The sequence below is a fragment of the Glutamicibacter sp. BW78 genome, from assembly GCF_002332245.1.
Lineage (GTDB): Bacteria > Actinomycetota > Actinomycetes > Actinomycetales > Micrococcaceae > Arthrobacter_H > Arthrobacter_H rhombi_A.
Genome location: NZ_NRGU01000031.1, coordinates 1 through 115,343, shown reverse-complemented (window position 1 = coordinate 115,343; position 115,343 = coordinate 1). Strand labels below are relative to the sequence as shown.

Annotated in this window: 108 protein-coding genes, 6 tRNA genes, 1 other RNA gene and 1 pseudogene (1 of these 116 running past the window's edge); 73 read left to right on the top strand and 43 right to left on the bottom strand. The window is 64.3% G+C overall.

What is annotated here, in order from left to right; all coding sequences use genetic code 11:
* The 4 genes from CIK75_RS07280 to aceE form a co-directional block, all read right to left on the bottom strand.
* A protein-coding gene (locus tag CIK75_RS07280) for a beta-ketoacyl-ACP synthase III (protein WP_086994488.1) crosses the window boundary here: on the bottom strand, positions 1-345 show its 5' portion. Its footprint begins 747 nt before the window's first position; only the first 345 of its 1,092 coding nucleotides appear in the window; the start codon lies at positions 343-345; the stop codon falls past the left edge of the window.
* Entirely contained in the window at positions 311-1,267 is a 957-nt protein-coding gene (locus CIK75_RS07275) for an ACP S-malonyltransferase (protein WP_096223479.1), read from the bottom strand. Before CIK75_RS07275 ends, CIK75_RS07280 begins: the two co-directional genes overlap by 35 nt.
* Before the next feature lie 77 nt (positions 1,268-1,344).
* Positions 1,345-2,556 (bottom strand): helix-turn-helix domain-containing protein, encoded by a 1,212-nt coding sequence (locus tag CIK75_RS07270; RefSeq protein WP_086994493.1) that lies wholly within the window; start codon positions 2,554-2,556, stop codon positions 1,345-1,347.
* Between the two features lie 158 nt (positions 2,557-2,714).
* The gene (gene aceE, locus CIK75_RS07265) at positions 2,715-5,456 is read right to left on the bottom strand and encodes a pyruvate dehydrogenase (acetyl-transferring), homodimeric type (RefSeq protein WP_086994496.1); all 2,742 of its coding nucleotides are present in this window, start codon (positions 5,454-5,456) and stop codon (positions 2,715-2,717) included.
* Between the two features lie 362 nt (positions 5,457-5,818).
* Here aceE and CIK75_RS07260 point away from each other — a divergent pair, with 362 nt between their 5' ends.
* The 4 genes from CIK75_RS07260 to CIK75_RS07245 all read left to right on the top strand — a co-directional run bounded on the left by CIK75_RS07260 (position 5,819) and on the right by CIK75_RS07245 (position 7,657).
* Complete coding sequence (locus CIK75_RS07260; protein WP_096223478.1) at positions 5,819-6,229, top strand: DUF3052 domain-containing protein; 411 nt, start codon at positions 5,819-5,821, stop codon at positions 6,227-6,229.
* Between the two features lie 35 nt (positions 6,230-6,264).
* Positions 6,265-6,711 carry a redoxin domain-containing protein gene (locus CIK75_RS07255; RefSeq protein WP_158225918.1) on the top strand — a complete coding sequence of 149 codons (447 nt, stop codon included), beginning with the start codon at positions 6,265-6,267 and terminating at the stop codon, positions 6,709-6,711.
* Positions 6,712-6,773: 62 nt separating this feature from the next.
* Positions 6,774-6,846: transfer RNA gene (locus CIK75_RS07250), tRNA-Val, on the top strand.
* Positions 6,847-7,075: 229 nt separating this feature from the next.
* Complete coding sequence (locus CIK75_RS07245) at positions 7,076-7,657, top strand: mismatch-specific DNA-glycosylase (RefSeq protein ID WP_241895354.1); 582 nt, start codon at positions 7,076-7,078, stop codon at positions 7,655-7,657.
* Positions 7,658-8,026: 369 nt separating this feature from the next.
* Here CIK75_RS07245 and CIK75_RS07240 read toward each other — a convergent pair whose 3' ends face one another.
* The 6 genes from CIK75_RS07240 to CIK75_RS07210 form a co-directional block, all read right to left on the bottom strand.
* On the bottom strand, positions 8,027-9,487 hold the full coding sequence (locus tag CIK75_RS07240; protein WP_096223475.1) for a hypothetical protein: 1,461 nt from the start codon (positions 9,485-9,487) through the stop codon (positions 8,027-8,029).
* The gene (locus tag CIK75_RS07235) at positions 9,480-10,472 is read right to left on the bottom strand and encodes a hypothetical protein (RefSeq protein ID WP_198962402.1); all 993 of its coding nucleotides are present in this window, start codon (positions 10,470-10,472) and stop codon (positions 9,480-9,482) included. The genes CIK75_RS07240 and CIK75_RS07235 overlap by 8 nt, the downstream gene beginning before the upstream one ends.
* A gap of 320 nt (positions 10,473-10,792) precedes the next feature.
* Entirely contained in the window at positions 10,793-11,215 is a 423-nt protein-coding gene (gene arfB, locus CIK75_RS07225; protein WP_096223473.1) for an alternative ribosome rescue aminoacyl-tRNA hydrolase ArfB, read from the bottom strand.
* Positions 11,216-11,218: 3 nt separating this feature from the next.
* Complete coding sequence (locus CIK75_RS07220) at positions 11,219-12,019, bottom strand: glycosyltransferase family A protein (protein WP_096223472.1); 801 nt, start codon at positions 12,017-12,019, stop codon at positions 11,219-11,221.
* The gene (locus CIK75_RS07215; protein ID WP_096223471.1) at positions 12,016-12,645 is read right to left on the bottom strand and encodes a hypothetical protein; all 630 of its coding nucleotides are present in this window, start codon (positions 12,643-12,645) and stop codon (positions 12,016-12,018) included. Before CIK75_RS07215 ends, CIK75_RS07220 begins: the two co-directional genes overlap by 4 nt.
* Positions 12,642-13,457: an endonuclease/exonuclease/phosphatase family protein gene (locus CIK75_RS07210; RefSeq protein WP_158225917.1), complete on the bottom strand. Its 816-nt coding sequence runs from the start codon at positions 13,455-13,457 to the stop codon at positions 12,642-12,644. The genes CIK75_RS07215 and CIK75_RS07210 overlap by 4 nt, the downstream gene beginning before the upstream one ends.
* Positions 13,458-13,810: 353 nt before the next feature.
* Here CIK75_RS07210 and gndA point away from each other — a divergent pair, with 353 nt between their 5' ends.
* Both gndA and CIK75_RS07200 read left to right on the top strand, forming a co-directional pair.
* Positions 13,811-15,247, top strand: a complete 1,437-nt coding sequence (gene gndA, locus CIK75_RS07205) for an NADP-dependent phosphogluconate dehydrogenase (protein WP_096223469.1) — start codon at positions 13,811-13,813, stop codon at positions 15,245-15,247.
* Positions 15,248-15,370: 123 nt separating this feature from the next.
* Entirely contained in the window at positions 15,371-16,375 is a 1,005-nt protein-coding gene (locus CIK75_RS07200) for an aldo/keto reductase family protein (protein ID WP_096223468.1), read from the top strand.
* A gap of 84 nt (positions 16,376-16,459) precedes the next feature.
* On the opposite strand, the gene epsC is transcribed toward CIK75_RS07200, so the two are convergent.
* The 3 genes from epsC to msrA all read right to left on the bottom strand — a co-directional run bounded on the left by epsC (position 16,460) and on the right by msrA (position 18,726).
* Positions 16,460-17,044, bottom strand: coding sequence for a serine O-acetyltransferase EpsC (gene epsC / locus CIK75_RS07195; RefSeq protein ID WP_096223467.1), 585 nt, complete (start codon positions 17,042-17,044; stop codon positions 16,460-16,462).
* Positions 17,045-17,083: 39 nt separating this feature from the next.
* The gene (gene cysK / locus CIK75_RS07190; RefSeq protein WP_096223466.1) at positions 17,084-18,019 is read right to left on the bottom strand and encodes a cysteine synthase A; all 936 of its coding nucleotides are present in this window, start codon (positions 18,017-18,019) and stop codon (positions 17,084-17,086) included.
* A gap of 71 nt (positions 18,020-18,090) precedes the next feature.
* On the bottom strand, positions 18,091-18,726 hold the full coding sequence (gene msrA / locus CIK75_RS07185; RefSeq protein WP_256382350.1) for a peptide-methionine (S)-S-oxide reductase MsrA: 636 nt from the start codon (positions 18,724-18,726) through the stop codon (positions 18,091-18,093).
* Positions 18,727-18,802: 76 nt separating this feature from the next.
* Between msrA and CIK75_RS07180 the strand changes: the two genes are divergently transcribed.
* Genes CIK75_RS07180 through CIK75_RS16515 form a run of 3 tightly spaced genes read left to right on the top strand, consistent with a single transcriptional unit; the run spans position 18,803 to position 21,021 of the window.
* The gene (locus CIK75_RS07180) at positions 18,803-19,798 is read left to right on the top strand and encodes a Nif3-like dinuclear metal center hexameric protein (protein WP_096223465.1); all 996 of its coding nucleotides are present in this window, start codon (positions 18,803-18,805) and stop codon (positions 19,796-19,798) included.
* Positions 19,799-19,852: 54 nt separating this feature from the next.
* Positions 19,853-20,590: a DNA-binding protein gene (locus CIK75_RS16520; protein WP_096223464.1), complete on the top strand. Its 738-nt coding sequence runs from the start codon at positions 19,853-19,855 to the stop codon at positions 20,588-20,590.
* Positions 20,581-21,021, top strand: coding sequence for a VOC family protein (locus CIK75_RS16515; RefSeq protein ID WP_096223463.1), 441 nt, complete (start codon positions 20,581-20,583; stop codon positions 21,019-21,021). The genes CIK75_RS16520 and CIK75_RS16515 overlap by 10 nt, the downstream gene beginning before the upstream one ends.
* A gap of 16 nt (positions 21,022-21,037) precedes the next feature.
* On the opposite strand, the gene CIK75_RS07165 is transcribed toward CIK75_RS16515, so the two are convergent.
* Positions 21,038-21,820: a peroxide stress protein YaaA gene (locus CIK75_RS07165; protein WP_096223462.1), complete on the bottom strand. Its 783-nt coding sequence runs from the start codon at positions 21,818-21,820 to the stop codon at positions 21,038-21,040.
* A 164-nt stretch (positions 21,821-21,984) separates the two neighbouring features.
* On the opposite strand from CIK75_RS07165, the gene CIK75_RS07160 reads away from it, so the two are divergent.
* Positions 21,985-23,130 (top strand): acyltransferase family protein, encoded by a 1,146-nt coding sequence (locus CIK75_RS07160; protein WP_158225916.1) that lies wholly within the window; start codon positions 21,985-21,987, stop codon positions 23,128-23,130.
* A gap of 13 nt (positions 23,131-23,143) precedes the next feature.
* Positions 23,144-23,512, top strand: an RNA gene (gene rnpB / locus CIK75_RS07155) — RNase P RNA component class A.
* Between the two features lie 298 nt (positions 23,513-23,810).
* Here rnpB and CIK75_RS07150 read toward each other — a convergent pair.
* Positions 23,811-24,047: a hypothetical protein gene (locus tag CIK75_RS07150; protein WP_096223460.1), complete on the bottom strand. Its 237-nt coding sequence runs from the start codon at positions 24,045-24,047 to the stop codon at positions 23,811-23,813.
* Positions 24,048-24,562: 515 nt separating this feature from the next.
* On the opposite strand from CIK75_RS07150, the gene CIK75_RS07145 reads away from it, so the two are divergent.
* The gene (locus CIK75_RS07145; RefSeq protein WP_241895353.1) at positions 24,563-26,044 is read left to right on the top strand and encodes a glyceraldehyde-3-phosphate dehydrogenase; all 1,482 of its coding nucleotides are present in this window, start codon (positions 24,563-24,565) and stop codon (positions 26,042-26,044) included.
* A gap of 68 nt (positions 26,045-26,112) precedes the next feature.
* Positions 26,113-26,724 carry a hypothetical protein gene (locus tag CIK75_RS07140; protein ID WP_096223458.1) on the top strand — a complete coding sequence of 204 codons (612 nt, stop codon included), beginning with the start codon at positions 26,113-26,115 and terminating at the stop codon, positions 26,722-26,724.
* A gap of 79 nt (positions 26,725-26,803) precedes the next feature.
* Here the strand turns inward: CIK75_RS07140 and def are convergent, their stop codons facing one another.
* From def to CIK75_RS07120, 4 genes are all read right to left on the bottom strand, one after another.
* On the bottom strand, positions 26,804-27,382 hold the full coding sequence (gene def / locus CIK75_RS07135; protein WP_096223457.1) for a peptide deformylase: 579 nt from the start codon (positions 27,380-27,382) through the stop codon (positions 26,804-26,806).
* A gap of 67 nt (positions 27,383-27,449) precedes the next feature.
* Positions 27,450-27,525: transfer RNA gene (locus CIK75_RS07130), tRNA-His, on the bottom strand.
* A 150-nt stretch (positions 27,526-27,675) separates the two neighbouring features.
* Positions 27,676-28,335, bottom strand: coding sequence for an oligoribonuclease (gene orn / locus CIK75_RS07125; RefSeq protein ID WP_096223456.1), 660 nt, complete (start codon positions 28,333-28,335; stop codon positions 27,676-27,678).
* Between the two features lie 56 nt (positions 28,336-28,391).
* Entirely contained in the window at positions 28,392-28,589 is a 198-nt protein-coding gene (locus tag CIK75_RS07120) for a hypothetical protein (RefSeq protein ID WP_096223455.1), read from the bottom strand.
* Positions 28,590-28,823: 234 nt separating this feature from the next.
* On the opposite strand from CIK75_RS07120, the gene mptB (CIK75_RS07115) reads away from it, so the two are divergent.
* Genes mptB (CIK75_RS07115) through CIK75_RS07100 form a run of 4 tightly spaced genes read left to right on the top strand, consistent with a single transcriptional unit; the run spans position 28,824 to position 34,110 of the window.
* Positions 28,824-30,365 (top strand): polyprenol phosphomannose-dependent alpha 1,6 mannosyltransferase MptB, encoded by a 1,542-nt coding sequence (gene mptB / locus CIK75_RS07115; protein WP_198962401.1) that lies wholly within the window; start codon positions 28,824-28,826, stop codon positions 30,363-30,365.
* Positions 30,366-31,973: a polyprenol phosphomannose-dependent alpha 1,6 mannosyltransferase MptB gene (gene mptB, locus CIK75_RS07110; RefSeq protein ID WP_096223454.1), complete on the top strand. Its 1,608-nt coding sequence runs from the start codon at positions 30,366-30,368 to the stop codon at positions 31,971-31,973.
* A complete protein-coding gene (locus CIK75_RS07105; RefSeq protein WP_096223453.1) occupies positions 31,970-33,286 on the top strand; it encodes a hypothetical protein in 1,317 nt (438 codons plus the stop codon). Before mptB (CIK75_RS07110) ends, CIK75_RS07105 begins: the two co-directional genes overlap by 4 nt.
* The gene (locus tag CIK75_RS07100; RefSeq protein ID WP_241895352.1) at positions 33,283-34,110 is read left to right on the top strand and encodes an SUMF1/EgtB/PvdO family nonheme iron enzyme; all 828 of its coding nucleotides are present in this window, start codon (positions 33,283-33,285) and stop codon (positions 34,108-34,110) included. The genes CIK75_RS07105 and CIK75_RS07100 overlap by 4 nt, the downstream gene beginning before the upstream one ends.
* Here the strand turns inward: CIK75_RS07100 and CIK75_RS07095 are convergent.
* The gene (locus CIK75_RS07095) at positions 34,107-34,634 is read right to left on the bottom strand and encodes a flavin reductase family protein (protein ID WP_096223452.1); all 528 of its coding nucleotides are present in this window, start codon (positions 34,632-34,634) and stop codon (positions 34,107-34,109) included. The genes CIK75_RS07100 and CIK75_RS07095 overlap by 4 nt on opposite strands.
* Positions 34,635-34,738: 104 nt before the next feature.
* The gene (gene soxR, locus CIK75_RS07090; RefSeq protein WP_096223451.1) at positions 34,739-35,179 is read right to left on the bottom strand and encodes a redox-sensitive transcriptional activator SoxR; all 441 of its coding nucleotides are present in this window, start codon (positions 35,177-35,179) and stop codon (positions 34,739-34,741) included.
* Between the two features lie 135 nt (positions 35,180-35,314).
* On the opposite strand from soxR, the gene CIK75_RS07085 reads away from it, so the two are divergent.
* The 4 genes from CIK75_RS07085 to CIK75_RS16605 all read left to right on the top strand — a co-directional run bounded on the left by CIK75_RS07085 (position 35,315) and on the right by CIK75_RS16605 (position 37,437).
* Positions 35,315-35,920 carry an HAD family phosphatase gene (locus CIK75_RS07085; protein ID WP_096223450.1) on the top strand — a complete coding sequence of 202 codons (606 nt, stop codon included), beginning with the start codon at positions 35,315-35,317 and terminating at the stop codon, positions 35,918-35,920.
* Between the two features lie 288 nt (positions 35,921-36,208).
* Positions 36,209-36,799 carry a hypothetical protein gene (locus CIK75_RS07080; RefSeq protein WP_143413283.1) on the top strand — a complete coding sequence of 197 codons (591 nt, stop codon included), beginning with the start codon at positions 36,209-36,211 and terminating at the stop codon, positions 36,797-36,799.
* Between the two features lie 38 nt (positions 36,800-36,837).
* Complete coding sequence (locus CIK75_RS16020; RefSeq protein ID WP_143413281.1) at positions 36,838-37,293, top strand: hypothetical protein; 456 nt, start codon at positions 36,838-36,840, stop codon at positions 37,291-37,293.
* 21 nt (positions 37,294-37,314) lie between these two features.
* Positions 37,315-37,437 (top strand): hypothetical protein, encoded by a 123-nt coding sequence (locus CIK75_RS16605; protein ID WP_256382349.1) that lies wholly within the window; start codon positions 37,315-37,317, stop codon positions 37,435-37,437.
* A gap of 41 nt (positions 37,438-37,478) precedes the next feature.
* Here CIK75_RS16605 and CIK75_RS07070 read toward each other — a convergent pair whose 3' ends face one another.
* Together CIK75_RS07070 and CIK75_RS07065 are read right to left on the bottom strand one after the other, a co-directional pair.
* On the bottom strand, positions 37,479-38,966 hold the full coding sequence (locus CIK75_RS07070; RefSeq protein WP_096223447.1) for a DUF2079 domain-containing protein: 1,488 nt from the start codon (positions 38,964-38,966) through the stop codon (positions 37,479-37,481).
* 142 nt (positions 38,967-39,108) lie between these two features.
* Positions 39,109-39,741: a hypothetical protein gene (locus CIK75_RS07065; protein WP_086998263.1), complete on the bottom strand. Its 633-nt coding sequence runs from the start codon at positions 39,739-39,741 to the stop codon at positions 39,109-39,111.
* Positions 39,742-40,031: 290 nt separating this feature from the next.
* On the opposite strand from CIK75_RS07065, the gene CIK75_RS07060 reads away from it, so the two are divergent.
* Positions 40,032-41,150 carry a RelA/SpoT domain-containing protein gene (locus tag CIK75_RS07060; RefSeq protein ID WP_086998143.1) on the top strand — a complete coding sequence of 373 codons (1,119 nt, stop codon included), beginning with the start codon at positions 40,032-40,034 and terminating at the stop codon, positions 41,148-41,150.
* Between the two features lie 38 nt (positions 41,151-41,188).
* Here CIK75_RS07060 and CIK75_RS07055 read toward each other — a convergent pair whose 3' ends face one another.
* Together CIK75_RS07055 and CIK75_RS07050 are read right to left on the bottom strand one after the other, a co-directional pair.
* Positions 41,189-41,815: a malonic semialdehyde reductase gene (locus tag CIK75_RS07055; protein ID WP_086998146.1), complete on the bottom strand. Its 627-nt coding sequence runs from the start codon at positions 41,813-41,815 to the stop codon at positions 41,189-41,191.
* Between the two features lie 117 nt (positions 41,816-41,932).
* Positions 41,933-42,643, bottom strand: coding sequence for an HAD-IA family hydrolase (locus CIK75_RS07050; protein ID WP_086998151.1), 711 nt, complete (start codon positions 42,641-42,643; stop codon positions 41,933-41,935).
* A 97-nt stretch (positions 42,644-42,740) separates the two neighbouring features.
* Here CIK75_RS07050 and CIK75_RS07045 point away from each other — a divergent pair, with 97 nt between their 5' ends.
* Entirely contained in the window at positions 42,741-43,580 is an 840-nt protein-coding gene (locus CIK75_RS07045; protein WP_086998154.1) for an aldo/keto reductase, read from the top strand.
* A gap of 27 nt (positions 43,581-43,607) precedes the next feature.
* The gene (locus CIK75_RS07040; protein WP_086998157.1) at positions 43,608-44,267 is read left to right on the top strand and encodes an SDR family oxidoreductase; all 660 of its coding nucleotides are present in this window, start codon (positions 43,608-43,610) and stop codon (positions 44,265-44,267) included.
* Positions 44,268-44,280: 13 nt separating this feature from the next.
* On the opposite strand, the gene CIK75_RS07035 is transcribed toward CIK75_RS07040, so the two are convergent.
* Both CIK75_RS07035 and CIK75_RS07030 read right to left on the bottom strand, forming a co-directional pair.
* Positions 44,281-45,525, bottom strand: a complete 1,245-nt coding sequence (locus CIK75_RS07035; protein WP_086998160.1) for an MFS transporter — start codon at positions 45,523-45,525, stop codon at positions 44,281-44,283.
* 225 nt (positions 45,526-45,750) lie between these two features.
* Positions 45,751-45,826 (bottom strand) — tRNA-Arg (locus CIK75_RS07030).
* Positions 45,827-46,038: 212 nt separating this feature from the next.
* On the opposite strand from CIK75_RS07030, the gene CIK75_RS07025 reads away from it, so the two are divergent.
* Together CIK75_RS07025 and ettA are read left to right on the top strand one after the other, a co-directional pair.
* The gene (locus CIK75_RS07025; RefSeq protein WP_158225915.1) at positions 46,039-46,584 is read left to right on the top strand and encodes a single-stranded DNA-binding protein; all 546 of its coding nucleotides are present in this window, start codon (positions 46,039-46,041) and stop codon (positions 46,582-46,584) included.
* 134 nt (positions 46,585-46,718) lie between these two features.
* Entirely contained in the window at positions 46,719-48,401 is a 1,683-nt protein-coding gene (gene ettA / locus CIK75_RS07020; RefSeq protein WP_086998166.1) for an energy-dependent translational throttle protein EttA, read from the top strand.
* A gap of 79 nt (positions 48,402-48,480) precedes the next feature.
* Here the strand turns inward: ettA and CIK75_RS07015 are convergent, their stop codons facing one another.
* Positions 48,481-49,410, bottom strand: coding sequence for an acyl-CoA thioesterase II (locus tag CIK75_RS07015; RefSeq protein WP_241895369.1), 930 nt, complete (start codon positions 49,408-49,410; stop codon positions 48,481-48,483).
* A 143-nt stretch (positions 49,411-49,553) separates the two neighbouring features.
* On the opposite strand from CIK75_RS07015, the gene CIK75_RS07010 reads away from it, so the two are divergent.
* Positions 49,554-50,228 (top strand): hypothetical protein, encoded by a 675-nt coding sequence (locus tag CIK75_RS07010; protein WP_086998171.1) that lies wholly within the window; start codon positions 49,554-49,556, stop codon positions 50,226-50,228.
* Positions 50,229-50,237: 9 nt separating this feature from the next.
* Here CIK75_RS07010 and CIK75_RS07005 read toward each other — a convergent pair whose 3' ends face one another.
* Both CIK75_RS07005 and CIK75_RS07000 read right to left on the bottom strand, forming a co-directional pair.
* Positions 50,238-52,145 carry an ABC transporter permease gene (locus CIK75_RS07005; protein ID WP_086998174.1) on the bottom strand — a complete coding sequence of 636 codons (1,908 nt, stop codon included), beginning with the start codon at positions 52,143-52,145 and terminating at the stop codon, positions 50,238-50,240.
* 4 nt (positions 52,146-52,149) lie between these two features.
* The gene (locus tag CIK75_RS07000; RefSeq protein ID WP_096223445.1) at positions 52,150-52,917 is read right to left on the bottom strand and encodes an ABC transporter ATP-binding protein; all 768 of its coding nucleotides are present in this window, start codon (positions 52,915-52,917) and stop codon (positions 52,150-52,152) included.
* 321 nt (positions 52,918-53,238) lie between these two features.
* On the opposite strand from CIK75_RS07000, the gene CIK75_RS06995 reads away from it, so the two are divergent.
* Positions 53,239-54,156 (top strand): type II CAAX endopeptidase family protein, encoded by a 918-nt coding sequence (locus CIK75_RS06995; protein WP_096223444.1) that lies wholly within the window; start codon positions 53,239-53,241, stop codon positions 54,154-54,156.
* Here CIK75_RS06995 and CIK75_RS06990 read toward each other — a convergent pair.
* From CIK75_RS06990 to pepN, 6 genes are all read right to left on the bottom strand, one after another.
* Positions 54,153-54,830, bottom strand: coding sequence for a response regulator transcription factor (locus CIK75_RS06990; RefSeq protein WP_086998180.1), 678 nt, complete (start codon positions 54,828-54,830; stop codon positions 54,153-54,155). The two genes, CIK75_RS06995 and CIK75_RS06990, sit on opposite strands and share 4 nt — an antisense overlap.
* Complete coding sequence (locus tag CIK75_RS06985) at positions 54,827-56,128, bottom strand: histidine kinase (protein ID WP_096223443.1); 1,302 nt, start codon at positions 56,126-56,128, stop codon at positions 54,827-54,829. Before CIK75_RS06985 ends, CIK75_RS06990 begins: the two co-directional genes overlap by 4 nt.
* 165 nt (positions 56,129-56,293) lie before the next feature.
* Positions 56,294-56,899 carry a globin gene (locus CIK75_RS16510; protein WP_241895351.1) on the bottom strand — a complete coding sequence of 202 codons (606 nt, stop codon included), beginning with the start codon at positions 56,897-56,899 and terminating at the stop codon, positions 56,294-56,296.
* A 44-nt stretch (positions 56,900-56,943) separates the two neighbouring features.
* On the bottom strand, positions 56,944-57,627 hold the full coding sequence (locus tag CIK75_RS06975; RefSeq protein WP_096223442.1) for a DNA alkylation repair protein: 684 nt from the start codon (positions 57,625-57,627) through the stop codon (positions 56,944-56,946).
* A 2-nt stretch (positions 57,628-57,629) separates the two neighbouring features.
* Complete coding sequence (locus CIK75_RS06970) at positions 57,630-58,097, bottom strand: OsmC family protein (RefSeq protein WP_086998189.1); 468 nt, start codon at positions 58,095-58,097, stop codon at positions 57,630-57,632.
* 100 nt (positions 58,098-58,197) lie between these two features.
* Positions 58,198-60,744, bottom strand: a complete 2,547-nt coding sequence (gene pepN, locus CIK75_RS06965; RefSeq protein WP_096223441.1) for an aminopeptidase N — start codon at positions 60,742-60,744, stop codon at positions 58,198-58,200.
* Between the two features lie 236 nt (positions 60,745-60,980).
* Here pepN and CIK75_RS06960 point away from each other — a divergent pair, with 236 nt between their 5' ends.
* Genes CIK75_RS06960 through CIK75_RS06950 form a run of 3 tightly spaced genes read left to right on the top strand, consistent with a single transcriptional unit; the run spans position 60,981 to position 63,459 of the window.
* Positions 60,981-62,033 carry a beta-propeller fold lactonase family protein gene (locus CIK75_RS06960; protein ID WP_158225914.1) on the top strand — a complete coding sequence of 351 codons (1,053 nt, stop codon included), beginning with the start codon at positions 60,981-60,983 and terminating at the stop codon, positions 62,031-62,033.
* 42 nt (positions 62,034-62,075) lie between these two features.
* Positions 62,076-62,549: a ribose-5-phosphate isomerase gene (locus tag CIK75_RS06955; protein WP_096223439.1), complete on the top strand. Its 474-nt coding sequence runs from the start codon at positions 62,076-62,078 to the stop codon at positions 62,547-62,549.
* A gap of 1 nt (position 62,550) precedes the next feature.
* The gene (locus CIK75_RS06950; protein ID WP_096223438.1) at positions 62,551-63,459 is read left to right on the top strand and encodes a DNA glycosylase; all 909 of its coding nucleotides are present in this window, start codon (positions 62,551-62,553) and stop codon (positions 63,457-63,459) included.
* On the opposite strand, the gene CIK75_RS06945 is transcribed toward CIK75_RS06950, so the two are convergent.
* Positions 63,456-63,944, bottom strand: a complete 489-nt coding sequence (locus tag CIK75_RS06945) for a hypothetical protein (protein ID WP_158225913.1) — start codon at positions 63,942-63,944, stop codon at positions 63,456-63,458. The genes CIK75_RS06950 and CIK75_RS06945 overlap by 4 nt on opposite strands.
* A gap of 244 nt (positions 63,945-64,188) precedes the next feature.
* Between CIK75_RS06945 and CIK75_RS06940 the strand changes: the two genes are divergently transcribed.
* Together CIK75_RS06940 and CIK75_RS16230 are read left to right on the top strand one after the other, a co-directional pair.
* Positions 64,189-65,436, top strand: a complete 1,248-nt coding sequence (locus CIK75_RS06940) for a hypothetical protein (RefSeq protein ID WP_096223436.1) — start codon at positions 64,189-64,191, stop codon at positions 65,434-65,436.
* 62 nt (positions 65,437-65,498) lie between these two features.
* The gene (locus CIK75_RS16230) at positions 65,499-65,672 is read left to right on the top strand and encodes a hypothetical protein (protein WP_158225912.1); all 174 of its coding nucleotides are present in this window, start codon (positions 65,499-65,501) and stop codon (positions 65,670-65,672) included.
* 78 nt (positions 65,673-65,750) lie between these two features.
* Here CIK75_RS16230 and CIK75_RS06935 read toward each other — a convergent pair.
* Positions 65,751-65,824, bottom strand: a tRNA-Gly gene (locus CIK75_RS06935).
* 155 nt (positions 65,825-65,979) lie between these two features.
* Here CIK75_RS06935 and CIK75_RS06930 point away from each other — a divergent pair.
* The 7 genes from CIK75_RS06930 (at position 65,980) to CIK75_RS06900 (ending at position 71,813) form a co-directional block, all read left to right on the top strand.
* Complete coding sequence (locus tag CIK75_RS06930) at positions 65,980-66,429, top strand: hypothetical protein (RefSeq protein WP_096223435.1); 450 nt, start codon at positions 65,980-65,982, stop codon at positions 66,427-66,429.
* Positions 66,430-66,517: 88 nt separating this feature from the next.
* Positions 66,518-66,591: transfer RNA gene (locus CIK75_RS06925), tRNA-Pro, on the top strand.
* An 85-nt stretch (positions 66,592-66,676) separates the two neighbouring features.
* Positions 66,677-68,050, top strand: coding sequence for a trigger factor (tig, locus tag CIK75_RS06920; protein WP_096223434.1), 1,374 nt, complete (start codon positions 66,677-66,679; stop codon positions 68,048-68,050).
* Positions 68,051-68,338: 288 nt separating this feature from the next.
* The gene (locus CIK75_RS06915; RefSeq protein WP_086998274.1) at positions 68,339-68,932 is read left to right on the top strand and encodes an ATP-dependent Clp protease proteolytic subunit; all 594 of its coding nucleotides are present in this window, start codon (positions 68,339-68,341) and stop codon (positions 68,930-68,932) included.
* A gap of 44 nt (positions 68,933-68,976) precedes the next feature.
* Complete coding sequence (locus CIK75_RS06910; protein ID WP_086998208.1) at positions 68,977-69,639, top strand: ATP-dependent Clp protease proteolytic subunit; 663 nt, start codon at positions 68,977-68,979, stop codon at positions 69,637-69,639.
* A gap of 158 nt (positions 69,640-69,797) precedes the next feature.
* Positions 69,798-71,090, top strand: coding sequence for an ATP-dependent Clp protease ATP-binding subunit ClpX (gene clpX / locus CIK75_RS06905; protein WP_086998211.1), 1,293 nt, complete (start codon positions 69,798-69,800; stop codon positions 71,088-71,090).
* Positions 71,091-71,168: 78 nt separating this feature from the next.
* Entirely contained in the window at positions 71,169-71,813 is a 645-nt protein-coding gene (locus CIK75_RS06900; protein ID WP_096223433.1) for a DsbA family protein, read from the top strand.
* An 83-nt stretch (positions 71,814-71,896) separates the two neighbouring features.
* On the opposite strand, the gene valS is transcribed toward CIK75_RS06900, so the two are convergent.
* Positions 71,897-74,527 (bottom strand): valine--tRNA ligase, encoded by a 2,631-nt coding sequence (valS, locus tag CIK75_RS06895; protein ID WP_096223432.1) that lies wholly within the window; start codon positions 74,525-74,527, stop codon positions 71,897-71,899.
* A 14-nt stretch (positions 74,528-74,541) separates the two neighbouring features.
* Between valS and CIK75_RS06890 the strand changes: the two genes are divergently transcribed.
* Positions 74,542-75,000 carry a DUF488 family protein gene (locus CIK75_RS06890; RefSeq protein WP_343251893.1) on the top strand — a complete coding sequence of 153 codons (459 nt, stop codon included), beginning with the start codon at positions 74,542-74,544 and terminating at the stop codon, positions 74,998-75,000.
* A gap of 624 nt (positions 75,001-75,624) precedes the next feature.
* On the opposite strand, the pseudogene CIK75_RS16505 reads toward CIK75_RS06890, so the two are convergent.
* Positions 75,625-76,611 (bottom strand): annotated as a pseudogene (locus CIK75_RS16505) (carboxylesterase family protein); the annotation flags it as partial.
* Between the two features lie 234 nt (positions 76,612-76,845).
* Here CIK75_RS16505 and CIK75_RS06880 point away from each other — a divergent pair.
* From CIK75_RS06880 to CIK75_RS06830, 11 genes are all read left to right on the top strand, one after another.
* Entirely contained in the window at positions 76,846-77,613 is a 768-nt protein-coding gene (locus tag CIK75_RS06880; protein ID WP_096223431.1) for an SDR family oxidoreductase, read from the top strand.
* Positions 77,610-78,344: a CbiX/SirB N-terminal domain-containing protein gene (locus CIK75_RS06875; protein WP_241895350.1), complete on the top strand. Its 735-nt coding sequence runs from the start codon at positions 77,610-77,612 to the stop codon at positions 78,342-78,344. The genes CIK75_RS06880 and CIK75_RS06875 overlap by 4 nt, the downstream gene beginning before the upstream one ends.
* Before the next feature lie 76 nt (positions 78,345-78,420).
* Entirely contained in the window at positions 78,421-80,139 is a 1,719-nt protein-coding gene (locus tag CIK75_RS06870) for a nitrite/sulfite reductase (protein ID WP_096223430.1), read from the top strand.
* Positions 80,136-80,846, top strand: coding sequence for a phosphoadenylyl-sulfate reductase (locus CIK75_RS06865; protein WP_096223429.1), 711 nt, complete (start codon positions 80,136-80,138; stop codon positions 80,844-80,846). Before CIK75_RS06870 ends, CIK75_RS06865 begins: the two co-directional genes overlap by 4 nt.
* A 60-nt stretch (positions 80,847-80,906) precedes the next feature.
* A complete protein-coding gene (gene cysD, locus CIK75_RS06860; protein ID WP_096223428.1) occupies positions 80,907-81,869 on the top strand; it encodes a sulfate adenylyltransferase subunit CysD in 963 nt (320 codons plus the stop codon).
* On the top strand, positions 81,869-83,209 hold the full coding sequence (locus tag CIK75_RS06855) for a GTP-binding protein (protein WP_086998239.1): 1,341 nt from the start codon (positions 81,869-81,871) through the stop codon (positions 83,207-83,209). The genes cysD and CIK75_RS06855 overlap by 1 nt, the downstream gene beginning before the upstream one ends.
* Positions 83,206-84,309 (top strand): ABC transporter substrate-binding protein, encoded by a 1,104-nt coding sequence (locus tag CIK75_RS06850; protein WP_096223427.1) that lies wholly within the window; start codon positions 83,206-83,208, stop codon positions 84,307-84,309. The genes CIK75_RS06855 and CIK75_RS06850 overlap by 4 nt, the downstream gene beginning before the upstream one ends.
* Entirely contained in the window at positions 84,306-85,133 is an 828-nt protein-coding gene (locus CIK75_RS06845; RefSeq protein WP_096223426.1) for an ABC transporter ATP-binding protein, read from the top strand. The genes CIK75_RS06850 and CIK75_RS06845 overlap by 4 nt, the downstream gene beginning before the upstream one ends.
* Positions 85,120-86,025, top strand: coding sequence for an ABC transporter permease (locus CIK75_RS06840; protein ID WP_096223425.1), 906 nt, complete (start codon positions 85,120-85,122; stop codon positions 86,023-86,025). Before CIK75_RS06845 ends, CIK75_RS06840 begins: the two co-directional genes overlap by 14 nt.
* Positions 86,022-87,278 (top strand): uroporphyrinogen-III C-methyltransferase, encoded by a 1,257-nt coding sequence (cobA, locus tag CIK75_RS06835; RefSeq protein WP_096223424.1) that lies wholly within the window; start codon positions 86,022-86,024, stop codon positions 87,276-87,278. The genes CIK75_RS06840 and cobA overlap by 4 nt, the downstream gene beginning before the upstream one ends.
* Positions 87,279-87,295: 17 nt before the next feature.
* Positions 87,296-88,807: an FAD-dependent oxidoreductase gene (locus CIK75_RS06830; RefSeq protein WP_096223423.1), complete on the top strand. Its 1,512-nt coding sequence runs from the start codon at positions 87,296-87,298 to the stop codon at positions 88,805-88,807.
* Positions 88,808-88,817: 10 nt separating this feature from the next.
* On the opposite strand, the gene CIK75_RS06825 is transcribed toward CIK75_RS06830, so the two are convergent.
* Positions 88,818-89,171 (bottom strand): hypothetical protein, encoded by a 354-nt coding sequence (locus CIK75_RS06825; protein WP_086996971.1) that lies wholly within the window; start codon positions 89,169-89,171, stop codon positions 88,818-88,820.
* 108 nt (positions 89,172-89,279) lie between these two features.
* Here CIK75_RS06825 and CIK75_RS06820 point away from each other — a divergent pair, with 108 nt between their 5' ends.
* Complete coding sequence (locus CIK75_RS06820) at positions 89,280-89,963, top strand: hypothetical protein (protein WP_096223422.1); 684 nt, start codon at positions 89,280-89,282, stop codon at positions 89,961-89,963.
* Positions 89,964-89,992: 29 nt separating this feature from the next.
* Here the strand turns inward: CIK75_RS06820 and CIK75_RS06815 are convergent, their stop codons facing one another.
* Positions 89,993-90,820 (bottom strand): hydrolase, encoded by an 828-nt coding sequence (locus CIK75_RS06815; RefSeq protein ID WP_096223421.1) that lies wholly within the window; start codon positions 90,818-90,820, stop codon positions 89,993-89,995.
* Positions 90,821-90,901: 81 nt separating this feature from the next.
* Between CIK75_RS06815 and CIK75_RS06810 the strand changes: the two genes are divergently transcribed.
* The 7 genes from CIK75_RS06810 to ndk all read left to right on the top strand — a co-directional run bounded on the left by CIK75_RS06810 (position 90,902) and on the right by ndk (position 99,582).
* Positions 90,902-92,527: an amidohydrolase gene (locus CIK75_RS06810; protein WP_096223420.1), complete on the top strand. Its 1,626-nt coding sequence runs from the start codon at positions 90,902-90,904 to the stop codon at positions 92,525-92,527.
* A gap of 50 nt (positions 92,528-92,577) precedes the next feature.
* Positions 92,578-93,090, top strand: a complete 513-nt coding sequence (locus CIK75_RS16225; RefSeq protein WP_158225911.1) for a hypothetical protein — start codon at positions 92,578-92,580, stop codon at positions 93,088-93,090.
* Positions 93,091-93,119: 29 nt separating this feature from the next.
* Positions 93,120-93,764, top strand: a complete 645-nt coding sequence (locus tag CIK75_RS06805) for a phosphotransferase (RefSeq protein ID WP_206745474.1) — start codon at positions 93,120-93,122, stop codon at positions 93,762-93,764.
* 288 nt (positions 93,765-94,052) lie between these two features.
* Positions 94,053-97,310: an isoleucine--tRNA ligase gene (gene ileS, locus CIK75_RS06800; protein WP_096223418.1), complete on the top strand. Its 3,258-nt coding sequence runs from the start codon at positions 94,053-94,055 to the stop codon at positions 97,308-97,310.
* Positions 97,311-98,672 (top strand): folylpolyglutamate synthase/dihydrofolate synthase family protein, encoded by a 1,362-nt coding sequence (locus CIK75_RS06795; protein ID WP_086996955.1) that lies wholly within the window; start codon positions 97,311-97,313, stop codon positions 98,670-98,672. It begins immediately after the preceding gene.
* Between the two features lie 7 nt (positions 98,673-98,679).
* Positions 98,680-99,126, top strand: coding sequence for a DUF4233 domain-containing protein (locus tag CIK75_RS06790; RefSeq protein WP_086996952.1), 447 nt, complete (start codon positions 98,680-98,682; stop codon positions 99,124-99,126).
* 39 nt (positions 99,127-99,165) lie between these two features.
* Positions 99,166-99,582 (top strand): nucleoside-diphosphate kinase, encoded by a 417-nt coding sequence (gene ndk / locus CIK75_RS06785; protein ID WP_086996949.1) that lies wholly within the window; start codon positions 99,166-99,168, stop codon positions 99,580-99,582.
* An 85-nt stretch (positions 99,583-99,667) separates the two neighbouring features.
* On the opposite strand, the gene CIK75_RS06780 is transcribed toward ndk, so the two are convergent.
* Entirely contained in the window at positions 99,668-100,315 is a 648-nt protein-coding gene (locus CIK75_RS06780; RefSeq protein WP_179204252.1) for a vitamin K epoxide reductase family protein, read from the bottom strand.
* 120 nt (positions 100,316-100,435) lie between these two features.
* Between CIK75_RS06780 and CIK75_RS06775 the strand changes: the two genes are divergently transcribed.
* The 13 genes from CIK75_RS06775 (at position 100,436) to CIK75_RS06715 (ending at position 115,319) form a co-directional block, all read left to right on the top strand.
* The gene (locus tag CIK75_RS06775) at positions 100,436-102,046 is read left to right on the top strand and encodes a peptide chain release factor 3 (protein ID WP_086996943.1); all 1,611 of its coding nucleotides are present in this window, start codon (positions 100,436-100,438) and stop codon (positions 102,044-102,046) included.
* A gap of 368 nt (positions 102,047-102,414) precedes the next feature.
* Positions 102,415-105,819 (top strand): Rne/Rng family ribonuclease, encoded by a 3,405-nt coding sequence (locus tag CIK75_RS06770; protein WP_096223417.1) that lies wholly within the window; start codon positions 102,415-102,417, stop codon positions 105,817-105,819.
* Positions 105,820-106,066: 247 nt separating this feature from the next.
* Positions 106,067-107,509 (top strand): APC family permease, encoded by a 1,443-nt coding sequence (locus tag CIK75_RS06765; protein WP_096223416.1) that lies wholly within the window; start codon positions 106,067-106,069, stop codon positions 107,507-107,509.
* A 267-nt stretch (positions 107,510-107,776) separates the two neighbouring features.
* Entirely contained in the window at positions 107,777-108,085 is a 309-nt protein-coding gene (gene rplU, locus CIK75_RS06760; protein ID WP_086996935.1) for a 50S ribosomal protein L21, read from the top strand.
* Between the two features lie 46 nt (positions 108,086-108,131).
* A complete protein-coding gene (rpmA, locus tag CIK75_RS06755; RefSeq protein ID WP_086996933.1) occupies positions 108,132-108,386 on the top strand; it encodes a 50S ribosomal protein L27 in 255 nt (84 codons plus the stop codon).
* Between the two features lie 126 nt (positions 108,387-108,512).
* On the top strand, positions 108,513-110,081 hold the full coding sequence (gene obgE / locus CIK75_RS06750) for a GTPase ObgE (protein ID WP_086996930.1): 1,569 nt from the start codon (positions 108,513-108,515) through the stop codon (positions 110,079-110,081).
* Entirely contained in the window at positions 110,078-111,277 is a 1,200-nt protein-coding gene (gene proB, locus CIK75_RS06745; protein ID WP_096223415.1) for a glutamate 5-kinase, read from the top strand. The genes obgE and proB overlap by 4 nt, the downstream gene beginning before the upstream one ends.
* Positions 111,278-111,330: 53 nt before the next feature.
* On the top strand, positions 111,331-112,623 hold the full coding sequence (locus tag CIK75_RS06740; RefSeq protein WP_096223414.1) for a glutamate-5-semialdehyde dehydrogenase: 1,293 nt from the start codon (positions 111,331-111,333) through the stop codon (positions 112,621-112,623).
* 101 nt (positions 112,624-112,724) lie between these two features.
* The gene (locus tag CIK75_RS06735) at positions 112,725-112,946 is read left to right on the top strand and encodes a hypothetical protein (RefSeq protein WP_086996922.1); all 222 of its coding nucleotides are present in this window, start codon (positions 112,725-112,727) and stop codon (positions 112,944-112,946) included.
* On the top strand, positions 112,861-113,562 hold the full coding sequence (gene nadD / locus CIK75_RS06730) for a nicotinate-nucleotide adenylyltransferase (RefSeq protein WP_086996919.1): 702 nt from the start codon (positions 112,861-112,863) through the stop codon (positions 113,560-113,562). The genes CIK75_RS06735 and nadD overlap by 86 nt, the downstream gene beginning before the upstream one ends.
* Positions 113,563-113,586: 24 nt before the next feature.
* Positions 113,587-114,714, top strand: a complete 1,128-nt coding sequence (locus tag CIK75_RS06725; protein ID WP_096223413.1) for a hypothetical protein — start codon at positions 113,587-113,589, stop codon at positions 114,712-114,714.
* A 39-nt stretch (positions 114,715-114,753) separates the two neighbouring features.
* A complete protein-coding gene (gene rsfS, locus CIK75_RS06720) occupies positions 114,754-115,161 on the top strand; it encodes a ribosome silencing factor (RefSeq protein ID WP_096223412.1) in 408 nt (135 codons plus the stop codon).
* A gap of 85 nt (positions 115,162-115,246) precedes the next feature.
* Positions 115,247-115,319, top strand: a tRNA-Ala gene (locus CIK75_RS06715).
* The last annotated feature ends 24 nt before the right edge of the window (positions 115,320-115,343 follow it).

Below are 115,343 nucleotides of genomic sequence, written 5' to 3'. Positions count from 1 at the left end.
CGAGGCCGCAGAGGGGGTGGCATAGGGGGAGGTCACCGTGGAAATGATGACGGCACCGAGCTGGGATCCTTCGATGCCAGCGTTTTCCAGTGCCTGGCGGGAAGCGGTCTCGGCCAGGTCGACCAAGGAGGTCTCGGCGTCGGCCCGGCGTCGGGTGACGATGCCCGTCCGCTTCTGGATCCACTCATCGGAGGAGTCGATCCACTGGCAGACGTCTTCGTTGGTGACGATGACGTCTCCGCGTGCGGCACCCACACCCATGATGCGGGTGTACTCCCGCGGGCTGTTCTGGGAAAGTACTGCGCTCACGTTAGTTCCTGTCCTCTGCGGTGGCCGTCTGGCCATGTTCGTTGATAAATTCGCGGGCCGCCTCGAGATCCTCGGGGGACTTCAGCGCCATCGTTGGCAGCCCCTTCAGCCCGCGGCGGGCCAACCCCACCAGGGTTCCTGCCGGCGGCAGTTCCAGGATGCCGGTGACACCTTCAGCGGCCATCGTCTCCATGCACAGGTCCCAGCGGACCGGACGGGAGACCTGCGCCACCAAGCTGGAGAGGTTGGCTGCGCCGTCGCTGACTGCCCCGCCGTCGTAGTTGCTCAGCAGCGTTACTGCTGGATCTGCAGGGTGCAGCGAGGGGAGCAGGTCCTGGAGCGTGCCGACTGCGGGGGCCATGTGTTTGGTGTGGAAGGCCCCTGCCACCTTCAGCGGCATCACGCGGGCCTTGGCGGGGGGCGAGGCGACCAGGGCGTCGATCTGCTCCCAGGTCCCTGCTGCGACGGTCTGTCCACCGCCATTGGCGTTGGCTGCGGTCAGTCCAAAGGCGGCCAGCGTCGCGGCAACCTCCTCGGGGTCCCCGCCGAGGACAGCTGCCATGCCGGTGGGGGTGACGGCTGCGGCCTCGGCCATGGCATTGGCACGTTCTCGCACGAAGACCATCGCGTCGGCCTCGGGCAGGGCGTTGGCTAAGGCGGCAGCGGTGATCTCACCAACGGAGTGCCCCGCCAGTACGGTCGAGGTGGGGAGCTGGCTCAGGCCAGCCTCGCCGAGCAGGGCGCGGGCGGCGATCAGACCGGCGGCAACGATGAGCGGTTGGGCGACTGCCGTGTCCTTGATGGTCGCCTCATCGGAAACGGTTCCGTGGGCCACCAGGTCTCGGCCGGTCAGCTCGGAGAGCCGGGCGAGGTGTTCGGCGACGCCGGGCACCTCCAACCAGGGTTCGAGGAATCCGGGGGTCTGGGAGCCCTGTCCTGGGCACACGATAGCTAGCACTGTTCCAGCTTTCCAAAGATCGGGGACATGACGGGTGTCTTGCGGCACGAAGCTGCGCGAGGGGCTTTAGAGGAATCCTACAACGACTCGGTCGCCTCCAGTCGTCCCACGACGAGTGCCGTCTGCAGAACGAAGGCCTCCCGGGGGACCAGCGGGTCCCATCCGGTGACGTCACAGACCCGTTTGAGCCGGTACCTCACGGTGTTGGCGTGGACGAAGAGTTCGCGGGCCGTTCCCTCCAATGAATGGCCCAGGGCCAAATAGCTGGATAGCGTCTCCACGAGGCCATTTCCTGCGCGAACCAAGGGTTTGTGGATCTCGTTGATCAGGGCAGTGCGGGCTGCGGCGTCGCCGTTCATGACGCGTTCGGGCCACAGGTCATCGGCCGCGACCGGGCGGGGGGCCAACGGCCAGGCGCCGGCGGCTGCAATGCCCTCGAAAGCAGCATGGGCGCTCGCTGCAGCATCGCGTAGGCTCGCAGCTTCAGGGCCGGAGACGATGGGGCCGGGGCCGAAATACTCCGCCAGCCGGGAGAATGTGGTTTCTAACTCTCTCACCCCGCCGAGCATGAGGATCAGCCGGTCACCCTGGATTCCCACGAGGCAGTCCTTGGCCACCCGCTGCCCGGCGCGGCGCAGGTCACCGACGAAGGTGGCGCCGGCATCCTCGGGGGAACTGCCGACAATGACGTGGATCCCCGACTGCGAGGTCCACCCGACGGCGGCAATACGTGAGCGCAGGGCGTCGGGGCTTTCGCCTCGCAGCACGGCGTCCACGACGAGGGCTTCGAGCCGGCTATCCCACGCACCGCGGGATTCGGCGGCCCTGGCGTAGACGTCAGCGGCGGCGAAGGCGACTTCCCGGGAATAGCGCAGAACTGCCTCGCGTAGTTGTACCTGCTCGGAATCGGGGGCCAGCTCGGGGACCTGGTTCTCCACGACCTCGACGATGGTGCGGATGAGCTGCAACGCCTTCTGCAAGGAGATCGAGCGAGTGAGCTCGGTGGGTGCGGTGCCGAAGACATCGGTGAGGACCCATTGTGGGGAACTAGGGCGTTCGTACCAGGAGACGAAGGAGGCGATACCCTTCTGGGCGACCAGGCCCAGTGCCGCGCGTTCCTGGGGTCGCAGTCCCCGATACCAGGGAAGTGACTGGTCCAGATGCTTCAGGGCGACCGTGGAAAGGATACCCAGATGGGACTTCAAGCGTTTCAGTGTCTCCGGGCTGGCCTTGGGCTGACGCACGGGGCGGATGCGCGGGGATCCGGTGCCCGGACGTTCGTCTGTCATGCGTCCACCCTACGCACTGGCGGCCCGTGGCTCCATTTTGGAGGAACACTACAAAAGAAGAAGTCCCCCGGTCACCTGCCAGAGCAGGTGACCGGGGGACTTTCACCGCCCGGACGTGTCGACGGCGTTTCTTTCGCCGTCGACACCAAGGGTCGGGGTTAGGAATCGCCCCCGGCGGTGCCGGACGTGCCGGCGTTCACGTTGTCGATCTGGTACTTCTTGAACGCCTGGGCTGCACTGTCCTTGGCGACCTCGCCCCGGCGTTCGAGCATTTCCAGGGTTCGCACGACCATCGAGTGGGCGTCGATCTTGAAGAAGCGACGGGCAGCGGCACGGGTGTCGGAGAAACCGAAGCCATCGGCACCCAGGGTCGCGAACTCGTTGGGGACGAACTGACGGATCTGGTCCGGCACGGCCTTCATGAAGTCGGTGACCGCGACGATCGGACCGGTGGCCCCCGCCAGCTTCTGCGTCACATAGGGCACGCGGGGTTCGCTGCCCGGGTTCATGAACGCTTCTTCCTCGGCATCCAGCCCGTCGCGGCGCAGCTCGTTCCAGCTGGTCACCGACCAGACATCTGCCGAGACGCCCCATTCCTCGGCGAGGATCTGCTGGGCTTCCAGGGCCCACGGTACCGAAACGCCGGAGGCCAGTAGCTGGGCTCGCGGCCCATCGACCGTGGCCGGGGAGAGGAGGTAGATGCCCTTGAGCAGCCCCTCGACGTCCAGGCCCTCGGGCTCTGCAGGCTGGAGCATCGGCTCGTTGTACAAGGTGATGTAGTACATGACGTTGGGGTCTTCATGCTCGCCCCCGTACATCCGGGCCAGACCAGCCTTGACGATGTGCCCGATCTCGTAGCCGTAGGCCGGATCGTAGGAGACCACTGCCGGGTTGGTTGCGGCCAGGATCGGGGAATGCCCGTCCGCGTGCTGCAGGCCTTCACCGGTCAACGTGGTCCGTCCGGCGGTAGCGCCCAAGACGAAGCCACGCGTCATCTGGTCGCCGGCGGCCCAGAAGAAGTCGCCGGAACGCTGGAACCCGAACATCGAGTAGAAGATGTAGATCGGGATCAACGGTTCGCCGTGGGTGGCGTAGGAGGTTCCCGCCGCCGTGAGGGCAGCTACCGAACCTGACTCGTTGATACCGGTATGCAGGATCTGACCCTGAGGGGATTCCTTATAGGCCAAGATCAAGTCGCGGTCCACCGACAGGTAGTTCTGACCCTTCGGGTTGTAGATCTTCTTCGTGGGGAAGAGCGAATCCATGCCGAAGGTACGTGCCTCGTCGGGGATGATCGGGACCACGCGTTCCCCGAAGTCCTTATCCCGCATGAGGTCCTTGAGGAGACGCACGAAGGCCATCGTGGTGGCCGCCTGCTGCTTGCCCGAGCCCTTCTTGGCGACCGCGTAGGCCTTGTCCTCGGGCAGGTGCAGAGGCGTGTGCTTGGTCCGACGTTCGGGGACCGAACCGCCCAAAGCCGCACGACGTTCCATCATGTACTTGATTTCGGGGGCATCCATCCCCGGGTGGTAGTACGGCGGGGCGTACGGGTCGGCTTCGAGCTGCTCATCGGTGATCGGGATCCGCAGGTGATCGCGGAACCCCTTCAGATCATCAAGGGTCAGCTTCTTCATCTGGTGGGTCGCGTTGCGCGCCTCGAAGCTGTTGCCCAGGCCGTAGCCCTTGACCGTCTTGGTCAGGATGACCGTGGGCTTGCCCTTGAACTCGGTGGCTGCCTTATACGCGGCATACATCTTGTTGTAGTCGTGGCCGCCACGCTTCAGATTCCAGATTTGGGCGTCGGTCAGATCGGCAACCAGTTCCTTGGTCTGCGGAGACTTGCCGAAGAAGTGTTCGCGGATGAATCCGCCCGATTCGGCCTTATAGGTCTGGTAGTCGCCATCGGGCGTCTGGTTCATGATGTCGACCAGCGAGCCAGTGTCGTCCTTGTCCAGCAGATCGTCCCATTCGCGGCCCCACACGACCTTGATGACGTTCCAGCCGGCACCGCGGAAGAAGGCTTCGAGCTCCTGCATGATCTTCCCGTTGCCTCGCACCGGGCCATCAAGGCGCTGCAGGTTGCAGTTGATCACGAAGTTGAGGTTGTCCAGCTGTTCGTTGGCTGCCAACTGGAGGAAGCCGCGTGATTCCGGCTCGTCCATCTCGCCGTCGCCCAGGAAGGCCCAGACGTTCTGGTCGGAGGTGTCCTTGATGCCACGGTTATGCAGGTAGCGGTTCAGCTGGGCCTGATAGATGGCGTTGGACGGCCCGATCCCCATGGAGACCGTGGGAAATTCCCAGAAGTCGGGCATGGAATGGGGGTGTGGGTAGGAAGGCAGCGCATGGCCCTCCTTGGACTTTTCCTGGCGGAAGCCGTCGAGGTCCTCCTCGGTCAGCCGTCCTTCCAGGAAGGCGCGGGCATACATCCCGGGGGAGGCGTGGCCCTGGAAGAAGACCTGGTCGCCGCCGCCGGGGTGGTCCTTGCCGCGGAAGAAATGGTTGAAGCCGACTTCATACAGCGTGGCCGCACCGGCGTAGGTGGAGATATGCCCGCCGACCCCGATATCGGGGTGCTGGCCGCGGTGGACCATGATGGCGGCATTCCAACGCATCCAGGCACGGTAACGACGTTCGGTCTCTTCGTGTCCGGGGAACTCGGGTTCCTGGTCCACGGGGATGGTATTGACATAGTCGGTGGTGGTCACCATGGGGACACCGACGCTCTGGGCACCCGCGCGTTGCAGGAGAGAGCGGACGATGAACTGGGCCCGTTCGGTGCCCTGGGCCTCGACCAGACCGTCGAAGGATTCAATCCATTCGGCGGTTTCCTCCGGATCGCGGTCCGGCAGCTGGCTGGTCAAGCCACTGCGAATGTGGGAAATGTGTTCCTCTTCAGCCACGTCCAACTTCTCCTCGGTACGGGTTACAGCGTGGGGAATGCGACGTTCCCGTTGTTGGAGCGGGGCGCGTCGCGGCGGCAAGGCCGCTTGACGATGGATGCACGCCTCGTGGGTGTGAGTCCATCCCGTCCACTGTAGTTGTCTTTCTCCGGTGATGCGTAGCCGAGGGTGTCGTCGGTGACCTTGGTTACGCTCACTCAACCCGCCGCCGAGCTGGCGACGACCGGTGGTATCTGGCCTTCATTCGGGCCATGGAGGCATGATTTTCGTTCTGGAAGCGTGTTTGCGGGCTCTGCGCTTGATGGGAACTGTTTAAAGGTGTTGGCTTGAGAGGTGTATATGCATCTAGTGGGAGGAGAAACGTGAGCGACGCCGGAGCGGCTAAGACCGCAGCCGTGGAGAAAATGGGCTTCAAGGATGGAGACCTGATCCAAGAGCTGGGTTATGACGACGACGTTGACGACGGTCTCCGTGACACGTTGGAAGAAGTTACCGGCCACGCACTGCTGGCCGAGGACGAGCATGAAGTCGTCGACGGCGTCCTCCTGTGGTGGCGCGAAGGCGAGGGCGACCTCGTGGACGAACTCGTCGACTCGCTGACCACCCTGGACGAAGGAGGCGTCATCTGGTTGATGACTCCCAAATCCGGACGCGATGGCTTTGTCGGTGTGCCCGAAATTCAGGAAGCCGCCCCGACTGCCGGTTTGCATGTCACCAGCAGTGAAGGTGTTTCCGAGGACTGGACGGCGACCAGGCTCGTGGGGCGTCGATAGAACTAGTGACGACTGACCCCGGAACTCACCCACTGGTGGGTTCGCCCATTCCTGCCTTCAGCCTCCCGAATCAGTTCGGTGAGGCGGTCTCGCTGGAGGGTATCGGCGCCGCACGGGCTTTTGTGGTGTTCTACCCGTTTGCCTTCTCCCGGGTCTGCACGGGCGAACTGGCTGCCTTGGAACGGATGCGTCCGGCACTAGAGGCCTCAGGGGTTTCACTGCACGGGATCTCCGTGGACCATAAGCACGCCTTGCGGGCCTATGCGACCGAGCAGGGCATCGGGTTCGACCTGCTGGCTGATTTCTGGCCCCACGGCGAGGTAGCCCGGGCCTTCGGCTGCTTCGATGAGGACCACGGCCGGGCCCTGCGCTCGACGTTCCTGCTCGCCGGTGGGCGCGTGGTGGAGCATTTCAGCAGCGGTATCGGTGAACCGCGAAGCGGTCAGGATTACCTCGACGCGGTCGCCCGGCTGAGTCCCTGACGCGGGCGTACGGACGCCGAGTTGGTGGCGGAGCCGATTGCCGGTAAGCTCGATCCCCGCAAGGGCCTTTAGCTCAGCTGGTAGAGCGTCACGTTTACACCGTGAATGTCATCGGTTCGATCCCGGTAGGGCCCACGCTTCAAATCCCCGTTTTCCCGCGGCACAACCGCGAGGAAGACGGGGATTTTTGTCATTCCCACGCGAGTACTTCGGCGTAGGCCCGAGAGGGCACGATACTGCCCCGTGGGTCCCGCGTCAGCTACCAGGATCTAGGCTGTCCTGTATGCAGACCCGACTACCCTCCGACTGGACACCCTGGCGTCAGAGGTCCCCACTGGAGGGAAGACGGCCCACCAAGGCGGAGGTGGCCCACGCAGTGGACTCGGGGCAGGGCCGGGAAGACGTCCTGCCCTATCCGAGCGACCGGCTATCGGCCGAGCTGCTCCGATTGCTGATCGTGGGGATCAACCCCAGCCCGTGGACGGCGGCAGTGAATGCCCCTTTCGCCCGGCCCGGAAATCGTTTCTGGACTTCGCTGGCCTTGGCGGGAGTCATCGATCGAAAAGTTGATGCTTCGCGGGGACTCGCCGGGATTGACGAACGGATGCTGGCGGAGCGGGGCCTCGGAATCACCAACATGGTCTCGCGCACTTCGGCACGGGCCGACGAACTCACGACCGAAGAACTGTGGACCGGTGGTGCCCAGCTTGTGGAGCGGGTGCGCACTCTGCAGCCTCGAGCGGTCGGCGTGTTGGGGGTGACGGCGTTCCGTGTGGCGTTCAGGCAACCTCGAGCGAAGCTGGGGCTGCAAACCGACGCCCGGCCACCAGGTTGGCCTGAGGAGGTGCAGTTGTGGGTGCTGCCCAATCCCAGCGGACTCAATGCCCACGAAACAGCCGGATCGCTAGCGCAGAAGTGGGAAGAGGTCTGGCACGCTAGTGCCTGAGCTGTATCCCGGCATGATCTATTCTGCTGAGGGCCGCCGGTGCTGCGGCTTGCCGTCGGATCGCTGCTTCTTTGCGGCCCGATACCGGCGTTTGGAACCCCGCGTCGGTATCGTCGGACTCCGCTGGGGTCCTGCTAGGCCCAGGACCTTGCCCGCCGTCCTGGAATGAATCAATTCCGGGCTTGGCTGGCCCACATCAGGTAAGCAAGTACCGACAAAAACTCAGCGGATGACGTACCCGCACCAACGACGAGTCGGAAGCTGCTGAGCACGGCACTTATGCGCTGCAACCTCCGTGGACTCTGGCAGGGGAGCAGAGGTAGCTCACCTGAGCCTCTGATCGCGCCCCGCGGTTTGTCCAAGTAATCCCTAGTCGAGGAAGTAGGCGAGGGCCTGATCTTCTGTCTCCAGGACCTCGTCTGAAGTTACGCCGAGTTCCAGTGCGAGCTCGACTGATCCGAGGAGGCTGACCTCCACCTGGGGCGCGAAAGCCCGTTCGAGCACCTCGAAGTAGTCGGACATGCTCGCATCGAGCTTCTCGATGAGGTCCTGGTGCTCTGCCGCGAGCTCTTCGTCGAGCATGCGTTGCTTGCTGAGGTAATGCTGGATCAGCATCGCCTCCCTCTTGGAGAGGGAGGACGATGCAGCTTTGTACATGACTATGCCGACGGTGTTGCCGATCACGGCGCCGAGGACGGGCACTGGGATGAACGCCTGCCCGACGAAGGACGACAGTGCGCTGACGGCGGCTTCCAGAGAGACTATCTCGGCGTTCTCTATGAACTCCAGCTCGCCGATCTCTCCGCGGCGGAGCTTATTCGCCTGTTCCGCGATGCCGAAGGCAGCAGTGACAATCGAGCTAGCGACGGCTGCGGACGTGGCAGTGTAGTTCGTGAGCGAGTAGATGCTGTGGCCCCTGACGCCGCCCTTGATTAGGCCATAGCCGGTGTCACCCGCAATATCGATCCAATCCGCACTTGTGAAATCCTTAAGCTTCGGGCCCTGGCGCCGTTTCTCGACCACAGCCAGCATGAAGGCGGTTGCGCCCTCGATGGCAGCGGCCGCAAACATGGCCTTCTGGGCCTCCTGCAGCGTTGGCCGGCTGTCTTGGTAGGCTGCGTCCCGCAGTGAATGGTCGGTGAAATGGAGGGACTCCTTTTCCGCCCCCAGTGTCGAGCTGTAGGCGCCTCTCTGCACCTGGTGGTACTCCAGCTTGGAGGGTTCGAGTGACTCGATGCTGACAGAACCCTCGCTGAAGAAGGCCCTGACTCGTTCCCAGTCCCTGAGCGATGGGCCGTCCCCGTTCCGCGATAGGAACTTTCCCGCTTCCTCAGGCGGCATCGCGTGAAGTTTCTGTATCACCGCGAAGTGGTCTCCGGGGATCTGGTACTTCCCGCCGTTCTTGATGAAGTCGGGATATTTCTGGAGGTGCGTTGCGATCGCGCCGAGGCCAAAGCGGCCCTCGGCAGCGAAGAACTTCTGTTGGATCTCTACGCCATTGCGCAACAGGTCAACGGGGCCGTTGTTGTTCACCCACTGGTAGGCGGCACCCTCTCCGAGGATCTGGCTCCGGGCGTTGCCCACCCCCACCTCAGCGACCTCGGCGATGAAGCCGTGCATGCCCTTCACTCCGCCGCGGTTGGAAGCGACCACTTCAAGGTCAATCTTCCTGATCGCCGCGTCGACGCTGGCGAGCGCGTCTTGGAGATTCATGCTCTGCCTTCCGAGGGCACTCAGCAGGTTGTCAAGGCGGAGCTGGTTGAGGTGGTTCACCCAGGCAGCAACGGCCTGCTCCTGGTTGTTCTTTGGGAGCTTTGCTGCCTCACTCATCATCGGAGTCCTGCTTGACGCGCTTGCTCAGCAGCGACGCGCACGCTTTTGTGTTGTTCACCAGCGCGGCGAGCTGGGACTGCTGGGGTGCAGACAATGCCAGGAAGTTGGCGCCGAAGAACTCCAACGCCTCGCCGAAGCTTTTCATGAGCAGCCCACGGAGGGAAGCGCTGCGCTGGAGGAGATCGTCGATGTGCGCGTTCATGTCGTTGACGAGCGCTGTGTTCTGCTTCACTGCAGTCAGCTCCTCTTGCTTGGCTCCGCGGTTCTCGGACTTCTTCCTGGCGAAAACGGCGATCGATGCGAGGAGGGTAGCCCCTGCGACTGACCAACCGATGGGCCCTGCGAGTGCGAGTAGTGCACTGCCTGCAGCGGTGCCTCCGCCTCCGGCTGCGAGAGCCCCTCCTCCGAGCCAGGCTAGAGCAGCTTGGCTGGCAGCGGCCCCGGAAAGCGTGGAGATGGCGGTGCCGGTCGATGCCGAGCCGAAGGTGGTGGCTACCCACACGGCCGCCGTGGGAGCCAGGCTCGCGACCGCAGCACCCGCGGTGAACCCGGTACCGGCGCCAGCAGCCGACTGTCGTGCAGCTTCGAGCTCCTTCCGGGCGAACTCCTCCGTCGCCAGGAACTGGGCTTTGTGGAAGACGAGCTCATCCAAGTCGGTCTCGAATGACTTTGGGGTGTTAGCTATGCTGTTCACCAGCAGCTCAACGAGCTCGATCAGGTCCGTCGAACGCTCGCGCTGGCGTAGGAGGGCCAGGCCGTTGTCGCTCAGCGTCGTGAACGCGCAGTTGTATTCGGTGAGGGCCTGCTCGTAGGGGTCGGGCTCCTTCGCCGTCAACTTATCGACTGTCTCCACCGCAACGTCACTAAGGTGGCCGGCCTGCTCGGCAAGCTGCGCTGAGGTGTTCCGTGCGAACTTGCCGATGCTGCCGACGGCCTTGCCGAGGCCGTCCTTGGCTCTGTGCATCCTGAGAGGTTCAACCATCCTGATCTCCAAACTCCGTTGCCGGTCGTCTACTGACAAGAGCCTATCGACCACCGGTGACAAGGTGGACGTGTAAGAAGCGGCACGGGCCGACAACGGCACGCGCCAGCTCCAAGCCCATCCGGTCGGCGGTGTCTGGGAAGTACCTGACGACCCCGTTGGCTCGGGTTGTTTGCGTGGCATCCACTTGCTCGGCCGTGAGTAGTTTCCGCGTGCGTCCACGCTTCACACCCGCATTTTCCTTCAGGCGCAGGCGGGCGGTATGCGGGGGTGTTGCCGGTGGTTCAGGGGCGCGGTGACGACCCGTGGCGATTGCTCCGCTACTCCGCGGAGGGCCGACGGCGCTGGGCTTTGACGTCCGATCGCTGTTTCTTTGCGGCCCGATGTCGGCGTTTGGAACCCCGTGTTGGTTTTGTCGGACGCCGCTGGGGTCCCGCCGGGGCCAGGGCCTCGCGGATGAGTTGGGCCAGCTTCTCCACAGCGGTCTCGCGGTTTCGACGCTGCGAGCGTTGCTCGGAGGACGTGACGGTGATGGCTCCCGCGACCAGCCGGGAACCCAGACGGTCCAACAGCAATTCACGCTGTTCCTCGTTAACCGTGGTCGAATCGTCCATGTTCCAGAACAATTCCACGCGGCTGTCCGTCTTGTTGACGTGTTGCCCGCCGGGTCCCGAGGCGCGTGAGAAACGCCAGCCGAGCTCCGAGGCCGGGATCCTCAGAGCCGGCGATACGTACACATCCATGAATCAAGCGTCCCACGAAGCAGTGTCCCCGGGAGTCCCGCCGTCGTACTGGCCCCTGCTAGTGGGACGCCGGAACCTCCTGCGGAGCCGCCGGGTGAGGCGAAGCCAGGGCAGATCGTGGGGCCAATGCAGGAACACCGTATGGAATCCGCGCCGCAAGCGCAGGGCTGCCCCGCCATCATGGAAGGGGCGCATCGAGATGCCGGTGCGCAGGGTCGGCACGAAACGGAGCACATGCTCGACGCCCAAATGGAATGAGAGATCGAAATCATCGTGGACCAACCAGCGATCCGTATGGAGGTGATCTTGGACCTCGTGCCACGCCCGGCGCCTGAAGGCCATATTGGAGCCGAAGAGCGGCACATGCCCGAGGGCCAAAGAAGAGAGCGCAAAATAGGGCAGGAGGTAAGCCAACAGCGCCGGTCTGCGGAGGGCCGAAGGTCCGTCATTGAAGTGGGCTGGACCAGTGATCGCATCCACGCTGGCGTCGGCGTGGAAGGACCTGACGATCGTGGCGATCCAATCCGGAGCCGGCACCGAATCGGCGTCCAGCCGGGCCAGGATGTCGCCACGTGCCCGGTTATAGCCGGCAGCACTGGCGACACCGATCCCGGGGCGGGGTTCGAAGAGAACCTCTGCCCCGTTCCGCCGGGCCACCCCCGCGCTATCGTCGCTGGAGCCATTGTCCACGACGATGATTTCCCGGGGGGCCATCTGTTGCCGGGCGAGTGCCTCCAGGCAATGCAGCAATTTCCTGGCGTCGTCCTTGACCGGGATCACCACACTGACCGTCGATCGGTTCATGGGAGCTCCGATCGATCATGCTGCGCGGCAGCCTGCGCGGCGGAGCCCGACGGGACGGCGGATTCCGGGGGATCAGCCGTCAAGTAGGGAAGCAGGAATCCTCCGATCAGGGCCCCCAAGCCATCGGCCGCCAAATCGCCCATGGTGTCCTGGTATCCGACGTGCACCTCCGGGTCGATGAGGGTGTGTCCGGCCCACTCCAAGAGCTCCCAGACGGCTCCGGTGGCCAAACCGAGAAGGACGGTCGCCAGGACGAGTGCACCGGGGCGCTGGGTGGTCGGTGGCAGGATGCCTGCCCGTTGGGCGATCACCACGGACAGGACGGCAATCAGACCGCCCAGGACGGCGTGCATGAACTTATCCCATCCCGGCAGGAGCACATACAGGTCGAAGACATTGCTCCAGGCGGCTGCCAGCGAGGCGATGCCGACACAGAGGTCCAGGCTGCCGCGTAGTCCCAGCGCGCGGGGGATCAAGGTCGCCAGCACGGCCAGCATGAAAACCGCCACTTGGATCCACCCCCACCCCACGCCAGCGACCACGACGCTGATGAGCATGGCGGCCCTCACGAGATCGGCCACGAGCACCACCCGGTTCACGGCAGGCCGGAAGAGAGCCTGCTTCACCGTTTCGATGACTGGCCTCCTTCGGGTTGGGCCGAAAGGTTCGGGCCGAGGTTCAGTACTGCCTGCACCGGTTCATGATCCGAAACGGCCGCGCCGCCCAGACGCAGCGCATTCACACCCGCCGACTCGACCTCCAGATCGGGGGAGACGAGGATCCAGTCCACACGGGGGCCCGTGGTTGTGGGGCTGCGATACCTGGAGAACGTCGAACAATCGGCGCCGACCCTTCGCGTCGACACGTCCATGGCATCGGACAGAACGCGGTTGTCGACCAGTTCTCGGTGGGCCGGTGAGCCGGCCGTGGCATTGAAATCGCCCATCACGATCACTGGGCCGCAAAGCCCTGCCACGACCCGGCGCAGGAGTTGAGCCGAGGCAATGCGCGACGGCGCGGAAAACGGATCCAGATGGGTGACCAGGGCGTGGAAACGCAGTCCGGTCTCTAGATCGTTGAACTGGCACTGGACCACGAAGCGGGGTAGCTGGTTGCCGAAGGAGCGTGAGCCGGGCCGTTCGGGTTGGGCCGAAAGCCACCAGTATCGGGAGTCGAGGAGACGAAGTCGACGCCGATCGTAGTGCAGCTCGCAGCGTTCCCCGCGGCCACCGGTGGAACGCCCGGTACCTACGTGTGCATACCCGTTGCCGAGCAGGTTGCGAATTTCCCGCGAGGGGCCGGGCATCACTTCCTGCAAGGCCAGCAAGCTGGGCTGCTCGGCGGCCAACAGACGTTGCAGGAGCGGGCGCCGCCGTACCCAACGGTCCGCCGCCGGGAACCAAAAACGGGGCATTTGTCGCCGGACGTTCAACGTCATGACATGCAGCAGAGGAGCCGGCGTCGGGCCGATCAGCGGGGGCGGCGTGGAGTGGGCGGGGAATGACCGCAGAACGCTGTTCCCCTCGCCCGCCCTGCTGCCCATGCCGTCACGTTATCAGCAGACCAACGGACTACGCGGGAAACTGGCACAAACCCAAACACTTGTATTTGATCCTACAAACTGCAGAGGTTGTTGTCTCGAGGGTGTTTCGGCGGGATCCTCCAGCGTGGCTTCATCGGCTTTCCGCCGACGGGCGGGCGAACTAGACTGGGAATCAGTCACGGAGCCGTGTCCGGCACCGTAGCGTGCCGGGGCACCAGCTCGTCTTGTTTCCAATGGATGGAGTCCTGATGAAGGCACAAATCGGCGTCACCGGCCTAGCGGTCATGGGCGCGAACCTGGCCCGCAATTTCGCCCGCAACGGCTATACGGTGGCCCTGCACAACCGCTCGATCGAGAAGACCGACGCCTTGCTCAAAGAGCACGGCGACGAGGGCGAGTTCATCCGCACCGACACCATGGAGGAGCTCGTCGAGTCGCTGGAGACCCCGCGCCGCGTGCTGCTCATGGTCAAGGCCGGCGCACCCGTGGACTCCGTCATCGACTCGTTGGTTCCGCTGCTCGAAGCCGGTGACATCGTCATCGACGGCGGCAACTCGAACTTCCAGGACACCCGCCGTCGTGAAGCAGCCCTGGCGAAGAAGGATCTGCATTTCGTGGGGATCGGCGTCTCCGGCGGCGAGGAAGGCGCCCTGTTGGGCCCGTCCATCATGCCCGGTGGCTCCGAGGAGTCCTATCAGGCGCTGGGCCCGATGCTCGAAAAGATCTCGGCCCATGTCGACGGCGATCCGTGCTGCGCCTGGATCGGCACCGACGGCGCCGGCCACTTCGTGAAGATGGTCCACAACGGCATCGAATACGCGGATATGCAGGTCATCGGTGAGGCCTTCGACCTGCTGCGCTCCGGCGCCGGCATCGAACCAGCGGATCAGGCCAAGATCTTCAAGGAATGGAACGAAGGTAACTTGGCGTCCTTCCTCATCGAAATCACCGCAGAGGTGCTGGCCCACCAGGACGCCAAGACCGGCAAGCCGCTCGTGGATGTCATCGTCGACTCCGCGGGGCAGAAGGGCACCGGGCGCTGGACCGTGCAGTCAGCCCTGGATCTGGGATCGCCCACCTCGGCCATCGCCGAATCGGTGTTCGCTCGTGGCCTGTCTTCCCAGCGCGACCAGCGGGCCATCGCCCAAGAGGTGTTGGCCGGACACGAGCAGGACGTCACCCTCGGGGACGACTTCGTTGAGGACGTCCGTCAGGCCCTCTTCGCCTCCAAGCTCGTCTCCTACGCCCAGGGCCTGGATATGCTCACCGCGGCGGCCACCGAATACGACTGGGATCTGAAGCTCGACGAAATCGCCTCGCTCTGGCGCGGTGGCTGCATCATCCGTGCCGAACTGCTGGCCGACATCATGAAGGCCTACGCCTCGGACGATCAGCCGGCCAACCTGCTCTTCGCGCCGGCCTTCTCGGAGGCCATTGCCGGCGCCGTCCCGGCCTGGCGACGCGTGGTCTCGACGGCAGTTTCCCTGGGCATCCCGGTACCGGTGTTCTCCTCCTCGCTGGCCTACTACGACGGTCTGCGCCGCAAGCGGCTGCCCGCAGCGCTGACCCAGGGGCTGCGCGACCTCTTCGGCGCCCACACCTACAACCGGATGGACGCCGAAGGGACCTTCCACACCCAGTGGAGCGGTGACAAGACCGAGATCGAAGCCGTCTCGACGCACTAACAAAAGCAGCACCCGACGGAGTACAGGCCGACCTGTTCCGTCTCAGGGCGCGACGAGGGAACCGTTCCCGGTTTCACCGTCGTGCCCTGTTCTGCTGGTGGCCCCCGGGCATAGGCTGAGGACATGGATTACAGATTCCTCGGAGCCTCGGGGCTCAAAATCACCGAAATCACGTACGGCAACTGGCTCACCCACGGGTCCCAGGTCGTGAACGATGTCGCCTCCCAATGCGTCCAGGCGGCCCTCGACGCAGGGATCACCACCTTCGACACTGCGGATGCCTACGCCAACGGCGCCGCCGAGAAGGTACTGGGTGACGCGTTGAAGGACCAGCGGCGTGAATCGCTGGAGATCTTCACCAAGGTCTACTGGCCGGTCGGACCCAAGGGGCCCAACGACGTCGGACTGTCCCGCAAGCACATCATGGAGGGCATCAACGGTTCGCTGAGCCGGTTGGGCATGGACTACGTCGACCTGTATCAGGCGCACCGCTACGACCACCAGACGCCGTTGGAGGAGACCATCCAGGCCTTCGCCGACGTCGTCCGGACCGGGAAGGCCCTGTACATCGGGGTCTCCGAATGGTCCGCTGACCAATTGCGTGAGGGGCAGCGCCTCGCGAAGGAGGCCGGGTTCTCGCTGGTGTCCAACCAACCGCAGTACTCTGCGTTGTGGCGGGTCATCGAGGACGAAGTTGTCCCGGCTTCCAAGGAATTGGGTCTGTCCCAGGTCGTCTGGTCGCCCATGGCCCAGGGCGTCCTTTCCGGTAAATACCGTCCCGGACAACCGGCGCCGGAAGGCAGTCGTGCCACGGATGAGAAGGGCGGGAAGAACACCATCTCAGGCTTCATGAGCGAGGAGGTCCTCACCCGGGTCCAACAGCTGCGGCCGATTGCCGATGAACTGGGTTTGAAGATGTCCCAACTGGCCATCGCTTGGGTGCTACAAAACGAGAACGTGGCCACCGCCTTGGTTGGTGCTTCACGTCCCGAACAAGTCGCAGAAAACGTGAAGGCCTCCGGCGTGCGCATCCCCGCCGAACTCATGAGCCGGATCGATGAGGTGCTCGGCGATTCCGTCGAGCGTGATCCGGCCAAGACGGTCAGCCCCGAACAGCGGCCCGCTTAGCGCGGACACAGAGGAACGGTCCGGGACCGGCAGTGACACGCTGCGGGTCCCGGACCGTTCGTCCTCGGGTGACCGGGGAAGGTCTCAGATCCACATGGCCGGGTCGATGTATTCGGCTGGATCCACGGCCGGCTGATGCTCCTGGGGTTGCCGTGGCCGGTTGGTCGCCGGGATACCGGTGATGATCGAATCGGCCGGAGCATCCTTGACCACCACGGCATTGGCGCCAATCGCGGAATCGGCGCCGATGGTGATCGGTCCCAGGACTTTCGCCCCGGCACCGATCACCACCCGGTCCCCAATGGTCGGGTGGCGCTTGACCTTCGCCAATGAACGGCCACCGAGGGTTACTCCGTGGTAGATCATCACGTCGTCGCCGATCTCGGCGGTCTCTCCGATGACGACCCCCATGCCGTGGTCGATAAAGAACCGATGGCCCAGGGTGGCCCCCGGATGGATCTCGATACCCGTGGCGAACCGGGCCACCTGGGAGATGAGCCGCGCCGGTAGTCGCAGCGCAGGTTTCTGCCAGAGCCGGTGGGTCAGGCGGTGCACCCAGATGGCATGCAGGCCCGAATAGGCCAACGCGTTCTCTGCATTCCCACGTGCCGCTGGGTCATGGGCGCGCGCCCCTTTGAGGTCCTCTTGGAGGCGGGATAGGAAAGTCACACGAAACCTTTGCTGGTGGTTGCCCTGCAGATGCTGCCGCTATCCGCGGATGTCGTCGTACAGCGGCGTGGAGATGTACCGTTCGCCAAAGTCGCAGACGATGGCGACGATGAGCTTCCCAGCATTCTCCGGGCGTTTGGCCAGTTCCAGGGCGGCCCAAACGATCGCTCCAGAGCTGATACCGCCCAGAATGCCTTCCTTCGTGCCCAGTTCGCGAGCCACCCGGACCGAATCCTCCATGGTCGCGTCGAACACCTCGTCGTAGACCTTGGTGTCGAGCACTTCCGGAACAAAGTTCGCGCCCAGGCCCTGGATTTTATGCGGGCCGGGTGCGCCGCCGGTGAGGATGGCCGAATCCTTCGGTTCCACGGCGACGACCTGTACAGCAGGCTTGAGTTCCTTCAGGAGATTGCCGGCACCGGTGACGGTGCCCCCGGTTCCCACACCGGCAACGAAGACGTCGACCTCGCCATCGGTATCGTCCCAGATTTCCTGGCCGGTGGTCTTGCGGTGGATCGCCGGATTGGCCTGGTTGGCGAACTGCTGGGCCCAGATGGCGTTTTCGGTATGGGCGACGATCTCCTTGGCTTTTTCCACCGATCCGCGCATGCCCTCTGAGCCGGGCGTCAGAATGATTTCAGCTCCGTAGGCACGCAGCATGACCCGGCGCTCGGTGGACATCGTTTCGGGCATTGTGAGGATGACACGGTAACCGCGGGCAGCGCCGACCATGGCCAAGGCGATGCCGGTGTTACCTGAGGTGCCCTCGACGATGGTGCCACCGGGCTTCAACGCGCCGGCTTGCTCGGCGGCGTCGACGATGGCCACCCCGATGCGATCCTTGACGCTGTTGGCCGGGTTATAGAACTCCAGTTTGACAGCGACCTGGGCGGGCAGGCCTTCGGCCATCCGGTTCAGGCGGACTAGGGGAGTGCGTCCGACCAGTTCGGTCACGTCATTATAAATCTGTGCCATCAGCGTCCTGCTTTCGGTAGGAAATGAGGGGTTCGTTGGTGTTCTAGCCTATCGAGGTGCCGAATCACGGTTTATTCGGTCAGCCACTGGGAGTAATATTTCCTCGCTTTGGCCAATTTGGGGTTGATGATGACCTGGCAGTAGCCCTCGTAGGGGTTCATGGCGTAGAAATCCTGGTGGATCGGTTCGGCTTCGTGGAAGTACGGGGCGGGGACGATTTCGGTGACGATCGGATCATCCCAATTCTCTTGGTTTCGCCGCAGGGACGCCTCAAAGAACTCCCGTTGCCGGGCATCGGTGTAGAACATGGCCGAACGGTATTGGGTGCCGACGTCGTAGCCCTGACGGTTCAAGGTCGTGGGGTTGTGCCCGGTAAAGAACATGTCCAAGATGACGTCGGCGGGGACGACGGCGGCATCGAATGTTACGGCGACCGCCTCGGCATGTCCGGTGGTTCCGCTACAGACGTCACGGTAGTTCGGGTTCGGGGTGTGCCCACCGATGTATCCGGAGACCACCGATGAAACGCCGATGGTCTTGCGGTAGATCGTGTCCATGCACCAGAAGCATCCGGCACCGAGGATGAAGGTGTGGACGCCATGGTCCGGTAATCCGGCGGAATCGGACGGACCGAACTGCGTCTCTGACGTGGGGATTGCTGACTTGCTATTCACATTCATGGTCAATGCGCGCAGAGGCTCATTCATTCCCGAAGGTCTTCGCGGTCAGGGTAACCGGGCCCATTTGACGCTCATTTGACTCGTCTCGGACTACGGTAGGAGCATGCGCAATGATCAGGATAAAACGCCGCAGGACTCCCCGGAAGGCGAGACGACCGTGACGGACAACGCCCCCGAGGGTGAAGAAGCCGTGGAGGTCGTCGAGGGCGGGGCGCAGGATACGCGCGCCGTGGTCGCCCCCGAACCCCGGCCCGGAGCCACCGTTCCTACCCTGGGAGAGGTCCTGGTGGCGATCGAAGAGCTCTGGCCGGCCTCGTTGGCCGAAGACTGGGACGCCGTCGGCCTCGTCGCCGGCCGGGTCGAACGTCCGATACGGCGCATCATCTTCGCAGTGGATCCGACGCTCGAGGTGGTCCGCGACGCCATCGCCCGTGGAGCAGACCTGCTGATCACCCATCACCCCTTGCTGCTGCGTGGAGTGAAATCGGTGGCTGCTGACCAGTTCAAGGGAGAAGTCATCCACGAGCTCATTGAAAACCAGTGTGCCTTGGTCACCGTTCACACCAACGGCGACTCAGCGGTGGGAGGGGTCTCCGACGTCCTCGCCGATATTCTCGGACTCACCAACGTCACCCCCTTGGTGGCGGCCTCCGAAGGCCTTCCCGAAGAAGGACTTGGCCGGGTCGGCACCCTTCCGGACGCATTGGCCCTCTCCGATTTCGCCTCCCGAGTGTTCGGCGCACTGCCAGCTGTCGCAGGAGGTGTGCGCGTGGCCGGGGACCGTGACGGGATCGTGAGCACGGTGGCCGTGTGCGGCGGCGCCGGGGACAGCCTCTTCGACGCGGTGCGGGCGGCCCGGGCCGACGTGTTCGTCACCGCCGATCTGCGCCACCACCCGGCTTCCGAAGCACGCGAGGCCGCCGTGGAAGACCGGCCCTACCTCGTGGACATCTCCCACTTCGCCGGCGAATGGCTGTGGCTTCCGGCCGCCGCCGAAGGCCTCTACAACGTGCTCATCGACCAGAACTTCATCCTGGAGATCGGTGTCAGCTCGATCAATACCGACCCCTGGGATTTCATCCTCACCCCCGGGGACTGATCGGCGCCGGTGGGCAGTAGGCTGGGGAACCACCGAGCACGAGGAGAATCACCGATGGCCAAGGCATCACCCGCCGACCAGCTGCTGCTGTTGGACCTGCAGGCATTGGACTCGAAGATCGTGAAGATCGACCGGGCCGTGAAGGTTCTGGCCTCCGACCCGGAGATTATCGCCGCCGGCGAAACCGTGGCCGAAGCCGAGGCCGCCCGCCGAGAAGTGGCCGAGGAATCTGCTGCCGCCCAACATGCCTTGACCGATATTGAGCATCAGACCGAGAAGGTGCAGACCCGGATCGAGAAGGATCGCGCCCAAATCGAGGCTGGCCGTGGCACCGCACGGGACATGATGGCCCTCCAACATGAGATCGACTCCTTGACGCTGAAGCGCGGAGAACTCGAGACCACCGAGCTGGAACTGATGGAAACTGCCGAGGAAGTGGCCGGCAGGCTCGAAGGGGTCACAGCCTCGGCCGACGGAACCGCGGCCCAACTAGCCCAGCTCGAACGCGCCCGAGATGACAAGGCTGAGGAGTTGGCCGCCGAGCGTGCCACGCTGGTGACCGAGCGTACCGAACTGGCCGGACGCATTGACTCGACCCTGGTGGGAATGTATGAAAAGCGTTTGGCACAGCGCGGTATCGGTGCCGCTCGCCTCTTCCACGGCACCTCGGAAGGATCCGGCATGCAACTAGCTGCCGGTGACTTGGCCGAGATTCGTGCTGCGGCCGAGGACGATGTCGTCTCCTGCCCCGACTCGGGCGTCATCTTGGTTCGCTCGCCCGAGTGGAAGTAGAACAAAACACCCGCAGACCGGTTCCGCGGGGGCGGCTGCACCATGTGGAGATATGGGTCGCTGATCTGGAGCAGGCCACCACGACGCTCGGCTGGATCTTCGAATCCCTCGGCTACGTGCGTGCCGAGGAATGGTCAGGCGGCGCGAGTTGGCAGGGTGCGGGGGAGTATTTGGTCCTCGAATCAAGTCCGGATGTGTTGGGAACCGTGCATGAACGCCGGCGTCCCGGGCTGAATCATCTGGCGTTCTGTGCTGGAACCCCCGAAAATGTTGAAGCGCTTACCCGTGCCTCCGTGGGGCGGGGATTCACCCTGATGTTCGCCGAGCTGCACCCCCACGCGGGCGGACCCGACCACTACGCCGCGTATCTGCAGAACGCGGACGGTTTCGAAATCGAACTGGTGGCAGAGGGCGAAGCCCCCAGGCGCTGATCCTGCGGCTGCGGGATTATGTGGTGGCGAAGCTATGGTCTTCCGGCAGGATGATGTTCAGCTGGTGAGCCTTCTTGGCGGTGGCGGGAACCAACTCGGCATCCCACCTCTCCTGGACGGCCTTCAGCAGGGCTTCCGGAGTGCCGGGTGTGCTTCGTCGGGCCAGAACATGGCGGGCCACCTCGCCACGGGTGTGCTTGGCGAAATGCGAGACGACCTTGCGCTGGCCCCCGCGTAGCTGGAACACCGAAACGGCCACCGTGTTCTGCGGCGGGGGAGCGAAGGCAGCGGCATAGGTGCTTGAACGGCAGTCGATCACCAACTCTTGGCCAGCACGATCACCCAACACCGGGTTCAGCCGGGTCTTCCACCAGCTGGCCAGTTTTCCGATCCCCGGGAGCTTCACCGACATTGACAGCCGATAGGCGGGAATCCGGTCGGCGAAGCCCACGGCGCCCCATAAGGCGGAGACCACCACGACGGAGGCATCCGCCCTGCGTTGCTGGGCCGGGGTCAGCGTGCGGTAGCCCAACGCCTCGAAGAGCACACCGGTGTAGACCTCGTGAGCCGGAGCAGCCGGTTCCTGGTGGAGGGCAATATTGCGGGTTACTTCCCCGGCCAGTGAGGCTCCCACACCCAAGACGCTCAGGGCATCGTCTTCGGCCGAGACCGCGGCAAGGGCCTGAAGGACTGCGGCACGATCAGCCGCGAGTTCGGGAAAACTCAGAGAATCGGCGTCGTAGGCGGGGCCCGCGGCGGCAGGCTTCTTTCCTTCGGAAGGGGGGAGCAGAATAAGCACCCATCGATCCTAGCTGCGCCCCCGGCAGCTCGGAGCACGGTAGACTGCCGGGGCGGGACGCTCGTACGGTCTTTCGTCGCGCAATCGGTCCATGGAATGTCCGGGTTCCACGGATGAGTGGGGGGTGCCATGCCCAACCGGTTGTCGTCAGGAAAACGCAGTACATGATGGTTACCTCACGAACCCGTAGAGACCCGGTCTTGGACGCCTCCAAGGGGATCTTGATCCTGCTGGTCATTTTGGGTCACTTGCTGGCCCGTTCCAACCCGGGGGACGGATTCGTCACCAAGGCGATGATTACCGGCATCTATGCCTTCCATATGCCAGCCTTCGTCTTTCTCGCCGGAATCACTTCCAAACCCCGGGGAATCCTCCAGCGCTGCACGCAGTTTTTGACCCTGTTGGTCGTTTTTCAGGTCGCTTATTTCCTGGCTCGGCGGGTGATGGGTTCCGACGCAACGTTCTCTTGGGAAAGGCCGTACTGGATTCTCTGGTTCTTGCTCTCCATGGCCGTGTGGACGGTGCTGACCCCGCTGATCGCGAAAATTCCCCGCACGAGCCTTATTCTTTCAGTCCTCATTTCGCTGGCATCCGGGACGATCGACGTGATCGACTACCCCTACAGCGCCTCCCGCACCCTGGTCTTCCTCCCGTTCTTCGTGCTCGGTTTCACCTACGGCAAACCGATCCTGGCCTATTTCTCCCAATTGAGGCTCCGAGGTCGGACAGTGGTGACAGGGGCCGCTCTGCTCATCTTTGGCTTCCTGTTGTACTGGTCGCCGAACCACAAATGGTTCTACGGGAGCAGGGGCTACGACGTCCTGGATGTTTCCGATCCCATGGGTGTCATCTATCGACTCGTGCTACAGATCTGTGCCGTGGTGCTCACCGCCGGTCTGCTGGCCCTGGTTCCCCGCGACCCCGGCCTGCTGGTCAGGTTTGGCCAGCGGAGTCTATCCATTTTCCTCCTCCATGGCTTCGCGATACTTGCCGTGGCGCGCTACGCGAAGATCATGGCGAAGGACAACAGGTACGAAGCCGTGGTGATCTACGTGATCCTCATGGCAGGAATTGCGTTGCTTGCCTCGATGCAGCCGGTCCACCAGGTGATTGGCCGCATCGGCACCCTCCTGCTGCCCCTCATCGAGAAGGTGTCGCCATCCAGTCCGGTGGCAGGCACCGGCCGAGCACAGCCTGTCTACCCCGGGCCAGACAAAGAACCACTGCGAGCCGAGGAGCCGCACGTCTCGGAGGGGGCCGACGATCGACACGTAGGTGTCGCCGCCCAGACCAGACCCGGAGCACGGTAGACTATTCGGCGGACGGGATGGCTGGACGATCGCGTGTCGCGCAAGCGGCCCGAGGAACGTCCGGGCTCCACAGAACAGGGTGGTGGGTAACGCCCACTCGGGGTAACCCGCAGGATAGTGCCACAGAAAACAGACCGCCCGCCTCGTGCGGGTCAGGGTGAAAAGGTGGTGTAAGAGACCACCAGCGCCCCAGGTGACTGGGGCGGCTCGGTAAACCCCACCCGGAGCAAGGCCAGACAGGCTGCGTATGAGGGCTGTTCGCCCCAGTAGTCGGGTAGGCCGCGTGAGGGCATCGGCAACGGTGCTCCTAGATGGATGATCGTCACCGGCAATCGGGTAACCGCTGCCGGTACAGAACCCGGCGTACAGGCCATCCCGTCCCCTATGATCCACCACGTCCCGCCACGTTCGGCGGCCGAGCTCATTCGGGTTGGACGGGACTGCGATCGGACTCGTCATCTGGTTCCCAGTCATCGGGATGGATCTGTGGCGGGTAGTCGCCCGGCATCAGGGCCCGCTTGAGATGGTGTTGGCGACCCCCGCTGGCCAAATCCGAGTTGAGGATCCGCAACGCTTGAGCGACGTCGACCTTATTGATGGTGTCCTCCCCGGTGGTTGGCGAGGTTTAACCATAGTCGAAAGTATGTTCTAGTGTGTGCGGTGGTGCTCCGCTGCGCGCCTCATGACGTGATCTCTACGCTGGCAGCCAGTGGGCCGGTGTGGGGTTCTTGGACTTCGATCTCTGCATCCAATGACAGTGGCGGTGAAACCCAGCCACTAATGGTTAGCACCTGCCGATATTCGTTGCCGACCCAAATAGCCCTGAAATACTCCAACGTCCCGTTGATGGCCATCGTCTCATCGAGAAAAACCACTCCCAGGTGACGGTGCTCGCGGGATAAGTCCCCGATTCTCATAACTCCCCAGTCAGTTGTCGGTTGACGGCTACATGCCGGACCTTCCGCCAGTGTAGGCGCGCAGTGCCCCTTCGCGGCCTAGATGACGGGTGGGGTCTGTGCAAGACCATGGGGTGGATGCTCCTCAACGGGCAACCGACCCTGCCCGAGGTGAAGGGGCAGGGTCGGTTGATGGGCACGGTCTGGGGGAACCATGCCGGCGACGCAAGAGACGGGGCGCCGCCATTCCAAGTGTAATCGAATATATTTACGAATGGGGGTTGTTTATCGGCGCGCCGTCCCCGGGCTGATCATGTGTTGTCGCATGCGGAAAGATTACGGGCCGGAATTCGGCAGGTCATGTGAGTGAGTTCACCGGCATCAATGCGGTGATCGGGGGTCAACAACCTAGAATGGAGGTGGGCTCAGCCCCGGGGGAGAGGAATCTCGGACCCCAACCAACCGTATCTGCAATGGTGCTTTCGCGGTGCCAACCGGCTAGTGGATCCCTGCCGGCTGAATTGGAAGGACAAAAAGTGACCCAGCAGTCTGTCGCCGCCCAGAATGAATGGAGCGGCCGCGAGGAACTCGCCGAGGCCATGATTCCCCTCATTGGGCGTCTCTACCGCAAGAACAATGTGGTGACCTCCATCTACGGGCGCAAGCTCATCAACAAATCCCCGATCGACATCCTCAAGGCCCACCGGGTGGCCCGCCATATTGACGGCGTGGAACTCTCCCCCTCCCAAACACTTCCCCTGCTCCAGGGCCTTGACGCACTGGACCTCGGTGCGGTCTCGGTGGATTTGGCCCGACTGGCCCGCAAATTCAACGAACAGGGCAACGGCGCCGTGCTGCAGGACTTCCTGGCCGCCGAATTCGCCGAAAAGGCCGGCGGCGCCGGGCGCACCGACGTCGAATCCCGCGATATCGTGCTCTACGGCTTCGGACGCATCGGACGGCTGCTGGCGCGCATCCTGATCGAGCGCGGCGGCTATGGACTGCGCCTGCGCGCCATCGTGGTGCGCAAGAACGGCGAGAACGATCTGGTCAAACGCGCCTCGCTGTTGCGCCGCGACTCGGTGCACGGACCCTTCGAAGGCTCGATCACCGTCGACGAGGAAAACAACACGATCCTCGCCAACGGAACCCTGATCCAGGTCATCTACTCCAACGACCCGACCACCGTGGACTACACCGCCTACGGCATCGACAAGGCGATCGTTGTGGACAACACGGGCCGCTGGCGCGACCGCGAAGGACTGGGCCAGCACCTCAAGGCCAAGGGCGTGTCCCAGGTCCTGCTGACCGCTCCGGGCAAGGGCGATGTGAAGAACATCGTGCACGGCATCAACCACGGTGACATTGCCGCCAACGACACGATCGTCTCCGCGGCGTCCTGCACCACGAACGCGATCACCCCGGTGCTCAAGGCGATCAACGACGAATATGGTGTCACCCACGGTCACGTGGAAACCGTCCACTCGTTCACCAACGACCAGAACCTGACCGATAACTTCCATAAGGGAGACCGTCGTGGACGGTCGGCGGCGTTGAACATGGTCATCACCGAAACCGGTGCCGCGAAGGCAGTGTCGAAGGCACTGCCCGAATTCGAGGGCAAGTTGACCGGAAACGCGATTCGCGTCCCCACCCCCGATGTCTCCATGGCGATCCTGAACCTGAACCTGGAGAAGGACACCACCAAGGAAGAGCTGAACACCTACCTGCGTCAGACGTCGCTGGGAGCCGAACTGCATAAGCAGATCGACTACATCGACTCCCCGGAGATCGTCTCCACCGATTTCGTCGGTTCGCGCCGGGCCGGCATCGTCGACGGGCTGGCGACCATCGCCAACGGCCGAAACGCCGTCGTCTACGTCTGGTACGACAACGAGTTCGGTTACTCCTGCCAGGTGGTTCGCGTCATCGAGGAACTTGCGGGAACCCACCCGGTGGCTTTCCCCGCAGTAGAAAAAACCGAAGACATCACGGTCGAGGCAGAAGCCGCCGTGTAATCACCACCGGTGCCATCAGCGGCACCGGATAACCAGCCCATGCACCGGGCAGGAAGCAGGACAAGAGCATGGATCGTCGGATCGATAGCCGAGCACGCCGCACACTGGGGGTCACCGCCGCCGGATTCGCGGTACTGCTGGCAGCCACCGGATGTTCCTCCACGGGAAGCTCCGACGATTCATCGTCGGCGCCGGCCACGCAGGAAACCTCGGCAGCAGCCTCCAGCTCGGCACCGGTGAGCAGCAGCGCTGCCTCCTCGGCGTCGGAAACCGCGACCGCGGAGAAGTCCTCCTCCTCGGCGCCGGCCACGAAGGCCGCCCCGGCCAAGGACACGTCGGCTCTGGACACCGTGAAGAACAAGGAGCACAAGATTGCCGTGGTCTCCACCGGCGCGTCCGCTTCCGGTAAGGATTCGCTGGACACCAAGCTGATCATTGCCGATCATGGTTGCTTCCACGCCGTCAATCAGCAGGGTCCCCCGACGCTGCTCGTCTTCCCCGAAGACACCACGCTGAACAGCAAGGGCAAGCCGACCGTGACGGTGGGGGGAACCTCCGTCCGCGTGGGTCAGCAGGTGACCTTCACCGGCAAGAAGATCAACCTGAGTACGGACCAGGCCTCACAGGCCAAGCCGTGCCGCGCCAAGGGCGACGTCTTCCAGGTGGCCTCGGCGAAGTAGTCGGACACCCGCGCCAAAGAGCCGGCGCCCACCCCNNGGGGTGGGCGCCGGCTCTTTCGTGGGCGGTCTGGAGGCGCGCTCAGTGATCGTGCCCAAACGGGTCGGGATCGACCCCCGGCAGCCACGAGTTCCCCGGAACGCCCCAGTCCAAGGACTTCTTGGCCTTCTTCCACCGCTTCGCCCATTTGGTATTGAGCTTATCGACGTAGAGGTAGCCGTCGAGGTGGTCGTATTCGTGCTGCAACATCCGGGCGAACCAGCCGGTCGCCTCGAAGTCGAGCTGGTTCCCCTCGCCGTCGTAGCCCATCACCCGGGCGTAGTCCGCACGTTTCAGCGGGAAGGACAGGCCGGGGGCCGACAGGCAGCCTTCGGCCTCCTCGTCGGGGTCGGGCTGCGCGCCGGAGACCTTGCCGAGCACGATCCGCGGATTCACCAGCACCCCCTCGGAGGGGACCCCGTCGTCGTTCTCCATCGTGTAGGTGAACAGCCGCAGGCCGACCCCGACCTGAGGGGCAGCCAGACCGACACCGTTGGCGGCATGCATCGTCTCTGACATATCGGCGATCAGTGCCCGCAGATCATCGTCGAAGGCGGTGACTTCGGCGGCACGGCAGTGCAAGACGGGTTCGCCGTAGACGACGACGGGACGGACGGGCATCTGTGCCTCCTGCTGGTGATCATGACAGCGAACAAAAAACCGCCCCGGAATGATCCGGGGCGGCTGCTGGGGTGAGTAACGGGGCTTGAACCCGCGACCTTCTGGACCACAACCAGACGCTCTGCCAACTGAGCTATACCCACCATTGCGTCTCTCAACGCGGTGCCCGCACCTTCGGTATTCCTACCGGGGAGGTCCGGGCAACGAATACTAGTTTACACACTTTCGGCAGGGCTTGCGACATGGGGACACGCCCGCGCCGAACTATGGCAGGGATCACTCCCTGCGGTTGTTCACTTGGTGTGGGGGCCCGACGTGGCGTCGGCCCCGGAACCCTCTGGGGCATCGTTTTCGGCTGCCACGGAACGGGCAGCCTCCTTGGCCGTCTTGCTGTCGGGGCCGGGGGCCGGAACCATGACCGCCTTGCGGTAGTACCGCAGTTCGTTGATCGAATCACGGATGTCGCCCAGGGCCCGGTGGTTACCGGTCTTCGGGGGAGCTTGGAAGTAGGCGCGGGCATACCAGCGCCGCGCCAATTCCTTGATCGTGGACACGTCGATGACGCGGTAGTGCAGGTGGTCGATGACCCCGGGCATATCACGGGCCAGGAAGTTCCGGTCGGTGCCGATGGTGTTTCCAGCCAACGGGGCCTTGCCCGGCTCGGGGACCCATTGGCGGATATAGGCGAGGACCTGCTCGGTGGCGGTATCCAGGTCGACCCCGGCGTCGAGTTCCTCGAGCAGCCCCGAGGTGACGTGCATCTGGCGCACAAAGTCATTCATCTGTTCCAACGACTGGGCTTCGGGTTTGATGACGACATCGACACCCTCACCGAGAATATTCAATTCCGGGTCGGTAACCAGGACGGCAACTTCGATCAACGCGTCGGCTTCCAGGCTCAGCCCGGTCATTTCGCAGTCGATCCACACAATGTTTTCAGCAGAAATAGGCACAGCCCCAATCTACCGGATTCGGCGACCCCCACGGTGATCGGCAGGGGTGGGGTGTCCTAGGTGGTCAGGCCACTGAGGAAATACAGGACCACGAAGACGACGCCCGCGGTGACACCCAGGGCGGCGGCGGCCAGGGCGTGCAGCCCCAGCAGGGGAGAGACGACCACCACCAAAAGGGCGATGAATAGACCCCATCCCAGCAAGGCCTTCTGCCGGGTGGGGGTGCTGCCTCCGCTCGATGCGTGCCGACCCACTGGAGCCCCTTCCGTCAGCTACCTGTGCCGCCGGAGGATCCCGGCAGCAGATACCACCTTAGGTCCCGTCGGCGGAGAACCCGGGATCCGGCGTCGTGCCGCCTGTTGGGGAAGACGCGATGCTAACATCGGGTGAGTATTTGAGCGGGCCGCCGGCCCCGGAGCCCGGTCGTCTCAGCGTCCGCGGTGATGGGTTGGCGCAGCCCCGAGAGGGCAAACGACGGAAACGAGCCGATGGCGATGAGCAGGGTCGAGGCGGGTGCGGGGACCCGCCGTATGGACCACGGGACCCGGGCGGTCCTGGTCCAGGGCTTCATCGGCGCGATGCTGGTCCTGCTGGGCTCCTACGGCATCGGCTGGCTGGCGAGCGTCTCACCGCTGAACCGGGACCACCTGCTCATTGCCGTACGCACCGAGCAGTGGGGGGTGATCACCTCCACGGTCGTGCTCACGGTCGGCTGCTGGATCATGTTCCGCGCCTGGCTGCGGTTGGGGCAGGAACTCGCCGGTTGGGCCGAAGGCTCCCTGCGAACCGTCAGACAGGCCTGCTGGGCCTGGGGGGCGCCGCTGCTGCTCTGCTTGCCGATCTTTAGTCGGGACGTCTTCGCCTACATCGGACAAGGCCGGCTGGTCACCGCCGGGCAGGACCCCTACGAGGATGGAATCTCCACCCTGTCGAACTGGTTCCAGCTCGGTGCCGACGTCACCTGGGCGGAATCCGAAACCCCCTATGGTCCACTCTTTCTGACCATCGAACGCCTCGTGAACATGGTCGCCGGCTCCTCCCCGGATGCCTCGGTACTGCTCTACCGGCTGGTCGCCTTTGCCGGGGTCGTGCTGTGCATGGTCTACGTCCCCAAACTGGCTGATCTGCACCAGGTTCCCGGCTCCAAGGCCCTATGGATCACCGTATCGAACCCGCTGTTCTTGATCAGCTTCATCGCCAGCGCACATAACGATGCCCTCATGGTGGGCCTCGCCGTGGCCGGCACCTACTATGCGGCCACCCGCCGCGGAATACTCGGCGTCGTGCTGGTCACCGCTTCCATCGGCATCAAACCCATCACCATGGTGATCCTGCCGTTCATCGGACTGCTCTGGGCCGGGCCCGGTTCCTCCTGGCGTCGTCGCTTCCTGTATTGGGCCTATACCCTCGCGCTCTGCCTGGGCATCATGGCCCTCATCGGCTGGGTCAACGGCTACGGTTTCGGCTGGCTGAAGGTCATGCTGGGGACCGGGACCGGCACCGTCTTCTTCGCCCCCGTCGGGATGTTCACGAACTTCTTCAGCGGGATCCTGGACACCTTGGGCCTGGAATCGGAGTGGGTGCTGGGCGTGGTGAAGGTGATCGCCCGACTGGCCTCGGTGGCCGTCGTGCTGTTCCTGATGTTCCGCGGCAGCCACTCCCATCTGGTTCAGCGCCTGGCCCTGGCCTTCGCCGCCCTGGTCGTCCTCTCACCGATCATCCAACCCTGGTACCTGTTGTGGCTGTTGCCCTTCTTCGCGGCCACCGGCATCCGGGATGACTGGCAGCTGATCTGGGTCTACTTCACGGTGGCGTTCTTTGTCGCCTTCGGGGCTGCGGACCAGATCTTCATTTGGCAGTTCCTCGGGTCGCTGGACCCCTGGGTGAAGCATCTGTCCACCGGCATTTCCTGGGCCGCCATGGCCTATCTGGCGTTTCTGGATCCGCGGACCAAACATATTTTCCTGGACTTCCGTGATTCCCTGCGGACCGCCTGGGCGGCCCTGCGACGGCCCAAGGCAGCCAACTGAATGGTGGGACGCAACCACGGGCGGACGCGGGCCCGTACCGCAGCACTTACCGAGGCGGTCTATGGGCTGCGCCATCACATCGAGCACCTGCCGATTTTGCATCGGCTGGCCGGCGGCGACGAGGCCAAACGCGGTGTGGCCATGGCCCAAGGATTTTTGGCCTCGCTGATGATCATGGTCGGCTCTTGGGGGGTCGGCTGGCTGGCTCAGTCCCAGGATTCGTTGTTTGCCCGCACCACCGTGCTGAACCCCCTGCGCGTGGAAACGGCAGGGGTCATCGTGTGCACCATCCTGCTCGCGCTCGGTTCAATGATCATGTGCCGTGCGTGGTTGCGTTTCGGTCAGCGCGGTGGCCCGAACAGCAGGGCCTCGGTGGTGACGGTACGCAATACCGTCCTGCTCTGGACTGCGCCACTGCTATTCGCCTTCCCCATCTTCAGCCGCGACGTCTATTCCTATCTGGGCCAAGGCCGGCTCATGCATGCCGGACTAAGCCCCTATGCGAACTGGATCTCCCAACTCCCCGGCTGGTTCGCCCAGGGTTCGGACAGCCTCTGGGCCGAATCCGCATCCCCCTACGGGCCGCTCTTCCTGCTGGCCGCCCAGGGCGTCTACTTCATCACCGGTGGCATCCCCGAACTGGCCGTCCTGCTGTTCCGCGTCTTGGCGGTCGGGGGAGTGCTGTTGTGCCTATATGCGGTACCCCGGCTGGCCGAGCGGCTGGGCTCGGACCCCACCTGGGCGGTCTGGATTTCGTTGGCGAACCCCCTCTTCCTGCTCACCATGGTCGGCGGCGTCCATAATGATGCGCTGATGATGGGTGGGGTGCTGCTCGGGTTTCTCTGGGTCTACCAGGGCCGCCGGTTCGCCGGGGTCTTGGCCGTCAGTGCAGCCATCGCCATCAAACCCATTGTCGTGCTCGCCTTGCCGTTCATCGGCTTGGCCATGGTGCCCGCCACGGCCCGGATCGGCAGCAGGATCCGGGCCTGGGCCTATACGGCACTGGTGTCGGGGGTGACGCTCACGTTCCTGGGGTGGGTCTCGGGTCTCTGGTTCGGCTGGATCAAGGCGATGGCCTCCGCCGGATCGGCGGCCTTCCCCTACGCCCCGGTGGGACTGCTGGGGCTGGGCATCGGTTGGCTCGTCGAACAAGCAGGGGGGAACCTGTCCTCCACAGCCAACGGCGTCTACACGGCCTTCAAGGTCGTGGCCCTGGCCCTGGCCATCTGGCTGGCCTTCCGCAGACCCGCCACCTCACCGGTGCTCTATAGCGCCTTGGCCCTGTTGGCCTCCGTCCTGCTGGCACCGATCATCCAGCCCTGGTACCTCCTGTGGCTGGTTCCCTTCTTCGCGGTCACCCGCGTCTACAGCGGCCGCTGGACCCGCTTCTGGTACCTCCTAAGCATGGTCCTGGTCCTGGTCGGGGTCGTCGACCAACTCAGTGTCGCCCAATGGATCAGCCTGCTCTGGGTCCGGGTGCTGGCTGCGGCGATCGGGTTGCTGTATCTGGGCTACCTGGTCTTCTCCGACCCCAAAACGTCTTTCATCTTCACCCGGGGCGCAGGCCCCGAATCCACCGAGAACAGAAACGAGGCCACCACGTCGTGACTTCACCACTGACCACCCTGCGCAACTCCCGCGAAGCCACCCGGCCGGTGATCGGATGGCTGCTGGTTGCCACCGTCATCGGGGCGGTGCTGGCCGTCCTGAGCAAACAGTGGTGCCGGGTGAACGGCTGGTCCGGGGCCGATCAGCATATCCACATGTGCTATTCGGATTTTTCCGAACTCTTTGGCACCCGCGGGCTCGCCGATAAACTCTTCCCCTTCTTCACCGGGCTGCCCCAGGAACAGGCATTGGAATATCCGGCCCTGCTGGCCGTCATCGCCGGGGTCACCGCGTTCATGATCCCCGGCACCGGGTTCAGCCTCGAACGGCAGTTGGCCTACTTCGACCTGAACTCCTTGGGTTCCTTCATCTGCTGGGGGATCATCGTCGTCGCGGTGGCCTATAGCGCCCGCAAACGCAGTCGCGACGCCCTCATGGTCGCCCTGGCGCCGGGGATCATCCTGACCAGCCAATTGAACTGGGATCTGTGGGCCGTGCTGTTCGCGACCCTGGGGCTGTTCGCGTTCTCGCGCAAACGCATCTACCTGGCGGGGATACTGCTCGGGTTGGGGGCCGCAGCGAAGCTGTACCCCTTCTTCCTCTTCGGGGCGATTCTGGTGTTGTGCTGGCGCAGCGGGAAGATGTCTGCCTTCTGGAAGTCGCTCTCGGCCGCGGTGATCGCCTGGCTGGTGGTCAACGTGCCCTTCATGCTGACCGCCTTCGATGAATGGTCACGTTTCTACACGTTCTCTTCCGAACGCGAGATCAGCTTCTCCTCGATGTGGTTGGCCTTCACCTGGACCGGACTGGACGGGGAAGGCTTCTCGCTGCTCTCCAACGCCCTTTTCGGGCTGGCCTGCCTGGGGATCGCCTATCTGGGCTTCACCGCCCAGCGTCGCCCCCGGATGGCCCAACTGGCCTTCTTGATCATCGCCGCCTTCATCCTGCTCAATAAGGTCTATTCACCGCAGTTCGTGATGTGGCTGATCCCGCTCTACGTCCTGGCCCGCCCCCGCTGGCGCGAATTCCTGCTCTGGCAGGTGCTGGAGGCCTACCACTGGGCGGCCGTCTGGCTGATGAGCGCCAAAATCGTCAGCGGAGGAACCTTCGGGCAGGGAACCGCATGGATTGAAATCGCTTATGGCACCGGCATCGCCGCGCATATGGCGATGGTCATCTACCTGTGCGTGAAGATCATCGGGGATATCAGGCACCCCGAACGAGATCTCGTTCGCGCCGACGGAGACGACGACCCGCTCGGCGGTCCGGTAGAAGACGCGCCGGATCGGTTCGTGCTGCCCCGACGACGGTGAACCACAGCGACGGACTGTCCCTGACCGAGGACGACGACGGCAACCCCCTCGCGCTGCGGGAGGTCCCAGCCGGGCGGATCACCCTGCGCGACGCCCGCACCAACGGGCGCCGTGAGGTGGACCTGAGGCCCTTCGCCATCGGCGCCACCACGGTCACCCGGGCGCAGTGGCAGGCGGTCCACCGGCCAGGACCTGTCACCGATCCCGCGGCGACAAACCACGACTCCCGGGTCCCGGCCCATCAGCAGACCTGGTTCGAAGCGGTGACCTGGTGCAACGCCGCCTCCACCACCCAGGGGATCGGCGCGGCCTACACGATCGAGGGCCGTGAGGTGCACTGGGACGTCTCCTCCACCGGATACCGGCTACCCACCGAGGCCGAATGGGAACACGCCTGCCGGGCCGGCACCATCGGGCCCCGCTACGGCGAACTGCCCCGGATCGCCTGGACCGCTGCCAACCGGGTCAGCGGAGTGCAGCCCGTCGCCTCGAAGGAGCCCAATGCTTTTGGCCTTTTCGATATGATCGGCAACCTCTGGGAATGGTGCTGGGACTACGCCGACACCGCCCGATACGCCGACTACCGGAGCCTGCGCGGTGCCGGCTGGGCGGATCCGCACTACAGTGCCCGGGCCTCGGTCCGCCGGGGCAGCGCCCCGGATGCCCGGATTGAGGATGTGGGTCTTCGGGTGGTGCGCGGAGCCGCCGGGCCGGAGGGAAGTGACCTGGGCCAGGGCTGGAGTGCCGCAGCCGACGCCCGCAGGGCCGCCATGGCAGGCCCGTTGCCGATGGGGTGGACCCCTTTGCGCGGTCTGAAGCCCTAGCCGCGCAGGCTGGAGCCTTCGGATAACTGGTGGTAGGTCCGGTCGTGGTAGACCAACGGGCCATGACCTGTTGCTTGGCCTTGGATCCCCAGTACGGCAGCGACGATGACCCGGGAGGAGCCGACGTCGACCCTGTCGGTGATCGAACAACGCAGCGCCCAGGTGCTGTGGCGCAATAAGGGCTCACCGGTGGGAAGGAACTCCCAGTCCATATCCTCGGTGAAGCGGGCGCTGCCCGGGGTGGCGAAGGTCCGGACGGTCTCTGCCTGCCCGGCATCCATCAAGTGGACCAGCACGGTGTCGGCGGCCGCCAGCAGGGGCGCGGTGGTCCGCCCCGAGAGTGAGAACACCAGGGCCGGCGGATCGGCGGATACCGAGGCGACCGATGAAGCTGTCAGCCCGACCGGCCCCTCAGGCCCGGTTGCGGTGATGACGGCCAGCCCTGCAGGGTGCCCGCGGAAGGCCTCCCGGAAGAGGAGCGATTGCGGGTGCGTCGCTGGCAGGGACTGGGCGGGGGCTGTCATTGATGGTCTTTCGTCGGCGGGTTCACGACGTCCTCGAGAACACCTCGAGCCTAAAACCTCAACCTAGGTTCAGGTCAAACCCGAACGTCATGATCCGCTGCACCCTATTGCTCGAGGCCCGGAGCACCGGTGGTAGCGGTTCCCAGATGATCTTCGGCGTTGACGAAACCGCAGGTGGATAAAGATAGGCAACCACAGCCAATGCAACCGTCCAGACGGTCCCGCAGATGCTCCAACATGGTGATGCGGGCGTCGATTTCTCCACGCCACGCCTCGGAAAGATGCTGCCAGTCGGACTGGTCGGGAACCCCATCCCGCGGCAATTGCTCAAAAACCTCCAGGACCGAGGCCAAGGGGATGCCGGCACGTTGGGCTGCCCGAATCACGGCGACCCGGCGCAGGGTGGAGCGGGGATACCTGCGCTGGTTTCCGCTGCTCCGCCGGCTGTAGATCAGCCCCTTGCGTTCATAGAAGTGCAGGGCGGAAATGGCGACCCCACTGCGGGCGGACAGCTGCCCGACACTGATCCGTGAATCATCGTCCATGGTCCGGGTTTCCCTCCTGCGGTTCCGCGTGGCCCCCGAGGACCACAGCCGATGGGAAGAATACACCGGATCGCCTGACGAAGCTGCCGGCCGGCGCTGAGCTGATGCGGGGGATGAGCCGCTAGGCTGGGGAATATGGCACAAGCACAGCACGACGTCGGCTGGTACCTCTTCGACTACGGAATGGTGATCGCCGCGGAGCCGGCAGACAGGGACTGGGAGCGGCTGCAGCAGGCCACCGGTCGGGTCCTGAAAGAGCAAGGCAGTACGTATTGGGCCCACCGACACTCCTTTGACGCGGGAGCCTTGGATTCGCCGTCGTACTGGACTGCCGTGTTGGAACGGGCCGTGGACGCGGCGGAGGCCGAGCGGTTGGACCGGCTCGATACAGCCCTGTGGTCCCAACCCGATCCGCGGACGCGGGAGGTTCTCCAGTCGCTGGAATCACGCGGGGCGTCGATGGCGGTGCTCTCGAATATGCCGGCGCGGATGTCGCAGATCTTTGAGGCCGAGGGCTGGTGGACCGGTTACTTCGAGCACCTGATCTTTTCCGGGCCGCTGCGCCTGGCCAAACCCGACCCGCGGATCTACGAACACGCCCTGGCACGGATGGGCGCCGAAGCCTCCGAGGTCGTGTTCATCGACGATAAGTCGGAGAACATCGAAGCTGCCGCGGCACTGGGACTGGGGACGGTTCACTACACCGCAGGCACCGACCTGGCCGCCGAACTGGGGCTTTAACCGCCGCCCACGCCAGCTGGACCCCTGTCACGGCAGGGAAGTGTCTCCGTGCTGGGGAAGGGCAGCGTGCACTCTCAACCACTAAGCTCCGTCCAGCTGGTGCGGATCCGGTGGATTCTTCCTGTTCAGTCCAGAACACGATGCAACGTGATGCCCTGTGCCGGATCGGCCAGCGACGTCCACATCGGCTAGGCGACCAATCCGCGATCAAATACCCAAAACAGCTGGTCAGGTCGCGAACTGTCGTGGTCCGCACCTAGGCTCGATACACAACAATTGGGGGGAACCATGAAAAGAACTGGATTTGCCGCTGTCCTAGCTATCGCCGTTCTCAGCGCGTCGGCGTGCACCAGCGAGTCTGTCGGGAACTCGAGCGCCGATGGGTTGGTCGGCGGGAGCCCAACGAGTGCAGCAACCAAAGCAGCACCCACGCAGCAGATGTCGCCGAGTGAAATGCCGTCAACCGGCGCGGGCCCGACAAGTATGTTCAAAACGGGCCAAGCATGGGCCGATGATGCCTACGAATCATGGTTCGAGGGGATGCAGACCACCTATATCGATGACTCTGACGTCGGATTCTGCCCGCCGTTCGATGACCTCAAAGGGTATCGCGAGTGCCTGCCGAACGACCCACATGCTTACGTCGAGAGTTTTACCTCTACTGAGCCTGGGCACTTGGTTGTCACCCTCAGCCCGGATAGTCGATGGCAGGGCGGGGAATATGACACGGATGGAATCTCGGGGCTTGAATTTGTGGCCGGGAACGTCGGACCGCGACTTCAACAGGATGGGTTCCCCTTCTTGAAAGTCACGGCAAAAATTTCCGGAACCGATAAGTCCTCTACATATGAGCTGTTTCCCTCGAAGTCCGGGCGCTAACACCACGAGGGGCCCAAGATCCGACCGGAGAGTAAAACATGAAGAAAATAGCGTTCGTCGCGGCACTCGGCGCCGTAGCACTCAGTCTCTGGGGATGCACCGGTGGTATGAGCGGACTGTCAGATAACGAGCGGACGATGGTCAGCACGGAAGTGCCCCCCGCGGCAGCATTCGCGCCCGCTGAGTCGAGGCCTGAAAACGCTCAAGGCCAGGTATGGGCAAACGAGCTCATGAACCGATGGCTCAACGCCGAAGGCGCGCACAGCATCTCTGGTTTCTCGAAGCCCTACAGCCTCATCACCGGTTGGGAATCACCAGCCCCCGGCGTGGTCGTGCTTCACGTAGCCAACTCCATTGAAGGCCCGGATACCGAAGCCGATCTACACTCAATCGCTGCCGTGATGCTCGCAGCAGTCGGGGAACAAACTGCGGCGCTGGATCGGGTTGAAGCACAGACCGAAGACGGCCGTTTTCGCGTGAGTGCCACGGGATAACCCACGTGCCCAGCAAAGGCATTGAAACGCTCAGCAGCAGTCGGTTCATCTACCGACCCACGGATCTGCGAACGTGCCCTGGCGCAGATGGGCACCGTTCACTACCCCGCAGGCACCGACCTGGCCGCCGAACTGGGGCTCTAACCACCTTCACGCGCCCCTAGCCCGGCAAACAGGGAACGGCCTCAGTGCTGGGGCAGGTAGTCGCGACAGACCTGGTTGACCGGGATATCGCGGTGGAGCACCCAGATACCGTGATCGTCGCGGGTGACCACCTTGAAGCCCAGGTCCTTGCCGCGTTTCAGCGCTTCCTGCGGCGAGAGCGGATCCCAGCCGCCGAGTTCGTCGGTATTGAAGTCGATGATCATCCAGCTGGACAGGTCGTCCCCGATATCCCCGTGTAGGCCCACATAGGTGCGCTGAACCAGGTGGGGGACCGCTGTATCCGCCGCCTCCACGCATACCCCGTCGGGGATCAGGGCCACCGCCCGGGCCTGCGCCTTCGCCGTTTCGGGCATCGACCAATTCTGTCCGGTCAGCGTGCGGCCCAAGGGGAAGACCGCGTGGATGAACAGGGTGCAGACAAACGCCAAAATCAGCAAATAGGCGGGAGCCCCGACGGCCAACTTCTTTTTGCCGGTGCGGGCAATGATCTTCGAGAGCACATGCACCGAGGCCATGATGAGCACCGGGGCAAGCATCGCGTCATATTGGTAGACCGGAGCCCACGTGTTCAACCGGTCGTTGAAGAGACGGCTGAGCAGGCTCGGCGCCACCAGGATCACATAGGGGGAGAGGAAGGGCAATAAGGCCAGCGGGACGAAGGACATCAACCAGAGCAGGATCTTCAGTTCGTTGTTGAACAGTAACGCGATGGATTTCAGCGGGTGGGACAGGATGAAGGCGATCGCCGCCCCCGCTGTGGGGCCCAAGGCCGTGTATTGCCAATAGGACATGGCATCCGGCGGTGCGAAATGGGGGACCAGTATTTCCGTGACCACCACGTAGCCGGCGACACCCACGACGGCCATGAGGATGGCCTTGCCCCACTGGCGGTGGAAGGCCAGGACGATGCCCACGGCAACGAGTGTCACCCCCATGTCTTCACGGACCAACAAGAGGATGGAGGACAGGCCCACGACCAGCCAGTACCTTCGGGCGTCGAACGCCCAGACGATCCAGGCCATCAGGGGTACCGCGAAAGCCACCTCGTGAAAATCCCAGTTCACCATCGACTGGAACGGCCACCACAGCAGCAGGGCCGCCGCCGTGAGCAATCCTCCACGGTGGCCCAGATGTTTGCGGCAGAAGAGGTAGACGGGAATCGCGGTGACCACCAGCAGGGCGATCATGCCGAAGTTGAGCATGCGCGGGTCCGGCCAGATCCAATACAGCGGGGCGAACAGCGCAATGATCGGGTGGAAATGGTCCCCGAGGAGATTGAAGTCCACGCCCTTGATCGGCACGATCGGTGCCTTGAACAGCGAGTACTGGTGCACCGCCTGGTCGAAGATGCCCAGGTCGTAGCCCTTGGCCTCAAAATTGCGGTAGCGCAGCAACGAGTGGGCGACGTACAGGATGGTGGCGCCGACCATGACCGCGGTCAGCTGCAGCTTCTGTGCTCGGCTGACGGGGTGGATCGCAGAATCGGTGGCGGGTGGGGCTTCGGGCATGGCTACGAGTTTAGCGGTGCGTCGGTTCCCTTGTGGGACCGCGCAGGCGGTGGCACGGCACGGTGTTGATCACAAAAAACGGTGCCCACCCGAAGGTGGACACCGTTTCGACGATTGCCGCTGGATCCGGCGGAAGGGCGGACTAGTGGATGGATGCCAGCCCGGTGCGGGCCATGGCGTCGGCGTAAGCGGCCTGCATTTGATCCAGGTGGCCCTGCTGACGTTCGGCGGAACCGGCGAAGGCGCGGCCGTCGAGGGACTTGACCTTATAGGTCTTGAAACCACGGCGCCACAGCAACGGGTTCTGCGTTTTGGCCAGCTGATCGGCCAGGCGGTGTGCCTCGGTGCCGTGAGCGACCAGAACGGAGGCACGCGGAACCTGCTTGAGCATGCGCAGCAGCGGCTTCAGGCCCGAGGTGATCTGGGCCGGCTCAAAGCGGCCATTGGCTTCACCGGGGGTATGCCAGGGGGAGACGTTCCACGGCATGACGTATTCCGGACGCAGGCCCAGCTGCCACTGCAGGGCGATCATGCGCTCTGCGGCGTCGGAGTCGCCCGGGGTGATGAAGCCACTGTCATCGGCGGTGCCGATATTGGAGAACAGGGAGATGATCTTGACCTGGTCGACGTCGTGCTGGGGGTCGACATAGCTGACCGAGGAGCCCGGGCGCAGCAAGGCGGTCTCGTCAAGAAGTCGGTTGACGGGGGCGATCTGCTCCTCGTAACGGCGGCTAAACAGCGTGTCGGTCGATAATTCCGGGGCAGATGCGGTCATGAAGGGGTGCTTCTCCTGGGGTTGCTGCTGGTTGCGGATAGCTGGTCCGCCGGTGATGTCCGGCGCACGGGAGGACATGCCCCCTGGGGCGCCGAGGTGAACGGAAAACGCTGCGGAAAATGCCGTTGCGTGCTTCCCACACTACTCCTTCTGTTCTGTGGACACGCCGAGAGGGTCCCTCGGTCGTCGGTGATCCTCGGCACGGAGCTCCTATCCCGACGGATGCTCAGCCCGGATGACGCTTGATAGTGTGTGGTGCGGTACACAACGAGGCGAGGGAGCGACCATTCATGGGAGCAGTATTCGACCGGCTGGATGAACAGTTGAAACCCGGGGTCGAAGCAGTGACGCTCGACTATGAGCGCCTTCGCCCCCACCTGGAGAAGGTGACCGCCGACGTCACCGCACGGATCCGTGAGATTTTCGAAGGCGTCGATGTGCAGCCGCTCTTCGTCACCGGACGCACCAAATCGGTGGACTCCTTCCGAGATAAGGCCTCGCGGATGATCGAACCCAACGAACCAGGAGGGGACCGCCAACTCGAATTCCCGCACCCGCTGCGGGATCTGCATGACCTCGTGGGCGTGCGGGTCATCGTGAGTCTGCCCCATGAAGTCCGTGAGGCCGCCAACCTGATCAAACGTCGACGCAACGAATTCGATTGCCGTGCCGACCGGGAGAAGGACATTGGCTCGGTGGAGTCCGGAACCTACGGCTATTCCAGCCGGCACCTGATCCTGCGCACCCGGCAGAATGACGTCGTCAGGGACTACCAGGGCGAACTGGCGGAAAACGTCAGGGTCACCGGTAACTATATTTTTGAAACCCAGATCCGGACGATCCTGGCTCATGCCTGGAGCGAGATCGAGCATGACATCAGGTTCAAGAAAGTCGATCCGCGCGCCTGGAGCCCGTATCTGGACCGGCAGTTCACCGCGACCGCCGCGATGCTCGAGGCCGTCGAGTCGACGTTCGAGGAACTACATGACCGCTACCTGGCGGTGACTGGCTACTGGGACAGCGAGGGCGAAGGGGGTGTGGAACTGGATCCTGCGCGTATTCGCGAGGTCTGGCAGACATTGCTTCCGCATGTGGACCGCAAGGCAGACGATGACTGGGGGTGGGCCGCCGAACTCCTGGCCGCCCACGACCTGACCACGACCATCGAATTGGCCGGGCTCCTCGACGCCACGGCGATCACCGAAGTGCGCAAGGCCCTGGATCACCGGTATTCACCAGGACCTGACCGTCTTTTGGACGATGTGCTGCTGTGGCGCTTCGGGGCCAGCCATATCGAGCTGACCGCCGGGAAGGATCGGCAGCGCCAAGAGAGCCTACGACGCCGGCTGGCCCAAATGGATTCCTATCAGGCAGAAAAAACCCCGGGACGAGCGAGCGAAGAGCCCTAGGGGCGACGCCCGCCGATCCCGGGGGAGGGACGGGCCGACTAGATGGTGGTCGTGGCCGTCTGGTAGTCGAAACGGGGAAGGCGTGGACGCCAGGCGTTTTCGCCGGGCTTGCCGATGTTGACGACCATGAACGTCTTCTGCGTGGTTCCGGCATGGAAATCCTCGTCCACCCCGGCGGCGTCGAAACCGCCCATGGGTCCGGCATGCAGGCCCACGGCGCGCACGGCCATGATGAAGTACCCCGCCTGCAGGTGGGCGTTGGAGTTGCCCACGTGGGAGCGGGCGGCAGCCTGGTCCTCGCCGTCGAAGGCTGCCTTGCGATCGGCGGCGTGGGGCAGGAACGTCGCGAAGTGCTCATGCCATTCGGTATCGAAACTCAGGACGGCGACCAGCGGCGCCGAGAGCGTCTTGGCGCGGTTCCCCTCGGCCATGCGGTCGACCAGGCGTTCACGGGCGGCTTCGGAGCGGACCCAGGTGATGCGCATCGGCTGGTTGTTCATCATGGTGGGCCCCATTTTCATGAGGTCGTAGATGGCCTGGGCCGTCTCCTCGCTGACCGGCTCATCGGTGAACGTATTGGCTGTGCGCGCTTCACGGAAGAGGACGTCGGCGGTCGCTGGATCAATGGCCAGTTCCTGCTCGAAATCGGAGATCGTGGTGGTCATGGAGTCCTTCCGGGAGGCAGTGGTCCAAGCGAGCGATCCGCCCGGCACTGACGGTGTGCTGGTACACCCTCCCCAACCAGTCGCTGTCGAGGCATATTTCCGCATCCCGGTGTGGGCTTAGTCACCCGCAGGTTCATCGGCGGTCGGGAAGCCCAGTCGCAGACCGGCGTCACCGGCTGCCACGGCCACCGTGATGCCCTCCAAGGTCTCCACGATCTTCGAAGCAGCCAAGGATCCCGCGTCGTATGTTCCGGTAATGCCCAAGGTCCACGCCCCGGCGGCACGGCCGGCCTCGACCCCTGCAGGGGCATCCTCGAAGACCACGGTCCGTTGCGGGTCCACGCCCAGGCTGGCCGCCGCGGCGAGGTACCCCTCCGGGTCGGGCTTTCCGTGGGCCACGGAGTCTGCGGAGATCAGAACCGTGGGGGCTTCGATCCCCGCCACCGCCAACCGCACGGCAGCCAGTTCCGCCGTGCACGAGGTGACGATGGCCCAGCGGGAAGACGGCAGCGCCGCCAGCAGTTCGGCGACACCGTCCTTGATGGTGATGCCTTCCTTCTGCTCGACTTCCAGGGCTTCGATCAACGCCAATGCTTCGCTGCGGCGGGCCGGTTCGATCCGTTGAGCCACCACATCGCGGGCTGGCACCCCGTGCGGGTGCTGGCCGTGGTCGCCCAACCCCATCCTGTGGGACCACTCCTGCCAGCAGCTTTCGGTGGCCCGGGTCGAATCGATGAGGGTCCCATCGAGGTCGAAGAGCAGTGCCTCGACGTCGAGGTCATCGCCGATGGCGTCGTGGTGGGCTGCCGGGGAGTCGCTGGTCGTCATGTTCCCAGCCTATCGGCGGTATCGGCGCTCCGGGGTCGCATAAAAAATCGTTGCCCGTTCTCGGGCGGGAAGCGACGGGGCAAGCTAGCATGAATGAATGTCAGAGAATCCAGCAGCAGTTCCCTTGCAGAAGCTCGCCAACGGTGCCGAGATCCCCATGATCGGATTGGGTACCTGGACGATGGACGATACGGAGGCCGGTGCTGCCGTCCGTAACGCCATAGACGTCGGGTATCGGCTCTTCGACACCGCAGAGAATTATGGCAATGAGGTCGGGATCGGTGAAGGAATCGCCCGTTCCCCGCTGGCCCGCAATGAGGTGTTTTTGACGTCAAAGTTCAATGCCGAATGGCATTCCTTCGACGGCGTACGCCAGGCGTGGCGGCATTCGATCGAACAGCTGGGCGTGGACTACATCGACCTGCTGCTCATCCACTGGCCGAACCCGGAGCGGGGCACCTATGTGGACGCCTATAAGGGCTTGGCCAAGCTTCTGGCCAAGGGCAAAGTCAGGGCGATTGGCACCTCGAACTTCACCCAGTCCCAGCTGACCGAGCTCATGGATGCCACCGGTGTGGTGCCGGACGTGAACCAGATCCAGCATTCCCCGCTGTGGATGCGCGCAGACGATATTGCCTTCCACCAACGCCATGGCATCCACACTCAGGCCTGGGCCCCGCTGGCCCGCGGCGGTGTCTTGGAGGCAGCGCCCGTCGTGGAAGCGGCGACCGCCCACCAGAAGACCCCTGCCCAGGTGGTCCTGCGTTGGAACCTGCAACACGGTGCCTCACCCATCCCGAAGTCGGAAGATCCCGGGCGCATGGCCAGCAACCTCGATGTGTTCGGTTTTGAACTCGACGCCGCACAAATGTCAGCCATCGATGCCCTCGATGGGACCGGGGACGCCCCGGTCGATCCGATGGTCTTCGGTCACTGATCACCCTTTTGAACCCAGGAGCTACGTATGAAGATCATCGTGATCGGCGGCCACGGAAAGGTCGGCCTGTTGTTGACCCGCGAACTGGCCAACCGGGGTGACGAGGTCACCTCGGTGATCCGCAATCCAGCCCACGCCGACGAGGTCCGCGCCGCCGGCGGCACTGACGTGGTGCTGGATATCGAGCGCGCCCAGGCTCCCGAACTGGAGCCGGTCCTGGCAGGTTTCGACGCCGTGGTCTTCAGCGCTGGGGCCGGTGGCGGTGACGCCGACCGGACGTACGCCGTCGACCGCGATGCGGCCATCCGGATCATGAATGCTTCCATGGCCGCAGGGGTCCAACGGTTCATCATGGTCTCTTTTGCCACGGCTGATACTCAGTATCTGAAACCCCTCGATGACCCGTTCTACCCCTACCAAGCGGCCAAGATCGCCGCCGATGAGCATCTCCGCGAATCGGCACTGGATTGGACCATTCTGGGCCCGGGGGCTCTCACACTGGAGCCGGCCACCGGGAAAGTAACCCCGCTGGAGCATCCGATCTCCGGGGATACCTCGACCTCACGGGCCAACGTCGCGTTGGCTATTGCCGAGTCGTTGGTGCAACCACGCACCATCGGAGCGACGCTGAAGTTCTGCGACGGCGAGAAGCCCGTCGGCCCATGGTTCGCCACGCTGGGCGTCTGAGCGTTCCGGGTGGCTAGCGCGCCGAGGCGCGCATGGCGCGCGGTGCCACCAGCAGCGAGAGCAACAACATCAACGCCACGAGGTAGAGGGCGTTCAGGATTCCGAAGTGTTCGCCCAGCAGTCCCAGGACCGGCGGGCCGACGAGGAACGCCATATAGCCGAAGATCGAAATGATGCTGACTCTGCGGGCCGAATGGGTGGGGTGGTCTGCCGCAGCGGAGACTCCGATCGGGAAGCCCAATGATCCCCCCAGACCCCAGAGTGCGGCGGCACCGAAGGCCGTCCAATGTGTGTTGGTCAGGATGAAGACCAGGAGCCCAAGGAAACCCAAAGCCCCCATGATCGTGAGCGTATGGCGTCGACCCAACCTGTCGATCAGTGGTCCGCCGGCAGCACGCCCCACGGTCATTGCCGCGACGAAAGTCCCATAGACCAGGGCTCCGCCGGCATTATTGAAACCGTGCCCATCGACAGCTGCCAGGGGTAACCAGTCGTTGGCGGATCCTTCCACGAAGGCCATCCCAATGACCATGAGACCCAAGAAAAACAATTGCGGCTCCGCGGCCATCTTCAGGGTTTCCCGAAGGCGTGCACCGAAGCGGGGGTGGCGTCCGAAATCGGCGGCCGCCGCTGGAGCGGCTGGGCCTGCACTGGATACCTTGGCGCCGGGGCCAGGGATATGAAGCACACTCCAGCTGCCGGCCGCCGCAATCGCCAGGCCGACCACCGTGAAGTGGATGCCCACCGGGAGTGAGTTCATGGCTGCCACGGCGCCGAGGGCTGCGCCGATGATGGTCCCCAGGCTAAAGAAGGCGTGCATCATCGGCAGCAGGGTGCGCCCATTGGCCTTTTCTACGTCTGCCCCTTCGACGTTCATGACGACATCGGTGATGCTGTAGAAGAAGCCGAAGAGCACCAAAACCCCTGCTGAGGCGAGGAAGGAACCCCATACTCCGGCGGCCAGGCCCAGTAACACGGTGGCCCCGGCCATGGCCAGAAGTGAATAGCGCAGCCCGTTCCGGGTTCCCATCCTGGCCATATAGTTCGGGGCGGTCGCGAGTCCGGCAATGGACCCGAAGGCCAGCCCGAAAAGCATCAGCCCGATGGTTGCCGTGCTCAGGTGCATGCCGTCCCGCACCGCGGGAATCCGGGAAACCCAGGAAGCAAAACCCAGACCCGAGAGAGCAAAAACAGCGAAAACAGCGTTGCGCCACGCACGGAGGCTTCCGCGAACCATGATCGGCTGCGACGTGGGCACCTGGATGCTTCTTCCTGTTCCTGAGGGGATACGGGTGGTGTTGCGGCTCCGTGAGGGCCGCGAATCGCCCGAAGAGATGTAGGGCGTTGCTGGCAAAACGGGCAGGATTGCTACCACTGGGTACAGTCTAATCGCTTTTGTGCCGCGGGTGGACTATATAGGGTTCGTGCCTCGGGCGACTCAGGAATCTGGCGGATATCCGTCCTGAGGCCTGCTGTTCATGGATGGTGCCCCCGGCGCGATTCGAACGCGCGACCGACAGATTAGAAGGCTGTTGCTCTATCCACTGAGCTACGGGGGCCGGTGCCCCGCAGGGCAACAGGAATCATTCTAGCGATCCGTTGCTGCAGCGCCACATTCGAGCCCACATCCCCCTCACAACCGGCGGTAACATCGGGTTGGTCGCCAAGAGTCCACAGACCGGACCACGGTGGCATGGCTTCCTTGGACTCCCGGCCAGTCTGGGGAAGCGGGACTGCCTGTTCCGGTTGGAGATCAGCACTGGAGGACACCATGAAAGACGTGAACAACTTCATTACCGTGGTCGGCAATGTCGGTACCGACCCGGTGGTGCGCACGCATGCGAATGATTTTCGGGTCACCCACTTCCGGCTGGGTGCCGATATCCGGGGCAGGAACCAACAGAGCGGGGAATGGGAGACCAAAAGCACCAACTGGTACACCATCAAGGTGTTCCACCAATTGGGTCTTAATGCCCACGCGTCGCTGCGTAAGGGACAACGGGTTTTCGTGGCCGGCTACGCCAAGGTGGACCAATACACCCGGGAGGACGGCAGTACGGGTACCGGGATTGACGTTGAAGCAGAGGTCATTGGTCACGACCTCAAATTCGGGACCACCGAGTTTTCCCGTCTGCCGCAGCTGGCCGCAGCCCGTACCGCAGACCGGTCCGTGGAATCGGACCCGCCGGTGGTGGAGGGTGAGGAAGCCGGTGGCCCGGTCGAATCGGCAGATCCTGCCGCCGGAAGATTCGGTACCGATCCGGTGTCCGGGTGGGACGAGCCGTCAGGTTCGGAAACCGAGCCCCTGGCCGGCTGATCTCTCCACGGGTGCCCTGCTCGTCGATAAGTATATGGAGACCGGTAGCTCACTCACCGCTTCCGACGTCCCAACAGTCTGTGGGCCTACCTCTAAATAGGGAATTGGCGGCGGGAACGACTAGCCTAGTGGGCATGGCAGAATTCATTTACACCATGACCAAGGCCCGCAAGGCCGTTGGCGACAAGGTGATCCTCGACGACGTCAGCATGTCGTTCTACCCCGGCGCGAAGATCGGTGTTGTTGGCCCGAACGGTGCTGGTAAATCGACAATCCTCAAGATTATGGCCGGCCTCGACCAGCCTTCAAACGGTGAGGCGCGCCTCAGCCCCGGATACTCGGTGGGCATTCTGCTCCAGGAGCCACCGTTGAACGAAGAGAAGACCGTCTTGGGCAACGTCCAGGAAGGTGTCGGTGAAATCTACGACAAGATCTCGCGTTTCAACGAGATCTCAGAGGAGATGGCTTCACCGGATGCCGACTTCGACGCACTGCTCGAGGAAATGGGCAAGCTGCAGGAGGCCATCGACGCCGCCGACGCCTGGGATATCGATTCCCAGCTCGAGCAGGCCATGGATGCACTGCGCTGCCCTCCGGGCGATACCGAAGTTTCCATTCTCTCCGGTGGTGAGCGCCGCCGCGTCGCCCTGTGCAAACTCCTATTGCAGAAGCCCGACCTGTTGCTTCTTGACGAACCGACGAACCACCTCGACGCCGAATCGGTACTCTGGCTTGAGCAGCACTTGCAGGCCTACCCGGGCGCCGTCCTGGCCGTGACCCACGACCGGTACTTCCTGGACCATGTGGCCCAGTGGATCGCCGAAGTCGACCGCGGCCAGCTCCACCCCTACGAAGGCAACTACTCGACGTACCTGGAGAAGAAGCAGGCGCGGCTGGCGGTACAGGGCAAGAAGGACCAGAAGCTTTCCAAGCGTCTGAGCGATGAACTCGAATGGGTTCGTTCCAACGCCAAGGGCCGCCAGACCAAGTCCAAGGCACGTTTGAACCGTTACGAGGAGATGGCTGCGGAGGCCGAGCGCACCCGCAAGCTGGATTTCGAGGAAATCCAGATCCCACCGGGCCCACGGCTGGGTTCGCTGGTCATCGAAGCGGACAAGATCAAGAAGGGCTTCGGGGACCGTGTGCTCATCGAAGATCTTTCCTTCACCTTGCCGCGTAACGGCATCGTCGGCGTCATCGGCCCCAACGGCGTCGGTAAATCGACCCTGTTCAAGACGATCGTGGGCATGGAGGAGATCGACGACGGGGTGCTGAAGGTTGGCGACTCCGTCAAAATCTCCTATGTTGACCAGAACCGCGGCGGGATCGATCCGGAGAAGAACCTCTGGGAAGTCGTTTCCGAGGGTAATGACTACATCCAGGTCGGCAACGTCGAAATGCCCTCACGGGCCTACGTCTCGGCCTTCGGTTTCAAGGGCCCGGACCAGCAGAAGAAGGCGGGTGTGCTCTCCGGTGGTGAGCGCAACCGGTTGAACCTGGCGCTGACGCTGAAGCAGGGCGGGAACCTGCTCCTTCTTGACGAGCCGACCAACGACCTCGATGTCGAAACGCTCTCGAGCTTGGAGAACGCCCTCCTGGAATTCCCCGGTTGCGCCGTGGTCGTCTCCCACGACCGGTGGTTCCTTGACCGGGTGGCCACCCACATCCTGTCCTATGAAGGCACGGAAGACGATCCCGCCAAATGGTACTGGTTCGAGGGCAACTTCGAAGCCTACGAAGAGAATAAGATCGAGCGGCTCGGCCCGGATGCGGCCAAGCCCCACCGTGTCACCCACCGCCGCCTGACGCGCGGCTAGGGTTTACGGATCCAAAAACGGTGCCCCCACCGGATGTTCGCATCCAGTGGGGGCACCGTTTCGTGCGGGGTGGGGAGCCTCAGCGCTTCTGTTCGTGCTTGATGGCCGCACGCATCAGCCGCGCCTGGACACCACCGATGAGTTTGGACTTGGTATCGGTGGGGACCCTGACCATGCCTTCCTGCGCGACGGTGGCAACCAGGACGCCGTCTCGGGTGAAGAATCGTCCCTGGCCCAAACCACGGGCACCGGAAGAACTGGGGCTCTCCTGGACGTAGAGCAGCCAATCGTCGACACGGACATCGCGGTGCCACCACATGGCATGGTCCAAGCTGGCCACGCTCATGCCCGGAGTGATCCACGGCAAACCATGGCGGCGCAGTACCGACTCCAATAACGTGTAGTCGCTGCCGAAAGCCAGCGCAGCCCGGTGAAGTGACTGGTCGTCGGGGAGCGCTTCATAGGACTTCATCCAGATGGCGTTCGACGCCTTCCGGGCGTCACCGGTCGGAGCTTCGAAGTACAACGGCTTGTCAATGTAGCGGATGTCGAAGGGACGCTTATACGCCCATTCCCTGGCCACCGGATGATTGATCTTACCGATGACCTCGGCGGTGGTCGGCAAGGACTCCGGTTCCGGAATGCCCTGGGGCATCTGCACCTGATGTTCGAGTCCCTCCGCGGGCTCCTGGAAGGAAGCGATCATCGACAGGATGGGCTTGCCGTTCTGGTACGCATGGACCCGCCGGGCGGAAAAGGACCGGCCGTCGCGCAGCCGCTCCACACCGAAGGTAATGGGAACCTTCACATCACCTGGACGCAAGAAGTATCCGTGCATGGAGTGGATGGGGCGTTCACCCTCGACGGTGCGCGAGGCAGCGATGACCGACTGGCCCAAGACCTGCCCGCCAAAAACTCGGCCCCGGCTCTGTGCGGGCGTGTGGCCGACGAAGATGTCCTCGTCCGTGCGGGTTTGACCGTCTCCTTCGAGAGCCAACACCCTGACCAGGGATTCGGGCACTTCATGTTCGGGCACTATTACTCCTTGGTAGGGATTGTCCTGCGCTTGAGACTATCCGTGGGCCACCTCGCCGATCAACCGGGAAGAACCGGAAAATAGCGTGCCGACTCCGGGGGTGACAGCATGGGATCATGCTTCACGATACGCTGCCCCTCGCCGATGCCGACACGATGACCGATCTACGCACGTTCCTGGCCCGGGCCCGGACCGTCGAAGACGGACAGGTCAGGCTCCAAGCGGTCAGGACGGCGCTGGCGGTATATGTTCCGGTGCTGGCCCAAGAAGCCATTGCCGCGGTGACTCCCACGGTGCTCGGGCTGCGCGTGGCCCAATTGGCCACCCCGGAAGCAGACGGCTTCGAAGCCGTCTATGAGCTCGGTGCCCTGACCGACCGGCTGGCCCGGGTGGAGGAGTCCGAGACGATCCTGGCCCTGCCACCAGCAGAATCCAGGGCAGCATGGGCCGGTATCACCCCACCCTTAACGGGGTGGGAGGAACGGGGAGCCTACGACGACGACGAGCTACGCCGGCAGGCCGAAGCCGGGATGCGCTCGGTGGCCGAGGCGGTACCGACCAGCGTGGGCCGCCCGGTCCTCGATACGGTGCGCGGGAGGATCTGGTCGGCACCGGTCACCGGCACCGGCCCCGCGGAGATCGAACTGCCCCTGGGGGCTGCTTTCGCCGCCCATACCTTGGGCTTCCTGCGCCCCGGGGGCAGCAGCCGACTCTTCGGGCAAGGTCGCTGGCTGCGCCTGTCCTCCTCCGGGGGCCACACCCTCATCCGCCATGCAGCCCAGCTGCTGTAGGCTACCCGATCAAGCCCTCACCTGCCGGTGATTCCGGGTGCCACCCCAGGCTGACAGACCCATCGCCCCGAGAGCGATGGCCACCACCGCGAGGGCGAGCCCACCATAGATGGGCCAGTCGACGGCGGGCGCCCATCCACCGAGCAGGCCGTAGCCGACGCCGAAGAGCGCTGGAAGAACACAGAGGGTACCTATCACGAGGGCTGCCACGGTCAGGAAAACGGCTTCGAGCAAAACCATGAGCCTCAATTGGGTCCGTGTGGCTCCGAGCTGCTTCAAGAGGACGAACTCGTCCCTTCTGGCACCGGTGAGCATCACCAGAGTATTGGCGGCGGCCAACGCCACGAACAGCACCAAAACCAGCAGCAGGACGTTGGAGAGTTGTTGTTCCTGCGCGGAGGAGGACACGGTGTGAGCTGCGTAGTCGGGGACGCTGCTGGCCGTGAGTCCGGTGCCCCCAATCGCCGTGCCGACCGACCCTGCACCGGTTCCGGTGGTGTTCACCAGCAATGAGTCAGCCCGGGCAGGTCTGCTCGCCTCGGGCAGGTTCTGTTCGTTGATGATGAAGTTTCCGAGACCCAAACCCTTGGAATATATCGCGGCGATGGTGAACGTCTGCTCGGCTCCATCGCTGAAACGCAGTTCGACGGGATCCCCGATGCCTTTTCCGGTACCCAGCGTGGCCTCGCTGCTGACCGCAATGGTGTCCGGGGCACCCAGATCCTCCAAGGAACCCTGAGTCAGCCCCGGGTGCAGGAACCGTTCGGCGTGGGCTCCGACGGTCCGCAGCGATCCGGGCTCCCACAACAGATCGTTGAAGAAGGCCAGGTCCTCGTCGTCGTCCTCGATTTTCGAGGTCACCGGAAGAGTCGAGCTGGCCATGACGGACTCCACCGAGGGCGCGTGCCCCACAGTGGCGGCGTTGGCAGCCGTGACGCCTGTGGGCGTGGAAATAATCAGATTCACGCTCAGCCCCTCGCGTAGCTGCTGACCGGCGGCGCCGACCGTTCCCAGGTTCACCCCCGACTGCACGGTCCCCAAGGCCAGAAAGAGGGCCAGCGGAATGATCGCTGCCGTGAGTCGACGCGAGAACCCCCGGGTATTGGCTGCAGCCAGGACCGCGGGACCAGCTGGCCCGGACCGGGAAGCCTTGACCGCTTTTCGGGCCACCCACCCCACGAGCACCGGCCCTCCCACGGCGGCGGCAGCAATGAAGAGGAACGCCGAGGAGGCACCGGTGGCGCTGCCGATCGTTCCCGGAACGAGGACGGGGGTGAAGGCCACCACGAAGCCCAGTCCCAGTAGCGAGAGCGCCGAAATACGGCGCACGGGGGAGAGCATCGAGGCTTCCGAGGCACTTGCGGTGACGGCCTCCACGGGAGCGATCCGGCTCACCTTGCGCGCGCTCAAACGTGCGGCCAGCAGGCTCGAGGGCAGCAGGACCAGCACAGCGCCCACCGCCGGCCAGGCGGTGATGCTCAACTCGAAGTCAGTGGGAATGATCCCATTTTCACGCAAGAGCGGCAGGAGCAACCGGGAGGCGAAGAGCCCGGGGATGGCGCCGAGCGGGGCGGCCAGGGAAAACACGGCAAAGACTTCGGCGGCGATCATCGAACGAATCTGCCCGGGGGTGGCTCCGATGGCGCGAAGCAGGGCGAATTGCCGTTGGCGCTGACGCAGTGCGGAGGAAAACGTTTGGGTGACCACGATGATGACGAGGATCAAGGCGGTTCCGGCGAAGGAACCGGCGACCGACACCAGCAAGGGCGACGACGGGCCCGCCGCGTCGGAGCTTAAGCCCGAAGCCAGGAGGACGCCAGTGGCAGAGAGCAAGGCCGCCGCCAGGACGACGACGAGGAAACTGCCGATTAAACTCGCACGATAAACGAGTAAGGCCGCGCGAGTATAAGCCCACATGGCCTTAGCCCCCGAGCTTCACGAGACGGTCGGCGATCCGGCTGCTGGTTGGCTCCACCAGTTCTCCGGCCAGCCGACCATCGGCGAGGAATATGACCCGGTCGGCGGCGGCGGCAACCCGTGCGTCGTGGGTGACCAGCACCAGGGTTTGTCCCAAGTGATGTGCCGTGGAGCGCAGGATCTGCAGGACCTGGTCCCCGGTCTGGCGATCCAGAGCGCCGGTGGGTTCGTCGGCGAAGACGACGGTTGGTCGGGTCACCAGCGCCCGAGCGATGGCGACCCGTTGGGCCTGGCCACCGGAAAGTTCACCGGGGAGCTGGTCCTCAAGACCGATGAGTCCGACGGCCGACATGAGCTGGTGCTGCCAGTCGGGGTCGGGGCGCCGGCCATCGAGTTGAAGCGGGAGCTGGATGTTCTCGACGACCGTGAGGTGTCCGATCAGGTTGTACGCCTGGAAGATGAAACCCAGATGGCGTCGGCGGAAACGGGTGGCCGCATCGGGGGAGAGCACGGTGAGTTCGGTTCCACCGATCACTACCCGCCCGCTGGTGGGTGCGTCCAGACCTGCGGCGCAATTGAGCAGGGTGGACTTTCCCGAGCCCGATGGGCCCATGACCGCCGTGAAACTGCCGGCTTCAAGGGACACCGACACGTCGTTCAGGGCGGTGGAGAGGCCGGGGCCGTTCGGGTAGGTCTTGCGCAAACGGATCAAGTCCACGGCGGGTGAAGTGATCTGTGGGTTCGGCGCTGCTAACGGGGCTGTCGTGCTCATGGGATGGCTCCTCAATCCTGGTCTGTGGTGGTACGTCTTCGAGCCTAGAAGTGCGCCAGGTCGGGATCGAGCCGCCCGGGGAGGCAGTTGAGGACTTGCATCCTTTGATGCAATGCCCTCCCGTGAATCCTCCCGCCGGGCGCCGAATCAGTTCGCGCCTGAGCCCCTATCCGGTGCCAGCCAGCCGGTGGTCGGGGACTGGATTACACCGTTGGGAGGGACCTCTCCGCGGCCATCCCGGGCGGCTAGAAGAACGTCTTGCTCCGGACCTAGCGTCGACAGGGCAGTGCAACAGCGACCGAACCCTTGGAAGGGGCCACGATGACCACCACCGAATTACTGCCGGATCATGCCACGGGATCCATGAGGAATCTGATCCGAAGACGCCCGCTGATGACCTTCTTCGTGTTGACCAACGTCTTGAGTTGGTTGGGCTGGCTGCCCTATATCCTGTCGATGAACGGATTGGGGATCTGGGCCTATAGCTTCCCCGAGTTTCTGGGTACCTCGCAGTTCGCCGGCGTCATTCCGGGGGCCTTCCTGGGGCCCATCGGTTCGGCACTGTTGGTTACCGCAGTGGCGGACGGCCGTTCCGGGCTCCGTAGCTGGGCCGGGCGCCTATGGCGTTGGCGTGTTTCCTGGCAGTGGTATGCCATCACACTCCTCGGGGTTCCCGCGGCGATGCTCCTGACCGGTTTCGCGTTCTCCGGCGGGAAGATCAGTGTTCCCTCGCTAACAGCCATCGCTCTCTACGTGCCGTTGCTGCTGCTGCAGATGCTCACCACGGGCCTGGCCGAGGAACCCGGGTGGCGTGACTTCGCCCTGCCCAGGCTCCAACAACGCTTCGGAGCCCTGGGGGCGGCCATGATCCTGGGCCCGCTCTGGGCCCTCTGGCATCTGCCACTGTTCCTCACCGAATGGGGCGGCTGGCCCGAGGCAAACTGGATCCGTCCCGTGGCCTTCATTTTATTCTGCATTGCGTTCAACGTGGTGATGTCCTGGGTCTTCAACCGCACCGGGCAGAGCCTTCCGCTCTCGATGCTCATGCACGTCAGCGTCAACACCTTCGCCTCCATCATCTGGACCGAGACCTTCCCGGCGATCACCGGTGACCTGGTCCTGCCGGCCACTGCCACCGGTGCCATCGTTGCTGCGGTGCTGGTCATCGTCACGACGCGCGGGCAGTTGGGGTATGTGCCAGGTGGTGGGCAGGAGGACGTCCTCGACGGGGCAGTCTAGCTGCCGGAGCCGTCGGGGACTTCGACGATGCGATTCTGGTAGGCCCACACCACCGCCTGGAGGCGAGACCTGACCCCGAGCTTGGGCAACATTCGGGCCAGATGCGATTTGATCGTGGAGACTTCCACCACCAGATCGGCGGCGATCTCCTCGTTGGGTTTGCCTTGGGCCAGCAGGAGCAGGATCTCATGTTCACGCGGGGTCAGGAGGTCCTCCACCCGCCGCCCGGACACCGGCTGCAAGTTGCGGCGCTGAACGAACTCGCGCAGAACCCGCCGGGTGAGGCTCTGGTCGATCGTGGCCTCCCCGGCGGCTACCCGGCGGACCGCCTGGGCAATGACCTGCGGTTCGGCGTCCTTGAGCAGGAACCCCGAGGCGCCGGCCTCCAGGGCCCCGAAAACATAGTCATCGAGGTCGAAGGTGGTCAGGACCAGAACAGGGGTCGGCGTCTCGACGCCGGGGCCGCACAGTTCGCGGGTGACGGTGATCCCATCGATCCCGGGCATGCGGATATCCAGGCAGGCGACATCGGGCTTTAGCTCTCGGGCACGCGCCAACGCTTCAACCCCGTCGGAGGCGACGGCCACGACATCGATATCGGGTTCCATGTTCAACAGAGCTGAGAGTCCGGCACGTACGAGGGGTTGGTCATCGGCGAGCAGCACGCGGATCATGGCATCTCCTGAGGGGTTTCGTCTGCGTCAATGGGGTGCCTGGCGACCTCGCGGGGCACCACCAGACGTACCGACCAACCGCCCTCGGCGTTCGGCCCATGGTCGAGGGCCGCACCGATCAGTTCGGCCCGTTCACGCAGTCCGAGCAAGCCAAAACCCCCGCCGACACCAGCACCAGCGGCGGCACCCTCCCCGACCTGGCCTGCGGCGGCGTGCCCATGGTGAACGACGGCGATGAGCTGGGAGGGATCACTGTCATCGACATCCACCACACAGCGGGCCCCGGGGGAATGGGCAGCGGCATTGCTCAGGGACTCCTGGACCATCCGATACACCACCAGTTGCGCCAAGGGGCCGATTCCGGCGGCTAGCTCCCGATCTGGCCGGGCCGCCGACTGGAGGAGATCCACGTCCATCCCGGTACGTCGGCGTTCTTCAACCAGCCCGGGAATCCCGGCTATGGTTTCCACCGAGCGGGTGCCCTCGGGGTGTTCGCGCAGCAGCCCGACGATCCTGCGCAGATCCTCCAGCACCGCTGTGCTTTGGGAACGAACCTGTTGGGCCGAGCGTTTGGCTTCCTCGGGATCGGTGTCGATTTGTTGTTGGATTGCTGCGGTCATCAGGGCTATACCCGACATATGGTGTGCGGCAATATCATGGAGTTCCCTGGACATCGCTGTGCGTTCCTTTGAAACGGCGGCCTCGATGCGGGCCTGTTGTTCGCGGGCCAGAGCCTGAATCTCATGGGTCCGTGACAGACGTGCTTCCCGCCGAGCCGAGAGCACCAAGGCGAACAGCAAGGGGGCCCCGACCACCACCAGGGCTTGCCCGACGGCGGAAGTCACGGCAGCGGTGGCAGGGAGGCCGGTGCGGAAGTCATTGAACGCCTGAGCCCCGGCAATGATCAGGACGGCCAGCACCAACAGGGGTGCCACCCGAGGCAGGGGAAGCCGCCCCGCCGACAGGAAGACGGCACAAAAGATGGCAATGGTGCTGAGGCTGAACGCCGGGCCCGGCACGAAAACGGCGAGTACCACCGGCAACAGCACCACGAGGGTCAAGACCGTTCGCGGTGCCGACTTCGCCCACAGGAGCGCCGCGGACTGGCACACCAGCACCACCGCAACGACCCAGAAGTTCTCGCCTCCCGCGGGGAACGTCCCTCCGGGTATACCGGTGTCGGCCTCCTCGAGCAGGGGGAGCAGGAAGAGGACTGTCAGGGCCAGCCCGCCGCTGATCACGGCGATGATCCCCTCGATGGGGGATGGCCGGAAACCGTGCTGCGCCTGCTCGTTCATCTCGTGAAGTTCCTGTCGTGAGCCGGTGTTGGAAAGGGGCGACGTCGTCGTGGATCCCCTATCTAGGCCCGGGGCACCCTGCCATCCTTGCAGATGAGGGACCGGGCCGAACAGGGCAGCTGAGCGGCCAAGATACGGCCAAAACGGCTCCGGCCGGCAGCGGTCCTACCCGTCGGCGGCGTTCTGCAGCGAGCGGGCCGCCCGGTCGAAGTAGTCCCAGATCGTCGCATCCTGCAGCGGTGGCAGGGCGATCCGGTCCAGGGCATGGCGCATATGGGCCAACCAGGTATCCCGGGCGGCGGTGTCCACGATGTAGGGCACGTGACGCATCCGCAGACGGGGGTGCCCGCGCAGTTGGCTGTAGGTGGTGGGCCCACCCCAATATTGTTCCAGGAACAACTGCAGTCGGATGGCTGCGGGCTTCAGATCCTCTTCCGGGTAGATCGACCGGAACCCGGCATCGTTGGCGACGGACTCGTAGAAGTACTCGGTCAGCCGCTGGAAGGTCTTCGAGCCGCCGACCTCGGCGTAGAAGGTTCCCAGGTAGGGGGAGAGGTCCTCATGATCGCCCACGTCTGCAGATGCCGGGGTGGTTCCGCCGAACCGGTCGGGACTCTGCCCGGAGACATCGGTGTCCTCGGGCTGCCCGCCCGAGGCGCCGGGGGATACCGAGGGGGAGGACAGCGGGCGTACCTGTCCGACATGGATGCCCAGGGATTCCCCTCCGGGCAAACGGATGGGCCCGCCTTGCTGGTTTTGTTGGTCGCTCACGAGTCGATTCCTTCCACGGCTGGCACGGTCCAGCCTTCTCCACACTATCGAATGCGCAGGTGCTTCAGTGCTTCGCGTTGGCTCAGGCCCGAGAGCTCGGAGCGATGGCTGGCAACGAAGGAGCGGACCCAGGGTGGATCGGTTTTGGCGTATTCGCGTAAAGCCCAACCAATCGCCTTGCGGAGGAAGAAATCCTGTTCGGCCATATTCGGGTAGATGGCAGCTTCCAGCAGGCCGACGTCGGTGTCTTCCTTCGAGCTGAGCTGGGTGATGATGGCTATTCGACGTTTCCAATGGTTCGGATCCACCGCCCAGCGACGCAAGAGCGGATCCATCTGCTCGCGATGGTGGGCGAGCAGATGGGCGAACCTGCGGTGGCAATTATCGACGATGTCCCACCAGGCCCCGTCAACGACCATGTCTTCGAACAGGTCCAGGAACTCGAGTCGGCCCCTGCAGGACCGGTAAGCGGTGAGTTGTTGGGCGGCATACCATTGCTCGCGGCACTGGGCACCGTCCCACAACTTCCTGGCCTCGTCGAGTAGATCCTCCCAGCGGCTGACCCCCGTTTCGCGGACCGCCTCACGGACGATCCGCTGGACCGTGGGGGCGCGGACGCCGAAGAAGTCCATTTCGGTCTTCAGATAGCGCTGCATGGCTCCCGCCGCGGTCGGATCGGCGACGGCCGCCAACCGCGAGGTGATCAACTGCCCGAGTTCATCTGCCATGACTAGGGTGCGACGGGTCGGTTGAGGACCGGGAAGTTCACCGAGCGGGCGATGAAGCACAGCTGGTGCGCCCGTTCGTGGAGGGAATCGGCGAGGCCACGTTGGGACTCATCGGCCAACACGACGCGCGGACTCAGGAGGGCTTCAGTGAATTCGCCGCTCCCGTCACGGTTCAAGCGCAGGGTTCCGGCGGCGGAGTCCGTGTATCCGGTGACGTGGAGCCCATATTTCACCGCCACATGGAAGTAGGACAACATATGGCATTGGGCGAGGGCACCCAGCAGGAGTTGCTCGGGGTTCCACCGGTCGGAGTCGCCGTGGAAGGTCGGGTCCGCGGTCCCTGGCAGATCCGGTAACCCGGTTGCCCGCAAGAAATGTTCCCGGCCGTAGTCCCGATGACCGGTGGTCCCGGTGCCGTGGTTGCCCGTCCACTCGACGTCGACGCGGTATTGATGCAGATTCGGGTCCATGGCACCACTGTAGGCCCGAATCCTCGAGCCCGAACGTGCTGGGTCCCGGCTCCATGTGGAGCCGGGACCCAGCCGGTTGCCCCGATCAGCCGCTCAGGGACTATCCGTCCACTGCCTGCGCGGCCAGGGCCCGGACCACCGCGTCGCGGCTTTCCACCAGCATCCGGCGCAAGGCAGGGCTTCCGGTACCCAGCTGATCCAAGAAGGCATCGGTGGCTTTCAACGTCGCCTCCGTCGTCTGGGCCATCGGGAACAAGCCGACGATGATCTGCTGGGCGATCTCCCAGCTCTTGGACTCCCAGACACCCTGGATGACCTGGAAGTACTTCGCGGCGAAGGGCTCCAACAGTGCTGGGTCGTGGGCCTGCTTGAACCCGTTGATGGCCGAACGCTGATGGGTGTTGGAAAGCTCGCTGCCATCGATGATGGCCTCCCAGACGGCCAGCTTCGCTTCGGCGGTGGGGATGGCTGCCCGGGCGACCTCGGCGGCCAGCCGGCCGTTGGCCGTATCGTCGGTGGCCAGTTCGGCCTCGATATCGGCTGCACCGGCTCGCCCGCCGGCGACCAGGGCGGTGAGCAGATACCAGCGCAGGTCGGCGTCGATCTGCAGGTCCTTCAGCTGCTGCTCGCCACCGAGCAGGGCAGCTACCGTATCCAACTGGTCCGCGGTCCGTGAGCGTGAGGCCGCGGCCTTCACGAATTGGAGCTGCTTATCCGAGCCGGCCTCCGCGCGGCGGGCCAACTCCCAGAGCTGATCGGCTGCCTGCTCACCCATCCGCTGGCGATCATCGGCGCGCACGTAGTAGTCCAAGACGGTGTTCAGCTGGCCCAAGATGACCAAGACCACCGAAGAGTCGGATTCGTGGCCAATATTGCGCAGCACCAGTTCGACGAATTCGCGGGCAGGTGTTTCGGCGTCGCGGGCGGCATCCCACGCCGAACCCCAGACCAGGGTGCGGGGCAGCGAAGCCTCGAAATCCTTCAGATGCTTCATCGCCACCTGGAGTGAGGCGGGATCCAGACGGATCTTCGCATAGGCCAGGTCGTCGTCGTTCACCAGCACCAGGTCGGGGCGCTTCCTGCCCACGAAGGCCTCGACCTCGGTGCGCTCACCTGCGACATCGAGTTCCTGACGGTGGGTGCGGACCAGCTTTCCGGCGTCGTTCAGGTCATAGAAGCCCACTGCTGCCCGGTGCGGGCGGATGGTGGGGTAATTCTCCGGTGCCGACTGGACGACGGCGAAGGAAGTGATCGTCCCGTCGTCGGCGGTAGCAATCTCGGCTTCGAGCTTGTTGACGCCCGCCGTTTCAAGCCAGAGTCGGGTCCATTCGGAGAGGTCGCGACCACTGGAGGCCTCGAGCTCGCGCATCAGGTCGGGAAGTTCGGTATTGGAGTAGGCATGTTTGGAGAAGTATTCGCGCACCCCCGCCATGAATTCCTTCTGGCCGACCCAGGCCACCAGCTGGCGCAGCACCGAGGCGCCCTTGGCATAGGTAATGCCGTCGAAGTTGACCTGGACGTCCTCCAGATCCTTGATTTCGGCCTTGATCGGGTGTGTTGAGGGCAGCTGGTCCTGGCGGTAGGCCCAGGACTTTTCCATGGAGGAGAACGTGGTCCAGGCCTGGCTGAACTCGGTGTTCTCCGCAGCGGCCAGCGCCGACATGAATTCGGCGAAGGACTCGTTGAGCCAGAGGTCGTTCCACCAGCGCATGGTCACCAGGTCCCCGAACCACATATGGGCCAGTTCGTGCAGGATGGTGATTGCCCGGCGTTCGACCATGGCATCGGTGGGTCGGGACCTGAAGACATAGGACTCCAGGAAGGTGACGGCCCCGGCGTTTTCCATGGCCCCGGCGTTGAACTCCGGGACGAAGAGCTGGTCGTACTTCTCGAACGGGTAGGGCGTGCCGAACTGCTCCTCGTAGAACTCGAAGCCCTGGCGGGTCAGCGTGAAGATGTTCTCCGCATCGAGGTGTTCCATGATCGACTTGCGGGCGAACACGCCCAGGGCGATGGTGCGTCCGTCTGAACTGGTCAGTTGGCTGCGCACCGCCTCATAGGGCCCGGCGATGAGCGCCGTGATGTAGGAGGAGATCGGCGCGGTGGGCGAGAACGCCCAGGTGGCCTTGCCCTCCCCGGCCGCCGACGGCGTGGGGGTGGGGGAGTTGGAGATGACGTCCCAGTAGTCCGGGGCGGTGACGGTGAAGGAGAAGGCGGCCTTCAGGTCGGGCTGTTCGAAGACGGCGAACATGCGCCGGGAATCGGGCACCTCGAACTGGGAGTAGAGGTAGACCTCCTGATCCACCGGGTCCACGAAACGGTGCAGCCCTTCTCCGGTGTTCATGTAGAGGGCGTCGGCGACGATGCGCAGCTCGTTATGGGCAGCGAGCTGCGGCAACTGGATGCGCACGCCGTCGCTGACTTCACTCGGGTCCAGCTGCGTCCCGTTGAGGGTGACCGAGTGCACGGTATCGGTGACCGCGTCGATGAACGTGCTGGCTCCGGCGGTCGCCTCGAAGTTCACGGTGGTGGTGGAACCGAACACCTTCTCTCCGCGGGTGAGGTCCAGCTCGATGTCGTAGGTTTCGACGGTGACTAGCCCGGCGCGTTCACGCGCTTCGTCGCGGGTGAGATTCAATCCTGGCACGGTGATGCCTCCCTGTGGTCTTTCGCGGTTGATGGCGGTCCAGAGAGCGCGGATATCTGAAGCGATTCCTGAACATTACGGATATTGTCTCACTTAAACGTCGCGATGGCGCTACCTGGCGGGATGAAATACCGGCAGAGTGATCCGGGGGCCCGTGTCCTGGCCCGAGGGGGCCGGATAGGATCGGTTCACGGGATCCGTCCCGCCACCCCGCGTCGATGACCAGGAGAAGCACCGTGAACCAGACCCATGTCTACGTTGGCTGCGCGAAGGCCGGAACCGTCGAGACCTTCGCCTTCGATCCCGCAACAGGAACCTTGAGCCCCGCCGGTGAACCGGTTGCCGTGGAGGGGATCCGTTCTTTGGCCTCGAGCCGGGAGCGTGGATTGCTCTATGCCGGGGCCTCCAGCAAACCGCCGATGCTGAACGCCCTAGACATCGACGGTTCCACCGGCCGACTGAGCAACGCCACCCGTGTTGAGTTGGCCGATAACACGGCCTATATCAGTCTGGATGCCGACGGTCGGACGGTCCGCAGCGCTTCCTACCACCACGACGCGGTGAACTCAGTGCCGTTGGGCGCCGACGGCCTGCCGGCCGGTGACGCCCTGCGGGCGCCCAGCCCGGGGGAGAAGGCCCACAGCGTCCGTACGACCCCCGATGGCCGCTACGTTTATGCTGCCTCGCTGGGCAGTGACCGTGTGGTCTGGTATTCCACCCAGACAGCGGAACTGACGCTGGCCGGGTCCCTCGATGCGCCGACCGGCTCGGGGCCGCGACACCTCCTCTTCAACGCCGACGCCTCCCGGGTCTACGTCATCCACGAGATGTCCGGGGAAGTCGCCGTCCATGAACGGGATTCAGATACCGGGGCCCTCACCGAAATCCAGCGCATTGACACCGTCCCCGCCTCCCTGGGCCTCGTCCCCGGCTTCGCCCGCCACCCAGGAGGCCCGGTGCCCGGCCCCGACGCCATCTGGTGCGCCGATATCCGCATCGGGGGCCGGGGAAAATTCCTTTTCACCACCGAACGCTCAACTTCGACGGTTTCCACGTTCGCCATCGACCCCGATACCGGCAAGCTGGACTATCTGCGCACCACAGACACCGAAGAACAACCCCGCGGGGCCGGCGTGGATGCGGACGGGGAATACCTCTTTGTCTGCGGGGAACGTTCGGGCCACCTGAGCGCCTACGGGATTTCCCCGCACGACGGAACACTCACGGCCACCGGACGGGCAGCCACCGGTGAGGGGCCCCTGTGGATCGAGGTCGTCGCCCCCTTGTAGGGTAGGAAATGTTCCCCTCCCACGGATGACCCGAAGGACATCATGCGCGTTCATATTGCCACCGACCATGCCGGACTCGAACTCAGCGCCCACCTGGTGGCGCATCTGCGCGGCGCCGGCCACGACGTCGTGGACCATGGCCCGACCTCCTACGATGCCGAGGACGACTACCCGGGATTCTGCATTAACGCCGCCGAAGCCGTCGGCGCCGAACAGGCCCGCGGACTGGATGCCTTGGGGATCGTGCTGGGAGGTTCGGGCAACGGCGAACAGATCGCCGCGAATAAGGTCAAGGGGATCCGCGCCGCCTTGGCCTGGAACCTGGACACCGCCCGACTGGCCCGCCAACACAACAACGCCAATATTGTTGCCGTGGGTGGGCGCCAGCACAGTATCGAAGAGGCCACTGGCCTGATCGACGCCTTCCTGGCCGAACCGTTCAGCGAAGCAGAACGCCATATTCGTCGAATCCAGCAGATCGGTGCCTACGAAACCACCGGCCAACTAGAGGACTAGGGTGCCCGAGGGCCACTCCGTCCACCGGCTTGCCCGCCAACTGGACGATGTTTTCGCCGGAGAAGTACTGCGGGTGTCGAGCCCGCAAGGAAGATTCACGGCAGGGGCCGCACTGCTAGACGGTCGTGAGCTCCTGGAGGCCACGGCCCACGGCAAGCTGCTGTTCGCCCGCTTCGCCGGCGAACAGATTCTGCGGGTCCATCTGGGGCTCTATGGTGCCTTCGGCTTCGGGGGAGACCAGGGTTTCCGGGGCGCTTCGAGCATCGGTGCCCCGCGACGCATCGGCGAGAAGGAGGCCTACGACGACGGGACTCCCGTCGCCTACGACGGACCTCCGGAACCGGTGGGCCACGTCAGAATGCGTCTGGTCTCCGAACACGGCTGGGCCGACCTGCGCGGCCCCTCGGTCTGCGAGGTGCTGACCGTGCCGGAGGCCGAAGCGGTTCGGGGGCGGTTGGGACCCGACCCGTTGGGGGCTGATACCGCTGCCGGGGAAGAGGAATTCCTCCGACGGATCGGGGCCACCGGTACCGTGATCGCCGCCGCGCTGATGAACCAGGCCCTGATTGCGGGGGTCGGAAATATCTACCGGGCCGAAGCACTCTTCCGTGCCGGACTCGACCCGTGGGCGCGAGGCCGCGACCTGCCGGTACCGGTGGTGCGCCGGTTGTGGCAGGATATCTGCGCGCTCATGGCCGATGGGGTCCGCGATGGCCGCATCATCACCACCCGGGCCCCAGACCGTGCCGACCCCGAAGCCCCGGTCTGGCCCGATCATGCCTACTACACCTACCAACGCCAGGGGCAGCCCTGTCTGATCTGCCGGACGCCGATCGGACTGGCCGAGCTGGCGGCGCGCAAACTCTATTGGTGTCCTGCCTGCCAGCCCCGCACGGGTCGGTCGGCCTAGCGACCCCGGATCCGGCCTCGGGCCGGCGTGTCCTGTTCGAAGGCGGCGATCAGCGCTTCGAACTCCGGTGCGTCTTGAGCCCGGTGACCACTTCCTGGCAGGATGCGATGGGCGGCCCCGTGCCGGATCAAGACCGCGGCGATTGCCTCATACTGTTCGTTCCAGCCGCCGGTGAGCACCAGGGTGGGCAGGGTCGCCATCAGATCCGGCGTGATGTTGTGACCCCATGGTGCCGGTTGGGTGCTGAACCGGCGGGCGTGGGGTTCATCCTGCTGCCAATCCTCCACCAGGGCGCGGCCGCCAAACATGAACGGTTTGACCAGTGCCCAATAACCGAAAAGGTCACCGTCGGCGGCCTTCTGCCGGGCCCGGGTCATCACCGCGATGTGCTCTTCCACCGCCGGAACGCCCCTGACGATATCGAAGAGCGCCGGCTCCAGCAGGACCAGCCGGGTGGGTTGCAGTTGGCCGGCCTCGATCGCCAACAACGTCGGAATGGCCCCCGAATGAATAGGAAAGGCACCTCCTAGCGCTCCGAAGCTACTACCGGTTACCCCGCCAAAGGGAACGGAAACTCCGAACCCACGGGCTCCGAAGCATCCCCCGAAGCGCGGCAACTAACAGACAAGGAATCCCGGTAGCCACAGTGATTACCCGGATTCCTTGTGGCCAAGGTCTAGTTGCGTCCGGTCAAACTGGGGATCTTTGGAAGCTCTGTAGGATTGGCAGATGGCTTATAGTGTTCAGATTTTTCGGGCAATGCTCGCTTCACCCGGCGATACAAGTCTTATTCGCAAAGGCATTTACGGGAGAATCTTAGAATTTAACTTCCGTGACTCTGAGGGCTACGGCTTCGCACTTCAACCCATTCTCTGGGAAAAACACGCTCCCGCAGCCAGTGGAAAACTCCCACAGGGTGTTTTGGACGACGAACTGGTCAATAAGTCAGATATTTTGCTTGGCATATTTCGACGGAAGTTCGGCAACCCTGTTGCAGGACATGATTCAGGAACCGTTCATGAGATCGAGGTTTTTGCTAACCCAACCGTAGGGCGAAATCCTTCTGTCATATTCATGAAGGATATGAGTAAAATCAAAGCTCCAGACCGTCAGAAGATTCGTGATTACCAGACGGATATTCAGAGCCGGGATTTTTTGACCGGTAGTTATGACACTGACATTGACGCCATTGAACTCGGCTTTCGGTCAATTCTTTATCAAGCGGAGCAACTGAAGCTGTTTCTGGATACTGGTGGTAACCCCACACGGATTGAAACTGATGAGGTTGAAGTTGAAGCGGACGAAGGAAAGTCCGACGACACGATTCAAGTAGTAAAACCGGCACCGAATCTGACGTATATCGAACTGGAAGCGTTAGAGGAAGAGACTGCGGGAATCCCGTTCTCTTTATCCAGAAAAAACCCTCGATACACCGCTCAGAACTCCATCGCTAGTTGGTCGAATGGAATCCGGTTCCCAGTTAGTGAGAGCATGCAGCAAGCGTTAAAAAATGCCAACCGGCTGGGGTCGCTGATGGCTTTCGAATCACTATCCGACCGAACCAAGCGCCAGATGCAGGAACTTTCGCAAAGTATGCGTCCACTGAAGGTTACCGACGCGAACTGGGAAGCAAAAAGGGCTGTCCAAGCAGTCATGAGTGCTATTGAGATACCTAAACCCAAAGACTTCCGTTTCTCAATTTCGCAAGCAGAGCAGCAGAAACGGTGGAGCCTTGAAAACACGGGTTCAACGACCGTCCTGATTGAGACCTTGCGAATCTATGCACGACCGACTGATGAGATACACCGTGATGAAATGTTGGAAAGCCATGATGAAACAAGGCTGGAAGCGGGGGAGGCTGAAACGTTCCTTGTCCCTGACACGTATTTAGAGGACGCTAGTAGCGCTGAAATCATCTTTGAGTATCGAAGAGATAGCGGCGAGCTAAGGAAGGGCAAGCTCCAGATCGAAGGGTAGTAGCCGCCAGTCAGTTCGAAAGACCTAGACAGTCCACAGAGTTGGATTGTCTGGGGCCTTTCATGACCAAACACAAATGGGCAATTACCGTGGCAGGCTCCGCTATCACCAGCGTTGCCAACGTGGCGGCCCAGGCCTCCACAGGGGACTCCATGGGGAAGGAGACGTACAGTCTCTCTTCATCGGTGCAATTGGGCCAGGCGGCCCTGCCGGTGCGGTTGGCTCCCGGAACGTAGATGCGCATAGCCGGACATTAGCAGCCGGTTCCGCACCCCTTAACGACGAAGGGCCGCCCTAAGGCGGCCCAACGTATGTGGAGGGGATGACGGGAATCGAACCCGCGTCATCAGTTTGGAAGACTGAGGCTTTACCATTAAGCTACATCCCCGCAAAGACGGGCCTTGCGGCCCGTTGCTTGGACAACATTAGCAGTGGGTTCGGAGCACTGCAAAATTGACGCTCGTCCTCGTGCGGCGCATGCTCGGAAGGTCGGTATCCGACGTCGTGACGAAGTCCCGGGCAGCGGGGCATGGGGGGTGGAAGATGGCTGGACCCAGGAAAGTACCGGATCTGCGGATCCTGCAAGGACTCAGCGAGCTGGGACTGACGAACGAGCAGATCGCCGAGCGCTACGGGGTCACCGCAGCCGGCGTCCAACGGGCCCTGAATCGTGGCAAGGCCCGTGCGGGACGGCCTTCCTACCGTGACGTCCTGCCCTGGGCCGTCGAAACCGAGCACCACCGCAGCTCCGTCATGGCCCATGTGCGGGTCCTGCTGCGGCAGCGAGCGGGACAGGAGGTTCCGGTCGAGGAGGTCCAGGCCCTGCACGCGTGGCTGGATTGGGTGCAACGGCGAGGACTGGTGCTGAACTACCATCCGGAGGCCCCGCCGAATCGTGCATCGGCCGTCGGCGGCTTCTACTACATGGACCGTTTGTCCAGCGACGAATGGATCATTCGGCGGCCGGTCCTGGACATCGCCGAGGGCCTCTAGGGCCGGGCCCGTGCCATGCCGGGAAGTGGTGCCTGTCAGCAATTAGTTGTTCCGCGAGGATTCTGCGTAAACTAGCCTCTGCACCAATCGGGGTGTAGCTCAGCTTGGTAGAGCGCGCGCTTTGGGAGCGTGAGGTCGCAGGTTCAACTCCTGTCACCCCGACTCTGAACTTTCAGTCCCGTCAGCTCCACAACGGGGACGAGTGTGCAGTGTCTTTATAGCCCAGATCATTCAGGAGAGCTACGTAGTGAAGAGCGCCGTCGAAAACCTCACGCCCACCCGGGTCAAGCTCAATGTCGAGGTTCCCCTCACCGAATTGCAGCCGAACATCGACGCGGCCTACAAGTCCATCGCGGAGCAGATCAATGTTCCCGGCTTCCGCAAGGGCAAGGTCCCGAACCGCCTGATCGACCAGCGTGTCGGCCGCGGCTATGTGCTGGAGACGGCTATCAACGACGGGCTCAACGAGTTCTACCAGGAAGCGGTCCGTGAGACGGAGATCGTCCCGCTGTCCCGCCCCGAGGTTGAGATCACCGAGGTCCCGGAGCCGACGGCTACCGAGGGCAACCTGGTCTTTGATGTCCAGGTGGACATCCGCCCGAAGATCGAACTGCCGGAGTACTCGGGCCTGGAGGTCCAGGTCGACGCCGTCGAAGCCACCGAGGCCGACGTCGAGACCGCCATGGACGAACTGCGTGGACGCTTCGGCACCCTGAAGAACGTCGACCGCCCAGCGGCCGACCAGGACTTCATCACCTTGGACCTCACCGCAACGGTGGAGGGCAATGAGGTCGACGCAGCCACCGATCTGTCCTACCAGGTCGGCTCGGGCACCATGCTCGATGGCCTCGACGAAGCAGTCACCGGCCTGTCCGCCGATGAGGATGCCACCTTCGAGACCAAGCTGGCCGGCGGCGAGCACGCCGGGGAAACCGCACAGGTCAAGGTGGTCATCAAGGCCGTCAAGGAGCGCGAGCTCCCGACCGCAGATGACGAGTTCGCCCAGCTGGCTTCCGAATTCGACACCATCGACGAACTGCGCGAGGACCTGACCCAGAAGGCCGCCGAGTCCAAGCTCGTCGATCAGGGAGTACAGGCCCGCGATAAGGTCATGGACAAGCTCACCGAGCTGGTGCCCGTTCCGGTTCCGGAGTCGGTGATCAACGAACAGGTTGAGCAGCACTTCGCCCAGGGCGGCGAGAACCCCGGTGAAGAGCACGACACCGAGGAGCACCGCGCCGAGGTCAAGACCAACACGGAGCGCGCCTTCCAGAACGAGGTCATCCTCGACGAGATCGCCGAAAAGGAAGAGGTAGGCGTCGAGCAGTCAGAGCTCATCGACTACATCGTCCAGAGCTCCAGCCAGTACGGCATGGATCCGAACCAGTTCGCCCAGATGCTCGACAGCGCCGGCCAGGTGCCGATGATGATCGGTGAGGTCCGCCGCCGCAAGGCACTGGCCAAGGTCCTGGAACTGGCCAAGGTCACCGATACCGATGGCAAGGACGTCGACCTGACGGACTTCGTCCGGCCCGCCGGCGAAGAAGAAGACGAGTCCTCGGATTCTTCCGCCTCCTCGGCATCGTCGGCTTCGGCCGACTCAGCAGAGTCCGCCAAGTAGCCACCGCGATGTAGAGCCGCCGATGAGCGGCCTCGGCGGGACTGCCCGAAAGGGCGGTCCCGCCGTCGTACTTTAAGCCGAAAGCACCTGCAGTTAAGCCACAGGCGATGGGCCCGTCACAGGGGTATGCGCCATCAGCGAACAGCGAATGATCGCGGGCGCGGCGCGCGTTGTGACTGCAGTAGTGTCAAGGAAAGCAAGCGCTACCGTACGTGGCCGGAAGAGCCACGTCGCATGGCACCCATGGAGAGGTATTCGAAAATGACGACGGAATCCCACACCCCGAAGATGGCCTCGGTCGATCCGGCCAGTCGCGAGGACTACATCTACAACCGGCTCCTCAAGGAGCGCATCATCTGGCTCGGCTCGGAAGTGAGCGACGAGTCGGCCAACGCCATCTCCTCCCAACTACTGCTGCTCTCGGCCGAGGACCCGGATAAGGACATCTTCCTGTACATCAACTCGCCGGGCGGGTCCATTACCGCCGGCATGGCGATCTTCGACACGATGAACTACATCCCCAACGATGTCGTCACCGTTGCCACCGGCCTGGCCGCCTCGATGGGGCAGTTCCTGCTCTCCTCGGGCACCAAGGGCAAGCGCTACGCCACCCCGAACGCGCGGATCCTGATGCACCAGCCCTCCGGCGGAATCGGCGGCACCGCCTCCGATATCCGCATCCAGGCGGAACTGATCCTGCATATGAAGAAGGTCATGTCCGAGCTCACCGCCGAACAGACCGGGCAGTCGCTGGAGACGATCCTGAAGGACAACGACCGCGATAAGTGGTTCACGGCCCCCGAGGCCCTGGAATACGGGTTCTTCGACCACATCGCCCAGAGCTCCGTTACGGTTTCCGGCGGCGGCGGAGTCAAGAACTAGCCATCCAGCCGACGAGCATCCCCACAGATCCCCAGGAGAAGAACATGAATTACACCGGCAACGAAGGCACCGCTGGCGACATGCCGTCCGCCCGCTACATCCTTCCTTCCTTCGAAGAGCGCACCCCCTACGGCTTCAAGCGCCAGGACCCCTACGCGAAGCTGTTCGAGGACCGCATCGTCTTCCTCGGCACGCAGGTCGACGACGCTTCGGCCGACGACGTGATGGCCCAGCTGCTCGTCCTGGAATCCATGGACCCCGAGCGCGACATCACCTTGTACATCAACTCACCCGGCGGCTCCTTCACCGCCATGACGGCGATCTACGACACGATGATGTTCATCCGCCCCGAGATCCAGACCGTCTGCCTGGGCCAGGCGGCCAGCGCCGCCGCGGTCCTGCTGGCAGCCGGTGCGCCGGGTAAGCGTCTGGCGTTGCCCAACGCCCGCGTGCTGATCCACCAGCCGGCCATGGGCGGCGGGGAACGTGGCACGGCCACCGACCTGCAGATTCAGGCCGAAGAGGTCATGCGGATGCGCACCTGGTTGGAGACCACGCTCTCCGAGCAGAGCCATAAGACCCCCGAGCAGGTCGGCAACGATATCGAACGCGATCTGTTCATGACCGCGCAGGAAGCCAAGGAGTATGGCCTGATCGACGAGGTGCTCAGCCCTCGGAAGATCAAGCAGCAGGCCATCGGCAAATAGGAAGACGACGGCTTCAGTGACCGGACGTCCCGTAGGTTTTTCGCACCACGGGGCGTCCGGTCACCTATTCTGTCGGCCAACTCACCTAGAGTTGTAGGTAGACATCACCGCGCGGCGTCCGCCGCGAGGTTTCTGTATCACGTTAGGGGAAGAACACCATGGCTCGTATGGGTGAAAGCTCCGACCTGCTCAAGTGTTCGTTCTGCGGCAAAAGTCAGAAGCAGGTCCGTAAGCTCATCGCCGGTCCAGGCGTCTACATCTGCACCGAATGCATTGAACTGTGCAATGAGTTGATGGAGGAGGAGCTGGCCGAGATCGAGGCCGGCCCCGATTTCGAACTGCCGCGTCCCCGCGAGATCTTCGACTCGCTGCAGGAATACGTCATCGGCCAGGAAGGCGCCAAACGCTCCCTGTCGGTCGCCGTGTACAACCACTATAAGCGCATCCAATCGGGGGCCGGTTCCACCGCTGCAGCCCAATTGAGCGATGTGGACGCACTGGACGACGTCGAGGTCTCCAAGTCCAATATCCTGCTCATCGGTCCGACCGGTTGCGGCAAAACCTACCTCGCCCAGACGTTGGCCCGCAGGTTGAACGTGCCTTTCGCCGCTGCCGACGCCACGGCACTGACCGAGGCCGGCTATGTCGGTGAGGATGTCGAGAACATCTTGCTCAAGCTCCTCCAGGCCGCGGACTTCGACGTGAAGAAGGCCGAACAGGGCATCATCTACATCGACGAGATCGACAAGATTTCGCGTAAGTCAGAGAACCCCTCCATCACCCGTGATGTTTCCGGTGAGGGGGTGCAGCAGGCGCTGCTGAAGATCCTTGAAGGTACGGTCGCCTCGGTCCCGCCCCAGGGCGGCCGCAAACATCCGCACCAGGAATTCATCCAGATCGACACATCGAACGTCCTGTTCATTGTCGCGGGGGCCTTCGGCGGCCTCGAGGAGATCATCGGCTCCCGGGCCGGCCAGAAGGGTATTGGTTTCGGTGCACCACTGACCGCGCTGAACTCCGAGGACGCCAAATATTCGGATGTCCGCCCCGAGGACCTACTCAAATTTGGTCTCATCCCCGAATTCATCGGCCGCCTGCCGGTGATCGCCACCGTGGAGAACCTGGACCGCGAGGCCCTGATCAAGATCCTGACCGAGCCGAAGAACGCCCTGGTGAAGCAGTACCAGAAGATGTTCCGTCTCGACGGGGTTGAGCTGACCTTCGAACTTGATGCCCTCGAAGCCATCGCCGACCTGGCGCTGGAACGCGGAACCGGCGCCCGCGGGCTGCGGGCGATCCTCGAAGAGACCCTCGGTTCGATTATGTTCGATCTGCCCGGCCGCGATGACATCGCCGAGGTCGTCATCACCGCAGAAGTAGTGCAGCAGGTCGGCGAACCGACGCTCATCTCGGCGGAAGTGGCCACGAAGCGGCGGAATAAGTCAGCCTGATCGGGGCGTTGTACTCAACGGAGGGCGGTGACCCAACCGTCACTACCGAGTACATGCTTCGACTTCAGGAGGAACACCTTGTCCAAGACCACGGCTGTAGATTTCTGGTTTGACCCGCTTTGCCCCTTCGCCTGGGCCACTTCCCGGTGGATCCTCGAGGTGGAGAAGGTCCGTGACATCAAAGTCGAGTGGCAGGTGATGAGCCTGGCGGTCCTGAATGAGGATAAGAACGTCGAGGGCGAATTCCCCCGGGGTCTGGACAGTGCGTGGGCCCCGGTGCGGGTCATCATCGCCGCAGAGCAAGCCCACGGTCAGGACGTCGTCGGCGAACTCTACACAGCCATGGGCGAATTGATCCATTACGCCGGTGTTGCTGAATATTCCGAGGTCATCACCCGGGCCCTCGAACGGGTCGGCCTCCCGGCAGAACTCGCCCAGGCCGGCGCGAACGACGAACACGATGCGGCCCTGCGGGCCAGTCACGAACGGGGCATCTCCCTGGTGGGCCAAGAGGTCGGCACCCCGGTCGTTGCGTTGAACGGCACCGCGTTCTTCGGGCCGGTCATCACCGAGATCCCCTCTGGTGAGGAAGCGGGGCAGCTCTTCGATGCCTCCGTCACCCTGGCATCGTTCCCGTACTTCTTCGAGCTCAAGCGCACCCGCTCCGGGGCACCGCAGTTCACACAGGAACGCCAGCAATTCGCGCAGGTCGACGCCTCCTAACGAATTTTCGGCCCGGTACCGGGCCCAACAGAAGTGGCCCCGGCAGACATTGCCGGGGCCACTTCTGTCACTGCTCCACGGGCCTAGCCTTGTGCGGTCGGCTCCTCAGCCGGGGCCAGCACCACATCGGAGACGACGAGTTCCTCGCCGCCGACCTGGAGATCCAACTCCACGGCGTTACCCGCGGCGAGCAGATCACCGAGACCGGCACGTACCCGATCCAAGGTGGCTTCAGGGCCCCGGACGACGCCGGAGAGGACCTGGGTGCGCTGTTTGACCTTGGCCTCGGACTTGGACTTGCGGATCCCGCCCAAGGCGTCCCCAACGGTTGGCAGAACACCGGTGTCGGCCCCCTCAACGGCACCGGTCAGGTGCGTATTGGTCGGCCAGGCTGACTGGTGGACCGACCCCGAACGCCACCAGCCCCACACCTCTTCGGTAGCGAAGGGCAGGAACGGTGCGAAAAGGCGCAGCACGGCATCAAGGGTGGTTGCCAGGGCAGCCAGCACCGAGGCCTGCTCGGCGTCGCCACGGGCACCGTAGGCCCGGTCCTTGATGAGTTCGACGTAATCGTCGGTGAAGGACCAGAAGAACGTTTCCACGATGTCCAAGGCACGGGCGTAATCGTAGATCCCGAAGGCACGGTCGGCCTCTTCGATGACCTCCGAGAGCCGGGCCAGCAAGGACCGGTCCAGACCATTGGTGATCAGATGGGCATCGCCGTCCAGGACGTTCGCCTCGGTGGCACCGAGATTCAGGACGAACTTCGAGGCATTGAGGATCTTGATCGCCAGGCGGCGGCCAATCTTCATCTGGGCTACCTCGTAGGCGGTATCGGCCCCGAGCTTGGCCGAAGCTGCCCAATAACGCACGGCATCCGCGCCGAAGTCGTTCAGCACGTCGGTGGGGACCACCACATTGCCCTTGGACTTGGACATCTTCTTCCGGTCCGGGTCCAAGATCCAACCGGAAATGGCCGCATGCTTCCACGGGGCGCAATCGTGCAGGGCATCGCCACGCACTGCGGTGGAGAAGAGCCAGGTGCGGATGATGTCGTGGGCCTGGGGGCGCAGGTCGAACGGGAAGACCTTGGAGAAGAACTCGTCATCCCGGCTCCAGCGGCCCACGATCTGCGGGGTCAGCGAAGACGTCGCCCACGTATCGAGCACATCGGCATCCCCGGTGAAACCACCGGGAACATCACGCTGGTCCGCCGTATACCCCGGGGCCGTTTCGGCCACCGGGTCCACCGGCAACTGGGCGTCGTCGGGGACCACCGGGTGCTCATAATCGGGGTTGCCCTGGGCATCCAACGGGTACCAGACGGGGATGGGCACACCGAAGAAGCGTTGACGGGAGACCAGCCAGTCGCCGTTGAGCCCATTGACCCAATTCGTGTAGCGCGAGCGCATGAATTCCGGATGGAACTCGATTTCCTGGCCGCGGGCGATCATGCGTTCGCGGCGCTGGGCGTCCCGGCCACCGTTGCGGATGTACCACTGCCGGGAGCTGACGACCTCCAGGGGCTTATCGCCCTTTTCGAAGAAGTTCACCGGGTGGGTGATCTTGCGCGGTTCGCCGTCGAGCAGTCGGGCCTCACTGAGCATCGTCGAGACGGCCTCCTTGGCGGAGAACACCGTTTTGCCGGCCAGCGAAGCGAAGGCCTCCCGTCCTGCCTCGGAGGTGATCCACTCGGGGGCCTGCCCCTGGATCCGGCCGTCCCGGCCGATGATGGCCCGGGTGGGCAACTGCAGTTCCCGCCACCAGGTGACATCGGTCAGGTCGCCGAAGGTGCAGACCATGGCGATGCCGGAGCCCTTATCCGCCTTGGCCAAGGGGTGGGGATACACCTGGACCTCAACACCGAACAGTGGGGAGGTGACTGTCTTCCCAAAGAGGGGCTGGTACCGCTCATCGTCGGGGTTGGCGACGAGGCCGGCGCAGGCGGCCAGCAATTCGGGACGGGTCGTCTCGATGTGAATCTCGGTGCCGTCTTCGGCGAAGAACGGGAACCGGTAGTAGGCGCCGTCAACTTCGCGGTCCTCGAGCTCGGCCTGGGCAACCGCTGTCCGGAAGGTGACATCCCACAGGGTTGGTGCCTCGGCCATGTAGGCGTCGCCGTCGGTCAGGTTCCGGATGAAGGCCCGTTGGGAGACGGCGCGAGAAATGTCATCAATGGTGCGGTAGGTCAGGTTCCAGTCCACTGACAAGCCGAGGGTGCTGAAAAGGTGCTCGAAGACCTTCTCGTCCTCGACGGCCAGTTCCTCGCAGAGCTCAATGAACGTCCGACGGGAGACGACGTCCCAATCACGCTGGTTCTTCGCCGGCTTTTCCGGGGGGCGGTACGCCGGGTCGTAGGCGGTCTTGGGATCGCAGCGCACACCGTAGAAGTTCTGCACACGGCGTTCTGTCGGCAGACCGTTGTCGTCCCAGCCCATGGGGTAGAAGACATTCTTGCCGCGCATCCGCTGGTAGCGGGCCAAAACGTCGGTCTGCGTGTAAGAGAACATGTGTCCCACGTGCAGGGATCCCGATGCCGTGGGCGGGGGAGTGTCGATCGAGTAGACCTCGTCGCGGGTCGTGTCGGGGTTGAAAGCGTAGGTACCCTCGTCACGCCACCGCTGTCCGAGCCGTTCTTCGAGGCCCTCCAGTGCTGGTTTGTCGGGGACGCTTACGGTAGCGGGCGTGTCTGTGCCCAAGTTCTGTTCAGCCATGCTCCCAGTATTCCATGTCGGCAGGTCAGGCCCGATTCGCGGCGCTGGACACCGTCTCGTCCACAGGCTTTTTTGCGGGGCGGGCGTCGCGGAGGGATTCGGCCTACCATCGGGGTATGGGCAAGATCAGAATGCAGCGGGCCTACTCCGCACCAGACGGCGGCTATCGGATCCTGGTCGACCGACTCTGGCCCCGAGGCATCGCCAAAGAGGATGCCGAACTCGATGAGTGGGCCAAGGACGTCGCCCCCTCCCCGGAATTGCGGACCTGGTTCAACCACCGGGAGCACCGCTTCGATGAATTCCGTGAGCAATACATCGCCGAACTCGAGGACGGGCCGGCGACCGAGGAAGCCGAAAGACTGCTGGAGCTGATCAAAGATCAGGACGACGTCGTACTCGTCTATGCCACCAAAGACGAAGAACATAATAATGCCGTGGTCCTGCTCGAATTTCTGGACGAGAACCTCTGAGACCCACCCCGTTGGTGGGTCAGCGCAGCGATCTGGACGTGCCGTGTCTTCAGGTACCCGAGTGGCTGACCACGGTTCATCGGGGCGGGCCATGAACTCGGCCCACGCCAGTCGACGACGACGGTGCGGATCATTCTCCACATGGTCGGTATTTTCGATGATCAAGGTTGACCGGTTGAGGTCGTCATAGGCCGGCCACGTCGATGAGGTGGTCCCGGATTCGGCGAACCTCAGCCACCGTCCCCGCATCCGCTGTCCGGCACGGGCATAGGCTTCCCGGCCGCCGAGCGAGGTGATCATCCGTGCCATGGGGATGTCGGTTCTGTCGAAGAGAGCAAACATTTCCACCCCATGGGCGGCATCCAGACCGACCATCTTGAGCAGCCGTGGCGCGAAGTCGAAGCGATACACATGGACGGGCGCGAAACGGCAGTGCAGTTCGGCGAACCGGATGCTCGGGTACCAGAACCCGTAGTCCCCGCTGAACTCCGTTGCCGATGTGGGATTCGGTAGACCCGGATACGCCGCCCGCATCACGTGCCGCGCCTGCCGGGGCGAACGGGCGAAAACGCCAGTGATACGGGAGGGGGAACTGGGCAAAATATCCCATCTGCCGTGGAAGACCGAACCTTCACGTTCGTTGGTGCCGATGATCAGCGGTACACGCGCCGCACGGCCGGCACGGACCGCTTCGATCGGGTGCTCGGGCACATAGGTTCCGTCGATGACCGGTGCGAAACAGAAACCTCCGGGGTAGGCGTCCGGAATGCGGGTTTGCAAGATCTTGGCCGCGGTCAACAAATCGGTGACAGAACTGTTGAGTAGAAGATCCGGTACCGGGGCGGCCTCGGGACCGGGCCGGCCCTGGCCATCATGCTGGTCACTGAGGATCTGCAGGAACTCGGCCGCCCACAGTGCCGCGAGCGCCGGAGGGTAGACGGCATCAGCAGGGGCGCTTTGGGCGATGGCCCGGAGGAATAATCCGTGGGCGCTCGGGGTGGCCAGTAGCGTGGTCACCGCATTCCCGCCGGCCGACTCCCCAAACACCGTCACCCGGTCCGGGTCGCCGCCAAAAGCGGCGATGTTCTCCTGAACCCATTCCAGTGCGGCCACCTGATCGCGGAGACCGAGATTGCTGTCGATGGGACGTTCGGGGGTGGAGTAGCGGCTGAAATCCAGATAACCCAACGGCCCCAAACGGTAATTGAAGTTCACATAGATGGCCCGCCCCGTGCCAGCGAAACCTTCCCCCTGCCCCGAAAAGTCCCGCGAGGATCCTTGAAAATAGCCGCCCCCGTGAATGAAAACCATGACGGGGAGGGAATCGGCATCCGCCAACGCCGGGACCGGTACCTGGACGTTGATGCTCAAACAGTCCTCATTGGTTGCTTCGGCGGACCCCAGGGCAGACCGGTGGGTTCGGGTCGGTTGGGGGGCCATCGGCCCGAAGTGTGTCCCGTCCCTGATTCCCGACCAGCCGACCGGTGGTGCTGGGGCCCTGAACCTGAGGGGCCCCACCGGCGGTGCGGCATAGGGGATGCCACGCCAGGTGAACACGTTGCCTTCCCGCACCCCGCGGACCACGCCACCGGTGACCCGAACATCCGGCATCCCCGTAGCGCCCGGGGTGCCCGGGGCAGGGAACCAGTGATCGCCGTCGTGCCCTGATGTCACTTTCGGCTGGCGCATCGCGTTCAACAGCTTTCGGGTGGGGAACCGGTGCCCGCAGGCACCGGTGTTCCGCGGGGGATGAAGACCTGTCTTGACAGACTTCCACCGGTGGTGGTGCAGGTCCACAGTTGCCCGGAGCATGATTCGCTCCCGTGGCCTCGCTAGGCTGGTGCCATGACGTCAACAACCCAGCAGTCCAGGAAAAGTGCAGTGGTGACCGGTGCCAGTACCGGAATCGGTGAGGCCACGGCCCGTCGGCTGGCCGCCGAGGGCTGGAAGGTCTTCGCCGTGGCTCGCCGGGCGGACCGGCTCGAGGCACTGGCCGGGGAAACGGGAGTCACCCCGGTGGCAGCGGATATCAGCAGCGAAGAGGACGTCGCCCGACTCCTGGCGGTAGTGACCGATGCCGGCGGGATCGACACCCTGATCAATATTGCCGGTGGGGCCCGCGGTGTCGAGAGGATCGGTGCGGCACAAACTGCCGACTGGGACTGGATGTACCGGGTGAACGTGTTGGGGACCATGAACATGATCCGCGCCTTTCTGCCCATGCTGCGGGCCCACGGCGAAGGAACGATCCTGAACCTCACCTCCACCGCAGCCCTGGGCGGATATGAAGGAGGCGGCGGATATAACGCCGCAAAATTTGCCCAACAGGGCCTCACCCAGGCGCTCCGGCTCGAAGAAGCCGAAAACAACATTCGCGTGATCGAGGTCGTCCCCGGCCTGGTCCACACCGAAGAATTCGCGCTGAACCGGCTCGGAGGGGACCAGGACGCTGCCGATCAGGTCTACGCGGGGGTGGCCCAACCCCTGACCGGCCACGACGTCGCCGACGTGGTGGCCTATTCCGTCACCCTCCCGCATCACATCAACCTTGATCAGATCGTCGTGCGGCCCGTCGCGCAGGCGGCCAATCACAAATTAATCCGCACCACGTGATACGCGGCCCACTGCATGTGATTGCCTGCGCCCACGGCACGGATCATCCCCGCGGGCGGCAGCTGATCGACCAGCTGCGCGACCAGGTCGCCGAACTCCTCACGGACCAGCAAACAACCAACGGCTGGCAGGTTCAGATCCACGAGGCCTACGTCGACGTCCAAGACCCGGGCCTGGCCTCTGTTGTGGAACGCCTCCCGGCCGGGGAACCGGCAGTGGTGCTGCCGCTGCTGCTCTCGCTGGGAATCCACACCAGTGTCGATGTTGCCGAAGCCGTGGCCTCGCGGCGGAACACCATCGCTGCCGAGCCCATCGGAGCCGACCCCCGGCTGGCCCAGCTGATGGCCCGCCGGCTGGCAGCAGCGGGCTGGACAATGCAGGACGCCGTGGTGCTGGCCTCGGCAGGGACCCGCGTGGAGTCGGGCCAAGAGCAGGCCAAGGACAGTGCAGCAACCCTCGCCGGTCTTCTGCAAACCCCCGTTCAGGCAGCATTTTGTTCGGCTGCCGCACCGCGGGTCGGGGAGGCGGTGGACCGGTTGGCCCAGCAAAGACCCGGAACGCGGGTCGGTGTCGTTTCTTACCTCTTGGCGCCCGGTTTCTTCCAGGAACGCCTCGAAGCCGTCGGAGCAAATTATGTGACTGCACCGTTGCTCCCCGACGTCACGGTTGCCGAATGTGTCGTCGCAAGACTCCAAACTGCCCTGTCGGAGGCTGTTTTCGCGGCTGACTGAGGTCAAAAAAAGCAACGTGTCGGCTGATGACCTGCGGGCGCGACAGCGGTGAAAACCGGGCCCTAGGCTCACAGCCATGACTCAGGCAACCGATACCCAGCCAGCTTCCGGCCCGCCCCGGTCCCGTCCGCCAGCCAAGCCCCACGGCCAATGGAAAGTGGACGGGACCACCCCGTTGAACTCCAATGAGGAATGGAAACAGCACGACGACGGGCTCAATGTCCGCGAACGCATCGAGACGATCTACGCTCGTCACGGCTTCGACTCGATCGACCCCGAGGACCTGCACGGACGCTTCCGCTGGTGGGGCCTCTACACCCAACGCAAACCGGGGATCGACGGCGGGAAGACTGCGACCCTGGAACCGCACGAACTCGAGGACCGCTACTTCATGATGCGGGTGCGCATCGACGGCGGCGCCCTGAGCACCGAACAACTGCGCGTCATCGGTTCCATCTCCACCGACTTCGCCCGTGACACCGCAGATGTCACCGACCGGCAGAACATCCAACTGCACTGGGTTGATGTGTGTGACGTCCCCGAAATCTGGAGGCGACTGGAATCCGTCGGCCTGAACACCACTGAAGCCTGCGGCGACGTCCCCCGCGTCATTCTCGGGTCACCGGTGGCGGGGATCGCCGCCGACGAGATCCTGGACCCCACCCCGGCCATCGAGGAGATCGCCGAACGGTACATCGGCAACCCGCTGTATTCGAATCTTCCGCGAAAATTCAAAACCGCGATCACCGGGCACCCCTCCCTGGACGTCGTCCACGAGATCAACGACATCTCCCTGGTCGGGGTCCGCCACCCCGAACTCGGTGCCGGCTACGACCTGTGGGTCGGCGGAGGGCTGTCCACCAACGGGCGGCTGGCCGAACGGCTGGGTGCCTTCGTCGCACCGGAGCAGGCAGCCCCGGTCTGGGAAGGCGTGGTCGGAATTTTCCGTGACTACGGCTACCGCCGGCTCCGCAATAAGGCGCGACTGAAATATCTGATGGCCGATTGGGGGCCGGAGAAGTTCCGTGAGGTGCTCGAACGCGAATACCTCGGGCACCCGCTGCCCGACGGTCCGGCCCCCGAACCCACCACCGTTCCCGGCGACCACAGCGGGGTGCACCAGCAAAAAGACGGTCTCTTCTACCTGGGCGCCACCACCAGCATGGGCCGGCTCTCCGGAACCCGGCTGACCGCCTTGGCCGAGCTGCTCGAACGGCACGGTTCGGGCCGTGTGCGCACCACACCCCACCAGAAGATCGTCGTCCTGGACATCCAGGAGAACGACGTTGAAGCGGTGATCACCGGTTTGCGCGAGCTCGGCCTCGAAACCCGCCCCTCCGTGGTGCGCCGATCGGCGATCGCCTGCACCGGCATCGAATACTGCAAGCTGGCGATCGTGGACACCAAGGATACTGCGGCCGCAGCCGTGGACAGCCTCGAGGACCGGCTGGCGGATCTTGAACGGAAGATGCCGCGCAAACTCAGCCTCCACGTCAACGGTTGCCCGAACTCCTGCGCCCGCGTCCAAACAGCGGATATCGGGTTGAAGGGACAACTCCTACCCGACGGGGAGGGAGGCCAAAAAGCTGGTTTCCAAGTCCACCTGGGCGGCGGCCTGGCCGATGAAACCCGTGAGGAAGCCGGCCTGGGCCGAACCGTTCGCGGGCTCAAGGTCGCTGCCGACGATCTCCCCGATTATGTGGAGCGGCTCGTGCGCACCTTTGCCGACGAATCCACCGAGGGCGAGACCTTTGCCGAGTGGGCGCATCGCGCCGACGACGGGAGCCTGCTGTGAGCGGGCCGTCCACCAATCTGGACCAGTTACGTGCACTGGCCGCCAGCGGTGCCGCCGAACTCGGGTTCGACGCTCCGAGCCAGGACGTCCTTGACTGGGTAGCCCGACACTTCTCCACCCCTGAAGCCGCCGTCGCCTGCTCCATGGCCGATGCGGTGCTGCCGCATCTGGTCTCCGGAACCCTCCCCGGGATCGACGTCCTGTTCCTGGACACCGGCTACCACTTCGCCGAAACGCTGGCGACCCGGGACGACGTCGCCCGCATGCTCGACGTGAACCTCGTCGACGTCCGGCCCGAACAGGATGTGGCCAGCCAGGATGCCGCCGAGGGCAAGGACCTTTTCGCCACCAACCCGGCACGATGCTGCGCCCTGCGCAAGGTCGACCCGCTGAACCGAGCCCTGGCCGGGTACCGGCTCTGGTTCACCGGTGTCCGCCGGGAGGAGGCTCCCACCCGCACCAACACCCCGTTGATCGATTTCGATGAAGCCCACTCACTGGTGAAGGTCAACCCGCTGGCCGGATGGAGCTTCGAGGAACTGAACGACTACTCCATCCGGAACCAGCTCCCGCGGAACCTGCTGCTTGACCAGGGGTATCCCTCGATCGGTTGCCAGCCCTGTACCCGACAGGTAGCCCCCGGGGAGGACCCCCGGGCGGGTCGCTGGTCGGGACAACCCAAAACAGAATGCGGCATCCATGTCTGACCCCGGACCGTGCCATGCCCACCCCCACGAATCCTTCGAACTCACAGCGAGGAACAGCCCATGACCATCACCCAGGACGTGACCGCCCCGCAGGATGCCAGCGCATCCGTCCCCGTGGACGGCCCGGCATCCCCCCGACAGGTCCTCGACGCCCTCGAGGCCGAATCCATCCACATCATCCGCGAAGTCGTCGCCGAATTCGACCGCCCGGCCATGCTCTTCTCCGGCGGCAAGGACTCGGTGGTCATGCTCCACCTGGCGGCGAAGGCCTTCTGGCCCGGGAGGGTGCCCTTCCCCCTAGTGCACGTGGACACCGGCCACAACTTCGACGAGGTCCTGACGTTCAGGGACCAGACCGTGCAACGGTTGGGGCTGAGGCTGGAAGTCGCCAGCGTGCAGGACTACATCGACTCCGGCGACCTGGTCGAACGCGCCGACGGGACCCGCAACCCGCTGCAAACCACGCCGCTTTTGGAGGCCATTGCCGGGCACCGGTTCGACGCCGTCTTCGGCGGCGGACGCCGGGATGAGGACAAGGCCCGCGCCAAGGAGCGCATCCTGTCCCTGCGCGATGAGTTCGGCCAGTGGGACCCCCGCAACCAGCGGCCGGAACTGTGGAACCTGTATAACGGGCGGCATCGCCCCGGACACCATGTGCGCGCCTTTCCCATCAGCAACTGGACCGAACTAGATATCTGGCGCTACATCGAACGCGAAGGCATCGAACTGCCGGGCATCTACTACGCCCACGAACGCGAGGTGTTCCACCGCGAGGGCATGTGGCGGGCCGTCGGCGAATTTTCCCCGGCACGCCCGGGGGAGGACGTGGTCCGGCGGACGGTCAGATACCGGACGGTGGGGGACATGTCCTGCACCGGGGCAGTGCTCTCGGACGCCGATACGGTCTCCGCAGTGGTCGCCGAAGTCGCCGCGTCCACGCTCACCGAACGCGGGGCCACCCGCGCCGACGACAGGATCTCCGAGGCGGCCATGGAAGACCGCAAAAAGGACGGCTATTTCTAATGACTACCACCGTGATCGAAGAGCGCCCCGGCAATACCGCAGCTGCGGGAACCCTGTTCCGTTTCGCCACCGCCGGCTCCGTCGACGACGGCAAATCAACCCTGGTCGGCCGGTTGCTCCATGACGCCAAAGCCATCCTCGCCGACCAACTCGACGCGGTGGCCCGCACCTCCACCGAACGTGGCTTCGGCGGCGCCGCGGGCGGACTGGATCTGGCCCTGCTCACCGACGGGTTGCGCGCCGAACGCGAACAGGGCATCACCATCGATGTCGCCTACCGCTACTTCGCCACCGACCGGCGCAGTTTCATCCTCGCCGACTGCCCAGGACATGTGCAGTACACCCGCAATACGGTCACCGGGGCCTCCACCGCTGACGCCGTCGTCGTCCTCATCGACGCCCGCAAGGGGGTCTTGGAGCAGACTCGACGGCATCTGAGCGTGCTGGCCCTGCTGCGCACCGCCCACGTGATCGTGGCGGTGAATAAGATCGACCTCGTCAACTACAACCGGGAGGTCTTCGAGGACATCGAGCGCGAGGTTCTGGCCGTCGCCGCGCAGCTGGGGATCACCGGGGCACGGGCCGTCCCCGTTTCGGCTCTGGTCGGGGACAACATCGCCGTGCCTTCCGAACTCACGAACTGGTATGCCGGCCCGACCCTGCTCGAACTCCTCGAGACGCTCCCCACCCAAAACGAGGTCACCGATACCGACCTGCCGTTGAGGTTCCCCGTACAAACCGTGCTGCGGCCGCAGGGAGCACTCGCACCGGGGCTCGCCCCGGAGGACTACCGCGACTACCGGGCCTATGCCGGACAGGTCAGTTCCGGCAGGGTCGGGGTCGGGGACACCGTGAGCATCCTGTCCTCGGGCCAACCACCGCGCGACACCACGATCGCGGGCATCGACACCGCCGACGGGCCACAAGGCGAGGCCGTGGCACCGGCATCGGTCGCACTGCGGTTGAGCGACGACGTGGATATTGGTCGCGGCGACACCATCGTCTCGGGCACCGTGCCGACTGCCCAGCGAAAATTTGCTGCCCGCCTGTGCTGGCTCGACCAAGAACCGTTGGAGCCGGGAGCCAAGGTGCTCATCAAACACGGCACCGCGACGGTCCGCGCCCTGATCACCAGCATCGAGGGGCTCCTGGAGCTGGAAACCTTCGCCACGGTCCCTGCCGCACGCTTGGAACTGAACGACCTGGGCAGCGTAAGCGTCACCGTTGCTGCCGATCTGCCGGTGGAGGACTATGCGGCCAACCGTCGGGCCGGGGCACTGCTGGTCATCGATCCGCACTCGGGAAACACCCTGGCCGCCGGTCTGGTGATCTCCTCATGAACGCCAGACACCCCGGAGGAGGCCGGGGACGACGGCGGTTGGTCGGCTTGACCGTACCTCTGGCCCTGCTGGTGGGCGCCGCCTTGGCCACCCTGTGGGTTCCCACCCCTTTCCCGGCGCCGGCCGCTGCGGCGCAGGCCGGACGCGGACATCCTGCGGAGCAGCTGCGGCTGGGATATTTCGGCAATGTCACCCACGCCCCGGCCCTGGTGGGTGTCCACCGCGGATTCCTGGCCCGGCAGGTGAACGCGGCAGGGACCGAACTGACCACCCAGGTCTTCAATGCCGGACCGGCCGCGGTCGAAGCCCTGAATGCCGGCGCCATCGATGCCGCCTATCTGGGGCCCAACCCGGCCATCGGCTCCTTCACGGCCAGTGCCGGAAGCTCCCTGCGCGTCGTGGCCGGGGCCACCTCCGGTGGTGCCCAACTGGTGGTGCGGCCCGATATCACCTCGCCGGAACAACTGCGGGGAACGATCCTGGCCAGCCCGCAACTGGGAGGGACCCAAGACGTGGCCCTGCGCAGTTGGTTGGCCGGGCAGGGGTACGCGGTGGCTGCCGACGGGTCGGGTGACGTGGACATCAACCCCACCGATAACAGCCAAGCCTTTGACCTCTTCACGGCAGGCAGGATCGACGGGGCCTGGGTTCCGGAACCGTGGGCCTCCCGGCTGGTGCTCGAGGCCGGGGCCCACGTCCTGGTCGACGAGCGGGATCTCTGGGATGGGTCGCTGACCGGAGGTCCCGGTGAATTCCCCAGCACGGTTCTGGTGGTCGACGCAGTCTTCGCCGCCGAACACCCGGACACGGTCACCGCTCTGGTGGCCGGCAACGCCGAAGCCGTGTCCTGGCTACACGAGGCGGATGCTGACGAACGGGCCGACACGATCAACGCGGGACTCCAGGACGCCGCGGGGGCCCGGCTGCCCGATGAGGTGTTGGCCAGGGCCCTGAGCACCACCGATTTCACCACCGACCCACTCCCGGGAGCATTTGACCGGCTCCTGAAACAGGGGGTCGCCGCCGGGGTGACCCCGCAGGGAAGCCTTGAGGGTCTTTTCGATCCCGCCACCACCCCAGCGAAAGGAACGACGCGATGACCACCAGCGTCCTCGACGAAGACCCCGGGACCAGCAGCAGTACCAACACCCGAACCGACCCGACGACGCCGGACAGCCCAGCGGCCAACCCACCGGCCAGCGTGGTGCTCGACGGGCTCAGCAAGTCCTACGCCTCGGGGCCGACGGTCCTGGACGGCATCAGCACCACGATCGCCCGCGGTGAGTTCGTCTGCCTGCTGGGCGCCTCGGGCTGCGGGAAGTCAACACTGCTGCAGATCCTGGCCGGGCTGGAGCTGCCCAGCGCAGGAACGGTGCAGGTCCCCTCCGATGGTGCGGCCTTCATGTTCCAAGACGCCTCCCTGCTGCCCTGGCTCAGCGCCCGGGCCAATGTGGAACTGGCGCTCCGGCTGCGCGGGGTTCACCGGGCCGAACGCCGGCCCAAGGCGGACACCCTGTTGGAACTGGTCCACCTCGGCGGGGCAGCCGATCAGCGCCCCCATCAACTCTCCGGAGGGATGCGCCAACGTACCGCCCTGGCGCGGGCCCTGGCCCAGGACCGTGAACTGCTGCTCATGGATGAACCTTTCGGAGCGTTGGACGCCATCACCCGTGACCTGCTGCACGAGGAACTCGAACGCGTGTGGCGATCCACCGGTAGGACCATTGTCTTCGTGACCCACAACGTCCGTGAGGCCATCCGGCTGGGCCAGCGCGTCATCCTGCTCTCCTCGAAGCCCGGCAGGATCGCCCGGCAATGGCAGGTGGGCCCCGAGGTACGCCGGAACCCGGCGACGACCGCAGCACTGACCGAACGGATCACCCGGCAGCTACGACAGGAGATCAGCGGCCATGCCCACCCCTGACATCGTGGAACGCCCCGCCGCAGAGCGTCGCCCCGACGAACCAGCCGAACCCACCGCCGTGGAGGCAGGACTGGACCGGCTGCAGCGGCCAACACCGGTCACCCGGCGTGACCTCAGGACCGTCCTGCTGCCGGCAGCGGCCCTACTTGCCCTCATGTGCCTCTGGCAGATCCTGTCCTGGACCGGCCTCAAACGTACCGACCTGTTCCCCGGACCGGGAGCCGTCGCCACCGGCATCGGTGAAGCCCTCAGCGAGGGAACCCTCCAGCAAGCGGTGGCCACCTCGCTGGGCCGCGGGGTCACGGGTTTCGCCATCAGCGTGCTGATAGCGACCCCGCTGGCCCTGCTGCTCGCCCAGTCGGGCACACTGCGTGCCGCCCTCGGACCCCTGGTGTCCGGGCTGCAGGTCCTGCCGTCGGTCGCCTGGGTGCCGGCGGCCATCATCTGGTTCGGCCTCACCGACGCCACCGTGTACTTCGTGGTCCTCATGGGGGCGACACCCTCGATCGTGAACGGGCTGCTCACGGGGATCGACCAGATCCCCCCGCACTACGGATCGGTGGGCACCGTACTCGGCGCCACCCGACGACAACAGACCCTGCTGATCACCCTGCCGGCCGCGCTGCCTGCCTATCTGGGCGGGCTGAAACAGGGGTGGGCGTTCTCGTGGCGTTCGCTCATGGCCGCCGAGATCATCGCCGTGGGCGGGAGCATCGGTTTCGGACTCGGGTCGATGCTCCAACAAGGGCGCGACCTGTCCAGCATGCCGCTGGTCATGGCCGCGATCCTGGTCATCCTCAGCGTGGGCATCGTCGTCGAACTCCTCGTTTTTTCACCGATCCAACGCCGGGTGCTGCAACGCCGTGGCCTACTGACCCCAGGAGCGAAATGAACGACCTGTATCCCACCTCATTGCGACTGCTCGGACGCCGCGTCCTCCTCGTCGGCGCCGGACCCGTGAGCGAACGACGGTTGCGGGCACTGCTCGACGCCGGGGCCCGGATGACCGTGGTCGCCCCCGATGCCGTGCCGAAGATCCGCCAGCTCCACGCCGCAGGACTCATCGACTGGCAACCCCGCCACTACCGGGTCAGCGATCTCAAGGACACCTGGTTCGTGCACACGGCCACGGGCAACCCCTCGGTGGACTCCGCAGTGGCCTCCGACGCCGAGAGGGCACGGATCTGGTGCGTCAACGCCTCGAACCACCGCAGCTCGTCGGTCTGGACACCCGCGGTGGCCCGCATCGACGATGTCGTGGTGGCCGTGAACAGCGGGGGAGATCCGCGGCGGGCCGTGGGGATCCGCAACGCCATCCGTCTGGCCGCCCAATCGGGGTTTTTACCGTGGCGCCGCTTCCGCCCCCGCGCCCCAAAAGGCCGGAGCACGACGCCGGCCGGGCGGGTGGCGCTGGTCGGCGGCGGTCCGGGGGAGAGCGGGCTGATCACCCTGCGCGGACGCCAGCTGCTGGCCGAAGCCGACGTCGTCGTCGCCGACCGGCTGGGACCGCGCTCCCTACTCGAGGAGCTCGGCCCGGACGTCAGGGTCATCGAGGTCGGCAAGGCCCCCGGAGCGCACACCGCCACCCAGGACCAGATCAACAACCTCTTGGTCACCGAGGCCCGGGCCGGGAACCTGGTGGTCCGGCTCAAGGGAGGAGACCCCTTCGTCTTCGGGCGCGGGGGAGAGGAAGCAGAGCACTGCCGGGCCCACGGTCTGGACGTGGAGATCGTTCCCGGGGTCACCAGTGCCCTGTCGGTGCCTGCAGCCGCCGGGATCCCGGTGACCCATCGCGGGGTCGCCGCCGGATTCACCGTCGCCACCGGCCACGACGAACTGGCCGACCTGCCGGCCCGCAGCGACCACACGCTCGTGCTGCTCATGGGGGTCCGCCGGCTCGCGACCTCGGTGGCCACCCTCCGCCAACGGGGACTGGAGCCCGACACCCCGGTGGCCATCATCGAAAGCGGGTGGACCGCAGACCAACGCGTCACCATCGGCACCCTGGCCACGATCACCGCCCAAGCCGCCGAACGCCGCGTGGCCAACCCGGCGGTCATCATCGTCGGCGACGTCGTCCGCCTGAGCACCTACACCCCTGACCTGGCTGCCATTCCAGCACCCACGGCCCGCCTGACCGTCTGAACCACCCGAGGAGAACCATGACCCACGACCACCTGACCCACCCCACACCGACCCCGCTCCACCCCACGGACCCCAGGGAACTCCGGGTCGCGATCATCGGCGCCGGCCCGGCCGGCGTCTACGCCGCCGATCTGCTGACCAAAAGCGTGCCGGTGACCTCCGGGGCCCTGAGAGTCTCCATCGACCTCTTCGACAGGTACCCGGCCCCCTACGGACTGATCCGCTACGGTGTCGCGCCGGACCACCCGCGGATCAAAGGCATCGTCAAGGCGCTGCATAAGGTCCTGGACCGCGGGGACATCCGCTTCTTCGGTAACGTGGAATACGGCACCGATCTGACGCTGGCGGACCTGCGCACCCACTACGACGCGGTCATCTTCGCCACCGGGGCCATCCAGGACGCCGACCTGAACATCCCCGGCATGGAACTCGACGGCGCCTACGGGGCCGCGGACTTCGTCTCCTGGTACGACGGACACCCCGACGTCCCGCGGACCTGGCCCCTGAACGCGCGGCAGATCGCGGTCATCGGCAACGGGAACGTCGCCCTGGACGTCGCCCGGATGCTCTCCAAACATCCCGAAGACCTGCTGGTCACCGAGATCCCGGATAACGTCCATGCGGGCCTGGCGGCCTCCCCCGTGACCGATGTCCATATCTTTGGCCGTCGCGGCCCCGCCCAGGTGAAGTTCACCCCGTTGGAGTTGCGCGAACTCTCGCATTCTCGCGACGTGGACATCGTCCTCTACCCGGAGGACTTCGAATTCGATGCCGCCTCCGACGAGACGATCAAAACCAACAACCAGGCCAAGACCATGGTCAACACCCTCACCAACTGGCTCATCGAGCAGGAAGACCGTGAAGAGGCCGAGGAAGCCGGTACCCGGACCCCTGCCTCGCGGCGGCTGCATCTGCACTTCCTGCACGCCCCGGTGGAGATCACCGGAAACAACGGGGCCGTCGAAGGCATCCGATTCGAACGCCAGGAACTCGATGGCACCGGAAACGTGCGCGGGACCGGGGACATCGTGGACTACGACGTCCAGGCCGTCTACCGGGCCATCGGCTACTTCGGCTCCGCCCTGCCCGACCTGGCTTATGACGGCAGCAACGGGGTCATCCCCAACGCCGGGGGACGGGTCCTCGACGAGGCAGGAGGCCACGTTTCCGGACTGTATGCCACCGGGTGGATCAAGCGCGGTCCGGTGGGCCTGATCGGCCATACCAAGGGAGATGCCCTGGAAACCATCACGCTCCTGCTTCAGGACCTCGACAACCTTCCGACCGCCGTCGTCCCGGAGCCCGCGGAGGTGCCCCGACTGCTCGCCGCCCGTGGAGTGGAATTCACTGACTGGGCCGGATGGATCGCCCTCGATGCCCATGAACGGGCACTGGGGGAGGCCGCCGAACCCGTCGTCACGGCGGCGGGGCCGGCGGCCCGTGAACGCATCAAGGTCGTCGACCGCGGGGCCATGGTCGAAGCCTCCACCGGCGAGCGCCAGGGCAGTGACGTGGGGGCCTCTGTCTAAGATCGCCCGGCTAGGAGGAGGCGGGATGGAGCCGCGGCGTGGGATTGGCCAGGACGAACTCGAAGCCGATGTCTTCGGGATAATCGAAGTCGGCATTGGCCACCACGACCCGCTCCATCGACACCTCCCGGATGCTGACCTTGACCCGTTCGGCCTGGTTGTCGACATCCAACCACCAGTCCTCGGCCAGATACCCCAGGCCCGGCTCCTCGAGGCGGGCCTCGGCCGCGGTCAGCTCCATGGCCGCCTCGAGTTCGTTCCACAACAGGTCGATAGGCACGAATCCCTCTTCCGTCATCTTCAGGTAGCCCAATTTCTCGTTGTCGGATTCCCTCGTATGCGGAAACACCACGTCTTCACTCATGCAGCCACCCTAGCGGGGCGGCAGAGCGGGGGAAATGGCCGCGACGGAAACCCCGCCCAGCGGCGCGGCCCCACGGCCGGTCCCGCGGGGGAGAAGTAGCCTCAAGGCATGACCGCCGTAACCCCGAAGCCGCCCCTGGACGAGTCACGGCCGGCAGAGATTGCCCACCGGTACGCAGGAACCGTCGCCCCGGCAGCCGCCGGCGGCTTCGTCTTTTTGATCCTGCGCATCTTCGCCGTCTCCGGCTACGACTGGGACACGGCCTTTGCAGTCAGCACGACGCTGGGTTTGAGCGATGGTCTGGCACTGCTGTTCGGTTCGCTGATGGCAGGCCACCTGCTGGTGACCTACCTGATGATCGTGATCCTGCCCTTATTGCTGGCCACCTATGTGTGGTCCCCGCTGGGCCGGCGACCGGTGGTGCTCTTCGCCACCACGCTGGCGTTGGTGACGCTGGCAGCGCTGACCGTATCCTTCGAGGTCTGGTGGCTTCCCGTCGCCGTGGCCGCCGTCTTCGGGCTCTTTGCCTTGATCCGGATGCTTTCCTCGAAGAACCCGGTGCGCCGGGCCTTTGCCAAGGCCATGGCGAGCGTGGGGTGGGTGTCCGGGATCTCCCTGCTCCTGGTGGCCGCTTTTGTCCAGACCCCCTGGGTTCCGTTGGAGCACATCGAAACCACCGGCGGTCCGCTGACCGCCTACGTGCTCAGCGTCGATTCGGGCTACCTCAACCTGCTCACGGAGGACCACGAGTTCGTGATCGTGAACAGCGGGGACGTTATTTCGCGCAAATAGCGGTCCCTGCGCGGTCAGGGTCCGTCGGGCTACCGGTCCGGTTCATCCGGGACGTTGCCCTGAACCCAATCCATGTACCTGGACAGTGAGGACTCCACCACCGGTTTGGCCCCCTGCTCGATGACGGCGAAGGCACTGTAAATCCGGTCATAGTCATAGGCCGTGGTGGCCTCCAGGATCCGGCGGATGGAACGGGCCGGCAGCGGAATGTTGTTCGGATAACTGCGCATGGCGCTCACCGAGGCCCGGTCGGCGCCGATCTGGATCGTGTCCCCGCTGAGCATGGTGCCCTTCCCAGCGGCCCCCGTAGCCCAATGGACGACCGAACTGCCCGCGAAATGGCCGCCGCATTGGATCATTGTCAATCCTGGGAGCACCTCATGCACCCCCGACCACAGCTCAATGACCGGGTCGGGCCTGCGAATCCACGCCCGGTCCGCCGACGCCACCCACACCGGGGCCCGGTTGAAGGCATGGCTCCACTGGATGGAGGCCCCGGTCAGATGGGGATGACTCGCGGAGATGGCATCCACCCCTCCCCGCTCCTGCACCGCCGCGAGGGTCTCCTCATCGAGAAACCCGGGCGGCTCCCACAACAGGTTCCCCTCGTTCGTACACACCAGCAGCCCCCGCTGGCCGATCGCCAACCGTGGGGACACGGACAACCCGTGCAACCCCGGTTCAAGCGGTTCGACGTGCATCCGGTGGCCGTCGGCCGAGAGCTTCAGCTGGTGGGTCCACCGCTGCCCGGTGGCCGGTACATATTGCCTCGCGTCCAGACAGATGGCGCAGGACGACGGCGGGGCCTCGGTGTCGGGATGCTCGATGCCGCAGGTTGCACAGATCCAGATGGTCATGGACACCATTCTTCGGTGCTCGACCGGTGACACGTCAAGGGGTCGCCGGGCGGAATCCGAGGCCGGACTATCATCGGGGACATGTCCGAACCCAGCCTTTCGCAGACCATCAACCAGCCAGCCGACCAGTTTTTCTCCGGCGGGCCAATTCTGACCATGGACGCGCGGAAGCCGCGAGCCCAAGCAGTGGCAGTCCGTGATGGGCTTATCCTCGCAGTGGGTTCCACCGAGGAGCTCTCTGGGCTGATCGGTGCCGGGACCGAGCAGATCGACCTGGAGGGCAGGGCGTTGCTGCCGGGATTGATCGACCCCCATATGCATTCCTCCATGGTGCAGTTGGCCGACTGGACCGATATCAGCCCCATGACTCGTCCCACGGCGGACGAGGTCTTCACCGCTCTGCGCCAGGCCGTCCCTGCCTCGACGGGCTGGGTTCTGGCGCAGCAATTTGATCCGAGCATCACCGCCGGCCACCCGGTGCTGGACCGCTATGTTTTGGACCGCCTGGTCCCGCACGCTCCGGCGCTGGTGTTGGAAAGCAACGGGCATATCGCCTACGTCAACTCCGCCGCCCTGGCCCGGGCCGGTATCGACCGGCATACCCCGGATCCGCCGGCGGGCCGCTATACCCGCGATGCCCAGGGTGAGCCCACCGGCCGGCTGGAAGAATCCTCGGCCCTGGCCGCCTTCGGTGCGGGGCTTCCCTTCGCCACCGGTGCTGGCTTGGCCGGCAGGATTCGCGAGCTGCTGTGGCAGGCAGCCGGCCAAGGGGTCACCTTGCTGCACGACTGCGGGATCGGTTCCATCGACGGCACCTCGGATCTGGACGTCCTGCGCACTGTACTCGACGCCGATTCACCCGTCAGATATCGGGGCATGCTGGTCTCGAGCTGCTATGACGACTGGATGGCCAAGGGAGTGCGCCCGGGCGACGGGGACGACCTGTTCCGGGTTGACGGCATCAAGGCGTGGTCGGATGGGTCCAACCAGGCAGGCACCGGATTCCAACGCGAACCCTATCTCGGCAAGAGCAGCCGAGGGGCCCTGAACCATTCGCCCGCGGAACTGGCGGCCGTGGTGTCCCGGGCCCACCGTGACGGTTGGCAGATCGGCGTCCACGCCAACGGGGACGCGGCCATCGACACGACCCTGGACGCCTTCGAACAAGCGCTGGCCGCCCACCCGCGGAGCGACCACCGGCACCGGATCGAACACTGCAGCCTCACCCGTCCGGAACATATTGCCCGCATGGCGGCAGCAGGGGTTTCACCATCGTTTCTCATCGGACATGTCAGATGGTGGGGCCAGGCGTTCCGCGAACGGTTGCTGGGCCCCGAACGCACCAACTTCTACGACCCCTGCGCCTCGGCGCTGGCCGGTGGCCTGCGCATCTCGCTGCACAGCGATTGGAACGTCACCCCACTTGAGCCGCTGCGCTACGTGCAGGATGCGGTCACCCGGATCATGGCCGAAGGAGGCGGGGTCCTGAACCCGGACGAGCGCATCAGTGTTGAAGCAGCCCTGCGGGCCGTGACCATCGACGCCGCCTGGCAATGCCGGGCCGATGACGTGACCGGATCGATCGAAACGGGGAAGTACGCGGATCTGGTGTTGCTTGAAGAGGATCCGACGGCGGTGGATCCCACACGGATCCAGGACATCGCCGTCGCACAAACCCGCCGGGGCGGGATCGTGCGATTCGCGTAGGATTCGCCGAGCCTGTGGTCCGGAGTGGGGTTCTTCGGGATACTGAGGGCATGAGGAAGAACCCCGGGGGCAGTGGATCCTGGACCCGGCGTCCAGGGTCCTCCTTCGAATCGGCGGTGTATGGGCTCATCGTGGTCTCCGCCATGCTGATCGTGATGGGCCGTTATGCCAACACGTCGGCGGAGAATTTCTTCAAGGTGCTCGGCACGGTCGTCGTCTTCTGGGCGGCCCATCTCTTCGCTGTCGCCGTAGCGCACCTGAACCAGAGCGAACCGGGCCAGGCAACTTTTCGCGGCGAGATCGCCCATGCCTGGCGCCATTCGGTGGGGTTGCTCTTGGCGGCCGTCATCCCACTGGGCATCCTGTTGCTGGGTGTCCTCGGGGTGCTCAGCGACGAGGTGGTCCTGTGGACGGCACTATGGGTCAACGTCTTCCTGCTCGCCGTGGTGGGATATCTGTCGTCGCTGCGCTGGGCCCCCACCGTATGGACTCGTCTCATGGTTTCCGGGTGCACGGCACTTCTGGGGCTGCTGGTCGTCGGGTTGAAGGTCTTCCTCCATTGAAGCCGGCCAGCCCAGACAAAGAAGGACCTGTGCACCACGACCAGATCGCGATTGACGTTCCCACGGTCCAGTCCTTGATCCGTCAACAGTTTCCACACCTGATGCGGGAACCCGTCAGCTATCTTCCAAGCACGGGAACCGTCAATGCCATCTTCCGCGTCGGCGATCTGTTGGCTGCACGCTTTCCGCTCCGCCGCACCGACCCGGACGAGCTGGCCGAATCCCTGCGTGCCGAAGCCGGTGCCATGAGCGAGCTCGCGGGGCACAGCCCTGTTCCCACACCAACCTGCGTCGGCCTGGGCCGGCGCGGCGATTCCTACCCCCTGCCGTGGACGCTCCAAACGTGGATTCCCGGTAGCGTCGCGACTCCCTCCGGCCTTGCGGGCTCGATTCGGTTCGCCGACGATCTCGTCAGACTCATCCTGGCCCTGCGGAAAACCGACAGACACGGCCGTACCTTCAGCGGCGGCGGCCGCGGGGGAGACCTCCCCGATCACGACGGCTGGATGGAGCACTGCTTCGAAAAAAGCGAGAGCCTGCTCGACGTTGCCCGTCTGCGCTTGATGTGGGGCTCATTCCGTGAACTTCCGGCTGGCGGTGAAGACGTCATGAGCCATGGCGATCTGATCCCGGCCAACCTTCTCGTGGACGGGGAGCGCCGGCCCGCAGCATGAGCGCACCACCGCCCTGGTATCCGCTAGACTGGAGGCACCAGCAACGACCCGGCCATCACCGGTGAGCTTCCGGAAGAACGGTCAGCCCCCGTGCAGACCCAGTAGAACCGGGCGGTTGGGCGCGTGAAAGCCCAGTGCGAGCGGTTCGCGCGGCCCTCCTGTCAGGTGGGCCCGCGGACAAGCGGGGTGGTACCGCGAGAACCGGCAACCGAATGCCGGGAATCGTCCCCGCATCGAGAACACCAGACGTTGTCAGACAACGTCGAACCGATGCCAGGACTGCCGCTGATGAGTTTGTACCCCAAGGCCTCCACCGATCCGCAGAACGTCACGCCCGCCTCGCCGCGGTTCCCCGAGATCGAGGAACGCGTGCTGAAGTACTGGGAAGACGACCAGACCTTTCAGGCCTCCATCGACGCCCGACCCGCAGGGGTTGACGGGGCCAACGAATTCGTCTTCTATGACGGCCCTCCCTTCGCCAACGGCTTGCCGCACTACGGACACCTACTCACCGGCTACGTCAAGGACCTCGTCGCGCGCTACCAGACCCAGCGCGGCAAGCGTGTGGAACGCCGCTTCGGCTGGGATACCCACGGACTGCCCGCCGAACTCGAGGCGATGAAGCAGCTCGGGATGACGGATAAGCAGCAGATCGAGGCCATGGGCATCGACAAGTTCAACGACGCCTGCCGTTCCTCGGTGATGAAGTACGCCGGTGAATGGCAGGAATATGTCACTCGGCAGGCCCGCTGGGTAGACTTCGACAACGACTATAAGACGCTGAACGTCGACTACATGGAATCGGTCCTCTGGGCCTTCAAGCAGCTGCACACCCAGGGCCTGACCTATAACGGCTACCGGGTGCTGCCGTATTGCTGGAAGGACGAGACGCCGCTGTCCAACCACGAGCTGCGCATGGACGAAGACGTCTATAAGGACCGCCAGGACCAGACCGTCACGGTCACCTTCGGCATCCTGGCCGGGGAAAGCAAGATCTCCCAGCAGCTGGCCGGCACCCAGGCGATCGCCTGGACCACCACGCCGTGGACACTGCCCACCAACCAGGCTCTCGCCGTGGGACCCGACGTCTACTACGTCGTCGTTCCCGCGGGCCCCGCAGGAACCAGCGCGGCGGGGGAGTCCTTCATGCTGGCCTCGGACCTGCTCGGCGCCTACGCCAAGGACCTCGGGTACGACGACGCTGCTGCCGCGGCCGAAGCAGTCACCGCCACCTACCAGGGGTCCGAATTGGAGGGGCTGGAATACGAGCGGCTCTGGGATTATTTCGCCGATGACGAGACCTACGGCACCGCGAAATCTTGGCGGATCCTGGTCGCCGACTACGTCACCACCACCGACGGCACCGGCATCGTCCACCAGGCCCCCGCCTATGGCGAAGAGGACCAGAAAATCTGCGAGGCCAACGGAATCCCCGTCGTGCTCTCGGTTGATGAGGGCGCCAAGTTCCTGCCGCTCTTCGCCCAGGGCCCGCTGTCCCAGATCGCCGGCGTGCAGGTCTTCGACGCGAATAAGGCCATCATTTCCGACCTGAAGTCTTCCGGTCGGTTGGTCCGCCAGGCCAGCTATGTGCACTCCTACCCGCATTGCTGGCGTTGCCGGACCCCGCTGATCTACCGGGCCATCTCCTCCTGGTACGTCGAGGTCACCAAGATCAAGGCCCGGATGAGCGAACTGAACCAGGACATCAACTGGATCCCTTCCAATGTGAAGGACGGCCAGTTCGGCAAATGGCTGGAGAACGCCCGCGACTGGTCGATCTCCCGCAACCGCTACTGGGGCAGCCCGATCCCCGTCTGGGTTTCGGATAACCCCGACTACCCACGCACCGATGTCTACGGTTCGCTGGCCGAAATGGAGGAGGCCTTCGGTCGCCTGCCGTTGAACCACGAGGGCGAGGTCGACCTGCACCGCCCGTTCATCGACGAACTCACCCGGCCCAACCCGGACGACCCCACCGGGGCCTCCACCATGCGCCGGGTCGAGGACGTCCTGGACGTCTGGTTCGACTCCGGCTCCATGCCCTATGGGCAGGTGCACTACCCGTTCGAGAATAAGGACTGGTTCTCCACCCACCACCCCGCGGATTTCATCGTCGAATACATCGGACAGACCCGCGGCTGGTTCTACATGCTCCACGTGCTCTCCACCGCGCTCTTCGACCGCCCGGCCTTCCGCAACGTCATCAGCCACGGGATCGTGCTGGGCTCTGACGGACAAAAAATGTCCAAGTCGTTGCATAACTTCCCCGACGTCAACGAGGTCCTGGACCGTGACGGTTCCGACGCGATGCGCTGGTTCCTGATGTCCAGCCCCATCCTGCGCGGTGGCAACCTCGTGGTCACCGAACAAGGCATCCGTGACGGAGTCCGCCAGGTCATCCTCCCGCTGTGGAATGTCTACAGCTTCTTCACCCTCTACACCAACTCCGCGAACTCCGGGGCCGGCTATGAGGCGAAGCTGCGCCATGACGGGTACACCGACACCCTGGATCAGTACCTGTTGGCCAATACGGGGGACCTCGTCTCCGAGATCGGCACCCGTCTGGACGCCTACGACGTCTCAGGGGCCTGCGACGCCTTGAGGTCCTACCTGGATATGCTCACCAACTGGTATGTCAGGCGTAGCCGCGACCGCTTCTTCGCCGAAGATACCGATGCCTTCGACGCCCTGCACACCGCGCTCGAAGCCCTCTGCCGGGTGGCCGCCCCGCTGCTGCCGTTGGTGACCGAGGAGATCTGGCGTGGTCTCACCGGTGGGCGTTCGGTCCACCTGACCGACTGGCCCGAAACCGGCACCTTCGCCGCCAATCCCGAGCTCGTCGCCCGCATGGACAGGATCCGGCAAGTCTGCTCAACCGGTTCGAGCCTGCGCAAGGCAGCCAAACTGCGGGTGCGCCTGCCGCTGCAGGAACTCACCGTGGTCGTTCCCGCCTCCTCCGAGCTGGAATCCGGAACCGAGGTCATCGCCGACGAACTGAACCTGCGCCATGTCCGGCTGGTCGACGCCGCCGACGCCTCCCCGGAGGAATTCGGGATCGAACAAAAACTCGTCGTGAACGCCCGGGCCGCAGGACCCCGGCTGGGCAAGAACGTCCAGGTAGCGATCAAGGGCTCCAAAACGGGCAACTGGTCGCTCACCGACGGCGTCGTCACCTCGGGTGGGCTGGCGCTTGAAGAAGGGGAATACACCCTGGAAACGGTGGTCGCCGACGGGGACGACGGCGGATCCACCGCCGTCTCGATGCTCCCCGGCGGTGGTTTCGTGGTCCTGAACACCGACGTCACCGCCGAACTGGAGGCCGAAGGCACCGCCCGCGATATGGTGCGTTCGATCCAGCAGGCCCGTAAGGATGCTGACCTGCACGTCAGCGACAGGATCCTGACCACCATCAATGCCCCGCAGGACATCATCGATGCCCTGCACGCCAACGCCGAACTGGTCAAGCACGAAACCTTGACCATCGATCTGGAACTGATCCCCGGCGATGTCGACACCACCATCTCGGTAGAACGGACGGTTGCCTGAATGAGCCCCGACCATGACGAGTTCTCGGTCCAAAGCGTCTATGCCGAGCTGTTGGGCCGCGCGCCCGAAAATAAGATGGAACCACGGATGGAACCGATGTTCCGGGCCATGGAGGTCCTCGGCGAGCCCAACAGGGCCATGCCGATCATCCATCTCACCGGAACCAACGGTAAAACCTCCACCGCACGGATCATCGAACAACTGGTCCTCGCCCACGACCTGCGGGTCGGCAGGTACACCAGCCCGCATCTGGCCAGTGTGACCGAACGCATCAGCATCGACGGGGAACCGGTTTCCGATGAGGACTTCGTCCGTAATTGGGATGAAATCCGCCCGTTTTTGGCCATCGTCGACGCCGAACTGGAGGAGGCGGGGGAGAACCCGCTGACCTACTTCGAAGCATTGACGATCCTGTGCTTCGCGGTCTTCGCCGACGCACCCGTGGACGTCGCCGTGATCGAGGTGGGCCTGGGGGGCATCACCGATGCCACCAATGTCGGCGACGGACAGGTTTCGGTGGTGACCCCGATTTCCCTGGACCACACCGACCTGCTCGGGGACACCGTCCACGACATCGCCCTGGAAAAGGCCGGCATCATCAAGCCCGGCGGCTTCCTGATCTCCTCGGCCCAGGAACCCGAGGCGGCCCAGGTGCTGCTTGAAAGGGCCCGCGAACTCGAGGTCCCCTTCCGTTTCGAAGGCGTGGAATTTGGTGTGGAGTCCCGCCGGCTGGCCGTCGGCGGACAGGCACTGACCATCCAGGGCATTGCCGGACGGTATGAAGATCTGGCCCTGCCCCTACACGGAGCCCATCAGGGCCAGAACGCGGCCGTGGCAGTGGCCGCGATGGAGGCCTTCCTCGGCGGCGGGGAGCAGGCACTGGAGGAAGACCTGGTCCGGATGGCGTTCGCCAATGTGTCCAGCCCCGGCCGGCTCGAACTGGTGCGCTCGGCCCCCACCGTCCTGGTCGACGCCGGACATAACCCCGCGGGTCTGGCCGTCTCGGCACAGGCGGTGAAGGAGGCCTTCGATTTCAGTGCCCTCGTACTCGTCGTGGGGATCCTGCAGGAAAAAGATGCACGGGCGATGCTCGATGAGCTGTACGTCCAGTACGGGGACCTCGTCCACGGCATCTGCCTCACCCAGTCCACGTCCCCCCGGTCCATCCCGGCCGCCGAACTGGGCGAACTGGCCTTGAAGGCCGGGTTCAATGACCAGGACATCCACGTCAGCGATCGTCTCGACGATGCCTTGGAATGGGCGATCGGCCACGCCGAAGCCACCGAGGACCTCACCGGTGGCGTCCTGATCACCGGATCGATTACCGTCGTGGGCGAAGCACGCACCCTGTTAGGAAAGTAAGCAGAACATGGCACGCATGACCAAAGCCCAACGCGCCTGGCGCCCCGGGATGAAAAAGAAGCGCCGCTCGACACGGGTGCTCTTTGCCTCCACCGTTCTGGTGCTCGAAGCCGGCGTCGCCCTGTTCGCGACGCTGGCCGTCTTCGGCCTCTACCGGGACACGATCGACCCCCTGCTGATCTTTTTGACCGGTGGGTGGATCATGGCCGTGTGCATTATTGCGTGCGCTTTCCTGAACAAACCCCTGGGCTACTGGATCGGATGGATCGTCCAGATCCTGCTGATCCTGCTCGGGTTCGTGGATGCCTCCATGTTCTTCATCGGGGTCCTGTTCGCCTTGTGCTGGTGGTATGCCGTCACCAAGGGCAGGTCCATCGACCTGGAGAACGCCGAACGGGACCGGCTGCAAGCCGAATGGGAAGCCGCGAACCCCGAGCCCGAAACCGACCACTAGACTGGTCATAGATCCCCGCACCACAGAAGGAGCACCTCCGTGTCCACAGAACGCACCCTCGTCCTGGTCAAGCCCGATGGCGTGAAGCGCCAGCTGACCGGCACCATCTTGGCCCGTGTCGAGGCCAAGGGCTACCGCCTGGTCGAATTGAAGCAGGTCCAGGCCACCCGCGAGATCCTCGAGGCTCATTATGAAGAGCACGTCGGCAAGCCGTTCTACGAGCCGCTCGTGGAATTCATGCTCTCCGGCTCGGTCGTCGCCGCCATCTTCGAAGGCGAACGCGTCATCGAAGGCTTCCGCTCACTGGCCGGCGCCACCGAGCCGACCGCAGCTGCCCCCGGCACCATCCGTGGTGACCTCGGCCGCGACTGGGGCCTGAAGGTCCAGCAGAACCTGGTGCACGGGTCCGACTCGGTCGAGTCGGCAGAACGCGAAATCGGGATCTGGTTCTCCTAGCCCGAACCAGTGCCCCCGCAGAATCGGCCGCCGCCCCCCCGTCCAGGGGAGCGGCGGCCGACGTCGTTCGCGGCAAGGGTTCGTTCTAGCCGAAGAACACCTTGGCGAAAGTGATCAGGATGGACCCGGCACAGAGCAGGACGATCAGCGAGACGATCACCCAATGCCATTCCGCCAGGAACTTCCGCACACCGGCGGGTGCCGGAATAACCCCGTGGCTGATGTTCCGGGCGGTCGTGTAGGTGAACACGACGATCATCATGGCCCAGACGACCATGCAGTAGGGGCAGAGGATCCCGATGACGTAGAGGGCCTGGAACCACAGCCAGCCGATCATGGCCATGGCCAGCGTGACGCCGATCTGCAGGCCCACGAAGTACCAGCGCGGCAGTGTGGCCCCGGCGATGAGGGTGATGCCGATCGCGGTCAGCACCGCGAATCCGGCAACACCAATCAGCGGGTTGGGGAAGCCGAAGAGGGCCGCCTGTGCCGTGCGCATGACACTTCCGCAGGATACGAAAGGGTTCATATCGCAGGAGGTGACGTAGTCCGGGTTCTTGTAGATTTCCAGCCGTTCAAGCGTCAACGCCGAGGAGGCGATCCAGCTGACGAAACCGGTGATGGCCAGGATCCACCCGAAAATGGGGGTCTTGGCGTAGCCGGGAAGATCCTCGCGGGCTGGCCGGATCGAGGTGCCGTCCGGCTGGTTCCTACTGGGGGCATGCTGGGCCACGCGGGGCTCCTCGGGTCTGTCGGTGTCGTGGCGATTGCCGCCATCCACTTCGATTCTAGGGCCCGGAGGCCACGCCACGGACGGTAGACTGGCAGAGTTCTCCAACGTGAAAGAAGTGTAGTGTCGCAGATTCCCGCCAAGGCCGCTGATCCCCAGATCATCGACCAGTCCTCCCGTCGTCGTACCTTTGCGGTGATCTCGCACCCCGATGCGGGCAAATCCACCCTCACCGAAGCGCTGGCACTCCATGCACGGGTGATCGGCACCGCCGGGGCAACCAACGGCAAATCCAACCGCAAAGACACCGTCTCCGACTGGATGCAAATGGAGAAGGATCGCGGTATTTCGATCAGCTCCACCGCCTTGCAGTTCGAATACCGTGACACCGTGATCAACCTGGTCGACACTCCGGGCCACGCTGACTTTTCGGAAGACACCTACCGGGTGCTGGCTGCCGTGGACTGCGCGGTGATGCTGATCGATGCGGGCAAGGGGCTGGAAGTCCAGACCATGAAGCTCTTCGAGGTGTGCCGGCAACGGAACCTGCCGATTATCACCGTGATCAACAAATGGGACCGCCCCGGGCTGGAATCCCTGGAGTTGATGGACGAGATCACCGAACGGACCGGATTGCGGCCCATGCCCTTGACCTGGGCGGTAGGCATTGCCGGAGAGTTCCACGGCGTCGCGGATCTGCGGAAAAACGAATACGTCCGCTTTACCCGTAACTCCAGTGGGGCCTCCTTGGCCCTGGAGGAACATTTCACCCCCGAGGAAGCCCAGGACGTCGAAGGGCAACTGTGGTCCGACGCCCTGGATGAGGCTTCGCTGCTGGAAAGCTCAGGAGAATTCGACCTGGATGGTTTCCATGCCGGCACCGCAACCCCGGTGCTCTATTCTTCGGCCGCACAGAACTTCGGGGTCCGTCAGATCCTGGACGCCCTGGTGGATTTGGCCCCCTCGGCCGCACCGCGCGCCGACGCAGACGGGGAAGTCCGTCCGGTCGATGCCCCCTTCTCCGGCTTCGTCTTCAAGGTCCAGGCCGGCATGAACCAGGCCCACCGCGACCATGTGGCCTTCATCCGTGTCTGCTCGGGAATCTTCGAACGCGGCATGGTGGTCACCCACGCCAACACCGGTAAGCCGTTCGCCACCAAATATGCCCAACACCTGTTCGGCAGGGACCGCGAAGTGATCGACCAGGCCTGGCCGGGAGACGTGGTCGGGCTGGTCAACGCCTCGGCGCTTCGGGTCGGAGACAGCCTCTATGAGGACACCCCGGTGACCTATCCGCCCATTCCCTATTTCAGCCCCGAACATTTCCGCGTCGCCCACGCGAAGGATCCCAGCCGCTATAAGCAATTCCGCCGCGGCATCGACCAGCTCGAACACGAAGGCATCATCCAGGTCCTGCGTTCGGACCGGCGCGGAGACCAGGCCCCCGTTCTGGCCGCCGTCGGACCCATGCAGTTCGAGGTGGTCCAGGACAGGATGGCCCAAGACTTCAACGCCCCCATGCGGATGGAGACCCTCGGATACTCCTTGGCACGGCTGACCACCAAGGAAGCCATGACGACGCTCGCCCCGGTTCGGGGGGTCGAGGTGATCATCCGTTCGGATGGCGAATATTTGGCGTTGTTCAACGATGTGTGGGCGCTGCGCCGGGTAGCCAAGAACTACCCGGACCTCCCGCTGACGCAGATCGGGGTCAACCAGGACGCGTCCGTCTGATCCTTCGGTAGAGAACGTGGCGACCGGCTCATGATTGAACGCGTATGAGACAATGGCGTTGGTTGGTGGTGAATCCACAGTTTGCTTCCAGCCCAACCACAGGATTCCGGGCCCTCACGCGATGGATCACCGTAGGCATCGACCACGATGCCGGCGGATGAAAACCGCGGACGGTCGCCGCAACAGAAAGCGGCTCGCCCGGGGAACTGGGTTGGTTTCCCGGGCCGCCGCACCCGCCGACGTTGGTGCACCTCGGGAGATAAGAAAACTGACTTCCGGGGATCGGACGGCCGACGAGGCCGCGGTTCCCGAACCGATCGCCGGCGTCCCGGCTGTGGAGGGTACTCCGGCTAGGAGCATGGCCTTTCATGGAAGCAACGAACGAAGAGCAGAATGGGCCGGCACAGTCGTCCCTCCCGTTGAATGACGACGCCGCCGAGAGTATCGAAGCACCCCAGACAGCGGCACCAGCCAAGCGGGCGCCACGCAAACGCGCCACGACCCGTAAACCGGCGGCCGCTGCCGCCCCGGCCACCGAAGAAGTCGCCGCAACGGTTGCTGCCGCGGACCCGGCAGCAGCCGAAACCGCAGCCGAGCCCGAAAAGACCGCGGCCGCACCGGCCAAGAAGACGGCCCGTGCACCACGGACCCGGAAACCTGCCGCCGCTGCGGCCAGCACGGAGCAGGCCTCCGAAACGGCCGAGACGGAAGAACTGCCCCAGAAGCCGGCCCGCGCACCGCGGACCCGCAAACCGGCAGGCACCTCATCGGCGACCGCTGTCACCGCAGACACGCCCGAAGCCGCCAGCACCACGGATCTCGACGGCGCGGGGCAGACCCCCGACGCCGCCGAAGCCCCGGCCAAGACCACCCGGACCCGCAAGGCCCCGGCCCGCAAGTCCCGGGCAGGCGCCACCAGCACGAAAGCCACCCCCGCCGCCGAAGAGGCCGATAGCCCGGCAGCAGCAGATACCGTGCCCGAGGCGGTGACGGAAACCCCCGCCGCCGAAGAAACCGCGCCGGCCACGACCGCAGACCCGTTTGCCGTCCCCGACTCGGCGATCTCCGTCCTCTTCCAGGCCCCCGACCTGGCAGCAGTTGCCCCCGGTACCCGGGCCACCGAGGAAGGTTCCTCCGATGACGGGCAGGATGCGGGTACGGGCAACCGTTCCAGCCGGCGCAACCGGTCGCGTTCCCGCGAGGAAGCACCGAACCGGGAGGAGCGCACCGACTCCGAGGAAACCAGTGACGAGTCGGGATCCAGCTCGCGACGCCGCCGGCGGCGTCGCCGCGGTGACGCGGACCTGGAACTGACCGGCGGCAACGATGACGATCCGCCCAACACCGTCACCCGCGTGCGCGGTCCCCGCGCCGCCGCCGACCCTGCCCCGTCGAATAAGGTCACCAGCGTCAAGGGCTCCACCCGACTCGAGGCCAAACGCCAGCGTCGCCGTGATTCCCGGGATTCCGGTCGTCGCCGCCACGTGATCACCGAGGCGGAGTTCCTGGCCCGCCGCGAATCGGTGGACCGTCAGATGGTCGTCCGCCAGCGCGACGAGCGCATCCAGATCGGGGTGCTGGAAGATGGTGTTCTGGCAGAGCACTTCGTCTCCAAAACGCAGCAGGATTCGCTCATCGGCAACGTCTACGTGGGCAAGGTCCAGAACGTCCTGCCGTCCATGGAGGCAGCCTTCATTGATATTGGGCGGGGTCGCAACGCCGTGCTCTATGCCGGTGAGGTCAACTGGGATGTGGCAGGGCTCGAAGGTCAGCCCCGGCGTATTGAACATGCCCTGAAGTCGGGGGACCCGGTGCTGGTGCAGGTCACCAAGGATCCGGTGGGTCATAAGGGGGCCCGGCTGACCAGCCAGATCTCGTTGCCAGGGCGCTACCTGGTGTATGTCCCCGGGGGGTCGATGACCGGCATCTCCCGGAAGCTGCCCGACGTCGAACGCAACCGGCTGAAGAAGATCCTCAAGGATCACCTGCCGCAAAATGCCGGCGTCATCGTCCGCACCGCCGCGGAGGGGGCCAGCGAGCAGGAGCTGATGAACGACATCAACCGCCTGCGCGCCCAGTGGGAAGAAATCGAGGCGAAGTCCACGTCGACGAAGACCACCCCGCCCGAACTGTTGTACGCGGAACCTGACCTGACCATCAAGGTCGTCCGCGACGTCTTCAACGAAGACTTCTCCAAGCTGATCGTCTCGGGAGAACACGCCTGGGACACCATCGAGGCCTACGTCACCTATGTGGCGCCTGACCTGCTGGACCGGTTGGAGAAGTGGACGAGCGATGAGGACATCTTCACCGCCCGCCGACTCGAGGAACAGATCCACAAGGCCCTGGACCGCAAGGTCTTCCTTCCCTCGGGTGGTTCGCTGGTCATCGACCGGACCGAAGCCATGACCGTGGTGGACGTGAACACCGGCAAGTTCACCGGCAGCGGCGGAAACCTCGAGGAAACGGTCACCAAGAACAACCTCGAAGCCGCCGAAGAAATCGTCCGCCAGCTGCGGCTGCGCGATATCGGCGGGATCATCGTCATCGACTTCATCGATATGGTTCTCGAAGCCAACCGGGACCTGGTCCTGCGTCGGCTCGTGGAATGCCTGGGCCGGGATCGGACCAAGCACCAGGTCGCCGAAGTCACCTCCCTGGGGCTGGTGCAGATGACCCGCAAACGGATGGGCACCGGACTCTTGGAGGTCTTCAGCGAAAACTGTGAAGCCTGCAACGGTCGCGGAGTCGTCACCCATGACGAGCCCGTGGAACACCGTCGGTCCACGAGCCAGCAGAGCGAACAGCACAACCAGAAGCGGAACGACCGCAAACAGCGCGGCAACCGTCACGGCAAGGGCGGGGATCAGGTCACCGATCAGGCCACCGAGCCCTCGGCGCCCGAACCGAAGAAGCATGACCCCGAGGCGGAAGCCAAGGCCGAAACGACCCGGGCCGCTTTGGCTTCCATCGCCGCCGCTACCCAGGCCTCGCATGAGCAGACCGGGGGAACCAAGCAGCGCGACGGGAACGACGCCGGTGCTTCCAGCCACGGCGAGACGGCACCCGCTGAGGCTCAAGACGGCTCCGAGAGCGGATCGCGTCGCCGTGGACGGGGCCGCTCACGCGGCCGCGGCCGTGCCGGTTCGGCCGAGATGTCGCCTACCAGCGGGTCGGGGGAGCAGACGGTCGAAACCGCCGGCAGTGCCAGCACCACCGGTGGCCCCGCGGCCTCCAGCTCCCACCAGCCGGCGGAACGCCCGCAGGCCGGCAAGGCCGGAAGCAGCGATGCCGCACAGGAGACCGAGGTAGATCGTGATGGCCCCGTGGTGAGCATCGCCGGCGAAGACGTCCGACTGCCGCGGGCACGTCGGAGCCGTCGGGCCACGGCACCAACACAGACCCCCGATCTGACGTTGGAATCGTTGAGTGCTGCCTTCGGCGCAGCACCGGAGCCGGTTCGTGAGCCGGCCGCCGTACAGCCGCCGGCACCGGCCGTTGACTCGGCACCGGCAGCACAACTGACACCGGCACCGGCAGCACAACCGGTGGCCAGTACCCCGGCCCGCCGTCCGCGGCGCAGTCGGGCGGCATCCAGCGCCCAGGGCGGCGCGAATATGCCGATCGAACGGGTGGAGGCCACGTCGTCGTCCCCTGAGGCAGGAACGAGTCACGTCGCCAAGCTCGAGCCTTCAGAACCGGCTGCGAAGAAGAAGGCCGCCGAAGACGCGCCGATGATGTTCGGGGTGGGAGTGCCGGCCTCCGAGCTGTAACCGCAACGGACGGTTCACCCGTCCAGAAGAGTACCTGTGTGGGCGGGCCCTGGTTGATCCGGGGCCCGCCCACCGTCGCGGGGCAGCCTGAGTTCCCGGTTGCGCTCACGCCCCGCAGGATCATTGACCGGTGCGGAGCCCCGTGCTAAACATGGCCCACCCCTGATGCTCAGGGACCGGTCGGCCGGCAACGGCATCCACCCTCACGGTTCGTGAACATCCCAACTGATCGATGGGTGGGACAACGATGTCCAGCAACAGCACCAAACAGGTGATGGGTCACCGGGAAACCGGCTTGCCCCGAAGCATGGGCTTGGCCTGCGCCATTGCTACCGTCGTCGCCGGTACCCTCGGAGCCGGGCTCTTCGTCACCCTGGGAACAGCGAGCACCACCACGGGTCCCAGCGTGATCCTCGGGGTTGCCGTCACCGGCATCATCGCTCTGTGCATTGCCACGTACTACAGCTGGATGGGCACCATCTTTTCGGCAGCCGGAGGCGCCTATACCTACCTTTCGCGCACCTTCAATAGCCGTTTCCTGGGCTTCGTGGTCACGTGGACGAAATGGTTGGGCTACATTGCGGCCGACGCCGTGCTGGCCATCGGGTTCGGTAGCTACCTCAATGTCTTCTATCCGACGGTGGACCCCGCCGTCTCCGGCTTCGTCCTGCTCACCGTGCTCTTCATCGTCAATCTCGGCGGCGTCAAGGGGTATAGCGTCTCGCAAAACGCGATGTTCGGACTTCTGGTGGCAGCAATCCTGGTGCTGGTCATTCCCGGGGTGTTCTCCATCGACACCGCCAACTACCAGCCGTTCTTCACCGGTGGCGCCGGCGGATTCGTCGGCTCCCTCGTGCCTCTGTTCTACGCATTCATCGGCATCGAGGTCGCGGCACAGATGGGGGCTGAGATCAAAAACCCAGGACGCAACCTGCCGTTGGCGATGCTCGGAGGGACCTTCGTGCTGGTGGTCCTGTTCATGCTGACCGCCGTGGTGATCTACGGGGTGGTGGGCGATTACACGATTCTGGCCAACTCCGATCGGCCATTGGTGACCGCAGCCCAAACCTTCATGGGGGATACCGCAGTCATTGTGGTCGCCATCGGAGGCTTACTGGCCACTGCCACCAGTGTCCACGCAGTGATGGCCGCGGCCATCAAGATCCCCTATTCATGGTCTTGGGATGAAATCTTCCCCCGCTGGTTCTCCACGGTAAACCGGCGGTTCGGTACCCCGCACTGGTCGCTGCTGACGCTCTATATTTGTGCTTGTGGGCTCATGTTCTGGAGTGGGGGACTGGACCAGGCGTTGTCCATCGCCACCTTTAGCTACCTCGTCGCCTACCTGGGCGTGGCGGTGGCTGCAGGCTATATCTACGCCAAGAAACCCGAGTTTGCCGCCCGGGCAGCGTTCTCTCCCGGCCCCTGGTTCTATCTTCCGATCATCATCGCCGGGCTCGGGTCGGTGGCCTTGCTCTCCCAGGCGGCGAATTGGGGTGCCCTCTTCACCGGGCGTTTCCACGAACTGACCACCCTGGCCATCTACCTTCCGTGGCTGGCCATCGGGCTGGTGGTCTTCACGATCTATTCCCGTCTGGGGAAACGCCGGGGCACCGACGTCAACGCCATTCTGGACACGCTGCCCGGCGTGGAGGGGGAGACGATCTCCTCTTTGACCGGAAGAAAATGAGGCAGCCGTCGTTGCCTGCCGTTCGCGGTGTCGGGGCTGAGAAGGTAACGTAGAAAGGTGCTCCAGCCTCACGGGGGTCTTGACGACCCGCCGTCGGAGGATGTATTTGCTCCCGCGGACCGAAATAGCGTAATCTGGATCCTCGGTGCATGCGCCGCTCATCGGATTTTCCGCTCGGCGTGACAGCACAGCGCTTATCCCCGATCGTTTGGTCCGGTGGAATGTGCGCAGTAAGAGTAATAGACGTCGAGAGAAGTGAGTTCCCAAGTGGTGTACGCGATTGTCCGCGCAGGCGGCCGGCAGGAAAAGGTTTCCGTAGGAGACTGGGTGACCCTTGACCGCGTCCCCGAGGCAGCTGGTGGAACCATTGAGCTCCCAGCACTGCTTCTGGTAGATGGCGAGAAGGTCACCTCCGCTGCTGCCGACCTGGCGAAGGTCACCGTGACCGCCGAGGTTCTCGAGAACCTCCGCGGCCCGAAGATCGTCATCCAGAAGTACAAGAACAAGACCGGCTACAAGAAGCGTCAGGGTTTCCGTTCCGCACTGACCAAGGTCAAGGTCACCTCCATCGCCTAAGGCGACGGAGACCAGATCACCCACGATTCAAAGGTAGGCACATTCAATGGCAAGTAAGAAGGGCGCGAGTTCCACTCGCAACGGCCGCGATTCCAACCCTCAGTTCCTGGGCGTCAAGCGCTTCGGAGGCCAGGTCGTTTCCGCCGGTGAAATCATTGTTCGCCAGCGCGGCACGCGCTTCCATCCCGGCGCCAACGTCGGCCGTGGTGGCGACGACACGCTGTTCGCACTGGCAGCCGGCTCGGTAGAGTTCGGCACCCGTCGCGGCCGTCGTGTCGTGAACATCGTAGATGCCGGCTAATTTCTGTAGTACAGATTTTAGCTAGACTGGAGGGCGGGCCGTTTGGCCCGCCCTCCAGTTCTTTTTTCACCGGCCGCATCACGGACCAGCAGGACCGTAGCGGCACCCAATAGAGGAGTCCCAGTAGTGGCAGCGTTCGTAGACCGCGTAGTCCTTCACGTTTCCGGCGGAAACGGAGGGCACGGCTGCGTGTCGATCCGTCGGGAGAAGTTCAAGCCGCTCGGCGGGCCCGACGGCGCCAGCGGCGGCAACGGAGGCGACGTGATCATCCGCGTCGACCCCCAGACCACCACGTTGCTCTCCTACCACCATTCCCCCCACCGCCAGGGCGGCAACGGCGAACCGGGCAAGGGCGATATGCAGCCCGGGCGCAACGGTGAGACCCTGATCCTTCCGGTACCCGATGGCACCGTGGTCAAAGACCGTGCCGGGAACATTTTGGCGGATATGGTCGGCGCCGGGACCGAGTATGTCGCCGCAGCCGGCGGCATGGGTGGTCTCGGTAACGCAGGCATTGCCTCGCAAAAACGCAAGGCACCAGGTTTCGCCCTCTTGGGTGTCCCCGGGGCGGAGCAGGACATCGTCCTGGAGCTGAAGTCTGTCGCCGATATCGCGTTGGTCGGCTACCCCTCAGCCGGAAAATCCAGTCTGATTGCCGCCATGTCTGCGGCCCGGCCCAAGGTCGCCGACTACCCGTTCACCACGCTGATCCCCAACCTGGGCGTCGTCCAGAGCGGGGAGGTCCGATTCACGGTCGCTGACGTGCCGGGGCTCATTCCCGGGGCCAGCCAGGGCAAGGGCCTCGGGCACGAGTTCCTGCGTCACGTCGAACGCTGCGCCGCGCTGGTTCATGTCTTGGACTGCGCCTCGCTGGAATCTGACCGTGACCCGCTCAGCGATCTGGAAGCCATCGAGGCAGAACTGGCCGCCTATGCCACCGACTCCAGCTACGCGGGCGCCGACGGTGTCGTGGTCCCGCTGAACGAGCGGCCTCGGCTGGTCGCCTTGAATAAGACCGACATGCCCGATGGTTCGGAGATGGCCGAATTCGTCCGTGCCGATCTGGAAGGGCGGGGCTACCGGGTCTTCGAGGTCTCGGCGTTGGCCAGAACCGGGCTGAAGGAACTGGGTTATGCCATGGCTGAGCTCGTCACCGAAGCACGCAAAAAGTCGACCGAGGAGCTGCCCCAGGTAGAGGTTCCCGTCCTGCGACCCCGCGCAGTGAACCGTGCCCCCTTCACCATCCACCGTGAGGAACGAAACCTCGAACCGCTGTTCCGGGTCGAGGGCGAAAAACCGGTGCGTTGGGTCAAGCAAACCGATTTCAGCAATGACGAAGCCGTCGGCTATTTGGCTGACCGGCTGGCAAAGATCGGTGTCGAAGACAAGCTGTTCAAGGCAGGGGCCAAGCCAGGGGATGCCGTGGTCATCGGTGACGATGACAACGGCGTGATCTTCGATTGGGAACCGACCATGGCTGCCGGCGCAGAACTGTTGGGCTCCCGTCGAGGCCAGGATGACCGGTTCGAGGACGCCAGCCGTCCCACCCGTGAACAGAAGCGTCAGGACCACCAAGAACGCAAGGATGCGCGTGCCGCAGCCCGCGCGGAATTGGAGCGCGAGCGCAAGTCAGGCGTGTGGACGGAGTCCGTGAACTATAAGCATCAGAGTTCGCCCAAGGACAGCGGGAAGTGAACCGACAGAACCGCCTTCCCTCCTCGATCCGGAATCGCTCGCAACTCACCGAGGCGACACGGATCGTGGTGAAGGTCGGTTCCTCCTCGCTGACGACTGTCAACGGCGGGATCTCCGAGGATGCCCTCAATCGGCTGGTCGTTGAACTCTCAGCTGTTCGCAATCGGGGGATCGAACTGATTCTGGTGTCCTCGGGCGCCATTGCCGCAGGGATCGCCCCGTTGGGTCTAACCCGCAGGCCACGTGACTTGGCCACCCAGCAGGCGGCCGCCGGTGTCGGTCAAGGGCTGCTGATGGCCAAGTACACGCAGGCCTTCGGCGCCCACGGAATCACCGTTTCCCAGGTCCTGCTCACCGCGGATGACCTGATTCGGCGTCAACAGTATGCCAATGCGTTCCGGGCCCTGGGCCGTCTACTCACGTTGGGTGTGGTCCCGGTCGTCAATGAGAACGACACCGTGGCGACCCATGAGATCCGTTTCGGAGATAATGATCGGCTTGCCGCGCTGGTGGCCCACCTGGTGAAGGCCGATGCCTTGGTCCTGCTCTCGGATGTCGACGCCGTCTATGACGGCCCGCCGACGCGAGGGGCCAGCCGTATCGCTGACGTGGGTAGCGCTGCGGACCTCGACGGGGTCAGCATTGGGACGACCGGTGGCTCCGGCGTGGGCACCGGGGGCATGGTCACCAAAGTTGAGGCAGCCACCATGGCCGCCGATTCGGGGATCCCCACCCTGATCACGTCGACAAAACAGGCAGGCCGTGGCCTGGCAGGGGAGGATGTCGGGACGTGGTTCTCCGCCCGCGGCGGACGTCGTCCGGCCCGGATGCTCTGGCTGGCCCAATTGGCCAACACCCAGGGCGGCCTAACGCTCGACGACGGTGCCGTCGCCGCCGTTGTTTCGGGTGCGCGCTCATTATTGCCCGCCGGTATTACCTCCGTGAGCGGGGACTTCGAAGCAGGGGACGCCGTGGAGATCACCGATCCCGAAGGAAAAGTGGTTGCCCGCGGATTGGTGAACTACGCTTCCAAGGAACTGCCGGAAATGCTGGGACGTGGCACCCGGGAGCTGGCCAAGAGCCTTGGGTCCCACTACGAACGCGAAGTCGTCCACATCGATGATCTCGTGGTGCTCAGGCCAGGGGGACGGACCCGAAGGAAGCAGACCCTGCCGCCCACGGAACCGAAGCCTTAACACTGTTGCTCAACAATCGGCATGGCTCCGGTCGGGCCGACTAGGCTTGGGTCATGAGCCAGAGCGTTACCGATTCTACCAGTCCAACCGAAGATATTGCCCGTCAGGTCGGGCTGCGGGCCGATCGCGCCCGACAAGCTTCCCGCGTGTTGGCCCGGGCCACCCGGGATTGGAAAGACCGAGCCCTACGGGCTATAGCCGCTTCCCTGGACGAGCGGCGGGCCTCCGTGAAGGCCGCCAACGCCGAGGATCTCGAACGTGGCAGGGCGGCAGGCACGACCGATGGCCTGCTGGACCGACTCAAACTCGACGACGCCCGCATCGACGCCCTGATGGCGGCCCTCGAGGAACTTGCGGGCCTGCCGGACCCGGTGGGTACCGTGCAGCGCGGACAGACGCTGCCCAACGGACTGCGCCTGCGGCAGGTCCACGTGCCGATGGGGGTACTCGGCACCATCTACGAGGCACGCCCCAACGTCACCGTGGATATCGCCGGTCTGGCCTTGAAGAGTGGCAACGCGGTTCTGCTGCGGGGTGGATCGGCTGCAGCACGGTCCAACGAGGCGTTGTTGTACTTGATTCGTGACGCCCTCGAGTCGGTGGGTTTGCCCGCCGATATCGTGCAGAGCGTCGATGACTTCGGCAGGGCGGGGGCCACGGCATTGATGGGTGCCCGTGGCAAAGTTGATGTCCTGATCCCGCGTGGCGGTCACGATCTGATCCAGACGGTGCTGCAGAACGCCCAGGTCCCGGTCATCGAAACGGGGGAGGGCAACGTCCATATCTTCGTTGACGCCTCGGCTTCGGCCGAATCTGCTGCAGCGATCCTGCTGAACGCCAAAACCCAGCGGCCCTCCGTGTGCAATACCGTGGAGACCTTGCTTCTGCATGCGCAGGCTCCGGCCGCGCCCGAGGTTCTCAAGGCCCTGTCTCAGGCGGGAGTCACCTTGCACGGTGATGAACGGGCGATGGCACTCATGGAGGGGCTCCGCGCCGTCCCGGCAACCGAGGAGGATTGGGCCCGCGAGTATATGGACCTGGACTTGGCGGTGGCCGTCGTCGACGATCTCGATGCTGCATTGGAACATATCCGTACCTGGACCACCGGTCACACCGAAGCCATCCTGACCAATGATCTCGCTCACGCCGAACGGTTCGTCGCAGAGATCGATTCTGCGGCGGTCATCGTCAACGCCTCGACACGATTCACCGACGGTGGCCAGCTGGGATTGGGGGCCGAAGTGGGGATCTCAACACAGAAGGTTCACGCCCGGGGTCCGATGGGTCTACGCGAGTTGACGACGACGAAATGGATTGTTCAAGGAGATGGCCACATCCGTTCGTAGAGTGCCTCGCAGGTGGGTAGGATGGTAAGCAGACATCAGACGATCGACGGATCGCATCGCCCGTTGGGGGCGCCGGTCGACGACGGGCACGAAGGAGAAAAATGCTCACGCAGGTCTTGGGTACGGTCATGGCAAGCGGCGCGGAGGCCGAAAGCGCCGGAAACTGGCCCTATCTTATCGGTGGAGGAATTTTCGCCTTCTTCCTCCTGCTGCTTTTCGTCGCTGTTTCCTTCACGAATGTCGGCAACCGGCACGAAGGACAGATCGAAGCCGAGGACGTCCACAAGCAGTTCTCGAACAAGCACGGCCACGACGATCACTAGTAGATCGCAGGCGGTCGGGTCCCAGAGGCCGGTCCGTCTTGGTGTCATGGGGGGTACCTTTGACCCCATCCACCACGGGCACCTGGTGGTTGCCAGCGAAGTGGCCGCGGAGTTCGACTTGGACGAGGTCGTCTTTGTTCCCACGGGGCAGCCATGGCAGAAGTCGGGTCAAGACGTTGCCGATTCCGAACACCGCTACCTGATGACGGTGGTGGCTACGGCATCGAACCCGCGCTTTACGGTCAGCCGGGTGGATATCGACCGCCCGGGCCCGACCTACACCATCGATACCTTGCGGGATCTACGCCGGCTTCGGCCGAACGCCGAATTGTTCTTCATCACCGGGGCCGACGCGCTGGAGCGGATTATGTCTTGGAAGGACATTGACGAACTGTGGAGCCTGGCGCATTTCGTCGGTGTCACCCGTCCGGGACATGAACTCCCGGATCTGGGCCGGACGGATATCAGCCTGCTGGAAGTTCCGGCGATGGCCATCTCCTCGACGGCTTGCCGGGACCGGGTCAAGGCGAATAAGCCGGTCTGGTATCTGGTGCCCGATGGGGTGGTTCAGTACATTGCGAAATACGAGTTGTATCACTACGACGGCGACACCTGAGGGGGATTGCCTGGAATGGACAACATGAGCGACGATTTGGGACGTACGCCAACGCGGCGATCCCTGCGTGAACAACGCCGTGTCAGCGAAAGCGCTGACGGCGGCCACGATCGTGGGCAAGTCCTGGGGGAAGACGCTGCTGCGCAGCCGGAACCGCGCTCATCCGGGGACACCAACGAGCTCGATCGCGTCACCAAGGCCAACCGCAGCAGACGCGCCGCGGACGTCCCCTTCGATATGGTGCCCGAACGCGAAGAGCAGAGTGAACCGGGTGAGCGCAGCTCCCTGCAGCGGGCCCGGGACCGCGAAGCATTGAAGGCACGTCGCGAAGCCGCGGCACAGCCACCTGCCGCACCGGCCAGCAGCCAGCCCAGCGGGGACGAACCAGCCCCACTGACCCGACGCCAACTCCGGCTTCAGGCCCTGGCAGCTGCACGGGCTGCCGCCGCAACGGAAGAACCAGCGGCAGAGGTTACTCCCAGCGCGGAGCCCCCGTCGCAAACTGTCCAGGATCCCGTCGAGACGCAGGACTCGCTCAGCGTCGAAGCAGCCCTGGAAGCACGTCGCCAAACGGTCTTCGAACAGCCGGTGAAAGCCGGGGCCGAGGCCGAGGAAGAACATGACGATTTAGAGATCCTCGCCAAACAGCGTGAACTCGCAGCACGAGCGGCCATCATCAGCCGACGGGTGGCCGAACGCGAACGACTGAAACGAGCCCATTCCACCCGGAACCAGGACGAGCAGGCTGGCGACCCGTTCACCGGGGCCATGGACCGGCTGCGGCGGGAAAAAGCCGAAAGAGATCTGGCCAATACCGGGATCAACGCCCCGGAGACGAGTGGCTTCCATCTCCAAATACCCGCGACCGGCAAAGGACCCGCGGTTGAGGCGCCGACTCCCGGGGCCGTGTCCGAGAACGTCGGGGCGAAGCCCGAAGAGCGGGAGCTTTCGGCTCCGTTTTCCGATGAACCGGGTCGCGACGCTGCCCGCCAGCCCGTGAGCGCCAGGTCGGCCCAGGGCCTGGACCCCCTGGACTACCAAACGGGCGGGGCCAGGCGGGCGAATATCTGGGCCTGGACAGTCCTCGGGGTACTCCTCGTGGGTGCCGCAGCCCTCACGACCGGCATCATCTTGATCACTACCCACGGCTAGTCGTCCTCCGACGACCAGCACCATGACCCGAGGAGCCACATGGCTGCAACAGAATACTCACTGAACGTTATCCAGACCGCAGCATTGGCCGCGGCGGAGAAACTCGCAGAGAACCAGATTGCCCTAGACGTCAGCGAACGCCTGGGGATCACGGATGCCTTCCTGATCGCTTCGGCAGATAGCGAGCGCCAGGTCAACGCCATTGTCGACGGCATCGAAGAAGCCCTGATCGAAAAGTATGACCTACGCCCCGTCCGCCGTGAGGGCAGGGGACTCGGCCGTTGGGTCCTGCTGGATTACATCGACGTCGTCATCCACGTTCAGCACCAAGAAGATCGAGTCTTCTACGCGCTGGATCGTTTGTGGAGCGACTGCCCCGCCATCGAACTGCCCGTCGAAGCCCGAACCGTGGCCACCACCGACGAGCCGGAGACCACCGCACAGTAAGCTGCCGTCGATTTGCGCGGGCTAAATTCCGTGCCCTATGATGGATGAGTTGTCCGGACGGAAACGAAACCGGCAACTCCCTTTCGGGGGTATGGCGCAGTTGGTAGCGCGTCTGCATGGCATGCAGAAGGTCAGGGGTTCGAATCCCCTTACCTCCACCGATGTGATCTCTGGGGACATCG

Coding starts and splice junctions, on each gene's coding strand:
- CIK75_RS06880 (WP_096223431.1), top strand. CDS start 76,846: ATGACGTCAACAACCCAGCAGTCCAGGAAAAGTGCAGTGGTGACCGGT.
- CIK75_RS06855 (WP_086998239.1), top strand. CDS start 81,869: ATGACTACCACCGTGATCGAAGAGCGCCCCGGCAATACCGCAGCTGCG.
- CIK75_RS07060 (WP_086998143.1), top strand. CDS start 40,032: ATGGGAGCAGTATTCGACCGGCTGGATGAACAGTTGAAACCCGGGGTC.
- CIK75_RS07200 (WP_096223468.1), top strand. CDS start 15,371: ATGGATTACAGATTCCTCGGAGCCTCGGGGCTCAAAATCACCGAAATC.
- CIK75_RS06850 (WP_096223427.1), top strand. CDS start 83,206: ATGAACGCCAGACACCCCGGAGGAGGCCGGGGACGACGGCGGTTGGTC.
- msrA (WP_256382350.1), bottom strand. CDS start 18,726: ATGAATGAGCCTCTGCGCGCATTGACCATGAATGTGAATAGCAAGTCA.
- CIK75_RS06890 (WP_343251893.1), top strand. CDS start 74,542: ATGTCGGCAGGTCAGGCCCGATTCGCGGCGCTGGACACCGTCTCGTCC.
- CIK75_RS07160 (WP_158225916.1), top strand. CDS start 21,985: ATGATGGTTACCTCACGAACCCGTAGAGACCCGGTCTTGGACGCCTCC.
- CIK75_RS07150 (WP_096223460.1), bottom strand. CDS start 24,047: ATGAGAATCGGGGACTTATCCCGCGAGCACCGTCACCTGGGAGTGGTT.
- CIK75_RS06995 (WP_096223444.1), top strand. CDS start 53,239: ATGACCACCACCGAATTACTGCCGGATCATGCCACGGGATCCATGAGG.
- CIK75_RS07025 (WP_158225915.1), top strand. CDS start 46,039: ATGAAAGACGTGAACAACTTCATTACCGTGGTCGGCAATGTCGGTACC.
- CIK75_RS06820 (WP_096223422.1), top strand. CDS start 89,280: ATGACCGCCGTAACCCCGAAGCCGCCCCTGGACGAGTCACGGCCGGCA.
- CIK75_RS06810 (WP_096223420.1), top strand. CDS start 90,902: ATGTCCGAACCCAGCCTTTCGCAGACCATCAACCAGCCAGCCGACCAG.
- ettA (WP_086998166.1), top strand. CDS start 46,719: ATGGCAGAATTCATTTACACCATGACCAAGGCCCGCAAGGCCGTTGGC.
- mptB (WP_096223454.1), top strand. CDS start 30,366: ATGGTGGGACGCAACCACGGGCGGACGCGGGCCCGTACCGCAGCACTT.
- CIK75_RS06815 (WP_096223421.1), bottom strand. CDS start 90,820: ATGACCATCTGGATCTGTGCAACCTGCGGCATCGAGCATCCCGACACC.
- CIK75_RS07220 (WP_096223472.1), bottom strand. CDS start 12,019: ATGAACCGATCGACGGTCAGTGTGGTGATCCCGGTCAAGGACGACGCC.
- CIK75_RS07085 (WP_096223450.1), top strand. CDS start 35,315: ATGGCACAAGCACAGCACGACGTCGGCTGGTACCTCTTCGACTACGGA.
- CIK75_RS06725 (WP_096223413.1), top strand. CDS start 113,587: ATGAGCGACGATTTGGGACGTACGCCAACGCGGCGATCCCTGCGTGAA.
- rpmA (WP_086996933.1), top strand. CDS start 108,132: ATGGCAAGTAAGAAGGGCGCGAGTTCCACTCGCAACGGCCGCGATTCC.
- CIK75_RS07040 (WP_086998157.1), top strand. CDS start 43,608: ATGAAGATCATCGTGATCGGCGGCCACGGAAAGGTCGGCCTGTTGTTG.
- CIK75_RS07210 (WP_158225917.1), bottom strand. CDS start 13,457: ATGACGTTGAACGTCCGGCGACAAATGCCCCGTTTTTGGTTCCCGGCG.
- CIK75_RS07095 (WP_096223452.1), bottom strand. CDS start 34,634: ATGACAGCCCCCGCCCAGTCCCTGCCAGCGACGCACCCGCAATCGCTC.
- ileS (WP_096223418.1), top strand. CDS start 94,053: ATGAGTTTGTACCCCAAGGCCTCCACCGATCCGCAGAACGTCACGCCC.
- CIK75_RS06975 (WP_096223442.1), bottom strand. CDS start 57,627: ATGGCAGATGAACTCGGGCAGTTGATCACCTCGCGGTTGGCGGCCGTC.
- cysD (WP_096223428.1), top strand. CDS start 80,907: ATGACCATCACCCAGGACGTGACCGCCCCGCAGGATGCCAGCGCATCC.
- CIK75_RS16520 (WP_096223464.1), top strand. CDS start 19,853: ATGGCCAAGGCATCACCCGCCGACCAGCTGCTGCTGTTGGACCTGCAG.
- CIK75_RS06970 (WP_086998189.1), bottom strand. CDS start 58,097: ATGGACCCGAATCTGCATCAATACCGCGTCGACGTCGAGTGGACGGGC.
- valS (WP_096223432.1), bottom strand. CDS start 74,527: ATGGCTGAACAGAACTTGGGCACAGACACGCCCGCTACCGTAAGCGTC.
- CIK75_RS06840 (WP_096223425.1), top strand. CDS start 85,120: ATGCCCACCCCTGACATCGTGGAACGCCCCGCCGCAGAGCGTCGCCCC.
- CIK75_RS16225 (WP_158225911.1), top strand. CDS start 92,578: ATGAGGAAGAACCCCGGGGGCAGTGGATCCTGGACCCGGCGTCCAGGG.
- CIK75_RS07005 (WP_086998174.1), bottom strand. CDS start 52,145: ATGTGGGCTTATACTCGCGCGGCCTTACTCGTTTATCGTGCGAGTTTA.
- CIK75_RS06845 (WP_096223426.1), top strand. CDS start 84,306: ATGACCACCAGCGTCCTCGACGAAGACCCCGGGACCAGCAGCAGTACC.
- gndA (WP_096223469.1), top strand. CDS start 13,811: ATGAAGGCACAAATCGGCGTCACCGGCCTAGCGGTCATGGGCGCGAAC.
- CIK75_RS06955 (WP_096223439.1), top strand. CDS start 62,076: ATGCGCGTTCATATTGCCACCGACCATGCCGGACTCGAACTCAGCGCC.
- CIK75_RS16230 (WP_158225912.1), top strand. CDS start 65,499: ATGACCAAACACAAATGGGCAATTACCGTGGCAGGCTCCGCTATCACC.
- CIK75_RS06870 (WP_096223430.1), top strand. CDS start 78,421: ATGACTCAGGCAACCGATACCCAGCCAGCTTCCGGCCCGCCCCGGTCC.
- CIK75_RS06830 (WP_096223423.1), top strand. CDS start 87,296: ATGACCCACGACCACCTGACCCACCCCACACCGACCCCGCTCCACCCC.
- CIK75_RS07065 (WP_086998263.1), bottom strand. CDS start 39,741: ATGACCGCATCTGCCCCGGAATTATCGACCGACACGCTGTTTAGCCGC.
- CIK75_RS07240 (WP_096223475.1), bottom strand. CDS start 9,487: ATGAGTGAGGCAGCAAAGCTCCCAAAGAACAACCAGGAGCAGGCCGTT.
- CIK75_RS07270 (WP_086994493.1), bottom strand. CDS start 2,556: ATGACAGACGAACGTCCGGGCACCGGATCCCCGCGCATCCGCCCCGTG.
- clpX (WP_086998211.1), top strand. CDS start 69,798: ATGGCTCGTATGGGTGAAAGCTCCGACCTGCTCAAGTGTTCGTTCTGC.
- CIK75_RS07080 (WP_143413283.1), top strand. CDS start 36,209: ATGAAAAGAACTGGATTTGCCGCTGTCCTAGCTATCGCCGTTCTCAGC.
- CIK75_RS06940 (WP_096223436.1), top strand. CDS start 64,189: ATGGCTTATAGTGTTCAGATTTTTCGGGCAATGCTCGCTTCACCCGGC.
- CIK75_RS06825 (WP_086996971.1), bottom strand. CDS start 89,171: ATGAGTGAAGACGTGGTGTTTCCGCATACGAGGGAATCCGACAACGAG.
- rsfS (WP_096223412.1), top strand. CDS start 114,754: ATGGCTGCAACAGAATACTCACTGAACGTTATCCAGACCGCAGCATTG.
- nadD (WP_086996919.1), top strand. CDS start 112,861: ATGTCGGCAACCGGCACGAAGGACAGATCGAAGCCGAGGACGTCCACA.
- def (WP_096223457.1), bottom strand. CDS start 27,382: ATGCCCGTCCGTCCCGTCGTCGTCTACGGCGAACCCGTCTTGCACTGC.
- CIK75_RS06740 (WP_096223414.1), top strand. CDS start 111,331: ATGAGCCAGAGCGTTACCGATTCTACCAGTCCAACCGAAGATATTGCC.
- CIK75_RS07050 (WP_086998151.1), bottom strand. CDS start 42,643: ATGACGACCAGCGACTCCCCGGCAGCCCACCACGACGCCATCGGCGAT.
- arfB (WP_096223473.1), bottom strand. CDS start 11,215: ATGGATGTGTACGTATCGCCGGCTCTGAGGATCCCGGCCTCGGAGCTC.
- CIK75_RS06930 (WP_096223435.1), top strand. CDS start 65,980: ATGGCTGGACCCAGGAAAGTACCGGATCTGCGGATCCTGCAAGGACTC.
- cobA (WP_096223424.1), top strand. CDS start 86,022: ATGAACGACCTGTATCCCACCTCATTGCGACTGCTCGGACGCCGCGTC.
- CIK75_RS07010 (WP_086998171.1), top strand. CDS start 49,554: ATGCTTCACGATACGCTGCCCCTCGCCGATGCCGACACGATGACCGAT.
- CIK75_RS06910 (WP_086998208.1), top strand. CDS start 68,977: ATGAATTACACCGGCAACGAAGGCACCGCTGGCGACATGCCGTCCGCC.
- CIK75_RS07000 (WP_096223445.1), bottom strand. CDS start 52,917: ATGAGCACGACAGCCCCGTTAGCAGCGCCGAACCCACAGATCACTTCA.
- CIK75_RS06915 (WP_086998274.1), top strand. CDS start 68,339: ATGGCCTCGGTCGATCCGGCCAGTCGCGAGGACTACATCTACAACCGG.
- CIK75_RS06795 (WP_086996955.1), top strand. CDS start 97,311: ATGAGCCCCGACCATGACGAGTTCTCGGTCCAAAGCGTCTATGCCGAG.
- CIK75_RS07045 (WP_086998154.1), top strand. CDS start 42,741: ATGTCAGAGAATCCAGCAGCAGTTCCCTTGCAGAAGCTCGCCAACGGT.
- CIK75_RS06765 (WP_096223416.1), top strand. CDS start 106,067: ATGTCCAGCAACAGCACCAAACAGGTGATGGGTCACCGGGAAACCGGC.
- CIK75_RS07070 (WP_096223447.1), bottom strand. CDS start 38,966: ATGCCCGAAGCCCCACCCGCCACCGATTCTGCGATCCACCCCGTCAGC.
- CIK75_RS06735 (WP_086996922.1), top strand. CDS start 112,725: ATGCTCACGCAGGTCTTGGGTACGGTCATGGCAAGCGGCGCGGAGGCC.
- CIK75_RS07140 (WP_096223458.1), top strand. CDS start 26,113: ATGGATCGTCGGATCGATAGCCGAGCACGCCGCACACTGGGGGTCACC.
- CIK75_RS06770 (WP_096223417.1), top strand. CDS start 102,415: ATGGAAGCAACGAACGAAGAGCAGAATGGGCCGGCACAGTCGTCCCTC.
- CIK75_RS07235 (WP_198962402.1), bottom strand. CDS start 10,472: ATGGTTGAACCTCTCAGGATGCACAGAGCCAAGGACGGCCTCGGCAAG.
- soxR (WP_096223451.1), bottom strand. CDS start 35,179: ATGGACGATGATTCACGGATCAGTGTCGGGCAGCTGTCCGCCCGCAGT.
- mptB (WP_198962401.1), top strand. CDS start 28,824: ATGGCGATGAGCAGGGTCGAGGCGGGTGCGGGGACCCGCCGTATGGAC.
- cysK (WP_096223466.1), bottom strand. CDS start 18,019: ATGGCACAGATTTATAATGACGTGACCGAACTGGTCGGACGCACTCCC.
- CIK75_RS06985 (WP_096223443.1), bottom strand. CDS start 56,128: ATGAACGAGCAGGCGCAGCACGGTTTCCGGCCATCCCCCATCGAGGGG.
- CIK75_RS06990 (WP_086998180.1), bottom strand. CDS start 54,830: ATGATCCGCGTGCTGCTCGCCGATGACCAACCCCTCGTACGTGCCGGA.
- CIK75_RS07180 (WP_096223465.1), top strand. CDS start 18,803: ATGCGCAATGATCAGGATAAAACGCCGCAGGACTCCCCGGAAGGCGAG.
- CIK75_RS16020 (WP_143413281.1), top strand. CDS start 36,838: ATGAAGAAAATAGCGTTCGTCGCGGCACTCGGCGCCGTAGCACTCAGT.
- CIK75_RS07055 (WP_086998146.1), bottom strand. CDS start 41,815: ATGACCACCACGATCTCCGATTTCGAGCAGGAACTGGCCATTGATCCA.
- CIK75_RS06790 (WP_086996952.1), top strand. CDS start 98,680: ATGGCACGCATGACCAAAGCCCAACGCGCCTGGCGCCCCGGGATGAAA.